The sequence below is a fragment of the Rahnella sp. WP5 genome (genome assembly GCF_000745615.1).
GTDB classification, from domain to species: Bacteria; Pseudomonadota; Gammaproteobacteria; order Enterobacterales; family Enterobacteriaceae; genus Rahnella; species Rahnella aceris.
The window spans coordinates 1-115,343 of record NZ_KN050720.1; the positions used below are offsets into that span (position 1 = coordinate 1).

113 protein-coding genes, 3 tRNA genes and 3 pseudogenes (1 of these 119 running past the window's edge) are annotated in these 115,343 nt (G+C 52.9%); 67 read left to right on the top strand and 52 right to left on the bottom strand.

Annotated features, from left to right (window positions below; all coding sequences use genetic code 11):
- The first annotated feature begins 73 nt into the window (after positions 1-73).
- From EX31_RS17235 to EX31_RS26070, 4 genes are all read left to right on the top strand, one after another.
- Positions 74-1,248, top strand: a protein-coding gene (locus EX31_RS17235) for an IS3 family transposase (protein WP_156106971.1) whose coding sequence is annotated in 2 segments (ribosomal slippage) — positions 74-332 and positions 332-1,248 — 1,176 coding nt in all. Because the reading frame shifts where the segments join, the coding sequence is not laid out codon by codon here.
- Between the two features lie 114 nt (positions 1,249-1,362).
- A complete protein-coding gene (locus EX31_RS17240) occupies positions 1,363-1,578 on the top strand; it encodes a hypothetical protein (protein ID WP_037035832.1) in 216 nt (71 codons plus the stop codon).
- A gap of 74 nt (positions 1,579-1,652) precedes the next feature.
- Positions 1,653-1,916 carry a hypothetical protein gene (locus tag EX31_RS17245; RefSeq protein ID WP_037035834.1) on the top strand — a complete coding sequence of 88 codons (264 nt, stop codon included), beginning with the start codon at positions 1,653-1,655 and terminating at the stop codon, positions 1,914-1,916.
- A 3-nt stretch (positions 1,917-1,919) separates the two neighbouring features.
- A complete protein-coding gene (locus EX31_RS26070) occupies positions 1,920-2,093 on the top strand; it encodes a thioredoxin domain-containing protein (RefSeq protein WP_156106988.1) in 174 nt (57 codons plus the stop codon).
- A gap of 170 nt (positions 2,094-2,263) precedes the next feature.
- On the opposite strand, the gene EX31_RS17250 is transcribed toward EX31_RS26070, so the two are convergent.
- The 5 genes from EX31_RS17250 to EX31_RS24995 all read right to left on the bottom strand — a co-directional run bounded on the left by EX31_RS17250 (position 2,264) and on the right by EX31_RS24995 (position 4,596).
- Entirely contained in the window at positions 2,264-2,596 is a 333-nt protein-coding gene (locus tag EX31_RS17250; RefSeq protein ID WP_037035835.1) for a DUF1493 family protein, read from the bottom strand.
- Positions 2,590-3,033 (bottom strand): STM2901 family protein, encoded by a 444-nt coding sequence (locus EX31_RS17255; RefSeq protein ID WP_037035837.1) that lies wholly within the window; start codon positions 3,031-3,033, stop codon positions 2,590-2,592. Before EX31_RS17255 ends, EX31_RS17250 begins: the two co-directional genes overlap by 7 nt.
- A 10-nt stretch (positions 3,034-3,043) precedes the next feature.
- Positions 3,044-3,529: an Hcp family type VI secretion system effector gene (locus EX31_RS17260; RefSeq protein ID WP_037035838.1), complete on the bottom strand. Its 486-nt coding sequence runs from the start codon at positions 3,527-3,529 to the stop codon at positions 3,044-3,046.
- Positions 3,530-3,673: 144 nt separating this feature from the next.
- Positions 3,674-4,102: a hypothetical protein gene (locus EX31_RS17265; protein WP_037035840.1), complete on the bottom strand. Its 429-nt coding sequence runs from the start codon at positions 4,100-4,102 to the stop codon at positions 3,674-3,676.
- A complete protein-coding gene (locus EX31_RS24995; protein ID WP_051931092.1) occupies positions 4,099-4,596 on the bottom strand; it encodes a hypothetical protein in 498 nt (165 codons plus the stop codon). The genes EX31_RS17265 and EX31_RS24995 overlap by 4 nt, the downstream gene beginning before the upstream one ends.
- A gap of 488 nt (positions 4,597-5,084) precedes the next feature.
- Between EX31_RS24995 and EX31_RS25525 the strand changes: the two are divergent.
- From EX31_RS25525 to EX31_RS17295, 6 genes and pseudogenes are all read left to right on the top strand, one after another.
- Positions 5,085-5,222 (top strand): annotated as a pseudogene (locus EX31_RS25525) (hydrolase); the annotation flags it as partial.
- A gap of 82 nt (positions 5,223-5,304) precedes the next feature.
- The gene (locus EX31_RS17275) at positions 5,305-6,123 is read left to right on the top strand and encodes a DUF72 domain-containing protein (RefSeq protein ID WP_037035843.1); all 819 of its coding nucleotides are present in this window, start codon (positions 5,305-5,307) and stop codon (positions 6,121-6,123) included.
- Between the two features lie 111 nt (positions 6,124-6,234).
- Positions 6,235-6,630, top strand: coding sequence for an MAPEG family protein (locus EX31_RS17280; protein WP_013575030.1), 396 nt, complete (start codon positions 6,235-6,237; stop codon positions 6,628-6,630).
- A gap of 136 nt (positions 6,631-6,766) precedes the next feature.
- On the top strand, positions 6,767-7,510 hold the full coding sequence (gene cmoA / locus EX31_RS17285; protein WP_013575029.1) for a carboxy-S-adenosyl-L-methionine synthase CmoA: 744 nt from the start codon (positions 6,767-6,769) through the stop codon (positions 7,508-7,510).
- Entirely contained in the window at positions 7,507-8,478 is a 972-nt protein-coding gene (gene cmoB / locus EX31_RS17290; RefSeq protein WP_013575028.1) for a tRNA 5-methoxyuridine(34)/uridine 5-oxyacetic acid(34) synthase CmoB, read from the top strand. The genes cmoA and cmoB overlap by 4 nt, the downstream gene beginning before the upstream one ends.
- A 171-nt stretch (positions 8,479-8,649) precedes the next feature.
- Complete coding sequence (locus EX31_RS17295; protein WP_013575027.1) at positions 8,650-8,853, top strand: hypothetical protein; 204 nt, start codon at positions 8,650-8,652, stop codon at positions 8,851-8,853.
- A gap of 309 nt (positions 8,854-9,162) precedes the next feature.
- Here EX31_RS17295 and EX31_RS17300 read toward each other — a convergent pair whose 3' ends face one another.
- Entirely contained in the window at positions 9,163-9,666 is a 504-nt protein-coding gene (locus EX31_RS17300; protein WP_037035844.1) for a lysozyme inhibitor LprI family protein, read from the bottom strand.
- Positions 9,667-9,834: 168 nt separating this feature from the next.
- A complete protein-coding gene (gene cutC / locus EX31_RS17305; RefSeq protein WP_013575024.1) occupies positions 9,835-10,593 on the bottom strand; it encodes a copper homeostasis protein CutC in 759 nt (252 codons plus the stop codon).
- A 113-nt stretch (positions 10,594-10,706) separates the two neighbouring features.
- Here cutC and EX31_RS17310 point away from each other — a divergent pair, with 113 nt between their 5' ends.
- Positions 10,707-11,855 (top strand): MalY/PatB family protein, encoded by a 1,149-nt coding sequence (locus EX31_RS17310; RefSeq protein ID WP_037035846.1) that lies wholly within the window; start codon positions 10,707-10,709, stop codon positions 11,853-11,855.
- On the opposite strand, the gene EX31_RS17315 is transcribed toward EX31_RS17310, so the two are convergent.
- Complete coding sequence (locus tag EX31_RS17315; RefSeq protein ID WP_037036566.1) at positions 11,852-12,421, bottom strand: VOC family protein; 570 nt, start codon at positions 12,419-12,421, stop codon at positions 11,852-11,854. The genes EX31_RS17310 and EX31_RS17315 overlap by 4 nt on opposite strands.
- 217 nt (positions 12,422-12,638) lie before the next feature.
- Here EX31_RS17315 and argS point away from each other — a divergent pair, with 217 nt between their 5' ends.
- On the top strand, positions 12,639-14,372 hold the full coding sequence (gene argS, locus EX31_RS17320; RefSeq protein WP_037035847.1) for an arginine--tRNA ligase: 1,734 nt from the start codon (positions 12,639-12,641) through the stop codon (positions 14,370-14,372).
- A gap of 62 nt (positions 14,373-14,434) precedes the next feature.
- Here argS and murJ read toward each other — a convergent pair whose 3' ends face one another.
- From murJ to rimJ, 4 genes are all read right to left on the bottom strand, one after another.
- A complete protein-coding gene (gene murJ / locus EX31_RS17325) occupies positions 14,435-15,970 on the bottom strand; it encodes a murein biosynthesis integral membrane protein MurJ (protein ID WP_013575020.1) in 1,536 nt (511 codons plus the stop codon).
- A 193-nt stretch (positions 15,971-16,163) separates the two neighbouring features.
- On the bottom strand, positions 16,164-17,075 hold the full coding sequence (locus EX31_RS17330; protein WP_037035848.1) for a Gfo/Idh/MocA family protein: 912 nt from the start codon (positions 17,073-17,075) through the stop codon (positions 16,164-16,166).
- A 12-nt stretch (positions 17,076-17,087) separates the two neighbouring features.
- Positions 17,088-17,747 (bottom strand): DUF480 domain-containing protein, encoded by a 660-nt coding sequence (locus EX31_RS17335; protein WP_037035850.1) that lies wholly within the window; start codon positions 17,745-17,747, stop codon positions 17,088-17,090.
- Positions 17,748-17,757: 10 nt separating this feature from the next.
- A complete protein-coding gene (rimJ, locus tag EX31_RS17340) occupies positions 17,758-18,345 on the bottom strand; it encodes a ribosomal protein S5-alanine N-acetyltransferase (RefSeq protein ID WP_013575017.1) in 588 nt (195 codons plus the stop codon).
- A 212-nt stretch (positions 18,346-18,557) separates the two neighbouring features.
- Here rimJ and mdtH point away from each other — a divergent pair, with 212 nt between their 5' ends.
- From mdtH to EX31_RS17355, 3 genes are all read left to right on the top strand, one after another.
- Positions 18,558-19,763 (top strand): multidrug efflux MFS transporter MdtH, encoded by a 1,206-nt coding sequence (gene mdtH / locus EX31_RS17345; RefSeq protein ID WP_037035854.1) that lies wholly within the window; start codon positions 18,558-18,560, stop codon positions 19,761-19,763.
- A gap of 177 nt (positions 19,764-19,940) precedes the next feature.
- Complete coding sequence (gene grxB / locus EX31_RS17350; RefSeq protein WP_013575015.1) at positions 19,941-20,588, top strand: glutaredoxin 2; 648 nt, start codon at positions 19,941-19,943, stop codon at positions 20,586-20,588.
- Positions 20,589-20,738: 150 nt separating this feature from the next.
- Positions 20,739-21,302, top strand: coding sequence for a lipoprotein (locus tag EX31_RS17355; protein ID WP_013575014.1), 564 nt, complete (start codon positions 20,739-20,741; stop codon positions 21,300-21,302).
- 73 nt (positions 21,303-21,375) lie between these two features.
- Here EX31_RS17355 and EX31_RS17360 read toward each other — a convergent pair whose 3' ends face one another.
- The 4 genes from EX31_RS17360 to EX31_RS17375 form a co-directional block, all read right to left on the bottom strand.
- The gene (locus EX31_RS17360; RefSeq protein ID WP_013575013.1) at positions 21,376-21,960 is read right to left on the bottom strand and encodes a TorD/DmsD family molecular chaperone; all 585 of its coding nucleotides are present in this window, start codon (positions 21,958-21,960) and stop codon (positions 21,376-21,378) included.
- A 60-nt stretch (positions 21,961-22,020) separates the two neighbouring features.
- Entirely contained in the window at positions 22,021-22,761 is a 741-nt protein-coding gene (locus tag EX31_RS17365; protein ID WP_013575012.1) for a phosphatase, read from the bottom strand.
- 68 nt (positions 22,762-22,829) lie between these two features.
- Complete coding sequence (gene ghrA, locus EX31_RS17370) at positions 22,830-23,771, bottom strand: glyoxylate/hydroxypyruvate reductase GhrA (RefSeq protein WP_037035856.1); 942 nt, start codon at positions 23,769-23,771, stop codon at positions 22,830-22,832.
- 125 nt (positions 23,772-23,896) lie between these two features.
- On the bottom strand, positions 23,897-25,378 hold the full coding sequence (locus tag EX31_RS17375) for a peptide MFS transporter (RefSeq protein ID WP_037035858.1): 1,482 nt from the start codon (positions 25,376-25,378) through the stop codon (positions 23,897-23,899).
- Between the two features lie 395 nt (positions 25,379-25,773).
- Between EX31_RS17375 and EX31_RS17380 the strand changes: the two genes are divergently transcribed.
- From EX31_RS17380 to EX31_RS17385, 3 genes are all read left to right on the top strand, one after another.
- Positions 25,774-25,863, top strand: a tRNA-Ser gene (locus tag EX31_RS17380).
- The gene (locus EX31_RS26075; RefSeq protein ID WP_156106989.1) at positions 25,821-25,964 is read left to right on the top strand and encodes a hypothetical protein; all 144 of its coding nucleotides are present in this window, start codon (positions 25,821-25,823) and stop codon (positions 25,962-25,964) included. The genes EX31_RS17380 and EX31_RS26075 overlap by 43 nt, the downstream gene beginning before the upstream one ends.
- Before the next feature lie 94 nt (positions 25,965-26,058).
- Positions 26,059-26,148: transfer RNA gene (locus tag EX31_RS17385), tRNA-Ser, on the top strand.
- A 246-nt stretch (positions 26,149-26,394) separates the two neighbouring features.
- On the opposite strand, the gene astE is transcribed toward EX31_RS17385, so the two are convergent.
- The 6 genes from astE to EX31_RS26080 all read right to left on the bottom strand — a co-directional run bounded on the left by astE (position 26,395) and on the right by EX31_RS26080 (position 33,005).
- Positions 26,395-27,375 (bottom strand): succinylglutamate desuccinylase, encoded by a 981-nt coding sequence (gene astE / locus EX31_RS17390; RefSeq protein ID WP_037035859.1) that lies wholly within the window; start codon positions 27,373-27,375, stop codon positions 26,395-26,397.
- Positions 27,376-27,395: 20 nt separating this feature from the next.
- Entirely contained in the window at positions 27,396-28,739 is a 1,344-nt protein-coding gene (gene astB / locus EX31_RS17395) for an N-succinylarginine dihydrolase (protein ID WP_037035860.1), read from the bottom strand.
- 10 nt (positions 28,740-28,749) lie between these two features.
- Positions 28,750-30,228 carry a succinylglutamate-semialdehyde dehydrogenase gene (gene astD, locus EX31_RS17400; protein WP_013575007.1) on the bottom strand — a complete coding sequence of 493 codons (1,479 nt, stop codon included), beginning with the start codon at positions 30,226-30,228 and terminating at the stop codon, positions 28,750-28,752.
- Positions 30,225-31,298, bottom strand: a complete 1,074-nt coding sequence (astA, locus tag EX31_RS17405) for an arginine N-succinyltransferase (protein ID WP_013575006.1) — start codon at positions 31,296-31,298, stop codon at positions 30,225-30,227. Before astA ends, astD begins: the two co-directional genes overlap by 4 nt.
- A gap of 28 nt (positions 31,299-31,326) precedes the next feature.
- Positions 31,327-32,547: an aspartate aminotransferase family protein gene (locus EX31_RS17410; RefSeq protein WP_015689662.1), complete on the bottom strand. Its 1,221-nt coding sequence runs from the start codon at positions 32,545-32,547 to the stop codon at positions 31,327-31,329.
- Positions 32,548-32,807: 260 nt separating this feature from the next.
- Positions 32,808-33,005, bottom strand: a complete 198-nt coding sequence (locus tag EX31_RS26080; RefSeq protein ID WP_126124174.1) for a hypothetical protein — start codon at positions 33,003-33,005, stop codon at positions 32,808-32,810.
- A 358-nt stretch (positions 33,006-33,363) separates the two neighbouring features.
- Here EX31_RS26080 and EX31_RS17415 point away from each other — a divergent pair, with 358 nt between their 5' ends.
- From EX31_RS17415 to EX31_RS17440, 6 genes are all read left to right on the top strand, one after another.
- Entirely contained in the window at positions 33,364-34,350 is a 987-nt protein-coding gene (locus EX31_RS17415) for an autoinducer 2 ABC transporter substrate-binding protein (protein WP_013575004.1), read from the top strand.
- A 280-nt stretch (positions 34,351-34,630) separates the two neighbouring features.
- A complete protein-coding gene (locus tag EX31_RS17420) occupies positions 34,631-36,169 on the top strand; it encodes a sugar ABC transporter ATP-binding protein (protein WP_051931094.1) in 1,539 nt (512 codons plus the stop codon).
- Positions 36,162-37,151: an ABC transporter permease gene (locus EX31_RS17425; protein WP_013575002.1), complete on the top strand. Its 990-nt coding sequence runs from the start codon at positions 36,162-36,164 to the stop codon at positions 37,149-37,151. Before EX31_RS17420 ends, EX31_RS17425 begins: the two co-directional genes overlap by 8 nt.
- A 1-nt stretch (position 37,152) precedes the next feature.
- On the top strand, positions 37,153-38,106 hold the full coding sequence (locus EX31_RS17430) for an ABC transporter permease (RefSeq protein ID WP_013575001.1): 954 nt from the start codon (positions 37,153-37,155) through the stop codon (positions 38,104-38,106).
- A 29-nt stretch (positions 38,107-38,135) separates the two neighbouring features.
- Positions 38,136-39,776 carry an FGGY-family carbohydrate kinase gene (locus tag EX31_RS17435; RefSeq protein ID WP_013575000.1) on the top strand — a complete coding sequence of 547 codons (1,641 nt, stop codon included), beginning with the start codon at positions 38,136-38,138 and terminating at the stop codon, positions 39,774-39,776.
- Complete coding sequence (locus EX31_RS17440) at positions 39,773-40,381, top strand: KpsF/GutQ family sugar-phosphate isomerase (protein ID WP_013574999.1); 609 nt, start codon at positions 39,773-39,775, stop codon at positions 40,379-40,381. Before EX31_RS17435 ends, EX31_RS17440 begins: the two co-directional genes overlap by 4 nt.
- Positions 40,382-40,390: 9 nt before the next feature.
- Here the strand turns inward: EX31_RS17440 and EX31_RS17445 are convergent, their stop codons facing one another.
- Positions 40,391-41,824: an aminotransferase-like domain-containing protein gene (locus EX31_RS17445; protein WP_015689659.1), complete on the bottom strand. Its 1,434-nt coding sequence runs from the start codon at positions 41,822-41,824 to the stop codon at positions 40,391-40,393.
- A gap of 367 nt (positions 41,825-42,191) precedes the next feature.
- Here EX31_RS17445 and spy point away from each other — a divergent pair, with 367 nt between their 5' ends.
- From spy to EX31_RS17465, 4 genes are all read left to right on the top strand, one after another.
- Entirely contained in the window at positions 42,192-42,701 is a 510-nt protein-coding gene (gene spy / locus EX31_RS17450; RefSeq protein ID WP_037035864.1) for an ATP-independent periplasmic protein-refolding chaperone Spy, read from the top strand.
- A gap of 286 nt (positions 42,702-42,987) precedes the next feature.
- Positions 42,988-45,054, top strand: coding sequence for a carbon starvation CstA family protein (locus EX31_RS17455; RefSeq protein ID WP_013574996.1), 2,067 nt, complete (start codon positions 42,988-42,990; stop codon positions 45,052-45,054).
- On the top strand, positions 45,047-45,352 hold the full coding sequence (locus EX31_RS17460) for a YbdD/YjiX family protein (RefSeq protein WP_013574995.1): 306 nt from the start codon (positions 45,047-45,049) through the stop codon (positions 45,350-45,352). Before EX31_RS17455 ends, EX31_RS17460 begins: the two co-directional genes overlap by 8 nt.
- A gap of 245 nt (positions 45,353-45,597) precedes the next feature.
- Positions 45,598-45,933: a phage holin family protein gene (locus tag EX31_RS17465; RefSeq protein WP_015689658.1), complete on the top strand. Its 336-nt coding sequence runs from the start codon at positions 45,598-45,600 to the stop codon at positions 45,931-45,933.
- Positions 45,934-46,016: 83 nt separating this feature from the next.
- Here EX31_RS17465 and nac read toward each other — a convergent pair whose 3' ends face one another.
- The 3 genes from nac to EX31_RS17480 all read right to left on the bottom strand — a co-directional run bounded on the left by nac (position 46,017) and on the right by EX31_RS17480 (position 49,017).
- Positions 46,017-46,943: a nitrogen assimilation transcriptional regulator NAC gene (gene nac / locus EX31_RS17470; protein WP_013574993.1), complete on the bottom strand. Its 927-nt coding sequence runs from the start codon at positions 46,941-46,943 to the stop codon at positions 46,017-46,019.
- A 349-nt stretch (positions 46,944-47,292) separates the two neighbouring features.
- Positions 47,293-48,078: an SDR family oxidoreductase gene (locus EX31_RS17475; RefSeq protein WP_037035867.1), complete on the bottom strand. Its 786-nt coding sequence runs from the start codon at positions 48,076-48,078 to the stop codon at positions 47,293-47,295.
- 39 nt (positions 48,079-48,117) lie between these two features.
- Positions 48,118-49,017, bottom strand: coding sequence for a GntR family transcriptional regulator (locus EX31_RS17480; RefSeq protein WP_013574991.1), 900 nt, complete (start codon positions 49,015-49,017; stop codon positions 48,118-48,120).
- Positions 49,018-49,209: 192 nt separating this feature from the next.
- Between EX31_RS17480 and EX31_RS17485 the strand changes: the two genes are divergently transcribed.
- From EX31_RS17485 to EX31_RS17515, 7 genes are all read left to right on the top strand, one after another.
- Positions 49,210-50,028 (top strand): ABC transporter substrate-binding protein, encoded by an 819-nt coding sequence (locus tag EX31_RS17485; RefSeq protein WP_013574990.1) that lies wholly within the window; start codon positions 49,210-49,212, stop codon positions 50,026-50,028.
- Positions 50,029-50,074: 46 nt separating this feature from the next.
- A complete protein-coding gene (locus EX31_RS17490; RefSeq protein WP_013574989.1) occupies positions 50,075-50,788 on the top strand; it encodes an amino acid ABC transporter permease in 714 nt (237 codons plus the stop codon).
- A gap of 10 nt (positions 50,789-50,798) precedes the next feature.
- Positions 50,799-51,542: an amino acid ABC transporter ATP-binding protein gene (locus tag EX31_RS17495; RefSeq protein ID WP_013574988.1), complete on the top strand. Its 744-nt coding sequence runs from the start codon at positions 50,799-50,801 to the stop codon at positions 51,540-51,542.
- Positions 51,543-51,625: 83 nt separating this feature from the next.
- Positions 51,626-52,789 carry a M20 family metallopeptidase gene (locus tag EX31_RS17500; protein WP_037035870.1) on the top strand — a complete coding sequence of 388 codons (1,164 nt, stop codon included), beginning with the start codon at positions 51,626-51,628 and terminating at the stop codon, positions 52,787-52,789.
- A 10-nt stretch (positions 52,790-52,799) separates the two neighbouring features.
- Positions 52,800-53,897, top strand: a complete 1,098-nt coding sequence (locus EX31_RS17505) for a mandelate racemase/muconate lactonizing enzyme family protein (protein ID WP_037035872.1) — start codon at positions 52,800-52,802, stop codon at positions 53,895-53,897.
- Positions 53,894-55,078 (top strand): M24 family metallopeptidase, encoded by a 1,185-nt coding sequence (locus EX31_RS17510; protein WP_013574985.1) that lies wholly within the window; start codon positions 53,894-53,896, stop codon positions 55,076-55,078. The genes EX31_RS17505 and EX31_RS17510 overlap by 4 nt, the downstream gene beginning before the upstream one ends.
- A gap of 34 nt (positions 55,079-55,112) precedes the next feature.
- Complete coding sequence (locus EX31_RS17515; protein ID WP_013574984.1) at positions 55,113-56,033, top strand: dihydrodipicolinate synthase family protein; 921 nt, start codon at positions 55,113-55,115, stop codon at positions 56,031-56,033.
- Positions 56,034-56,092: 59 nt separating this feature from the next.
- On the opposite strand, the gene EX31_RS17520 is transcribed toward EX31_RS17515, so the two are convergent.
- Complete coding sequence (locus EX31_RS17520) at positions 56,093-57,295, bottom strand: glutamine amidotransferase-related protein (RefSeq protein ID WP_037035874.1); 1,203 nt, start codon at positions 57,293-57,295, stop codon at positions 56,093-56,095.
- 203 nt (positions 57,296-57,498) lie between these two features.
- Between EX31_RS17520 and EX31_RS17525 the strand changes: the two genes are divergently transcribed.
- Together EX31_RS17525 and EX31_RS17530 are read left to right on the top strand one after the other, a co-directional pair.
- Positions 57,499-58,707, top strand: a complete 1,209-nt coding sequence (locus tag EX31_RS17525; RefSeq protein WP_037035876.1) for a pyridoxal phosphate-dependent aminotransferase — start codon at positions 57,499-57,501, stop codon at positions 58,705-58,707.
- Between the two features lie 151 nt (positions 58,708-58,858).
- Positions 58,859-58,934, top strand: a tRNA-Asn gene (locus tag EX31_RS17530).
- A 298-nt stretch (positions 58,935-59,232) separates the two neighbouring features.
- On the opposite strand, the gene EX31_RS17535 is transcribed toward EX31_RS17530, so the two are convergent.
- Positions 59,233-59,883: a DUF1028 domain-containing protein gene (locus tag EX31_RS17535; protein WP_037035878.1), complete on the bottom strand. Its 651-nt coding sequence runs from the start codon at positions 59,881-59,883 to the stop codon at positions 59,233-59,235.
- A gap of 143 nt (positions 59,884-60,026) precedes the next feature.
- On the opposite strand from EX31_RS17535, the gene EX31_RS17540 reads away from it, so the two are divergent.
- From EX31_RS17540 to EX31_RS17580, 9 genes are all read left to right on the top strand, one after another.
- The gene (locus EX31_RS17540; RefSeq protein WP_037035879.1) at positions 60,027-61,601 is read left to right on the top strand and encodes an ABC transporter substrate-binding protein; all 1,575 of its coding nucleotides are present in this window, start codon (positions 60,027-60,029) and stop codon (positions 61,599-61,601) included.
- A gap of 14 nt (positions 61,602-61,615) precedes the next feature.
- Positions 61,616-62,563: an ABC transporter permease gene (locus EX31_RS17545; protein WP_013574978.1), complete on the top strand. Its 948-nt coding sequence runs from the start codon at positions 61,616-61,618 to the stop codon at positions 62,561-62,563.
- Positions 62,560-64,356, top strand: coding sequence for a dipeptide/oligopeptide/nickel ABC transporter permease/ATP-binding protein (locus EX31_RS17550; RefSeq protein WP_037035881.1), 1,797 nt, complete (start codon positions 62,560-62,562; stop codon positions 64,354-64,356). The genes EX31_RS17545 and EX31_RS17550 overlap by 4 nt, the downstream gene beginning before the upstream one ends.
- Positions 64,353-65,138: an ATP-binding cassette domain-containing protein gene (locus EX31_RS17555; RefSeq protein ID WP_013574976.1), complete on the top strand. Its 786-nt coding sequence runs from the start codon at positions 64,353-64,355 to the stop codon at positions 65,136-65,138. Before EX31_RS17550 ends, EX31_RS17555 begins: the two co-directional genes overlap by 4 nt.
- Positions 65,139-65,154: 16 nt before the next feature.
- A complete protein-coding gene (locus EX31_RS17560) occupies positions 65,155-65,928 on the top strand; it encodes a FadR/GntR family transcriptional regulator (protein ID WP_013574975.1) in 774 nt (257 codons plus the stop codon).
- Positions 65,929-66,501: 573 nt separating this feature from the next.
- Positions 66,502-67,416 (top strand): GGDEF domain-containing protein, encoded by a 915-nt coding sequence (locus EX31_RS17565; protein ID WP_037035882.1) that lies wholly within the window; start codon positions 66,502-66,504, stop codon positions 67,414-67,416.
- 213 nt (positions 67,417-67,629) lie between these two features.
- Positions 67,630-68,667 carry an extracellular solute-binding protein gene (locus EX31_RS17570; RefSeq protein ID WP_013574971.1) on the top strand — a complete coding sequence of 346 codons (1,038 nt, stop codon included), beginning with the start codon at positions 67,630-67,632 and terminating at the stop codon, positions 68,665-68,667.
- On the top strand, positions 68,651-70,339 hold the full coding sequence (locus EX31_RS17575) for an ABC transporter permease (RefSeq protein ID WP_037035883.1): 1,689 nt from the start codon (positions 68,651-68,653) through the stop codon (positions 70,337-70,339). Before EX31_RS17570 ends, EX31_RS17575 begins: the two co-directional genes overlap by 17 nt.
- A 10-nt stretch (positions 70,340-70,349) precedes the next feature.
- The gene (locus tag EX31_RS17580) at positions 70,350-71,045 is read left to right on the top strand and encodes an ABC transporter ATP-binding protein (RefSeq protein ID WP_015689650.1); all 696 of its coding nucleotides are present in this window, start codon (positions 70,350-70,352) and stop codon (positions 71,043-71,045) included.
- On the opposite strand, the gene EX31_RS17585 is transcribed toward EX31_RS17580, so the two are convergent.
- Positions 71,042-71,524: a glutathione peroxidase gene (locus EX31_RS17585; RefSeq protein WP_037035884.1), complete on the bottom strand. Its 483-nt coding sequence runs from the start codon at positions 71,522-71,524 to the stop codon at positions 71,042-71,044. The two genes, EX31_RS17580 and EX31_RS17585, sit on opposite strands and share 4 nt — an antisense overlap.
- Before the next feature lie 137 nt (positions 71,525-71,661).
- Positions 71,662-72,279: a dTMP kinase gene (locus tag EX31_RS17590; protein WP_037035885.1), complete on the bottom strand. Its 618-nt coding sequence runs from the start codon at positions 72,277-72,279 to the stop codon at positions 71,662-71,664.
- A 337-nt stretch (positions 72,280-72,616) separates the two neighbouring features.
- On the opposite strand from EX31_RS17590, the gene EX31_RS17595 reads away from it, so the two are divergent.
- The 3 genes from EX31_RS17595 (at position 72,617) to EX31_RS17605 (ending at position 74,309) form a co-directional block, all read left to right on the top strand.
- Positions 72,617-72,913: a chorismate mutase gene (locus EX31_RS17595; protein WP_037035886.1), complete on the top strand. Its 297-nt coding sequence runs from the start codon at positions 72,617-72,619 to the stop codon at positions 72,911-72,913.
- A gap of 4 nt (positions 72,914-72,917) precedes the next feature.
- Entirely contained in the window at positions 72,918-73,457 is a 540-nt protein-coding gene (locus EX31_RS17600) for a LysE family translocator (RefSeq protein ID WP_037035887.1), read from the top strand.
- Positions 73,458-73,685: 228 nt separating this feature from the next.
- Positions 73,686-74,309: a pyridoxamine 5'-phosphate oxidase family protein gene (locus EX31_RS17605; RefSeq protein ID WP_037035888.1), complete on the top strand. Its 624-nt coding sequence runs from the start codon at positions 73,686-73,688 to the stop codon at positions 74,307-74,309.
- Positions 74,310-74,528: 219 nt separating this feature from the next.
- Here EX31_RS17605 and EX31_RS26435 read toward each other — a convergent pair whose 3' ends face one another.
- The 4 genes and pseudogenes from EX31_RS26435 to EX31_RS17620 form a co-directional block, all read right to left on the bottom strand.
- Entirely contained in the window at positions 74,529-74,900 is a 372-nt protein-coding gene (locus EX31_RS26435) for a putative quinol monooxygenase (protein WP_255347874.1), read from the bottom strand.
- 18 nt (positions 74,901-74,918) lie between these two features.
- A pseudogene (locus EX31_RS26440) lies at positions 74,919-75,071 on the bottom strand (antibiotic biosynthesis monooxygenase); the annotation flags it as partial.
- Between the two features lie 44 nt (positions 75,072-75,115).
- A complete protein-coding gene (locus EX31_RS17615; RefSeq protein ID WP_037035890.1) occupies positions 75,116-75,394 on the bottom strand; it encodes a YciI family protein in 279 nt (92 codons plus the stop codon).
- Positions 75,395-75,409: 15 nt separating this feature from the next.
- Entirely contained in the window at positions 75,410-75,985 is a 576-nt protein-coding gene (locus EX31_RS17620) for an NAD(P)H-dependent oxidoreductase (protein WP_037035891.1), read from the bottom strand.
- A 140-nt stretch (positions 75,986-76,125) separates the two neighbouring features.
- Between EX31_RS17620 and EX31_RS17625 the strand changes: the two genes are divergently transcribed.
- Entirely contained in the window at positions 76,126-77,025 is a 900-nt protein-coding gene (locus tag EX31_RS17625) for a LysR family transcriptional regulator (protein ID WP_037035893.1), read from the top strand.
- A gap of 480 nt (positions 77,026-77,505) precedes the next feature.
- On the opposite strand, the gene EX31_RS17630 is transcribed toward EX31_RS17625, so the two are convergent.
- Positions 77,506-78,441 (bottom strand): quinone oxidoreductase family protein, encoded by a 936-nt coding sequence (locus tag EX31_RS17630; protein WP_013574958.1) that lies wholly within the window; start codon positions 78,439-78,441, stop codon positions 77,506-77,508.
- Between the two features lie 70 nt (positions 78,442-78,511).
- Here EX31_RS17630 and EX31_RS17635 point away from each other — a divergent pair, with 70 nt between their 5' ends.
- Positions 78,512-78,994: a MarR family winged helix-turn-helix transcriptional regulator gene (locus EX31_RS17635; RefSeq protein WP_037035894.1), complete on the top strand. Its 483-nt coding sequence runs from the start codon at positions 78,512-78,514 to the stop codon at positions 78,992-78,994.
- 98 nt (positions 78,995-79,092) lie between these two features.
- Here EX31_RS17635 and EX31_RS25530 read toward each other — a convergent pair.
- Positions 79,093-79,236, bottom strand: a pseudogene (locus EX31_RS25530) (TolC family protein); the annotation flags it as partial.
- Between the two features lie 42 nt (positions 79,237-79,278).
- Here EX31_RS25530 and EX31_RS17640 point away from each other — a divergent pair.
- Positions 79,279-79,482: a hypothetical protein gene (locus EX31_RS17640; protein WP_015689645.1), complete on the top strand. Its 204-nt coding sequence runs from the start codon at positions 79,279-79,281 to the stop codon at positions 79,480-79,482.
- 21 nt (positions 79,483-79,503) lie between these two features.
- Here the strand turns inward: EX31_RS17640 and EX31_RS17645 are convergent, their stop codons facing one another.
- A complete protein-coding gene (locus EX31_RS17645; protein WP_037035896.1) occupies positions 79,504-80,559 on the bottom strand; it encodes an SDR family oxidoreductase in 1,056 nt (351 codons plus the stop codon).
- A 97-nt stretch (positions 80,560-80,656) separates the two neighbouring features.
- On the opposite strand from EX31_RS17645, the gene EX31_RS17650 reads away from it, so the two are divergent.
- On the top strand, positions 80,657-81,553 hold the full coding sequence (locus tag EX31_RS17650) for a LysR family transcriptional regulator (RefSeq protein WP_037035898.1): 897 nt from the start codon (positions 80,657-80,659) through the stop codon (positions 81,551-81,553).
- A gap of 324 nt (positions 81,554-81,877) precedes the next feature.
- Here the strand turns inward: EX31_RS17650 and EX31_RS17655 are convergent, their stop codons facing one another.
- From EX31_RS17655 to EX31_RS17665, 3 genes are read right to left on the bottom strand one after another with little or no spacing between them, the layout of a single operon-like run.
- Positions 81,878-82,306, bottom strand: a complete 429-nt coding sequence (locus EX31_RS17655) for a cyclophilin-like fold protein (RefSeq protein ID WP_231576077.1) — start codon at positions 82,304-82,306, stop codon at positions 81,878-81,880.
- A gap of 48 nt (positions 82,307-82,354) precedes the next feature.
- Positions 82,355-83,383 (bottom strand): alpha/beta hydrolase, encoded by a 1,029-nt coding sequence (locus tag EX31_RS17660; RefSeq protein WP_037035902.1) that lies wholly within the window; start codon positions 83,381-83,383, stop codon positions 82,355-82,357.
- A gap of 10 nt (positions 83,384-83,393) precedes the next feature.
- Positions 83,394-84,590, bottom strand: coding sequence for an MFS transporter (locus tag EX31_RS17665; RefSeq protein WP_037035905.1), 1,197 nt, complete (start codon positions 84,588-84,590; stop codon positions 83,394-83,396).
- Positions 84,591-84,820: 230 nt separating this feature from the next.
- Here EX31_RS17665 and EX31_RS17670 point away from each other — a divergent pair, with 230 nt between their 5' ends.
- Positions 84,821-85,711: a LysR family transcriptional regulator gene (locus EX31_RS17670; protein ID WP_037035906.1), complete on the top strand. Its 891-nt coding sequence runs from the start codon at positions 84,821-84,823 to the stop codon at positions 85,709-85,711.
- Positions 85,712-85,797: 86 nt separating this feature from the next.
- Here EX31_RS17670 and EX31_RS17675 read toward each other — a convergent pair whose 3' ends face one another.
- Together EX31_RS17675 and EX31_RS17680 are read right to left on the bottom strand one after the other, a co-directional pair.
- Complete coding sequence (locus EX31_RS17675; RefSeq protein WP_037035907.1) at positions 85,798-86,310, bottom strand: GNAT family N-acetyltransferase; 513 nt, start codon at positions 86,308-86,310, stop codon at positions 85,798-85,800.
- 54 nt (positions 86,311-86,364) lie between these two features.
- Positions 86,365-87,237: a LysR family transcriptional regulator gene (locus EX31_RS17680; RefSeq protein ID WP_037035909.1), complete on the bottom strand. Its 873-nt coding sequence runs from the start codon at positions 87,235-87,237 to the stop codon at positions 86,365-86,367.
- Positions 87,238-87,273: 36 nt separating this feature from the next.
- Between EX31_RS17680 and EX31_RS17685 the strand changes: the two genes are divergently transcribed.
- Both EX31_RS17685 and sacB read left to right on the top strand, forming a co-directional pair.
- Positions 87,274-88,536: a multidrug effflux MFS transporter gene (locus EX31_RS17685; RefSeq protein WP_037035910.1), complete on the top strand. Its 1,263-nt coding sequence runs from the start codon at positions 87,274-87,276 to the stop codon at positions 88,534-88,536.
- Between the two features lie 299 nt (positions 88,537-88,835).
- Positions 88,836-90,083, top strand: coding sequence for a levansucrase (gene sacB / locus EX31_RS17690; protein ID WP_037035912.1), 1,248 nt, complete (start codon positions 88,836-88,838; stop codon positions 90,081-90,083).
- A 94-nt stretch (positions 90,084-90,177) separates the two neighbouring features.
- Here sacB and EX31_RS17695 read toward each other — a convergent pair whose 3' ends face one another.
- From EX31_RS17695 to EX31_RS17710, 4 genes are all read right to left on the bottom strand, one after another.
- The gene (locus EX31_RS17695; RefSeq protein WP_037035914.1) at positions 90,178-90,966 is read right to left on the bottom strand and encodes an alpha/beta fold hydrolase; all 789 of its coding nucleotides are present in this window, start codon (positions 90,964-90,966) and stop codon (positions 90,178-90,180) included.
- 111 nt (positions 90,967-91,077) lie between these two features.
- The gene (locus EX31_RS17700) at positions 91,078-94,152 is read right to left on the bottom strand and encodes an efflux RND transporter permease subunit (protein WP_037035916.1); all 3,075 of its coding nucleotides are present in this window, start codon (positions 94,150-94,152) and stop codon (positions 91,078-91,080) included.
- Positions 94,149-95,291 (bottom strand): efflux RND transporter periplasmic adaptor subunit, encoded by a 1,143-nt coding sequence (locus EX31_RS17705; RefSeq protein WP_037035919.1) that lies wholly within the window; start codon positions 95,289-95,291, stop codon positions 94,149-94,151. The genes EX31_RS17700 and EX31_RS17705 overlap by 4 nt, the downstream gene beginning before the upstream one ends.
- A gap of 26 nt (positions 95,292-95,317) precedes the next feature.
- Positions 95,318-95,482: a hypothetical protein gene (locus EX31_RS17710; protein ID WP_013574943.1), complete on the bottom strand. Its 165-nt coding sequence runs from the start codon at positions 95,480-95,482 to the stop codon at positions 95,318-95,320.
- A 140-nt stretch (positions 95,483-95,622) separates the two neighbouring features.
- Between EX31_RS17710 and EX31_RS17715 the strand changes: the two genes are divergently transcribed.
- Positions 95,623-96,408: a MipA/OmpV family protein gene (locus EX31_RS17715; RefSeq protein WP_037035923.1), complete on the top strand. Its 786-nt coding sequence runs from the start codon at positions 95,623-95,625 to the stop codon at positions 96,406-96,408.
- A 291-nt stretch (positions 96,409-96,699) separates the two neighbouring features.
- Here EX31_RS17715 and EX31_RS17720 read toward each other — a convergent pair whose 3' ends face one another.
- From EX31_RS17720 to EX31_RS17730, 3 genes are all read right to left on the bottom strand, one after another.
- On the bottom strand, positions 96,700-98,052 hold the full coding sequence (locus EX31_RS17720) for a carbohydrate porin (RefSeq protein WP_037035926.1): 1,353 nt from the start codon (positions 98,050-98,052) through the stop codon (positions 96,700-96,702).
- A 123-nt stretch (positions 98,053-98,175) separates the two neighbouring features.
- On the bottom strand, positions 98,176-99,609 hold the full coding sequence (locus EX31_RS17725) for a glycoside hydrolase family 32 protein (RefSeq protein WP_037035929.1): 1,434 nt from the start codon (positions 99,607-99,609) through the stop codon (positions 98,176-98,178).
- An 18-nt stretch (positions 99,610-99,627) separates the two neighbouring features.
- Positions 99,628-100,869, bottom strand: coding sequence for an MFS transporter (locus EX31_RS17730; protein ID WP_015689639.1), 1,242 nt, complete (start codon positions 100,867-100,869; stop codon positions 99,628-99,630).
- A gap of 244 nt (positions 100,870-101,113) precedes the next feature.
- Between EX31_RS17730 and EX31_RS17735 the strand changes: the two genes are divergently transcribed.
- From EX31_RS17735 to shiA, 3 genes are all read left to right on the top strand, one after another.
- Positions 101,114-102,121: a LacI family DNA-binding transcriptional regulator gene (locus EX31_RS17735; protein WP_037035931.1), complete on the top strand. Its 1,008-nt coding sequence runs from the start codon at positions 101,114-101,116 to the stop codon at positions 102,119-102,121.
- Between the two features lie 229 nt (positions 102,122-102,350).
- A complete protein-coding gene (locus EX31_RS17740; RefSeq protein ID WP_037035933.1) occupies positions 102,351-103,049 on the top strand; it encodes an RluA family pseudouridine synthase in 699 nt (232 codons plus the stop codon).
- 204 nt (positions 103,050-103,253) lie between these two features.
- Complete coding sequence (gene shiA / locus EX31_RS17745) at positions 103,254-104,573, top strand: shikimate transporter (protein WP_013574933.1); 1,320 nt, start codon at positions 103,254-103,256, stop codon at positions 104,571-104,573.
- Positions 104,574-104,639: 66 nt separating this feature from the next.
- Here shiA and EX31_RS17750 read toward each other — a convergent pair whose 3' ends face one another.
- Entirely contained in the window at positions 104,640-105,281 is a 642-nt protein-coding gene (locus EX31_RS17750; protein ID WP_037035935.1) for a glutathione S-transferase family protein, read from the bottom strand.
- Positions 105,282-105,408: 127 nt separating this feature from the next.
- On the opposite strand from EX31_RS17750, the gene EX31_RS17755 reads away from it, so the two are divergent.
- The gene (locus EX31_RS17755; RefSeq protein WP_037035937.1) at positions 105,409-106,857 is read left to right on the top strand and encodes an AMP nucleosidase; all 1,449 of its coding nucleotides are present in this window, start codon (positions 105,409-105,411) and stop codon (positions 106,855-106,857) included.
- Between the two features lie 232 nt (positions 106,858-107,089).
- Positions 107,090-108,520, top strand: coding sequence for an EmmdR/YeeO family multidrug/toxin efflux MATE transporter (locus tag EX31_RS17760; RefSeq protein ID WP_037035940.1), 1,431 nt, complete (start codon positions 107,090-107,092; stop codon positions 108,518-108,520).
- Positions 108,521-108,530: 10 nt separating this feature from the next.
- Here EX31_RS17760 and EX31_RS17765 read toward each other — a convergent pair whose 3' ends face one another.
- A complete protein-coding gene (locus tag EX31_RS17765) occupies positions 108,531-109,217 on the bottom strand; it encodes a response regulator (RefSeq protein WP_015689638.1) in 687 nt (228 codons plus the stop codon).
- A complete protein-coding gene (locus EX31_RS17770) occupies positions 109,207-110,874 on the bottom strand; it encodes an ATP-binding protein (protein ID WP_037035943.1) in 1,668 nt (555 codons plus the stop codon). The genes EX31_RS17765 and EX31_RS17770 overlap by 11 nt, the downstream gene beginning before the upstream one ends.
- A gap of 371 nt (positions 110,875-111,245) precedes the next feature.
- Here EX31_RS17770 and EX31_RS17775 point away from each other — a divergent pair, with 371 nt between their 5' ends.
- The 5 genes from EX31_RS17775 to citE form a co-directional block, all read left to right on the top strand.
- The gene (locus EX31_RS17775) at positions 111,246-112,610 is read left to right on the top strand and encodes a 2-hydroxycarboxylate transporter family protein (protein ID WP_037035946.1); all 1,365 of its coding nucleotides are present in this window, start codon (positions 111,246-111,248) and stop codon (positions 112,608-112,610) included.
- Between the two features lie 36 nt (positions 112,611-112,646).
- Entirely contained in the window at positions 112,647-113,534 is an 888-nt protein-coding gene (locus EX31_RS17780; RefSeq protein ID WP_013574926.1) for a fumarylacetoacetate hydrolase family protein, read from the top strand.
- A gap of 86 nt (positions 113,535-113,620) precedes the next feature.
- Positions 113,621-114,715, top strand: a complete 1,095-nt coding sequence (gene citC / locus EX31_RS17785; protein WP_037035949.1) for a [citrate (pro-3S)-lyase] ligase — start codon at positions 113,621-113,623, stop codon at positions 114,713-114,715.
- 15 nt (positions 114,716-114,730) lie between these two features.
- On the top strand, positions 114,731-115,021 hold the full coding sequence (citD, locus tag EX31_RS17790) for a citrate lyase acyl carrier protein (protein ID WP_013574924.1): 291 nt from the start codon (positions 114,731-114,733) through the stop codon (positions 115,019-115,021).
- Positions 115,018-115,343: the 5' end (the start) of a citrate (pro-3S)-lyase subunit beta gene (gene citE / locus EX31_RS17795; RefSeq protein ID WP_037035952.1), read on the top strand. It continues 550 nt past the right edge of the window; 326 of the gene's 876 nt are visible here — the first part of the coding sequence; its start codon is at positions 115,018-115,020; its stop codon lies off the right edge, out of view. Before citD ends, citE begins: the two co-directional genes overlap by 4 nt.

Consider the following 115,343-nt stretch of genomic DNA (forward strand, 5'->3'; position numbering starts at 1 on the left):
TGTAGTGGCACACTGAATTTGGCCACCTGAATAGAGGTGATATCATCACCTCACAGTAAAAACAGGTGGCATTATGACCGGACGTAACAGACGCAATTTTAGCCCCGAGTTTCGCCTCGAAGCTGCCCAGCTTGTACTCGATCAGCATTACACCGTTGCCGCCGCTGCTACGGCAATGAACGTCGGCAAATCCACAATGGACAAATGGGTTCGACAACTGAAAGAAGAGCGAGCGGGAAAATCACCCACTGCTTCACCCATGACACCTGAGCAGATTGAAATACGCGAGCTAAAGAAAAGACTTCAACGCGTTGAAATGGAAAGGGATATATTAAAAAAGGCTACCGCGCTCTTGATGTCAGACTCCCTGAACAATTCTCATTAGTTGAGAAACTCAGGGCGCGGTTTCCTGTTGCCGTTGTGTGCAACGTGTTTGGGGTTCATCGCAGCAGTTATAAATACTGGCGGCAGCCCAGGAAGCCTGACGCCACGAGAGTGGCATTACTGAGCCTTGTGCGTGAAGTTTATCGCGAAAGTAACGGCTCAGCAGGAGCGCGAAGCATTGCCGCGATGGTCACCACCAAAGGTATAAAACTGAGCCGCTGGCGGGCAACAAAGCTAATGAAAGCGCTCAATATTATCAGCTGTCAGCAACCTGGCCATCGTTATAAGAAGGCGTCTAAGGAACACATTGAGATCCCTAATTATCTGGATCGCCAGTTTGCTGTTACCGAGCCTAATCAGACCTGGTGCGGTGATGTGACTTATATCTGGACGGGAAAACGCTGGGCTTATCTGGCTATAGTACTCGATTTGTTTTCCCGTAAACCGGTTGGCTGGGCGATGTCATTTTTCCCTGATTCAGCACTGACAGGTAAAGCCCTGTCGATGGCCTGGGAAGCACGGGGAAAACCGGCTAATTTACTGTATCACTCGGATCAAGGCAGTCACTATACCAGCAGGAATTTCAGGCAGTTACTGTGGAGATATCAGATAAAGCAAAGTCTGAGTCGCCGGGGAAATTGCTGGGATAACAGCCCAATGGAACGGTTCTTCAGAAGTCTGAAAACAGAGTGGGTACCGGATAATGGCTACGCTAATTTTAGCCAAGCCAGCACGGCAATAACGAATTACATCACAGGATATTACAGCCAGCTCAGACCTCATCAATATAATGGTGGTTTGACGCCGAATGAATCAGAAAGATTGTTTTGGAAAAACTCTAAAGCCGTGGCCAGTTTTTGTTGACCACTACACACATCTGACCATCTGGCAATTGTTGCTAAAAACCTGAAAGAAGCATTAGAGACTGGCAAGAAGGCACCTTCATCCACTTACACCAAAGAATTCAAAGATGACCTTGTGTCTGCTGGCGTGTTCAGTATCACGGACGGCGTGGAAGCGTTAAAAGTAACGGGTGGCAACCCTGCTGTGTACAAGAAAATCGCAACACTGGCTTTCCATGAACTGACAGGTGAAGACTTGCCGAACTACAAAACATGGCAGAAATGGACTGATGAGCAGGCCGCTAAGAAACATGCTGAATGGACTGCTGCGCTTGAAGCGAAAGGTTTCTGATAATGACACCTGCACTTACTTCAAATTGCTACGCCGTAATAACTGGCGGAGGCTTTAGACCGTAGGAGTTAACAATGATTGATGATGATAAGCCACGCCGCCACCAACGCTGGCTGATGGTTCTCGAAAGCGTCAAAGGTGCTGAACATCCGAAACTGGATAATTTGGAAAGCTGGCACACAACACTGAAAGCTGTCGGTGTACCTTCAAAGGTTCTGATAGGCACCAAGAGTAAGCGAACGAAAGCCATAGACCTTACGCTACAGGATTCAAAGCACGTCGCTTTGTATGAGTGGGAAGGTATCAGCGTTCGTTATCACATGAAGCGGGAGAGTTAGAAAATGGGGCATAACAGCAGTTACACGAAAGAAGAACTGAACGCACAAGTTGAAGGTTGCGGTAAGCCGGTACAAGGGTCAACAGCTAACTGTGGAGACCGTCAGCCTGACGGTGAAGCGTGGTACTGCCCTGATTGCCGACGTAAGAATAACGCCGCCCTGAAATCTCTACGCTAAAGACTGATTCCAAGAGCCTCCTTAATCTGGGGCTTTTTTATTGACGCTTCTATGTGAAATCTACCGTACCCACCCACCCTGCCCAATTTTCAGAAATGACGTACATGCACCAGTACTTACCAGCTACTGACCCAGATAATGAAAACCCGCCTCTCAGCGGGTCTGTGCAATCAGTCATAAAGCCATTTTCCAGCCCTTGCAGAATCTGCCAACATCTTGAGCGTTAACGGTTGAGGTTCATCGTCATCAGCGCCACACGTGCACAGCGCAAATAAGATAAAGGTCTCTACAGGCCAGTATTTATAGAAATCGAATCCAGCAGGGTCTACCCCGAATTTCTCAAAATACTCATCCATAATCTCAGCACCCGTTTCACTTGCCCAGACATAGCGACCAGTTGACAGGCTGGTGTCAATCGTGACCGGAATCCGTTTCTTAGAAAACAGCACGGGCTTGTTGAATCGCTGGCTGTACCACTCTATGACATCCTCGTTGCTTACCATAGTTTGTCATTACCTCGAGCTATGGTGTTGTACTTATTCGTAGCTTTGTACGCTATCGTAGAGACATCAGCAGCAATAATGATAATCCCCAGAATTGGAATCCACCTACCAACGAAAGCCCCCAGATTTGTCACATAGCTGAACTTGAGCCGCTTGATACTCCCCGATGTCAGCGTGGGTAAACGTCTGGTTTTGACGTCGAGTAAATGACGCAACTGTGAACTGAGTGGTGACGTTCCAAGTGTGGCGCCTACTGGCTTCCCTCTTGTTGCAATCTCTGGCTGACCAAGCAGAATTAAGCCAATCGTCAGGAAGTCATCAACACCGAAATGTTCAGCGGTAGTGTCCAAGAAAATCCAGAACAGCAATTCACCCGATGACAGGTTAGAGAATCCCCGATAGAAGTACGTTCCGTTTAGCTCTTCAACTGTATCCATGTTGCAGCACCTATCCGGTTACGCGCTCATTCCACGCATCACTGTACTGAATGTTTCCGTCAAGATACGACCATGTGATTTTGTCATACCTGACCTGCACCTGTTCAAGGTGTCCTACGTTTATGACTGTTTTGCAATCATGCATCATCGGCGTTACTGACACGATTTTAACGTTTTCTAGCGTCATGTTGTAATACTCGACTTCCTGACCAGCGTCATTGATTCGATACCACTTGAATTCAGCGGATTTGAGACTTTGACCCGTGGCAACTGCTTTCATCAGGTAGGGCGATGAGCTATCAAATTCTTTCTCGAAAATAAGTGCACCGTGGACACGTGTACCGGTCAACTTGCCGGTGTTGCCATCCGTGGGAATGTAGAGGTTATGGCTAAATGAGGTGATTTCTATTGAATGCTCACGATTCAGAACGTCAACCGAACCCTTGATAAGCGCCCCACCATCGTCTTTGAGCCATAGGTAAGCTGGTATAGCCATCTTTCAAATCTCCTTTTGAAAATTGTGGAGATAAATTATTCACGCAAGAATGACCAATAACAAGAAAAATTCATAAATTTGACTTATAGGGAGATTTATTCCAGATACTAAATGACCACCTTATGAGCGGGTCTGCTTGGTCAGTCATTCAAATTCTTCTTCACCGTCCGTCCAGTCTCTCCTGTCGGTGGAATCATGCCAGCCTTCACGGTCTACTTCTGCAAACTCGTTGTGCTCATTCATCGGCTCACGATGTCTTACGGGGAACGGAAACGGGGCAGATTCTTCATCACGCCAATCACCTGACGGCAAACTAAACACATGATTCATTGCTGCAAACTTTGCGTAAGGTTTCCAATCCTCTACCGTGTCCCATTCTTCAGGCTCGCGTTTGCGCCAGCTACCAATCTGCTCTGGCATAACAGTTGAGAACATCTCTTTAACGTCTCCGTGGTTTGGAGAATTGCCAATGAGACGCTTCACTTCAGGCCAAAACTCAGCAGGTATCAGGGTGCAAAGTTCATCCTGCTTCTTGGTTACTTCAAGGTAAAAATCTTTATGTGTTATTTTCATTCGTCACCGGTCGTATTTGTATAATCAGGTTCAACCTCTGGAAACAAACGGTCATCAACCTGACCGCCAGACGGCTTACCCTGCACAAAGTCAGTAACACGCTCAGTGATACCGGTGCTGACGCCCTCCGCCCCCGTAAACGTGTATTCCTTCTCTCCCAGCAACAGGAAAAAATTCACCCAACTTGCTCCGTCAAAATCTTCACGCCATAACGGATAATTAAAGAACTTATAGCCATTGTGAAATTCGATGTCACATTGCTTCATGTTGGTATTGATTCTGATTTCTTTGATAAGGCGTTTAATGATGATTTGTGCTTCGATGCGGTCGGGCTTAGTTGTTAGGTCAAGATGACTTATAGTTTCGAGTTGAGATAAGGATTCCCGCTGGTGACTCTCTGCTACAGACCTTTCAGCATCCTTAATTTGCGTATTGAGTTCACGTAGTCGTTTTGCTGATGACTCTATGTCACCTGATAACTCAGCCAACTTCAAAAGATTTTCTCTTCTCTAAATAAATTCAGTAAGTTGAGACTGTAGTTTACCCATCTCTGAATCCTTCGGCTGTTTCAAAGAAAAGCGATTGGTGTTGTAGAGAAGTTCGTGAACCAATGCGCGGTCTGTTTGAAGGCGACTAAGTCCTTTTGTGTTACACCGCCCTTCAGCTTTCATCGAACATTTGTAGATTCCGTTTCTTTTCGCTGTTAGACCTGCGATCACCATAATGAAACCTCACTATGAACAACGCATAGCGCCTTTGAAAAGATTTGTTAGCAGTAATAGGTCAGCTAACGGTTTACGCCTTAAACCCTGCTTAAATAATTGTAGAGCTTAAATTTTCTCATCGGTGATAATGGCTGATAGTGGTTCTATATCTTGGTGACTCCTTTGGCGCAAGTTTGTTTGAAGTGTAAAACCAATCACAATCACCGTGTTATTACTTAATAGTTAAATGGCCTAAGTCTGGGATCATAATATTTAACGGCTATGAACTGGTGATCGCAGAAGATGCGTGCAGCGCACACAACAATGACCATCATCAGTCCAGCATGCAGTTTATTTTCCCGCGTATCAGCCGTGTTCGTTCCACTGCCGAAGTGCTTGCCGCGTTGCCAGAGTAACGTTACCCTGATTTTATGCCTGAACGCCGCCCGCTGAGGCGGCGTTTTATTTGGGATCTGGCCCGGAAAAGGGAGCATCGATATGTATATTGGTTTACCGCAATGGCATCACAGCGCCTGGGCAAAGATGGGTTTACGTGATCTGGCCGATTACGCGCGGTACTTCAATTGTGTCGAAGGCAATACCACGTTTTACGCCCTGCCCAGACAGGATGTGGTGATGCGCTGGCGCGATATGACGCCGGAGACCTTTCGTTTTTGTTTCAAATTTCCTTCCGCCATCAGCCATAAAGCCGCGCTGGCGAATTGTCAGGAAGACGTCGATATGTTTTACCGCACGCTCGCACCGCTCGGTGAACGTATCGGGCAACTGTGGCTGCAACTTCCGGCCACGTTTGCCCCGGTGCATCTCGACCGTTTATGGCAATTTCTGGATGCCCTGCCCGCCGGTTTTGATTACGGCGTGGAAGTGCGTCACGGGGAGTTCTTCAACAAGGGTGACGCCGAACGGGCGCTGAATCAGGGATTGCATCAGCGCGGCATTAACCGTGCGATCCTTGACAGTCGCCCGGTTCACAGCTCAACCTCCACCACCGAAGCGGTGCTCGAAGCCAAACGCAAAAAACCGATATTGCCGCTGCACGCGCTGGCGACATCCTCCCGCCCGATTGTCCGCTTTATCGGCGGCGACAGTCTTGAGGCAAACCGTCCACTTTTCGGCCAGTGGATTGCAAAACTCAGCGACTGGCAATCACAGGGATTGTCACCGTATCTGTTTATTCATACGCCCGATTGTTCCGACGCGCCCCAGCAGGCACGCTACCTGTGGCAGGATCTGCGTCAGCACATTCCTTCGGTCCAGCCCGCGCCGGACTGGCCGGAGCAGGATGCGTTGTTCTAAGAATATTCAGGTTTTTCTGACGACAGTTTTATGCCTTCCCGTTATCATGGCTACGCAGCGGAAAATCAGTGCTGTTCCGCCGGGATACAGGGAATAACCAAGGAAGTCATCATGATTAGCGCGTTATATGTCGTGCTTGCCGCCATACTTTTGATCAAACTCTCTTTCGATGTTGTCCGTCTGCGGATGCAATACCGTATCGCCACCGGCGACGGCGGATCCTACGAATTACAAACCGCCATACGTGTACACGGCAACGCTGTAGAATATCTGCCGATTGGCTGTTTATTATTGTTGTATATGGAAATGAACGGCGCGGCGATATGGACTGTACACGCCTGCGGCCTGTTACTGATCCTCGGCCGGTTATTCCATTATTACGGGCTGAAAAACCGCGAATTTGCCTGGCGCCGTAATGGCATGGCTGCCACCTATATTTCTCTGGTGCTGATGGTGGTGATCAATATTATCTATCTGCCGTGGTCGCAATTCCTCAACTTTGACTGAGCACGGAACATTTGCCAGACAGATTTGATGCCCTTTTGAAACAACTCTCAGGCGCGCAGGTATCTGCCTGCGCCAGTATCTGCTAAAATCTGCCCTCAACTTTTTACCCACATTCTTTTTGGCCTGACTCACCGCTATGGCAAACCACGATACGCTGTTTTCTGCACCTATAGATAAGCTTGGCGACTGGACGTTCGATGAACGCGTCGCGGAAGTTTTTCCCGACATGATCCAACGCTCTGTTCCGGGCTATTCCAACATTATTTCGATGATTGGCATGCTCGCCGAGCGCTTCGTTCAGCCCGACTCCAATGTCTATGATCTGGGCTGTTCGCTGGGTGCTGCCACGCTGTCGATGCGTCGTAACATTAAGGTGCCGGGCTGCGAAATTATTGCTGTCGATAACTCTCCCGCCATGGTGGAACGCTGCCGTCGTCACATTGATGCTTTCCGCGCGGATACACCGGTCAGCGTGATCGAATCCGATATTCTCGATATCGAGCTGAAAAATGCCTCGATGGTAGTGCTCAACTTTACCCTGCAATTCCTCGAACCGGCTGACCGCCAGCGTTTGCTGAATCAGGTGTATCAGGGCATGCGTCCGGGCGCGGCGCTGGTGCTGTCAGAAAAATTCAGCTTCGAAGACAAAGACGTCGGCGAACTGTTGTTCAATATGCATCACGACTTCAAACGTGCAAACGGCTACAGCGAGCTGGAAATCAGCCAGAAACGCAGCATGCTCGAAAACGTTATGCTGACCGATTCCGTCGAAACGCATAAAGCCCGCCTGCATCAGGCCGGTTTCCAGCACACGGAAGTCTGGTTCCAGTGTTTTAATTTCGGCTCACTGATTGCGCTGAAAGCCGGAGAAGCACAATGATTGATTTCGGTGATTTTTACCGCGTTATCGCCAAAGGGCCGTTAAGTCCGTGGCTCAATACTTTGCCTTCGCAACTGACCGCGTGGCAGAAAGAATCTCTGCACGGCAAATTCAAACTGTGGTTTAACTCGGTGGATCGTTTGCCGCTGTTGCAGCCGGAACGTCTGGATTTGTTGCACAGCGTCAGCGCCAATATGGAAGTCCCTTTGCCTGCCGGTCAGCGCGAAGGGATTGAAAACCTGCTGCGTAATATGATGCCATGGCGCAAAGGACCATTCTCTCTGTACGACGTTGAAATCAATACTGAATGGCGCTCTGACTGGAAATGGGATCGCGTTTTGCCGCACATTTCTTCCCTTGCTGGCCGCACGATTTTAGATGTCGGCTGCGGCAGCGGTTATCACATGTGGCGCATGATTGGTGCAGGCGCACATCTGGCGGTGGGTATCGATCCGATGCAGTTGTTCCTGTGTCAGTTCGAGGCCGTGCGTAAATTACTGGGGGGCGATCAGCGCGCACATTTGTTGCCGCTGGGCATCGAACAATTACCCGAGCTGAACGCTTTCGACACCGTTTTTTCCATGGGCGTGCTGTATCACCGCCGTTCGCCATTAGATCATCTTCTGCAACTGAAAAATCAGCTGGTCAGCGAAGGGGAGCTGGTGCTCGAAACATTGGTTGTCGAAGGTAACAGCGAGCAGGTCCTGGTACCGGGTGACCGTTACGCGCAGATGGGGAATATTTATTTCATCCCTTCTGCTGAAGCCCTGAAAAACTGGCTGATCAAATGCGGCTTTGTGGATGTGCGTATTGCGGATGTCAGCGTCACAACACTTGAAGAACAGCGCCGTACCGACTGGATGACCAGCGAATCACTGGCTGAATTCCTCGACCCGAATGATCCGACCAAAACTATCGAAGGTTATCCGGCTCCTCGCCGCGCCTTGCTCATCGCCCGCAAGCCATAACGACCTTCCTCCTCCGCCAGACATCTTCCTGTCTGGCGGAAGTCATTGCTCACACTTTATCCTCACTTTCAGTCACGTCACTCTGTACATCACGCTGTAAAAAGGTCTAACCTTTCAGAAGGCTATCGGTTTGTTATGACGGAGATCGTCGTTCGCATTACGGGAGGAAGTATGAAGTTCCCTAAAGGCAGCATCGTTAAACACAGATCTGGCGATATCAAAGGTACCGTGATGAATACTTTTGAATCAGAGCACGACATCGTGTCGTATTACGTTTCCTGGGAAGATGGCAGCAGCAGTCTGCACAAGGAAAACGAATTGCACTGGGCAAATATTGACGTCGCTATCAGAATAAAAAACTTTTACGAGAAGTAATTATTTCCGCGTCAGCCACAGCCCTTTGTAAAGCTCCACGTTTTGACGCTATATCATTGGATTGATTCATAGCATTTCGTGTATAAATTCGGCCAACCAATTTATCCGTACGCGAGTATTTCGTGGAGAAATCAATGCGCAGAAGAATTCGATTCCTCATGGATCGGGCTGTTATTGTTTTAGGCCTTTTCGTGATGTGCCTGGTGGTGAAAGCAGGAATGTTCGGTGTGGCGCTGCTGACCTGGGGCTGAAGTGTTGCCCGTCATAAAAAGCGCCGCCCGGGCGCTTTTTCAGGCCAAGAAAACCGGATTAATGGTCATCTTTAAATTTTGGTTCGGGTAATACCGCTGGCGTTGAATCCTGATATTGCAGCCAGTTGCTCCAGATATCTTTAACACGCAACTCGATGAGTTCCATTTTCCGCGACAGCGACATCACGCCTCTGATCGTCCCGCCCTGATAGTCGGTGTACGTCGCAAAAGTGGCTTTCTCTTCAAACGCATCCCACGCCTGAGTTTCCTCATCAAACGCTTTCAGCACAGCTGCTGCGTCAGGATCCGGGTTCGGACCTGTAGCCGTTTGCTCAATACGTTTTCTGGCCGCCACAAGGTACGTCTGTTTCACCCAATTCAGCTTGTCGATTTTTTCCGCATAACAATCGTTCATATCCAGCGTCGTTTGCTGAGGGTTGCCTGCACAGTCAATGGCAAATGTCTCAGCACCACTATCCAGAACACTGCTGGGTTGTTTATCAGCGGCAAATAATGAGTGCGTAAATCCCAACAGCGCGAGAGTAATCACTAACTTTTTCATGTCCCTGTCCGGCGGTAACAATTTGATGAGCCGACAGATTATCCGAATCAATTACGCAACGACAGCAGAATCAGGAGCACAAAAAAAGCCCCGCCAACATGACGGGGCCTGGTACTTGCGCAGGGCGACGCAATAAGGGTCGTGTGACCCGGTTAAATCTTTGAGTTATTACGCCGTGCGGGATATTTCATCGTCAAACTGCAATGTGCTTTTCATTGCGGCAACAATATCGCCATCCACGCAATAACGACTGAATTCATCAAAGTCAGTATCAGAACTCATAGTGACACCGGCTTTCCGGTAGCGCATGGCGGATTTCACCTGACGCCCTGCTGAACTGTGTAACTCCGTCAGCCCGATATCCACAAACTTCTGCAAATTCGTCAGACGCACACCCGCGCCAGCCATAATAATTGGACCACGCGTCAGCTGATTGAGTTCCCGAAGCATCGGTAAACCGACTTCAGCATTTTGTTGTTGCCCGGAGGTCAGAATGCGCGCCACCCCTAACTGAGTCAACTGCTCCAGTGCAATCTTCGGGTTAAGGCACATGTCGAATGCGCGATGGAATGTTACGGCCATATCGCCGCACAGCGCCATCACCTCCCACATTCTCGCCATATCAATATGCCCTTCAGCATCCAGCATGCCGACCACCAGACCCGGATAGCCGAGATCGCGAATACAAGCGATGTCGCTTTTCAACACCTCAAATTCACTCTGGCTGTAGCAAAAGTCACCCCCCCTCGGACGGACAATCGGATGTACAGGGATGGTCACTTTTTCCCTTGCCAGTTTGAGGGTACCGTAACTCGGCGTAATGCCCCCGTCAGCCTGACTGGCGCACAATTCAACACGATCGGCCCCGGCTTGTTCTGCTGTCAATGCACAGTCCACGCTGTAACAACACACTTCTAATTTAGTCATGTGATCTCTCCTGATTACGGCATTATGCTACAACACTTGTCTGTAGCCGGCCATGTCGCGTAGGCTTTGAGATGAGCATCCCCACCCAATCTGTTTGCTTAGGAAAGCTAACTATGACACTCAATTTTGATTTATGGGTAGACCGCAGTCACAGTGATAGCGTTAAGTGGAATAAATACAATAATCAGGATGTGATACCGCTTTGGGTTGCCGATACCGACTTCACTTCTCCGCCTCAGGTTATCAAAGAGTTGCAGCAACGTGTCGCAGAAGGCGTATTTGGGTATGGTTTCACACCGCCGGAACTCATTGATTTAGTGGTAAAACGTCTGGCGAATCGTTACGAATGGGCTATTAAGCCCGAATGGATCGTCTGGTTACCAGGCCTGGTGTGCGGATTAAACGTCGCCGTCCGCGCCACTGTTGCACCACAAAACTCCAGTCTGATGCCCATGCCCATTTATCCGCCGTTTATGCAGGCGGCTCAGGCTGAAGGGCGTCAGTTTAAATCCATTAATGTAACTGAGCAGCAACAGCGCTGGGTGGCCGATTTTTCCACGGCCGACAATCTACTGGATGGCAGCGAAAAGCTGCTGATGCTCTGCAACCCGTATAACCCCGGTGGCACGGTGTATCGTCGCGAGGAATTACTCGAACAGCAGGCCTTCGCGCAACGTCACGATCTTGTGGTGTGTTCGGATGAAATCCACTGTGACCTGATCCTCGAACCGGGCCTGAAACACATCCCGTTCGCCTCACTCAATGCCGATGCCGAACAGCGTTCGATCACGCTGATGTCGCCGTCCAAAACCTTCAACCTTGCCGGTCTGGGCGCGTCGATGGCGATTATTCCTAACCCGGAACTACGCCGGAAATTCCTTGAGGCCAGTCACGGCATTGTGCCGCACGTCAATATTTTGGCGTATGTCGCCGCGACCGCCGCTTACCGCGATGGCGAGGAATGGCTTAACGCACAGCTCGAATACCTGCGAGGTAACCGCGAACGGGTGACAGCCAGAATCAACGCTATGCCAGGATTGCGTATGCTGGCGCCGGAAGGCACATACCTTGGCTGGATTGATGCCAGCGCACTGCCGGTGCAGGACCCTTATCATTTCTTTGTGGACGCCGGGGTCGGTTTCTCAGGTGGGGCTGATTTTGGCGCACCGGCTTATGTGCGTATCAATCTGGGTTGCCAGCGCGCGTTACTGGAAAAAGCGCTGGATCGCATGGAAGCGGCGTTACTGACGCTGCAACGTTAACCGTCTTCCCTTTCACTGGCGACAATCGCCCGCAGGCTGTGCGGGTGAAATTTGATGGTCACAGAGCCGTCAGTGATCGCCAGCGTCGGGTTAGGCAAACGCTCGTTCTCCCCTTTCGGCGCACTTTGTTTCAGCTTAATACCGGGCGTCATTAGCGCTTCATCAGCAATCAGCGCCAGCGCCCGTGTATATAATTCGTCTTCAGCACCGGGCAGGACAATCTCAATATGTTCCCAGCCTTCGTGCGGGTAACGTTTATCGCCGGGATATGGTAACTCGACCAGATCAATACTCAGCGGCCCGACCTGCAAAGGTTCGTTGAGCGAAAACAGACAAATTGGCCGGCCGTTAATCAGGGTCTCATTCAACAGACTGCCGCACTTTTCCAGGCCGGTTTTCCAGCGATCCGCCGTCGTGTTCTGATGACAACGCACTGAAATATGATCTGCGTGAAACCCACCCAGATTAATGTGCAATTTTGCAGCGAAAGCCGTCAGTACGTCGACAAAGCGCGGTAAATCATCAGCTAAATCCTGTAACTCCGGCACGTGATTCATGGCGGTCATCCTATCTTGTTTTCGTTTGCAGATCTTCAGGGTCGGGTAATTTACACAGCCTTTCATCCGGTTGCCAGAGACATGCCGCACAATCGCGTTTTCCTTAGCCCGGATGTGCGGTGATACTGACGCCGCAAGGCTAATATGATATAAACACGCATCATTTTAGGTTCGTCCACCATGGGATGAACAGCAAACAACCACATTCCTAAATAAAGGTACTTCGGTGAATATTCAGTCACTTCTTTCAGATAAAGTCAGCCAGGCGCTGATCGCTGCAGGCGCTTCAGCCGACAGCGAAGCGCAAGTCCGTCAGTCCGCTAAAGCTCAGTTTGGCGACTATCAGGCTAATGGTGTTATGTCCGTGGCAAAAAAACTCGGTATGCCACCGCGACAACTGGCAGAGAAAGTCGTTGAACTGTTAGACCTGAGCGGCATCGCGAATAAAGTCGAAATCGCCGGGCCGGGTTTCATCAATATCTTCCTGGATCCTGCTTTTGTTGCTGCGCATGTAGACAGCGCTCTGAACGATGAAAAACTGGGCATCACACCGGTTGAACCCCAAACTATCGTCATCGACTATTCCGCGCCAAACGTGGCGAAAGAAATGCACGTTGGCCATATCCGCTCCACCATTATCGGCGACGCGGCTGTGCGCACCAATGAATTCCTCGGCCATAAAGTGATCCGCGCTAACCACGTTGGCGACTGGGGTACACAGTTCGGCATGCTGATTGCCTATCTGGAAAAAGTACAGAACGAAAACGCCGGTGACATGAACCTGGCTGATCTGGAAGAATTCTACCGCGCGGCGAAGAAAAACTACGACGAAGACGAAGCCTTCGCCGAGCGGGCGCGTGGCTACGTGGTGAAACTGCAAGGCGGCGATGAATACTGCCTGCAGATGTGGCGCAAGCTGGTTGACGTGACCATGAAGCAAAACCAGCTAACCTACAATCGTCTGAACGTCACCCTGACCGAAGACGATGTGATGGGTGAAAGCCTGTACAACAGCATGCTGCCGGGCATCGTTGCCGATTTGCAGGCCAAAGGTCTGGCCGTCGACAGCGAAGGCGCGGTTGTTGTCTATCTTGATGAATACAAAAATAAAGAAGGCGATCCGATGGGCGTCATCATCCGTAAAAAAGATGGCGGCTACCTGTACACCACCACCGATATCGCCTGCGCGAAATACCGCTACGAAACACTCGGGGCCGACCGCGTGCTGTATTATATCGACTCCCGTCAGCACCAGCACCTGATGCAGGCATGGACCATAGCGCGTAAAGCCGGTTACGTGCCGGATTCTGTGGCGCTGGAACACCATATGTTCGGCATGATGCTGGGCAAAGACGGTAAGCCGTTCAAAACCCGCTCAGGTGGCACGGTGAAACTGTCTGATCTGCTGGATGAAGCGATTGATCGCGCACGTAAGCTGATCACCGAAAAAAATCCGGAAATGAAAGACGCCGGGGAGCTGGAAAAACTGGTTAACGCGGTGGGTATCGGCGCAATTAAGTACGCTGATCTGTCAAAAAGCCGTACTACCGATTACATCTTCGACTGGGACAACATGCTGGCGTTCGAAGGTAACACCGCGCCGTATATGCAATATGCCTATACCCGCGTAGCCTCTATCTTTAAACGTGCAGACATCGACGTGAACAGTCTGACTCAACCGGTTGTACTGAGCGAGGAACGTGAAGCTGCGCTGGCGACCCGTCTGTTGCAGTTCGAAGAAGTACTGACCGTTGTCGCCCGCGAAGGCACGCCACACACCATGTGTGCGTATCTGTACGACGTGGCTGGCCTGTTCTCCAGCTTCTACGAGCATTGCCCGATCCTTAATGCAGAAGATGAAACCAGCCGTAACAGCCGCCTGAAACTGGCACTGCTGACACAACGCACGCTGAAAACCGGTCTGGATACGCTGGGTATCGAAACCGTAGAACGCATGTAACTCACGGTCGCAGATATTAAAAAAGGGCGCTTTTGCGCCCTTTTGTGTTTCTGTAATCTGCGTCAGTCCAGCTTACGGGCAAATTCTTTCACCCTGAAGCCCAGCAGGCCAAGCACGGCAAAGTAAGCGACTACGCCGACAGCAACCACTGCCGCCAGACGCGCCAGACGATACGCCATTCCCCCCACATCCCATGCAGGCATCAGCCACATCATGCCGAGCAATGCGGCTGACATGGCAACCACCGCGACAATCAGCTTGATCAGGAACACTCTCCAGCCCGGCAAAGGCTGGAAGATATCCTGCTTCCGCAGTTGCCAGTAAAGCAGCGAAGCATTCAGGCAGGCGGCCAGACCAATCGACAGGGAAAGCCCCGCGTGTTTGAGTGGCCCGATAAAGGCCAGGTTCATCACCTGCGTCATCAGCAAGGTAATGATGGCGATTTTCACCGGTGTTTTGATGTTCTGACGTGAATAAAAGCCCGGAGCCAGCACTTTCACCACGATCAGCCCCATCAGCCCGACGGAATAGGCCACCAGCGCACGTTGCGTCATCGAAGCATCAAACGCGCTGAACTTGCCGTACTGGAATAATGCCACCGTAAGCGGTTTGGCCAGAATCCCCAGGGCGACAGAACTTGGCAACGCCAGCAGGAAACACAGACGCAAGCCCCAGTCCATCAGGCGATTGTATTCACCGTGATTTCCGCTGGAAAAGCTTCGCGCCAGCGAAGGCAGCAAAATCGTGCCCAACGCCACGCCCAGCACACCGGAAGGAAACTCCATCAGGCGGTCAGCGTAATACATCCATGACACGGAGCCGGAGACCAGAAACGAGGCAAAAATCGTGTTGATGATCAGTGAAATCTGGCTGACGGAAACACCCAAAATCGCCGGTCCCATCTGGCGCATTACGCGCCATACACCGGCATCTTTCAGGTTCAGGCGCGGCAGCACCAGCATGCCGATTTTCTTCAGGTGTGGCAGCTGATAACCGAGTTGCAGCAAGCCACCTGCCACCACGGCCCAGGCCAGCGCCAGCACTGGCGGGTGAAAATACGGCGCGGCAAATAACGCAAAACCGATCATGCTGACGTTCAGGAAGGTCGGCGCAAACGCCGGTATCGAGAAGCGGTTCCAGGTGTTGAGTATCGCTCCGACCAGCGAGGCCAGAGAAATAAGCAGGATATACGGGAAGGTGATCCGCAGCAGAGAACTGGTGAGCGCAAATTTGTCCGGTGAATCCACAAAACCCGGCGCAGTGATATAAATCACCCACGGCGCCGCGAGCATGCCCAGCACGGTGACAATCGCCAGAACCAGCGTCAGCAACCCGGAGACATACGCAATAAAGGTGCGCGTAGCTTCTTCGCCCTGCTGAGTTTTGTACTCGGCAAGAATTGGCACGAACGCCTGTGAAAATGCGCCTTCGGCAAAAATACGGCGCAACAAATTGGGCAATTTGAACGCCACAAAAAAGGCGTCGGTGACCATTCCGGCGCCAAATACACGTGCCACAATGGCATCGCGGGCAAAACCTAACACACGTGAAAACATCGTCATGGAACTGACGGCTGCCAGAGATTTAAGTAGATTCATGTCACTTTTCTTGTTTACCGGTTTACATGTATATCAAATAGTTAAACCATCACGCCTGCATCAGCAGGCGTGAGAGATGAAGCCGCATGGCTCAAAGATGCGCTTAGTCTACGCATCCGCAATACAATAGCCACCGGCAGTTGTTTTATGTTGTTATAGAGTGTTAACCACGCCATCCCGCGCGGCTTTTTTGTTAAGAATTCAGAATCTTCTCGATCATTGCCTGCGCATAAATCGCCTGCTCGCCGCTGGTTTCCGGCGCCGTCTGATTACTCGCGCAGGCCACAAAGTGTTCAATGGCACCGACAAATCCGCGCTGTGTCAGGGTACTTTGCCAGCCCGGTACCGGCAGTTGTGTGAGAATATCCTGCTGTTCCTCGCGCCAGATTTGCATATTGTCCAGCTGATACACCGCGCCTTCAGTCACCGCCTGCACGCTCTCGCGGAAGGTCCCTGCCCGGCGATGCATCGATGTCGTCACCAGCGTTTCGCCACAGAGGAAATGATGTTCGCCGTACAACATCTGATTCGCTTCGTTAATCTGAATCAGACCGCTTTCCAGACTGGCATTACCGCCCGCCAGCCACAGCGCGGTATCGACCACGTGCAGATAATCGTCCAGCAAGGTGAATCGCAGATCGTTTGGCCCCACGCTATCGGTCCGGTGTTTGTCCATGCGCAAAGATGCGGCGCTCTGCATGTTATCTTTGAGCTGACGATACAACGGTGCAAAGCGACGGTTGAAGCCGACCATCAGCGTTTTGCCTGTCTTGCGCGCCTGTTCAACCAACTGCTCAGCCTGCTCAAGTTCAGCGGCCAGCGGTTTATCGACATACACATGCACGCCCTGCGCCAGCAGTTGTCCAACCACCTCGAAATGGCTGGCGGTGCTGCTGTGCACAAAAACGGCGTCACACTGCCCTGCCAGCTCGTCCATGCGGGAAAAACACGCCATACGATAACTGTCGCAAATGGCCTGCGCCTTTTGCTGATTCGGGGAAAACCCGCCGACCAGCGTCCAGTTTTCAGCGTGACTCAACACCGGCAGATAGGCTTTTTGCGCAATCCCACCCAGCCCGATAACACCAATACGTAGTTTACTCACAACCCGCTCCTGTTAATCAGCCAGATGTTGCAACAAATTTTCCAGACGCTGTTTTAGCTCCGCCACTTCAGCTTCCAGTGTTTCCACGCGCGCGGTCAGAGTCAGATCAGCGCTTTGTGCCTCGGCGCTGAACAGCGGTTCTTCATGGGTACCGGCCACATTGCTGACTTCGCCGCTGAACAGATGCATATAGCGGCTTTCACGTTTCCCCGGTTCACGGGCCAGACGCACGCAGAACGGGCCGTCTTCGCGGTTTGTCAGTTCAGTCAGCGTTTGTTCAACTTCGGCAACGTCCGAGAAATCATGCAGACGGTTAGTGCGGGTACGCAACTCGCCCGGCGTTTGTGCGCCGCGCAACAACAGCGTGGTCACTACAGCCACTTCCTGCGGGGAAAATTTGAGATTGCCGAATTCAGAATTACAGAAACGGTGCTCATACTTCATGGTACGTGAGCCGCTCAGGGTGCGGATAATGTGTTTACGCAGCAGCAAATCCAGCGTTTGCTGAACGTCACTTTCGCTCAGTTCCATCACCGGCTCGCGGTTCGTCTTCTGATTGCAGGCCGTAGTCAGGCCGTTAAGGGTCATCGGATACTGTTCTGGCGTGGTGAGTTGTTTTTCCAGTAAACAGCCCACAACACGGGCCTCCCGGGCGCTGAGTTCGTGTTTCATGTTGCTCTCCTTATCGGGACGGGGGTGTCCATTCTTGCCAGGTTAATGCTGTCAGCACGTGATCCTGCCATTTGCCGTCAATCAGCAGGTAATCTTTGGCGTAACCTTCGCGTTCAAAGCCGAGACGTTCGAGAAGCTGGCCGCTGCGTTTATTGTGCGGCATGTAATTGGCCATGATGCGGTGCATTTTTTGCTGGCGTTGCATATAGCGGATAAGCGTCTGCAACGCTTCCTGCATCAGACCTTTACCCTGCCATTCCTGGCCGAGCGAATACCCGAGGAAACAGGCATGGAAAGAACCGCGCAGCACATTGCTGAAATTCGCCACGCCCATCACGCGATTTTCATCGGGGTCGAGCAGGATGAAGTAATACGCACTGCCTTGTTTTTGCATCTCGGTAATCAGCCCCAGACGCGCCTGCCATCCTGAGGGATAACAATGGCTTTCATCCCTGACCGGTTCCCACGGTTTCAGAAACGCGCGGTTCTCAGCGTAGTATTCAGCCAGCCGGTGCGCATCACGGTCATGAACCAGGCGCAGGACCATCCGATCAGTGGTAAGCCGCACCTTTGGCACGGCAGATTTGTAGCCAAACATCCCTTCCCTCCACATCCCGCATGGGTCGATAAATAGAATTTATAGGAAACGACAGATCACCGCTAATTCTGCCAGTCAGAGCGCGGCTTGACGATAAAAAAATATTATCAATAGCGCCCTATCTAAATGCCTGTTTCCGGTTCAGACTGGAACGGTCTTTTCTCCTTTCTGTATCTGCCGGACAGGATACATATAATCGCTCATGGTGAAGCATGTCTCTGGTATCACAAGCTCGGAGCTTGGGTAAGTATTTTCTGTTATTAGACAACGCGCTGGTTATTTTAGGCTTTTTCGTGGTTTTTCCGTTGATCTCGATCCGATTTGTCGATCAGCTTGGCTGGGCGGCAATGGCCGTCGGCCTGGCACTCGGCGTTCGTCAGCTTACGCAACAGGGACTGGGCATTTTTGGCGGGGCGATTGCTGACCGGTTTGGGGCGAAACCCATGATTATCACCGGCATGTTATTGCGCGCAGCGGGCTTTGCCACGATGGCGATGGCCGATCAACCGTGGATCCTGGTCTGTTCGTGTATTCTCTCCGGTCTTGGCGGCACGTTGTTTGATCCGCCGCGTACCGCGCTGGTCATAAAACTGACCCGTCCGCACGAGCGCAGCCGCTTCTTCTCCCTGATGATGATGCAGGACAGCGCGGGTGCCGTCATTGGCGCACTGATCGGTAGCTGGCTGCTGCAATATGATTTCCATTACGTCTGCTGGACCGGAGCCGCAATCTTTTGTCTGGCCGCGGCCTGCAACGCCTGGCTGTTACCGGCTTACCGCATTTCCACCCTGCGCACCCCTATGCGCGAAGGCATGATGCGCGTGCTGCGCGACCGCCGTTTTCTGGCCTACGTACTGACGCTGACTGGCTATTACATGCTGACCGTGCAGGTGATGCTGATGTTGCCGATTGCGGTCAATGATGTCGCGGGCAGCCCGTCGGCGGTGAAATGGATGTACGCCATTGAAGCCGTACTGTCGCTGACGCTGTTGTATCCGATTGCCCGCTGGAGCGAAAAACGTTTCCGTCTTGAACAGCGCCTGATGTTCGGTCTGCTGATCATGACACTGAGCCTGCTGCCGGTCGGGCTGGTTACCTCAATCAATCCGTTATTGTTGCTGATTGGCTTTTTCTACATTGGTTCGATCATCGCCGAACCGGCGCGTGAAACCCTGGGGGCATCTCTGGCCGACGCCCGCGCACGCGGCAGCTACATGGGCTTCAGCCGTCTGGGACTGGCTCTGGGCGGCGTCATCGGTTATACCGGTGGCGGCTGGATGTACGACACCGGCCGTGCGCTCGAACTGCCTGAATTGCCGTGGTTATTACTCGGCGTCGTTGGCTTCATCACCCTCACCGGTTTGTACTGGCAGTTCAACCTGCGCCGCATCGAACCGGCCATGCTCAGCGGCGGTTGATCTTCCGTAATTTCTTATGCAGTACCCTGATGGAAACCGCGTTCCAGGGAATGCGGTTTGATCTCACATCCATCTATACCCATACTGAATCATAGCGTTAGACAAAATCCGAACCTACATCCGGCAGTTTTCATGCACCCTACAGGTCACCGCCGGCGATAACAGGAGCTACGTACTATGAGACTTTACGTTTACGAACATTGCCCTTTCTGCGTGAAAGCCCGCATGATTTTCGGTTTGAAGAACATCCCGGTTGAGATCAAGGTGCTGCTCAACGACGATGAAAAAACGCCCATTTCAATGGTGGGTAAAAAGATGGTGCCTGTCCTGCAAAAAGAGGATGGCGGCTTCATGCCGGAAAGTATGGATATCGTGCATTACATCGACAAAAGTGACGGTAAACCGCTGCTGACCGGCCCGCTGAACGCGTCTGTTGCCGCGTGGTTACGTCAGGTTTCTGAATATACCGGGCGTCTGTTGTTGCCGCGTTTTGCCACCGCACCACTGGAAGAATTCTCCACGCCGGAAGCCCGTAAATACTTCGCCGATAAAAAGCAGGCTGCCAGCGGCAGTTTTCAGGAGCATCTGCAACATTCCGAAGGTCTGGTGAAGAAAATCAGTCAGGATTTGCGCGCACTCGACAAACTGATCGTCGAGCCGAATGCGGTGAACGGCGAGCTTTCCGAAGATGACATTAATCTCTGGCCGTTGCTGCGTTCGCTGTCGATTGTGCAAGGCATCGACTGGCCTTCACGGGTTCAGGCCTACCGCGATAATATGGCGAAACAGACTCAGGTAAATCTTCTCTCCCGTCTCGCAAGCTAAGCCCGTTATACTTTTTGCCGGAAGTCCGCTTCCGGCAATTTTCCCTTTTATTCCCTCCCTTCAGCACTTAGGCTAATCAGCGTTGTCTGATTGGAGCCATGATGCTTTACGGTCATGCTGACGAAATAGTTTTTACGTAATGAGGGAAGAATGACAAAGCGATTTCTGGGTGCCGCAGTACTGATGTGTGCCAGCTTACTGGCAGGCTGTAATCAACTGACGCAGTACACCATCAGTGAGCAGCAGGTGAATGATTACCTGCAAAAGAACAACAACTTTGAAAAACAGTTGGGTGTTCCGGGACTGGTGGATGCAAAACTGGTGCTGACCAATCTCAGCAGCCAGATTGGCCGGGCTGAACCCGGTATCGTGACGCTGACCGGCGACGCCCATGTCGATGTATCCTCACTGTTCGGCCCGCAGAAAGCCGATATGCGCCTGACCCTGAAAGCGCATCCAACTTATGATCGCGAGAAAGGCGCCATTTTCCTGCGGGATATGCAGGTGGTGGATTACACCATCAAGCCTGAGAAAATGGACAACGTGATGAAAGGCCTGATGCCTTATCTGAACAATTCGCTGAACACCTATTTCAACCAGCGTCCGGCTTATGTGCTCAATGGCGATCACAGCAAAGGTGAAGCGATGGCGAAGAAACTGGCGAAAGGAATTGAAGTGAAACCGGGTCAGTTGGTGATACCTTTTACTGATTAGTCTGAGTAAATCGATAATAAGAAAGCCCGGCGTGATGACTCACCGCCGGGCTTTTTACATGCTGTGTTCAGGCTTACTGGTCGTCTTCTTCCGCGTCATCCAGATCCGGCGGCAGTTGCTCTTCCAGTTCGTCGCGCATCGCCTGCAAGGCTTCGCGGCTGATTTCAGACAGCGTGCGGTAGAAACCGCTGGTGGCATGGGCTTCCACTTTACCGAGGAATTTACCGCACCACGGGAACAGGTAGTCATCAAACAGCGTAATTTGCGCGCTGACTTCATCTTCCTGCGACTGATCTTCCAGCCAGGAGGCGGCCAGTAACATGGCACCGAAATGATCAGCAGGCGTCTCGCCCAGCGGCATACCGCGCTGTTGCAGGAATGTGCGCACATCCATTTCATTTGCACCGTCAACATAATCACTGCGGAACGGCGATACCGCACATTCTGAACCGACAAACAGACGGTTAAATTCAGCGGCCAGCGCTTGCGGATTGGCACTTTCCTGCAAGCGGATCAGCAACGCATCTTGCTCCAGCGGCCAGTGTTCACGCAGCTTTCCGTCCTGAATCAGGCCAAACAGCGGAACCAGCAACGGATCCTGCGGCTGACGGTAAAACAACGTGCCCAGCACGCGGCAGACAATCGAAAATTCATTCATAACAGTAACCTGATCAGATAATGAAAAGGGTTAATCCCCCGCAATTTGGTCGCGACAATGTCACAGTTCGCTTAATTCAGCAATGGGCGCACGACCCCGGGCCTCGAGAAAATCGAGGAAACGACGCGGGCTGACATTAAGAATACGGTCTTGCGGAAAATCAATTTCACGCAGGATACGTTCGCAGTGTTCAAAGCCCCCGAGTGAATAAGCGATGTGCGAATCTGACCCCAGCGCCAGCCAGCCACCGGCTTCTTTTACTGCCAGCGCAATAGCACGGCAATTTGGCTCGCTGCCCGCACGTGAATGAATAAACGATGAGTTATTCAGCTCCAGCGCGACGTTATATTTCGCGGCAGCCGCCGCCACAGCAGGAATATCAATCGGGTATTTCGGGTTACCCGGGTGCGAAATAATATGCACTTCACCGCCCGCCATCGCTGCAATCATCGCAGCGGTATGGGTTTCTTTATCGACGGGCTGCATCACCGGCTCATGGAAACCGGCAATAATCACGTCGATTTCTTTGAGCATCGGGCCGGTACAGTCGATATCACCATGAATGTTTTTAATATTCGACTCGATGCCACGCAGAATACCGATGCCGTTCACCAGACGCGGCCAGACCCGCATATTCATAAAATGCCAGTAGTGCGGCGCATCAGCCATATCAGGACCATGATCAGTGATGGCAAACAGCTTAATGCCCTTTTCGGCGGCTTCATCAATGTAATCATGTAACGTGCTGTAGGCGTGGGTGCTGGCAACGGTATGCATATGTAAATCAACCGGGTAAGGCATGTACTCTCCTTGAAAGTATTCCGCTGCGGCAACATAACCGCAGCATTTATAATGTTAGCAGATGAATATCAGTAACCCCGGCCGGGATCGACACGTCCCGTTGGCTCGCGCCCTGCCTCTATCGCCAGAATGTTGCTGACGATGCTGTTCATCGCTTCTTCCGGCAGCGTATCCGCACCGACGTGAGGCGTAATGCTGACCCGCGGATGCGACCAGAACGGGTGCATGCCCGGCAACGGTTCTTCAACGAAAACGTCGAGCGTGGCAGCGGCAATCTGCCCGCTATCGAGCGCACGCAGCAAATCGCCTTCCACCAGATGTCCGCCACGACCAAGGTTAATCAGGTACGCATTATGCGAAAGATTTGTGAACAGTTTATGATTGAGAACACCGGCGGTATGCGGCGTGTTGGGTAACAGATTGATCAGCACTTTGCAGCCGCTGGCAAACGCCGCCAGCTGATCGTCACCATAGAAACTCTCTACGCCTTCCTGCGACTTGGCGCTGCGGCTCCAGCTACGCACGGTGAATTGCATATCCACCAGTGCTTTCGCCACGCTGCTGCCGAGCACACCGGCACCAAGAATACCGATGATGAATTCACTGCGTGAATGCGGAGCAAGCGGGCGCCATTGTTTTTGTTGCTGGAACAGCTGATATTCATCCATCCGGCGGAAATAACGTAATACCGTCGCCAGCGCATATTCCTGCATCTGCAACGCCATGCCGGTATCTTCCAGGCGCAGCAACGGTACGCCAGCGGGCAATGTGCCCGGCTGACGCTGTTCCTGTGTCAGGATGGCATCCACTCCCGCCCCCAGCGCGAAAATACCTTTCAGCATCGTGCGCGGCGCGAGCATGGCATGCGGTGGCCGCCAGACCAGCGCGTAATCCGCCGGGTCCTGATCATTCGCCTTCCACGCACGCACGTTGGCCTGCGGTAATCTTTTTGTTATTCCGTCAATCCAGGGTTTTGCATCAGATGTAGGGTGGTAAAAAATAATGTTCATCGGGGAAGCCTCCTGTGAACAGATAGATTTCCCTGAATATCATCGGGATGCAACCCTGTGGCGTAAAAAAGAACAAGCCCCGGAATTCGGGGCTTGTGAAGTGAGTGACGGAGACTGCGAATAAATCAGGCGGCAACCGGCTCACGGTGGATCATCCGGCGCAGCAGCGGGATAAGCACCAGCAGCACCACACCCGTGATAACGGAACCCCAGCCCAGCGCATTAAACACCTGACTGTAGCCCGGATTGGTCAGCGCTGGCGTACTGCCCGCGTTCTGCGGCATCAGCCCGGAAATGTAACTGGCCAGCACCGACGCCACGCCGGTGACCATCATCCAGAAGCCCATCATCACACCCTGATAACGCGGCGGTGCCAGCTTGCCGATCATCGCGTAACCGATCGGTGAAATCAGCAGTTCGCCGATGCTTTGCAGCAGATAGCTGAGGGCAATCCATTTAAACGCCACCAGGCCGTCGCCGCCCGCCAGATGAATACCCAACGGCAGCACCAGCATGCCCAGCCCCATACAGAACAGGGATGCGGAGAACTGCGCCGGAATATCGATGTTCCAGCCGCGCTGACGCAGGCGGTTGAACCACAGTGCCATCAGCGGCCCACCGATCACGATAACCACGGTATTTATGTTCTGGATCCACTGCGGTGCCACGCGGATACCATATACATTCAGGTTGATGTTGTTTTCAGAGAACAGCATCAGCCCCATGGGTGCCAGCTGATACAGTGTCCAGAACACTAACGAACCCAGCGCCAGCAGCAGATACGCCTTCATGCGGCGGCGTTCATCCGCATCGCGATGGCGAAAAGTGACCAGCGCCATTAATGCGAAAATCACAATGCCCAGCGCGACCACAAAATAACTGCTGAATTCTGCGTGGGTCAGCAACATGCGGATAACCGGCACCAGTACAATCAGGATGGCAATACCGACCGCCATCCGGCGCAGTAACTGGCTGCGGCTGGCCTCTTTCAGCGGCGTGCTGATATCGGCCAGAATCGACCAGCGGGAAAGTGTCACCACAATCGCCGCGACATTCCCTAACGTGGCGAACAGGAACAGCGCGCGGTAGTTTTCACTGAGCTGGAAATAACCGGCGACCGCAAAACCTATAAAGAAGCCCAGGTTCATCCCGGCATAATTCCACAGGAAAGCCGATTCACGGCGGTCATCGTCCGGTGCAAAACGCTGGGTCAGCATCATATTCAGACAGGTCACATTCAGTCCGCTGCCGGTCAGGAACATGGCTAATCCCCAGTACAACCCGGTCACACCTTCCAGCGCAATCAGCGCACAGCCAAAGACCTGCAACACCATGCCGAGCACGAACAGATTACGGTTGCTGAGATAACGCCCGCCAAGGTAGCCGCCGAACATATGCAGCCCGTAGTTGAATGCGCCGAACACGCCCATGATGGCGTTGGCGTTATCTTCACTGAAACCGAGTTTTTTGGTGGCGTACAGGACCAGCGTGGAATACAGCACCGCAAAGCCGAGCGTTGCGAATGTCTGAACGAAGAATAATGTGCCCGCTCCGGCAGGAATTGCCGTCCGGTGTTGCGACGCGGTCGCGTTATTTGACTGACTCAAGAATAACCCCTGCCCTTATGTGATAAATAACCCTGCTTCAAAGGATGACTTGTACAGTTCTTATGCGAAGCATTTTTTCAGAGTGCATTGTTATACCGCTACCATGAATGATTACCACAACATATCTTGCTATTTAGCCGTAACAAAAAGTGTTTGCGGGATAATTGTGCTTTCATGCAAAAATTCTACTTATTTATGCATTCTGATAAGCAATTTTAATCACGCCCTGCAACCAGATACCGGCTGTTCATCCTTAACGCATTTTTTGCTCTTTAAATCATCAGATTGCTCTAAGTTTGTCTAAACGGCATGGAACCTGCAAAAGAGTGTTGACGGTGAGGCGACTTTTCCCTACATTAGCGCCGGTCAGCAGCACTGCGGTGCAGCCGGCGACTGGAGAGGTGTCTGAGTGGCTGAAGGAGCACGCCTGGAAAGTGTGTATATGAGCAATCGTATCGAGGGTTCGAACCCCTCTCTCTCCACCACATTAAACAAAAAAGGTTCTGATGAAAATCAGAGCCTTTTTTGTTTTTGGACGCTTTCAAAATCCGCCAGCCACGGCATTCTCCCGGCGAACAGACTCTGAGCGCCTGACACAAAACGCTGAAAATTTTCTTGACCCTTCGCGGCGGTCTCCCTATAGTAGCGCCCCGTTGCAACGCGCGCGCTGTAACGAACACGGTGAGGTGTCTGAGTGGCTGAAGGAGCACGCCTGGAAAGTGTGTATACGAGAAATCGTATCGAGGGTTCGAACCCCTCTCTCACCGCCAAATTAAAGAAAAAGGGTCCTGATGAAAATCAGGACCCTTTTTCTTTTGGTGCAACGCATCCCGATAAAGGGAATGAGTTGTGGCTGAGATGCCATTAATACCCCACCCCGACCCTCCCCTTCGCAGGGGAGGGAGCTGATCGCGTTCTACTCTGCGCGCACCGTAAGCGGGTTTTTGCCCTGCTCCTCCCCCTGCGAAGGGGGAGGTTGGGAGGGGGTTTTGCAGCTACTGCGGTGCTTTTACTCATCAGATTTTCATCAGCATCAGCCCTGCCCTTAACCCCAGCGCCACATTCGGATTCGGGAATAACACGACTTCTTCCTCTGCTTCAACCTTGTAGGTTTTACCGCTTTCTTTAGCAATGACAAAACCCTGCCTGAACGCCGTAAAATTCAGGGCATCTGCCGGGACAAATAACTCGAAATCTTCCTGTGACCGGATCACATCCTGCACCACACGGTAATGCACCAGCGGTGCGGCGGCGTCACGGGCAGGCATCGGTTCGCCACTCACCAGCGTTTGCAGCGCGCGGCGGATACCGGTGAACTGCGCGTGATCGTTACTGCCGAACGGCAGCGCTTTGCCCAGTTCCAGCGTGCAACTGTCGGCCTGAAAAACGTCGCTGCTGAAATGCGTAAAAGTACCGCCCGGCGATCGGTGATGCACCAGCGCATCCAGCCCGGCGGCGTTGAGCCAGGCGAGCATCGCTTCGCTTTTCGGACGACTTTGTAAAGGCAGCAGCCCGAAGCGCACGTGTTTTGATCCGCGGATCGCCGTGTGCAAATCATAGTGGAATCGCTGCGTGGTTCCCGCCGCCGTGGCACTGCGGTAAAACAACGCCATCACCTGTTCGAGTTCCTGTGCCCGGCGGGTTTCATCATTCGGTGTATAACGCGCATGACGCCCGCCGAACATGCGGTTCATGTCAGCCTCCACAAACCGCTTATTGACACGCATTGACGGCGGATTGCCCAGTAACACCAGCAGCCGGACCCGCAACAGCCTTTCGCCAGACAGCAGCTCGCTGACCAGTTGATTGAGCAGTTCAACCGGCGCAGTTTCATTACCGTGAATACCGGCGGAAATCACCACCGCCGCCTCGCAGGGCTGCCGCGGTGAAAGCTCGAGAATGCCTTCACCACGCCATTGCCAGTCCAGCGTTTCGGTTTGTCCGGCAGGTTCTTTCACCGCATCACCGGCAAGCGTCGTCGCCAGTAAATCAAACATACTTTCACTCCTGTGATGGCTCAGCGCTGGAACGGATAAATCGCACCCAGCCCGAGAATATTGGTCAGTGCGTCGAGCGCAGTACGCACTTCGGTCAGAAGCTGTGGATCGGCCAGATCTTTGGCCTGCATCCGGTCACGATAATGCGTGTCCACCCAGGTATTGAGCCGCGTGAACTGACTGTCACTCATCAGCGAAGCCACATTGATTGCATTAAGTTCGTTGCGGTTGAGCGCGACACGCAGGCGTAAACACGCCGGGCCACCGCCGTTGCGCATGCTTTCACGCAGATCAAACACTTCAATCTGATCAACCGGGCCACCGCTGTCTTTCAGTGCTGAAAGATACGCCCAGACGCCGGTGTGCTGGCGGGACTCTTCCGGCACCACCAGCATCATTTTGCCGTCGGATTTGGTCAGAAGCTGGCTGTTAAACAGATACGTCGCGACCGCATCGTCGAGAGACACTTTTGACCGCGGCACTTCAATCGGGTGGAAATCCAGCTCAAGCGCCGCCATTTTGCGACGAATTTCCTCCAGCGCTTTGCCTGAATTCACAAACGCCTGCTCGTGATGGAAAAGCACGTTGCCGTTGCTGACAGAAATGACGTCGTTATGAAAAACGCCGCTGTCGATGGCTTGCGGATTTTGCTGAATAAACACCGTGCGTTTTTCATCAAGCTGATGCAAACGCGCTACGGCATCACTGGCTAAACGGGTCTGACGTGCCGGATAACGCACCGGTTCGTTGTCGCCGGTCGCCAGCCCGTCGCGTCCGTAAACAAACACCTGTACGCCGGGTTTATCGTACTCACCGCATAACCGGTTATGATTCGCCGCGCCCTCATCCCCCAGCGCCGCCACCTGTGGCAGCGCATCGTGATGGGCAAAATATTTATCGGCATGGAAGGTCGCGCGTAAAATGGCAGACGTGGTTTCTGCCTCAATGGCCCGGTGAAATTTATTATTCAGGTTGGCAACTGTGAAATGCACACGCCCGTCTGCACTGTCTGCCGAAGGCGACACCGTGGCCGCATTCGCCACCCACATGGAAGACGCCGAACTCAGTGACGACAGCAAACGCGGCGAATAAGCCTGCGCTTTAGTCAGCACTTCGCGATCGCTGCCACCAAAACCCATTTTGCGCAATGTGCTCAGATGCGGACGTTCATGCGGCGGCAAAATCCCCTGCGCAAAACCGAGATCGGCCAGCGATTTCATTTTCAGCAAGCCCTGTTTTGCCGCCAGACGCGGGTTCGCCACCGCATTCTGGTTTTTAGTCGAGGCTTCATTGCCAAACGACAGCCCCGCGTAATGGTGCGTCGGCCCGACTAAGCCGTCAAAATTTGCTTCACATCCAGACATTGCTGTCTCCTCAGGTTGTACGGAAATCAATACCAGGCGACAGCGTCGCAGGGAGTTCCAGCTTGTCTGTTTCCAGCGAGGCCATCGGCCAGGCACAATAATCCGCCGCATAATAAGCACTTGGACGGTGATTGCCTGAAGCACCGATGCCACCAAAAGGCGCGTTGCTCGATGCACCGGTCAGCGGTTTGTTCCAGTTCACAATGCCCGCCCTTGCTTCCAATAATAGCTGCTCAAACTGAGAGCGCTCAGCAGAGATAAGCCCGGTGGCCAGCCCGAAACGGGTCTGATTGGCGAGGGCGACGGCATTATCGAAATCGCTGTAACGGTAAATGCTCAGCAACGGGCCGAAGTATTCTTCATCGGGAATGCCCGCCACACCGGTCAGATCGATAATCCCCGGCGTCAGCAGGGTATTGAGCGGATCCGGGCGCGTCAGCAACAGCAGAGGTTTACCGCCCAGCGCCAGCAGTTCGTCCTGTGCTTTGAGCATATTGCGTGCCGCCACGTCAGAAATCACACCGCCCATAAACGGCTGCGGATCATCGTTCCAGCCGCCCACGCGCAGTTGCATGGTGACATCGAGCAAACGCGCGATAAATGCATCACCTGCCGCGCCCTCTTTCACCAGCAGACGGCGCGCACAGGTACAACGCTGTCCGGCAGAAATAAACGCCGACTGAATAGTCAGATTAACCGCTGCATCAATATCTTCTACCGGCTCGACAATCAGCGCGTTGTTGCCGCCCATTTCCAGCGCCAGAATTTTTTCAGGCTGACCGGCGAGCTGGCGGTGCAACTGATAGCCGGTGCCCGCGCTGCCGGTAAACAGCAACCCGTCGATATTGCCGCAGGCCGCCAGCGCCTCACCGGTGCTGCGACCGCCTTGTACCAGATTCAGTACGCCTTCCGGCAGCCCGGCCTGTTGCCACAATTTCACCGTTTCCTCGGCAGTTTTGGGCGTCAGTTCGCTCGGTTTAAACACCAGCGTGTTGCCCGCCAGCAAGGCCGGAACGATATGGCCGTTCGGCAGATGTCCGGGGAAATTATACGGACCAAAAACCGCCAGCACGCCATGCGGCCGGTGGCGCAGCACGGCTTCACCGTCGGGCATGGCGGTGTGTTTCTCGCCAGTGCGTTGCTGGTTGGCTTCCAGTGAAATCGACACTTTGCCGATCATCGCCTGAATCTCGGTCAGCGTTTCCCAGCGCGGTTTGCTGGTTTCCAGACTGATAATTTCCGCCAGCCGTGCTTTATGTTCCGTCAGCAAATCCGCAAAACGTTGAATCACTTCGGCGCGTTCGGCAACGGTTTTACGTGCCCAGGCGGGAAATGCCGTGCGGGCGGCTGTACAGGCAGCATCGACATCTTCCGCATTGGCGCTCAGTGCCGACCACAACAATGTATTATCTGCCGGATTGGTTTTGTTCAGTTGCGCGCCTTGTCCGCTGCGCCACTGGCCCTGAATAAAAAGTGCAGGTTGCATCATGCGAGACTTTCCTTTTTGAGAATAGGGGTTGCAGGAGCCGGTTTATCGCCGGGGAAAAGCGCCACCGCGCGCAGGGTATCGCCCTCGCGCAGGCCAAGCATGTCAGCCTCGCGGGAATTAAGCGTCAGCGAATCTGCTGAATCTCCGCCCGGCACCAGCAGGGCGCGGAAATGCTGATATTGCTCGTTGGCCACCAGGTACAGCGGCTCATCACGACCGCTGCGGTGTTCCGCCAGCCGCACCGGTAACAGACGGCTTTCTTTGACGGCGCGTAACTGATCGATTTCACCTTCGAGCGTCGGACCGGCATCGAAGATATCCACATAACCTTCGTAACGCAGCCCTTCACCTTCAAGTACGGCACGCGCCGGGGCGGTTTGCGGATGTACTTCGCCGATCACTTCACGGGCCTCATGGCTGAGCAATTCGGTATATAAAGGATGCTTTGGCATCAGTTCGGCAATAAAGGATTTCTGTCCCATGCCGGTCAGACGGTCAGCTTCGGCGAATTCCATACCAAAAAAATGACGCCCGACACTGTCCCAGAACGGGGAATGGCCGCTGTCGTCAGACATGCCGCGCATCTCCGCAATTACCTTGCGGGAGAAATACTCACGAAATGCCGCCAGAAACAGGAAACGGACCTTCGACAACAGTTGCCCGTTTTTGCCGTGACGGCAGTCCGGATCGAGGAACAGCGTGCAAAGTTCGGTATAACCGGTGTGATCGTTACTCAGAAACAGCGTCGGCACCGGCTTATAAATATTCAGGCTTTTGGAGGCGTGCACCAGCGTGCCGAGGCGGAAGTTGTACCACGGCTCACTCAGCCCGACCGCCACTTCAATAGCGCTGACGCCGACAACTTTTTGCTGTTCGGTGTCTTCGAGCACGAACAGATAGCCCTGTTCGCCTTTTTCCAGGCGACCTTCCCAGGTCGCCACTGAGCGCTCAATGCGCCCGCGTAAATGCGCTTCATCCTTGGGCAAAGACGTTAAACCGATGCCGGTTTTGCCTGACAACTGCAGGATATCGGCGAGATCGCCGGGCCGCACAGGTCGAATCAACATCATGATGCTCTACCTCATTTATCCCAAAGAATCACACGCACAGGCGCGCGACAGCCCGCTCAAGGCGGTTCAGCCCTTCTTCAATATCCGCGCCCGGAATAATCAGTGATGGCGCAAAGCGCAGCACGTTTGGCCCGGCAATCAGGGCGATCAGTCCTTCTTCTGCCGCCAGTGTGTTCAGCTGTTTGGCCTGATCTTTATACCGTTCGCTCATCACAGCGCCGATCAGCAGCCCCTGCCCGCGCACTTCGCTGAACACCTTATAACGGTCATTGATGCGTTTCAGGCCATCGGCAAACCACTGATGACGCTTTTGCACACCGGACAACACCTCCGGCGTGTTAATCAGCTCAAAGACCTTGCCCGCCACCGCCGTCGCCAGCGGGTTACCGCCGTAAGTGGTACCGTGTGTGCCCGGCTGGAATAACGCAGCATAGCGGTCAGTGGTCAGCATCGCGCCAATCGGGAAACCGCCGCCCAGCGCTTTGGCGCTGGTCAGAATGTCCGGCACCACGCCGTAATGCTGATACGCATACAGCTCGCCGGTACGCCCGACGCCGGTCTGTACTTCATCGAAAATCAACACAGCCTGATGTTTGTCACACAGTTCGCGCAGACCTTGCAGGAATCCGGCCTCTGCCGGCACCACACCGCCTTCGCCCTGGATCGGTTCGACAATCACGGCACAGGTGCGGGAAGAAATCTGGCTGGCAACGGCGGCCAGATCGTTAAACGGCAGATGGGTAATCGCCTGCGGTAAAGGCGCGAAATCTTCTGAATATTTCGGCTGACCGCCGGTCGTCACCGTAAACAGCGTGCGGCCGTGGAACGCGTTTTTGAAGGCGATGATTTCATTCTTTTCGCCGCCGGATTTATTACCGTACAACCTGGCCAGTTTCAGCGCCGCTTCGTTGGCTTCCGCGCCGGAGTTACAGAAAAACACTTTGTCCGCAAAGGTGGCGTCGATCAGTTGCTTCGCCAGACGCAGCACCGGTTCGTTGGTGTAACCGTTGCCCAGATGCCAGACTTTATCCGCCTGTTCATGCAGGGTTTTACGAATTTCCGGATGCGCATGTCCCAGCGCATTCACGGCAATCCCGCCTGCGAAATCGACATAATCTTTACCCGTCTGATCCCACAGCCAGGATCCTTCGCCACGCACAGGAATAAACGCCGCCGGGGCATAAACCGGCACCATCCAGTCATCAAAGTTCTGGCGGCTGACGTTTTGTGGTTGCTGTTGGTGTTCCATATAAACCTCTTTTTCGCTGATTTCAGGGTGCACACCCCCGTCCCCCATACAGACAGGAAGTGCACCGGGTTCCGATGTTTTTGCACATTTAGCGGGCAATCGCGCTGGCGAGAAATGGCAGTTACTAATTTGTTATTTAAAAGTTAACAAATGATTTCACTCAGTCTCATCATAGATTGCAGTCTTCATGCCAGCAAAGGAAAAAAGTGAATAAAAAAAATGACATCGAGAAAAAACAACCACTTAATATCGCCTGTTATTCACTTTAATTGCATAAAAAATGAATAAAAGAAAAAATCCCCTTTTGCAGCAACGAGGGCACAAGAATGAGTATGCAGGGAAATATTTTGATTTCGGGTGGAATGTTTTATGCAGGATTGTGATCCGGCGCGGATCACCCGCGCTTCAATGCAGAGCAATGCCAGATAAAGGTGCAACAGCGCACGATTTTGGCGCACCCGCGTCCCGTGACGCTGCTCACAGTCTGTGCAAATAAAAAAAACCACGCGGTCTTTCTTTCAGAAAAAAGACCGTTATTACTTTCTAATGTTTCTTAATTGTTAAATATTAGGTATTTTTTTGTTTAATTGTTATCGGTAACATTTATAAAATCCCAGGTTATGATGGTTTTTATGTTTTTAATTAACTTAATTTTTACACATAAAACCACTTAATTTAACATTTTAGGGCTTTGATCACATTCCGTTCACGACCACGCGAAAACAGCTTTCCCCTTAAGTTAATCTCTGAATGTGGAATAAATAACCACCACCCGTTCCCTACACCAAAACAGAACCTCATAAGAAAGGTACAGACATGAAATTTAACCTCGCATTAGTCAGTGCATGTGTGGTTTCAGCATGCATGTTATTCACAACACCGTCGTTCGCCGCCAAACCCTATGACATTGCCGTCGTCGCTAAAGTCACCGGTATTCCCTGGTTCACCCGCATGGAAGTCGGCGTAAAAGAAGCCGCGCAGAAACTGGATGTCAACGCCTATCAGGTAGGCGCATCCACGCCGGATCCGGCACAGCAGGTCAAAGTGATTGAAGATTTGATCGCCAAAAAAGTCGACGCCATTATCGTGGTACCGAACGACGCCAAAGTGCTGGAGCCGGTGCTGAAAAAAGCCCGTGATCAGGGCATCGTGGTGTTAACACATGAATCTCCCGATCAGCAGATTGGTCAGTGGGATATCGAAACCATCGACAGCCAGAAATATGCCGAAGCCAATATGGACGAGCTGGCGAAAGATATGGGCGGCAAAGGCGGTTATGCGATTTATGTCGGTTCCCTGACCGTGCCATTGCATAACGCGTGGGCTGATGCCGCCATTAAATATCAGAAAGAAAAATACCCGGACATGCATGAAGTCACTTCACGCCTGCCGGTCGCAGAAAACATCGATAAGTCTTACTCCACGACGCTCGATTTAATGAAAACCTACCCTGACCTGAAAGGGATTATCGGTTTCGGTTCGCTCGGCCCGATCGGTGCCGGTCAGGCCGTTCAGCAGAAACGTGCGAAAAATAAAATTGCCGTTGTCGGTATCGCTATGCCAGCTCAGGCCGCGCCTTATCTGATGCGTGGCGATATTAAGAAAGTGCTGTTGTGGGATCCGAAAGATGCCGGTTACGCCTTAGTCACCGTTGCTGACCAGATGTTGCAGGGTAAAGAAGTGACTAAAGATCTGAGCATTGACGGGCTGGGCAAAGCTGATGTGGATATGGATAAGCATGTGATCCGCTTTAATAAAATTCTGGAAGTCACACCAGAGAATGCGAAATCACTTGGCTTCTGATTTAACTTTTTAATGCTTTTATTTACCGGATATTTACCGGAGATAAATTTATCTCCAGCGCCACACCAGGCAAATAGAAACAGATACGGCGTCGTATGCTGTGCCGTATCTGAATTTCTAATCAGACATTGAAAACTTATACCCTAAATAATTCGAGTTGTGGGAAGGCGGCAAATGAGTGAATCCCGATGAGCTTACATAAGTAAGTGATTCGGGTGAGCGAGTGCAGCCAACGCATCCACAGCGCGAAGTATGAAGGGTATGTTGTAAGGATAATGTGATGAATACTCTCACTCCGTCGTCCAGTTCGCGCACGTCCCCTGCCCCTGCTGAGGCCTTTATCAGCCTCGAAAAAATCAGTAAAAAATTCCCCGGCGTATTAGCGCTGGATAATGTCAGCCTGACGCTGAATAAAGGCGAAGTGCATTGCCTCGCGGGTCAGAATGGCTGCGGCAAGAGCACCATTATTAAAGTCATTTCCGGGGTCTATCAGCCGGAAAAAGGGGCGGCAATTACCCTCGACGGGAAATTATTTCATACCCTGACGCCACAACTTTCTTCTTATTACGGCATTCAGGTTATTTATCAGGATTTATCTTTATTCCCGAATTTATCGGTGGCTGAAAATATCGCTATTCACCGTTATTTACCGGGCGGCGATTTCTGGGTACATCGCGAGGCAATGCGCAAAAAAGCGGTCGCGGCGATGCAACGCGTCGGCGTCTCTCTGGACCCGGATCGTAAAGTCGAAAAACTGTCGATCGCAGACCGTCAGTTAGTGGCAATATGCCGCGCAATCGCCGCTGACGCCAGTCTGGTTATCATGGATGAACCAACCGCCTCACTGACCCGCACCGAAGTAAACGGTCTGCTGCGGGTGGTGAATGAGCTGAAAGCCGCCGGTATTTGCGTGGTGTTTGTCAGCCACCGTCTTGATGAAGTGATGGAAGTCGCTGACCGTATCAGCGTAATGCGTGACGGCAAACTGGTCGGCACCTATCCGGCCAGCGAACTCGACAGCAATGAGCTGGCCTTCCTGATGACCGGACAGCGTTTTACCTACAGTCATCTGCCGCACCGTGCGCCCGCAGACGTGACGCCGCTGCTGGAAGTCCGCCGCCTGAGCCGCAAAGGTCAGTATCAGGATATTTCGCTGTCGCTGCGTCAGGGCGAGATCACCTCGATTATCGGTCTGCTCGGTTCAGGGCGAACGGAGCTGTGTCTGAGCCTGTTTGGCATGAGCCAGCCGGACAGCGGGGAAATCCGCGTTAACGGCAATGCGGTGAAATTCCACAGCAACCGCGACGCCATCCGCCACGGTATTGCTTATGTGTCGGAAGACCGTCTGACACAAGGGTTGATCATGGAGCAATCCATTTACGACAACACGCTGGTGTCGATTTTCGACAAGTTGCACACCCGCGCAGGGCTGATGGATCACCGCAAAGCAGCGTCAGTGGTGAAAGACCTGATCCGTGATCTGAACATTAAAGTGTCGGACAGCGGCCTGCCGGTGAAAACCCTGTCCGGCGGCAACGCGCAGCGTATCGCTATCGCTAAATGGGTGGCGACGCAACCGCATATCCTGATCCTCGACTCCCCCACGGTGGGCGTCGATATCGCCAACAAAGAAGGGATTTATCGCATCGCACGTGATCTGGCGGAGTCCGGCATGGCGGTGCTGATGATTTGCGATGAAATCCCGGAAGCTTATTACAACAGTCACCGCGTGCTGGTGATGCGCAAAGGCGAACTGGTGGCGGAATTCGCCCCACACCAGAGCAGCGAAGCGCAAATTGCGGAGGCGATCAATGGATAATAAATCTCTCTCGAAACTGTTTTCTCAGCACGAATTCTGGCTGGGATTACTGGTTCTGCTGCTGGTGATTGGCCTGAGTGTCAGCACCAGTGAATTTATGACGCTCGGCAACCTGACCGATGTCGCCACCAGTTACGCCATTCTCGGTATTCTGGCCTGTGGCCTGTTTGTGGTGCTGATCGCCGGTGGCATCGACATCTCCTTCCCGGCCGTCACCTCCATCGGTCAGTACGTGATGGCGAGTTACATCATTCATCATGGCGGCAGCTTTCCGCTGGCGTTTGCCATGTCGATGGGTACCGGTTTGTTACTCGGGCTGGTGAACGGTTTTCTGGTTTACTGGCTGCGCGTTCCGGCCATTATTATCACCATCGCCACGCTGAACCTGTTCTACGGTTTGCTGGTGTATCTGACCAACGGCACCTGGCTGTACGGTTTCCCTGACTGGTTTATGAACGGCATTAACTGGTTCTCCTTTACCGCTGCCGACGGCTATGACTATGGCCTGACGCTGCCGCTGCTCAGCCTGCTGGGCGTGATTATCGCCACCGGCGTGCTGATGAACCGCACCCGCGTAGGGCGTCAGATTTACGCGATGGGCAGCAACCGTGACGCCGCGTCGCGTCTCGGTCTGAACATCCTGCGGCTACATTTTTACGTCTACGGTTTTATGGGATTGCTGGCGGGTATCGCCGCCGTGGTGCAGGCACAAATTACGCAGTCGGTGGCACCTAACTCACTGCTCGGTTATGAGCTGACGGTACTGGCGGCGGTGGTCTTAGGCGGCACCAGCATGACCGGCGGACGCGGCTCGCTCACCGGCACCATTCTCGGTGTGATGCTGCTGGCCTTCCTGCAAAACGGTCTGACACTGCTGAGTATTTCGTCTTACTGGCATCAGGTTTTCAGCGGCGTGATCATTCTGGTCAGCATCAGCAGCACCGCGTGGAATGAAAAACGCAAACTGGCAAAGGGGATGTGACATGACAACCTTAAACCGATTCTTCCCCGGCGACCGCATCATCCGTTTGCAGTTGCTGATCATCGTCGCCGTTGCCGTGTTGTTCTCATTCACGCTGGGCGGCAGTTTCTACAGCGTCGGTAATTTCCAGTCGATCTCTTCGCAGTTGCCGATTCTGGGCATGCTGGCGCTGGGGATGGGCATCACCATGCTCACCGGCGGTATCAACCTTTCAGTCATTGCCGGTGCCAATGCCTGTTCGCTGGTCATGGCGGCCATTCTGGTGGCACATCCGGATCAGCCGCAATATTTCGTGCTGGCGATGCTCGCTGGTCTGGCTGTCGCGGTTGTCATTGGCGTACTTAACGGCGCGCTGATTGCGTATATCGGTGTCTCGCCGATTCTGGCAACGCTTGGCACCATGACACTTATCGCCGGGCTGAATATTCTGCTGACCAACGGCGCGGTGATTTCCGGCTTCCCGGCGGCGATTCAGTATCTGAGCAATGGCAGTCTGCTGGGCATTCCCGTCGCCCTGCTGCTTTTCCTGCTGGTGGCGCTGTTGTTGTGGGTTTTACTCGAACACACCACGCTTGGCCGCAGTTTGTATCTGATGGGTTCCAACGAACAGGCCACGCGCTTCAGTGGCGTCAATACGCACAAAGTGACCATCGCGGTGTATGTGCTTTCCGCCCTGCTCGGCTGGGGCGCGGCACTGCTGATGATGTCCAAATTTAACTCGGCAAAAGCAGGCTACGGTGACTCGTATTTGCTGGTAACCATTCTGGCCTCCGTGCTCGGCGGAATTAACCCCGACGGCGGCTTCGGGCGGGTCATCGGACTGGTACTAGCGCTGATCGTGCTGCAAATGCTGGAAAGCGGCCTGAACCTGATGGGCGTCAGCAGTTACCTGACAATGGCTCTGTGGGGCGGCGTCCTGATCCTGTTTATCGCTCTGCAAAACAGAAAATCTTAAGCGAAAGCTTTTTACCGAAGGGAAAGAACATGGCGAGTTATTTTATTGGAGTAGACGTAGGAACCGGCAGCGCCCGCGCGGGCGTCTTCGACATGACCGGCCGCATGGTCGGCCAGGCCAGCCGTGAGATTACGTTGTACCGCCCGAAAGCCGATTTCGTTGAGCAATCTTCTGATGAGATCTGGCAGTCCGTTTGCAATGCCGTGAAAGACGCGGTCAATCAGGCGGACATCAACCCGATTCAGGTGAAAGGTATCGGTTTCGACGCCACCTGTTCGCTGGTGGTGCTGGATAAAGAAGGCAAGCCGCTGACCGTCAGCCCGTCCGGGCGCAGCGAGCAAAACATTATTGTCTGGATGGATCACCGCGCCATTACTCAGGCTGAGCGCATCAACGCCACCGGCCACCGCGTGCTGGAATTCGTCGGCGGGATTATTTCGCCGGAAATGCAGACGCCAAAATTGCTGTGGCTGAAACAGCATATGCCCACCACCTGGAACAACGTCGGCCACCTGTTCGACCTGCCGGATTTTCTGACCTGGCGCGCCACACAGGACACCACCCGTTCGCTGTGTTCTACCGTCTGTAAATGGACCTATATCGGCCATGAAGACCGCTGGGATCCCAGCTATTTCCGTCAGATCGGGCTGGAAGATTTGCTGGAAAACAACGCGGCGAAAATTGGCAGTGAAGTGAAAACCATGGGGGAACCGCTCGGACACGGTCTGACCCAGCGCGCCGCCGCAGAAATGGGGCTGATGGCTGGCACGGCAGTCAGCGTTTCCATTATCGATGCCCACGCGGGCAGCCTCGGTATTCTCGGTGCCAGCGGCGCCTCCGGTGAATCGGCCGATTTCGACAACCGCATCGCGCTGATTGGTGGCACGTCCACGGCACATATGGCGATGTCCCGCAGCGCGCGTTATATCGGCGGTATCTGGGGGCCATACTATTCGGCCATTCTGCCAGATTACTGGCTGAACGAAGGTGGACAATCCACTACCGGGGCGCTGATTGACCATGTGATTCAGTCGCATCCGTGTTATCAGGATTTACTGAAACAGGGCAAAGACAGCGGCAAAACCATCTATGAAGTGCTCAACGGCATTTTGCGAAAAATGGCCGGTGAACCGGAGAATATTGCCTTCCTGACCAAAGACATTCATATGCTGCCCTATTTCCACGGCAACCGTTCACCGCGCGCTAACCCGACGCTGACCGGTACGCTGACCGGCCTGAAACTCTCGCGTACGCCGGAAGACATGGCGCTGCATTATCTGGCCACCATTCAGGCGCTGGCGCTGGGCACCCGCCACATTATCGAGACCATGAATCAGAGCGGATATCGCATTGATACCATGATGGCAAGCGGCGGCGGCACCAAAAACCCGGTGTTTGTGCAGGAGCATTCCAACGCCACAGGCTGCGCGATGTTATTGCCGGAAGAAAGCGAAGCGATGCTGCTCGGCAGTGCCATGATGGGCACCGTCGCGGCGGGCGCCTACGACTCTTTGCCAGAAGCGATGGCCGCCATGAGTCGCATCGGCAAAACCGTGACGCCGCAAACCAACAAAATTAAAGAGTATTACGACCGTAAATACCGCGTATTTCATGAGATGTACCACGACAGCATGAAATACCGCCGCCTGATGCAGGGGGAAACCCAATGAATGCGGATGAAGAATTTACCCTGGCGTGTCAGGGCTGGCAGACCTACAGTCAGGAATTACTGGCGTTACAGCATCATCTCGATGCTGATATATGGCAGCAGTTACTGACGCTGGTCACCGGCTGCACGGGCAAAATTGCCGTCACCGGCGTCGGCACGTCGGGCATTGCCGCGCGGAAAATAGCCCACATGCTGGCGTGCGTCGAGCAACCGGCGGTGTATCTGAGCGCCACCGATGCCGCCCACGGTGACCTGGGATTTATGCGCAGCAACGACCTGATGATCCTGATTTCCCGTGGCGGCAATTCTGAAGAGCTGACGCGCCTGTTACCGACGCTGAAAGCCAAAGGTGTGGCAATCATCAGTGTGACGGAGAATCTGGATTCGGCGATTGCCCGCGCCGCCACGCTGGTGGTGAAAACGCATATCCGGCGGGAAATCGACCCGCTCAATATGCTGGCCACCACGTCTGTCGTGCTGGTGCTGGCGGTGTTCGATGCATTGTGCGGCAATATCATGCTGCGCAACGGTTTCGATCAGCAAAGCCTGCTGAAAGTGCATCCGGGCGGAAATGTGGGCAAGACGCTGCGTGAGCAGGATCTGTGAGCAACATCCTCAACCTTTAATCTCTTCCGCCACCAGCGCCGCCAGAATGGAGATGGCGCGCGCGGTGTGCGGCCCCCATTCGAAAGAGGTATTGATACGGATGCAATGGCTGAAGCGCTTGTCGGCAGAAAACATGGTGCCGGGCGCGACGCTGACGCCTTTTGTCAGCGCGCGCTGATAGACCCGCGCCGCATCCACATTGTCACCCAGATCCAGCCACAGAAAATAGCCGCCTGCAGGTTGCGTCACCGACACCTGCGCCGGAAACTCCGCCAGAATCGCATGACGCATCGCCATCTGCCGTTGTTCGAGTACGCGCCGTAAGCGTCGCAGATGGGTATCGTAACCTCCCTGCTGCGCCCCCTTTTGCAGATAATCGGCTAACGCCAGCTGAACCGGCACGCTGGCCGATAACGTGCTCATCAGTTGCAGGCGCTGAATACGTTCAGCATAAGCCCCCGCCGCCACCCAGCCCACGCGAAAGCCCGGCGCGAGGGATTTCGAAAACGATGAGCAATGCAGAATGTCGCTGCGATAATCTGACGCCTTCAGCGGCACCGTTCGTTCGCTGCCAAAATACAGTTCGCTGTATACGTCGTCCTCGATCAGAGCCACTTTATGTCCCTGCAAAATACTCACCAGCCGTGCTTTTTTCTCCGGCGGCAAACTGCATCCGAGCGGGTTCTGAAAACTCGACATCAGCCAGCAGGCTTTGATCGGATAAAGTTTCAGCGCCTGTTCCAGCGCATCGGGATCCATGCCGTAACGCACGTCAGTCGGAATGGCGATGGCTTTTAATTTGCGCCGTTCAATCGCCTGCAATACGCCGTAAAAAGCCGGCGATTCGATAGCAACCCAGTCACCCGGCTCTGTTACCACCTGCAAACTTAACCCGAGCGACTCCATCGCACCCGACGTAATGACGATTTCATCGGGCGCAACTTCAATACCATTTTGCGCATAGCGCTGTGCAATGCTGCGGCGCAGTTCTTCATTACCCGGTGGCAGATTCGCAATGGCGCTGTGCGGGGACATCCGGCGCACCGCGCTGGCCAGGGAACGCGCCAGACGTGGCTGCGGAAAAAGTGTCGGATCAGGAAACGCGGAACCGAGTGGCACCACGGCGGGATCTTGCCCGGCTTTGAGAATGTCGAAAATGGCGTCATTGACGTCCACCTGCTCTGCAGCATGCAAATACCCGTCGGGAGATGGACGCACCGGCCGCTGTATACCCGCGGCCACGTAATAACCAGACTGCGGACGCGCGACAATCACGCCCTGACTTTCCAGCAACTGATAGGCCTGCAAAACCGTCATCAGACTCAGGCCAGACTGTTTGCAGGTATCACGTAGGGAAGGCAGCCGGTCGCCCGGCAACCAGACCTGCGTATCAATTTGTCTGCGCAACGTACGCGCCAGCGTTTCATAACGGGATTGAGTCATAATTCATCAGCACTGTTATAGGAAGTGTTAATCAAATGATAACTATTATGCCTGATTTTGCGCTTTTCCCCGGAGTAAACTGTTCATCAACAGCAATCAATGTTTACCCGGGAGGTATGGCGGCGAAACATTCGCCATGGTAATGTGTGAATTCATCGCATTACTCAGATTTATCTGAGCTTCCCTTCACACCTGTTCGCGCAACCTTACGCTTTCTAAACACTTTCTCCACGATCGCTGGAAAAGTAACACCACGCCTTTCACTCTTTTACATCCACACCGCATTACTATTCATTGGATTGCGTAGACTTGTTTTCGTCGAAACAAAACGGGCGAATTGCCTGAATCTCCAATGAGGAATTTAATTATGCGTAAACTTACCGCAATGATTGTGGCTTCAACTCTGGCTTTGAGCTCTGCTTCTTTCGCATTTGCTGCTGAAACCGCAGCCACACCGGCCACTGATGCCACGACCGCGACGCACGGCAAAATGCTGCATCATAAAGGACCGCAACATATGAACCCGTTTGCGGCGCTGAACCTGACTGAGCAGCAGAAAACGCAGATGAAAGAAATCATGAAAGACAGCGGCGCGCGCCCTGACCGCGCAGCGATGAAAGCCCAGATGGATCAGATGCACAACCTGGTGGCTTCCGACAGCTTCGATGAAGCCAAGGTGAAATCGCAGATTGATACCATTACCAAAGCACAGTCTGATCGTATGCTCGACCGTGCCCGCGCAGAGAACAAAATGTATAACCTGCTGACACCAGAGCAGAAAAAACAGTTCAATGAGAACTACCAGAACCGCGCGGCCAAAATGGAACAGATGCGTGACCACAAACCGGGTCAGGAAAAACCAGTAACCGCTGAATAATTGACTGACCAGACAGGAAAACCGGCCCCGTGGCCGGTTTTTTTGCTTTTTTACTTACCCGCCACAACTTTATTGTCATCCGACCAGTCTTCTCTGCGCAAAGCGTCAGCCCCATCACAAATTCATCTTTAACTTCATACTTTTCTGTATAAACACATTATTTTTAAACAGTAATTCAACAAAGTCGCAACCGCATTCGGCCATGCGACCCTTACCTCTCTACATCACACTCTCTACATAAAAAGTGGCTGGCTATCACCGGACCACTCATAAGGAGTTGTACATCATGAAAAGCGTCAAGTCCGGGATAACCTGGCTGGTGGTGGCGTTAATCGGGGCTTTTGCCTTTGGAATGCTGGCCCTGAGCCGGGGCGAACATGTTAACGCCCTGTGGCTGGTGGTCGCTGCCGTTGCCTGTTACAGCATTGCCTACCGTTTCTACAGCCTGTTTATCGCAGAAAAAGTCTTCGAACTCGATGACAAACGCATGACACCTGCCGAGCGTCGTAACGACGGGCTGGATTATGTGCCGACCAATAAATGGGTTTTGTTCGGCCACCACTTTGCCGCCATCGCAGGCGCGGGTCCGCTGGTCGGCCCGATACTGGCTGCGCAAATGGGTTTCCTGCCGGGCACGATCTGGATCCTGGTCGGCGTGATGCTCGCCGGTGCGGTGCAAGACTTCCTGATCCTGTTCATCTCCACCCGTCGTGACGGCCGTTCACTGGGCGAAATGGCAAAGCAGGAACTGGGCAGTTTCGCGGGCGTGATCACCATGCTCGGCGCGCTGGGCGTGATGATTATCATTCTTTCCGCGCTGGCGTTAGTGGTCGTCAAAGCGCTGGCCGATAGCCCGTGGGGTCTGTTCACCATTGCCGCGACCATTCCCATTGCCCTGTTTATGGGCATCTATATGCGTTTTCTGCGTCCGGGGAAAATTGCAGAAGTGTCGGTGATTGGCTTCGTGCTGATGATGCTCGCCATCGTGTACGGCGGCAACGTCGCAGCGGATCCTTACTGGGGACCGTTCTTTACCCTGCACGGCACCACGCTGACCTGGGTGCTGGTGATCTATGGGTTTATTGCCTCGGTATTGCCGGTCTGGCTGCTGCTGGCACCGCGCGATTACCTCTCGACGTTCCTGAAAATAGGCGTCATTGTCGGGCTGGCGGTCGGTATCGTCTTTGCTATGCCAGAGATGAAAATGCCAGCGGTTTCGCGCTTTATTGACGGCAGCGGCCCGGTATTCTCCGGCAGCCTGTTCCCGTTCCTGTTTATCACTATCGCCTGCGGGTCGATTTCCGGTTTCCATGCGCTGGTCTCGAGCGGCACAACGCCGAAGCTGATTGAGCGCGAAAGCCATATCCGCTTTATCGGCTACGGCGCGATGCTGATGGAGTCGTTCGTGGCAATCATGGCGCTGATTTGTGCGTCGGTTATCGACCCGGGGGTGTATTTTGCGATGAATTCTCCGGCGGCGCTGATCGGCACCACGGCAGAGAGCGCTTCACAGGTGATTAACGGCTGGGGCTTTGTCATCACGCCAGACATTCTTACGCAAATAGCCAAAGATGTCGGCGAGCAGTCAATCCTTTCCCGTGCCGGTGGCGCACCAACCTTCGCTGTCGGGATGGCACACATCATCACCGATGTGTTTAACAGCCGCGCGATGATGGCCTTCTGGTATCACTTCGCGATCCTGTTCGAAGCCTTATTTATTCTGACCGCAGTGGATGCCGGTACCCGCGCCTGCCGCTTTATGGTGCAGGATCTGGTGGGTGTCGCAGTCCCTTCGCTGGCGAATAACCGTTCGTGGATCGGCACCTTCGCCGGTACCACCGTCGCGGTTGCGGGCTGGGGCTTCTTCGTTTATCAGGGTGTCGTCGATCCGCTGGGCGGCATAAATACTCTGTGGCCACTGTTTGGTATTGGTAATCAGATGCTGGCCTCGATGGCGTTGATTCTGGGCACCGTGGTGCTGTTCAAAATGAAGAAACAGCGCTACGCCTGGGTCACGATTTTGCCGACTATCTGGCTGTTTATCACCTCGATGACTGCGGGCTGGCAGAAGATTTTCCACGAAAAACCGTCAATTGGATTCCTGGCGCAGGCGAAGAAATTCTCTGCCGGGATCGACAGCGGCGAAATCATTAAACCGGCCAAAACGCTGGCGGACATGCAAACCATCGTGCTGAACAATCAGATCAACGCCATCCTGTGTGGATTCTTTATGCTGGTGGCGGTCACCATGCTGATTTCAGCGTTCTTCGTTATCCGTCGCGCGCTGCAATCGAGCACACCGACAGTGCATGAAACGGCTGTCGTACAACGTCGCGAGGCCCGCCATGTCTGATTCAAGAGCATTATTTAAAACCGCGCGCCCTGCGGCGTTACACGTCATCCGCTGTCAGCCGTTGTTCACCGTGCAGCCAAAACCACACAATGTGACCGGCTGGCTGAAACTGGCGATAAAACGCACTGCTCAGAGTTTTCGCCTGATGGTCGGCGTGCAGGATTATCAGAATTATGTCCGGCACATGAAGGTCAGACACCCGGAAATGACGCCGATGACGGAACGCGAATTCCACCGGCGATGCCTTGAAGCGCGGTTCCCGAGCGAAGGCGGGAAAATGGGGAAATGTCCGTGCTGACATCAGAGTAACCCCTCCGGCTCAGTCACGATGTCGTGTTTTACACCTTCCTCTTCGCACAGGGGAAGGTGTCGTCACACCACCTGAAATGCAAAACCTTTTATATTTTTTAATTGCCCGGTGATGTCAGCCTGAAACCTCACAGTGAAATGTGTTGTCTTGTGATTTTAGCCCCCTCGTATCTGGTGATAATTTAGCCGCATTAGTTTTATTGAGAATTCATTTTTACTTCTGAGGGCATCACTATGATCGAGGCAACACATATCCGGGACATCCTCCTGATGGATCACCGTATTGTACTTTGCGTCATTGGAATGGCGGCGTGGGGCGGGATTGTTCGCTATATCATGCTCAGGCAGCAGAAACCCATCCTGGATGAAATCAGGGCATGCCTGTTGCAGATTGTTGTTTCCTGCTTCAGCGGAATGCTGTTGAGTATTTTCGTTCTGTCACGCAACGCCAACGATGACCGGTTACTGGTCATTGCCGGTTTGGGCGGGGTATTTGCCGGGCCACTTCTCACCCTTATCGGTAAGAGAATCGCTGGCTTTGTTGACAACTACAGTCCGGCGTCTAAATAAGCGCATTCACCTCTTCCCCGGCAAAATCTATACGCCGGGGATTTTTTTGCCTTGCTCTGGTTGGCTGAATGTTAACGCCCCGCTTAACTCGCCACTAACATCGGCTCTGCCACCGGAGCCGTCTGTTCGAAAACCAGAGACAGCAGGATCTTCTTCACCGCCATGGCTTCCTGCGATAACGCCAGCGTTTCACAAACACACAGCGAAAGCGGAACCTGAATCGCCGGACTGCTGATGCATGACATCCAGGCTTTAGCCGGACCCGTCATGGTGCGGGCAGCGGATTCAGGCAAAATAGTCGCCCCCAGACCGCTGGCAACGGCGGCAGTCAGCGTGGCGGAAGATTCAATTTCACCAATGATATTGGCACTTAAACGGCGCAACGCCATCGCATCATCCACCAGACGGCGGGTGACATTGTGGGAACGCGGCATGAACAGGTTTAGTTTTGCCACCTCAGCCAGTTCGACATATTTACCCGGATTCGGCACAGAATGCGCGCCGACCAGATACAAATCTTCTTTCATCAGCGGCTGACTGCTCAACCCTGAGGCCACGCTGGTGCCATAAAAGACCGCCATATCCATACGCCCGTTGAGCACTAAATCGCCCAGCGCAGTGCCGAAATTCTCGTTGAGATACAGCAGAATGCCCGGGTGCTGCTTGCGGACAGCCTGTAGCAACGGCAACGCCAGCCCGGAGGCGGCAGTGCCCGGCGCAAGGCCGACAGAAACCTGTCCGCTAAGCGATTGTCCGGCGTTATTCACGGCACTGTGGATTTGGTCGCACTGGCGCAAAATGGCCTGGGCGTGGGAATAAAGAATATTACCTGCTTCGGTAGGAGTGACGCCGCGCTTGGTGCGAATCAGCAATTGTTGCTGCAATTCCCCTTCCAGTGTCGCCAGTTGCTGGCTTAATGCCGGTTGGGCGATATGCAGAACATCAGCGGCCTGTGTCAGGCTGCCAATATCGACGATTTTCACAAAGTATTTCAGACGTCTGAGATTCATCTCTGTCTCCATTTTGCGCGAAAAGGGATAACCCTGGACTGTTGTTATGAAGGTAAGTTATCTACGCAAACGATTAGCGTGACTGATAAAAGCAAGATTTACGCCAATCTCCGGCATGCAGATTAAAAACGCCTGCTTCAGAGGCTAATACCGCAAAATATAAGAGAAAACTATTACGCGTGACGTGTGGAAAACGGAGGGCGTGGGGAATCTCAGAAGGAATTCACTGCGCTGATAAACAAGGATGCACCAACATCATGCATTCTTATAGGTCACCCTTATAAATTAGCAGGGTTAATAACAGCGATGCCACGAAACAGATTCGCAGCATCACGTCCTGACGTCGCGTTTATATTGACGGGATCATGCCGCCATCGACGCGGATCACCGAACCGGTTACATATGACGCCTGCTGGCTGGCAAGAAACGCCGCCACAGCGCCATACTCTTCCGGTTTACCGTAGCGTTTTGCCGGAATGCTGGCGGCACTTTTTGCTGCTACCTCTTCGACCGATGTCCCTTCCCGCCCGGCGCGTGCGGCATCGAGCTGACCCAGACGCTGCGTGGAAATACGCCCCGGCACCATCACGTTAACCGTGATGCCGTCACCCGCCACTTCGGAGGCCAGCGTTTTCGACCAGCCGACCAGCGCCATGCGTAAGGTATTCGACATGCCGAGGTTGGCAATTGGCGCGATCACGCCCGACGACGTGCTGGTAATAATCCGCCCCCAGCCCGCATTGTGCATATCCGGCAGCACTTTATCGGTCAGTTGAATAAGCGAACTCACCATCGTGGAGAACTGAGATTGCCACGCATCCGGCGCGACGCCAGCCGCCTTCGTCGGCGGTGGCCCGCCTGAGTTGTTTATCAGAATACCCACCGGTCCGAATGTGCGGCGGATTTGCATCAGCACATCATCAAAGCTTTCCGGTGCTGTCAGATCCAGCACCCACGCCTGCGCGGTACCGCCCTGTTTTTCAATCAGGCTGACAGTTTCCTGCAACGCACTGAGCGTTCGCCCGCAAACCGCCACCTGAACGCCTTCGCCTGCCAGGGCAATGGCCATCGCACGGCCTAAACCGCCGCCTGCGCCACTGACCAGCGCCACGTGGCCCTGAATACCAAAATCCATCACTTTTTCCTCTGGTTTATGTAAGACAAAAACAGCGGATCACCCCACTTTGCTGACTTTGTTAAGCACCATCTGATAAGCCGATTGCAGGTGGCTGCGCATCATGTCCGCCGCCGCTTCCATCCGCCCTTCCAGCACGGCGTCGATGATGGCGACATGTTCCTCGCACCATTCGCGCACACGCTGTTTATTGGTGTAACTGCCGAACTCCAGCAGGCGGCGCAGCCGGTTTTGCTGCTGAATCGCCTGTAAAACAAAAATATTGCCGCTGAACTCCGCCAGCATTTCATGAAAGGTGGCGTCCGTTTCGAAAATCTGACGGCCATCAACGGCCAGAATATCCGGATGCGTAATCAGATAAATATGCTGCATCCGCAGGCGGCGCAGCGCGCTTTTATCGGCGTGAAAACCTGCCGCCATGAGCGCGCCCGGCTCAATCATCAGACGGAATCCGTAGCCGTTACTCAGCGCTACATCGGTATTCAGGGTCGGTAAGAATGACCAGCCATGCCCCTTATTGCGGGCGATCAACCCGTCTTCCGCCAGACGCAGCAACGTGCGCGCCAGCACACCACGATCGACGTCATAGCGCTGGGCGATTTCCGTCTGCGTCAGGGAATCCGGCAACTTTCCGGCGATACGGTCTTTCACCAGTTGCTCGTATAAATCCTGATCATTACTGGCGGGGATATCAATGCTGATGCGCTGAAGTTCATCGAAGGCTTTCAGCAGGAAAAAACCCTGATTGCGTCGCGCTTCGATAATGCCTAATTCACACAGTAATTTCAGGGCAGTACGCACCGGCGTACGCGACACTCCGAGCATATCAGCCAGTTGTTGCTCCCTGAGATGATGACCTGGCTCAAATTTTGCTTCACGTATCAGGTCAAGGATTTGGTTTGCCAGACGCCTTCCGCTGGCTGTCGTAGTTTGGGTCATGGAATAGCAGCACCTGAAAGTATTTGTTGTTTAGGTTTGTACAATATCACAAGCCTTGAGGATGGTGAAGTCTGGTTACAAAGCCCCCAAATCGTGCAATTAATGCACCAAAAAAGAGCCTTGACTCACAAATTTAATTGTATTTAATGAGACATAAAGAGCAATCCTGCTCATGGGAAACTGGAGTCTGTCATGTCAAAAAAAGCTTTTTTGCGTCGATATGCCGCCGTCTCTCTGGCCGCTATTTGCCTGAGTGCCCCGTTGTTCAGCCAGGCTGCTGCGCCAGTTCTGGTCAGTAAAGGTCATCTGACGTATGGCACCGCCGCCACGTTCATGCCGTTTGAATTTACGAAAGACGGCAAGCTGACCGGTTTCGATATCGATCTCATCACCGCCCTGTCGAAAAAACTGGCGCTGACACCGGAACCGATGTCGATGGAGTTCAAAGGACTGATCCCCGCGTTGCAGGGTAAACGTCTCGATATCATCAACTCAGCGATGTACATCAACCCGACCCGTTCTGAGCAGGTGGATTTTGTGCCGTACCTGAAAATCGGCAGCCGCGTCATTGTGGCGAAAGGCAATCCGGAAAAAATCACCGGTCGTGATTTGTCCCTGTGCGGCAAAAACATCGCCGTGACGCTGGGCGGCATTGAAGAAAGTCAGGCGCGTGCAGACAACCAAAAATGTCTGGATGCGAAAAAACCGGCGCTGACCGTGCTGACCTTCCCGGCTGCCACGGATTCCGCCGTCGCAGTGGCACAAAAACGTGCTGATGCAGAATTCCTGTCAACGCCGGGTGCTGTGGCGCTGCTGAGTGAAAAAGGCGATACCTTCGAAGCCGTCGGCGCTGAGTTTGAAGCAGACACGCACATCGGTTTTGCCGTGCGTAAAGGCGATACCGAAATGAAATCGCTGCTGGAAAAAGGCCTTCAGGACGTGGTGAAAGACGGAACTTATCAAAAAATCATCAGCAAATGGCAGTTCCCGGCTTCGGTGTCCATTTTCTGAAACCGTGATGTTAAGTAAAGCGTTGCCCTGACGTTGAGGAAAGTTCATGTCACTTGATCTTGTTTGGCAATACCTGTTCTCACCGGCGTTCTTTCAGGGCGCATTAATGACCTTGTTGTTAACGGTGTGCTCGTTGTTCTTTGGCATTATTGCGGGGCTGGTGCTGGCCCTGCTGCAGGAATCCCGCTTCCGGGCGGGATCCGTTCTGGCCTTCTTCTATCTCTGGTTATTTCGCGGCACACCGGTGCTGTTCCAGATTATTTTCGTTTACAACGTCCTGCCAACCTTCGGCCTGCGCTTCTCCGCTTTCACCTGTGCGGTGATGGCGCTGTCCTTAAATGAAGGGGCGTATATGGCGGAGATTTTACGCTCCGGCTTACAGGCCGTACGCAGCGGGCAGCGAACGGCGGGCATGGCGCTCGGCATGACTCAGAGCCAGATCATGCGCAAGATTGTGTTGCCACAGGCCGCGCGCATCGTGTTGCCGCCGATGGGCAATCAGATGATCAGCATGCTGAAGTCGAGCGCACTGGTGTCGGTGATTGCCGTGCAGGAACTGCTGCTTATCGCCAATCAGACCGCCAGCGCCAGCTTCCGATATTTCGAAGCACTGTGCGCCGCAGGGATTTACTACCTGGTGCTGACTTCCGTATTCATGGTCGGACAGGCCTGGCTGGAACGTTCGCTTGATCCGAAAAAGCGCAAGAAACCCGCGCTGTCACTGACTGAACGCCTGCTGCGCAGCAGCACGCCAAACTGAGGAGAAGTCCGTGAGTCAATCCAAACCGGTTCTGGAAATCATCGGCGTCGATAAACATTTTGGCGCACAACACGTGCTTAAAAACTGTTCCCTGAATGTGGTTCAGGGCGAAACCGTGGTACTGATTGGTCCGTCAGGTTCAGGCAAATCTACCCTGCTGCGCTGCATCAATTTGCTGGAGCCGATCCAGGGAGGGTCGATCTTCTTTCGCAATCAGGACATCACCCACGCCAGTATCGAGCCGCATAAATTACGCCGTGACATCGGCATGGTATTCCAGAACTACGAACTGTTTTCCCATCTGACGGCGGCCGAAAACATCATGCTCGCGCCGATGACCGTGCTGGGCGTCAGCCGCAGTGAAGCCGAGGCGCAGGCACTGGAACTGCTCGGCAAAGTACGAATTCCTGATAAAGCCGATTCGTTCCCGGATGAACTTTCCGGCGGCCAGCAGCAACGTGTCGCCATTGCCCGTGCACTGGCGATGAAACCCAAACTAATGCTGTTTGACGAGCCGACTTCGGCGCTCGACCCGGAAATGATCCGCGAAGTGCTCGACGTGATGGCCGATCTCAGCGCCGAAGGCATGACCAGCATTGTGGTCACGCATGAAATGGGCTTCGCGAAACGTGCAGCCAATCACATCGTCTTTATGGAAAACGGCGAAATCATCGAAAACGCGACCGGCGAAAAATTCTTCGGCGGCGATGTCAGCCTGCGGGCGCAACGTTTCTTAGATCAAATCTTACATTGATCCTTTTCAGCATTCTCAAAACACCTATTGCGCCCTCACCAGGGGCCTGACTTTTGCCACAACACTGTTTTCAGGAGACACCGATGAGTCTTTCATCGCCCGATATCAGCAGAATGAAACGCGATCTTGCCGCACTGGTGGCGATCAATACCGAAAACCCGCCGGGACGTGAACGCGAGGCCGCAGAGCTTATCAGCGCCATGCTCAGCGACATCGGCTTCGACCTGACGCTCAGCGAGTACGCACCGGGACGCACCAACGTGATTGGCAGGCTGGAAAACGGCGGCGGCCCGTGCTTTGCCTTTAATACCCACATCGACGTCGTACCGGCCGGTGAAGGCTGGCAGCAGGATCCGTTCACCCTCACCGAACGCGACGGGCGGTTGTATGGCCGCGGAGCCTGCGACGCTAAAGGCCCGCTGATCGCCATGATCGAAGCCATGCGCTGGCTCGCGGCCAACCGCAATGACTGGCGCGGCACACTGATGGCGATTTTTGTCGCCGACGAAGAAGTCGCCAGCGAAGGCGCGAAGTTTTATGTGCGCGAAGCCCCGGTGCATATCGATTACGTGGTGATCGGCGAACCGACGTCCAACACCACATACTCGGCGCACAAAGGCAGTTTACGTCCGCTGGTTCGCGTTCATGGCGTCACCGCGCATTCCGGCACACCGGAGCTGGGCGAGAACGCTATTTTCCGTGCCGCGCAACTGCTCGGTCTGGTGGAAGAAACGCATGAACATACCGTGCGTTGTCGCTGCCATCCGCTGGTCGGTAACGCCAGCCTGACGGTCACGCGCATTAGCGGCGGACATGCCGATAACGTGCTGCCGGGCGCCTGCGAATTATTGCTCGACCGGCGTATGGTGCCGGGCGAAGACGAAAACGCCGTGAAACAGGAAATTCAGGATTTACTGCAACTGGCGCAGGAAAAATTCGGTGTGCGCAGTGAAATCATCACCTACAAACCCACCACCGGCGGTGCGACCGAAACCGATTCTGACGATCCGATTGTGCGGGCGGGCGTTGAAGCCTGCGCCGCCCAGGGCAATCCTGAACCCGGCCCGTTCGGTTTTCAGGGGGGATGCGATCTGGTGCATTTTCGCAGTCTGGGCACTAAAGGCATCATCATCGGCCCCGGTTCGCTGGCCGTCGCGCATAAACCTGATGAGTTTATCCCCATCGATGAATTCGTGGCAGGCAGCAAAATTTACTGCGATGTTGCCTTAAAAATGCTCAAACGCTGAGGGGAAAACGGTGAAAGCGACATTATATCGCGCCGACCTGCGGTATCCGCATCTGCAACTTTATACCGCCTCGTCGGGCAGTGTGCCGGGGCTGGACACCTTGTATCTGCTGCTTGAAGACAAAAACTTCAACGGGCTGGGCGAAGTGCGCATCAACATGGCGTATCTCAATGGTTACAGCGCCGAACGGGTGTTGAGTGATGTGATCCGTGCGTTGCAGCAACTGGATCTCAGTCAGCCTGCCAGCACAATTTTGCTCAATCTGCCGCAACGGCTGGCGGATTTTCTGGCACCGACACGCATGCTGCTGGATATCGCGCTGCATGATCTGATCGCGCGTCAGGAAGGCATCAGCGTGGCGCAACTGGCGGGCGCAGATAATAGCGAAACGGTGAGTTATCACACCAACCAGACGCTGTTCTGGACGCCGATGGCGCAGATGCTGCAACAGGCGACGGCGTATGTGGATCGCGGTTTTACACAGCTTAAACTGCGCGTCGGCGTGGCTTCGTTCGAAGAAGATGAAGCACGGCTCAGTGCGCTGCGCCGACGTTTCGGGCACGAAATCAGTTTGTCCGCCGATGCCAACGGCCAATGGCAGCCGGAAGTCGCCCGCAGCCATTTAATCTCGCTGGCGAAGTTTGACATGAGTTATCTCGAACAGCCGGTTTCTGACGCTAATGCGCACTATTATCCGGCGCTGGCCGAAGCCAGTCCGGTGCCGCTGATGCTCGATGAAAGCATGAGCAGCGAGGCGGATTTAGAACGCATTTTGGCGCTGAACGGCAAGATTATGGCACATCTCAAACTGGTCAAAATGGGCGGCATTGCACCGACAATGGCTGCCGCACGACGTCTTACGGCCGCGGGCGTGCCATTCATGATTGGTCAGATGAACGAAGGCGGTGCCGCTACCGCCGCCGCCCTGCACGTCGCCCGCGCCTGCCAGCCCGCTTACGCCGAACTTTACGGTGCCGACGGGCTGGGCAACGACCCGGTTCACGGCCTTTCCTATCATCAGGGGTTACTCAGCAGCCCGCCGGGCCCGGGGCTGGGTATCCGCTTCACCCCTTCCCAGGCAGAATTTATTCAGGAGTTTGAACAATGACAGCAACATCATTACCCGATACGGGCCGCGTCGTGCCAGGCGCAGAATCTGCGTTTCACGAAGAAGAATATCGGCAGCGCATGGCGAAGGCGCGTCAGTTACTGGTGAAAGCCGGTCTGGACGTGATGGTGATCACCGGGCCGGAAAACATCTTTTACCTGACAGGTCAGCAAACACCGGGCTATTACACTTTCCAGACGCTGGTACTGCCGGTGGAAGGCGATCCGGTGTTTGTTATCCGCCAGCTTGAGTATTTCAACTTCATCTCCAACACCTTTATCCGCGATGCGGCGATTTATACCGATGGCGATAATCCGGTGAATTTCCTGCTCGATGTGCTGAAAACGCGTGGCTGGATGAAGAGCCGGATCGGGATCGATAAACGCGGCTGGTTTCTGCCGATCGCAATATACGAAGCCTTACAGGCTGAAATCGGCACGATCCACGATGCGGCTGGTGTTATCGAGCAACTGCGCGCCGTGAAATCAGCCGCAGAACTGGAAAAAATGGCGCACGCCGCCCGTTACGTTGACGCTGGCATGCTGGCAGGCCGCGCGGCGATTGCCGCAGGTGCGACAGAAAACGATCTGGTTTCCGCCATGATGGGCGCGGCGATTGCCGCCGGTTCCGAATATATGGGCATGGAACCGCTGGTCTCCAGCGGCCCGCGCACCGGTGTGCCGCACGGTACATGGCGACGCCGTAAAATTCTCGGGGGCGACCCGATTTTCCTTGAAATGGCCGCCACTCATGACCGTTATCACGCGGCCCTGATGCGCTCCGCCTGGCTCGGCAAACCGCCAGCCGTGGCGCTGGAAATGGAAAAAGTCTGTCAGGAAGCGTTGCAGGCTGCACTCGATGCCATCCGTCCGGGCGCGACATGCGAAGCGCCACATCTGGCCTGTCAGGCCGTTATCGACCGCGCTGGCTATACCGATAACTTCAAAAAACGCACCGGTTATTCGATTGGTATTTCGTTCGCACCGGACTGGGGCGAAGGCGCGATCCTCAGCCTTTACAGCGGCATCACCACCGAATTACAGCCGGGAATGACCTTCCACATTCCGCCTGCATTGCGCATTTACGGCGAATTCACCGTTGGTGTTAGCGAAACCATTGTGGTGACCGAAACCGGCTATCGCGCCCTCGGCACAGTGGATCGTCCGCTGACCTTACTTTGATTTTGCTTTTAACCAGATGATGGGAATTGAATAAATGAAAGACATCAGTGAAAGTCAGGCGCGCCTGAAAGGTATTTTTAATATTACCGTGACGCCTTTTACGGCGGGCGGCGAGTTTGATTTTGCCGGGTTATCCCGCAACATTGAGCGGGTCATCGGCCTCGGTTATGACGGCATTTTGATTGGCGGCACGTACGGTGAATTCCCGGCGATGACCGCCGACGAACGCGCCACGCTGTTCCGCCATGTGATGGAAGTGGTGGGTGACCGCGTGCCGGTAATGTTGTGCAGCGCAGGGTCAGATGTCCGTGTCGTGCGCGATTTAACGCAACTGGCGGGCGATCTGGGTGGCCTGCCGATGGTCACGCCGCCGTTTGTTTCTGAAGTGACCGACGCGCAAATTATCAGCTTCTTCAAACAGATGGCACCGTTATCACGCACCGGTATTCTGGTGTATAACGCACCGGGTATCGGCATTACGTTGCCGCCGGTAGTGCTGGAGCAACTGGCCGACATCGACGGCGTGGTGGGTATCAAACAAGGTGACCTGAACCCGACCGCCATCGACCAGATTGCCAACCGTCTTGGCGGGCGTCTGCGTCTGTTCTGCGCCTCCGATCTGGCATTTTTAGGGCCGATGATGTGTGGTTTTGACGGCATCAGCACCACCAATAGCGGCGCTCTGCCGGAAATTATTCTGGCAACCTATCGTGCGCTGGAAAGCGGCGATGCCAGCACCGCCCGCGAACTGCACCGTCTGTGGTATCCGTACCGGGCGCTGGCCCGCCGTTTCGGTCAGCCGCAACTGGTGAAAGCGGCCATGAACCTGCGCGGTTTTGACGGCCACCATGTGCGCGCCCCGCTGATTGATCTGCAAGCTGACGTCATCGGGCTGGTGGAGCAGGAACTGCGCCGTCTGGCCGCCGATCCGCGTTCCGGCGTCACCCTGAAGTAACCCGCTTTAAGCAAAAATCCCCGTCTTTGCAGGCGGGGATTTTTCATGGTGCCGTCAATTTATCCGTGCTGAGCTGACGCCGCTTTCAGAAAAGCTATCAGCAACGGGTGAGGTTTCACCGGCAGTGATGACAACTCCGGGTGGCCCTGCACGCCGAGGTAAAACGGATGGCGGGTGAATTCGATTCCGTCAGCAATCTTGCCGGTGGCATCGGTCCCGCTGATCAGTAATCCGTGATTTTCCAGATCCGGTTTCAGTTCAGGTGCAAGGTGAAAACGGTGGTTGTAGCGCACGATAAATTCATCGCCAAGAATCTCATGCAACCGGCTGCCGGGGCGGGAATGCATCCGATGATCCCCGAGGCGGTGAACCGGCAATGTTGGCGTATTCGTCAGCGGCACAAAAGTTTTAATATCAGCATCAGGATCCGCTTCCGCCAGATTGGCTTTCGCAGAACCCATCATGTTCTGCACGATGGCCGTAGTCATGGTTTGCATGCCCAGGCACAAGCCGAGAATGGGAATATGGCGATTCAGGGCGTAATGTGCGGCACAAATCTGTCCGGTAACATTACACATCGCGGATCCGCCCGGCAGTAAAATACCATCGACGTTTTCCATCACCTCATGCAGATGATCTTCCAGCACCTGGGGCGCGGCATACACCATATCAAGCGACACTGATAAAGCATCCGCGGCATCACCCAGCGCAGCGAGCGTGGCCGGATAGGTCGTGCACTGCTCGGACTGCGCACCGACCAGCGCGATACGCAGCGAAGTGGTGGTTTGTGGCGGCGTATCGTGGTTTATCCAGCGCCCATAACGATCACGCCACCAGCATCCGGCGGCTTCATCCGTCAGTCCGTGCCGCCTGAACATATACCCCTGATTTTCGCGCTCAACCGTAATCAATTCATAGTCAAACGCGTTTTCGCGAACCTGCCGTGCAATTTGAGTGAACTGAATGATCTGCATTGGCCCGAGGGGGATCACCACATCCCCGGTGCCATACGTCTTCAGCAATTCTTCCAGCTTCATCACTTTACCGGCACTTTGCGAAATCAGCCGTTCTGCCCAAAGCAACCCGCTGGTTACCCGCTGCCCTTCACCAACGACGTGCTGGCAGGCATCAGGGTAGCGTGCGGTATCCCAGCTCACCGGCAGATGCGCCAGCGGTAAATCCTTTTGTGCTGCCAGTATTGCCGCCATCGCACCGTACAACGACGGCTCAGGTGTGTCATGTGCAACAAATATAAAAGCCATAAGACAACCTTGAAATATAAATGAAAAGTTCAGACAGCCCGCAGGCTCACCGCCAGCAATACCCGCTGCCCTGCCGTTTCCGTCAGTAAAATACCGCTCAGCACGAAGAAATTATGAGCAAAGCAAAAAGAAGAATGATAAGTTTAAATTGGCTTTAATGATTCACATAATACAATTTTGTTATTGTTCATACAGGGGAAACAATGTCTGCTGAATTTCTTGCACCTCGTTTGCGTCGCGTGCGCCCTTCGCCGACAGCGGCGATCTCCGACCAGGTTCGTGCGCTCAGCGCGGCAGGTACTGATGTCATCAACCTGGGCGAAGGTGAGCTGGATTTCGATACTCCCGCACATATTAAGCAGGCTGGCATCGACGCGATTGTACAAGGTGACACAAAATACACTGCCGTTGCCGGTACCGCCGCGCTTAAACACGCCATCATGACTAAGTTTAATCGTGAAAATAGGATCAGCTACCGCCCGGACGAAGTCATCGCAGGCAGTGGCGCCAAGCAACTCATTTTCAACGCACTTTTGGCCACCGTTTCGTCTGGCGATCAGGTGATTATCCCGGCCCCTTACTGGGTGTCTTATCCGGATATGGTGGCACTGGCGGAAGGTGAACCGCGGATTGTTCATTGTCTGGAAAGTGATGGCTGGAAATTGCAGCCGGAAGTTTTAGCCGCCGCAATCACCCCGAAAACACGTTGGGTCATCCTCAACTCCCCGAACAATCCGACCGGGGCAGTCTATTCAGCTGACGAACTCCGCGCACTGGCCGCCGTTCTGCTGCAGCATCCGCAGGTGCTGGTGATGGCAGACGACATCTACGAACAAATTTGTTTTGTGCCCGGTATTTTCGCCACACTCGCCGAAGTCGAACCTCGTCTGAAAGAGCGTATCCTGACCGTAAACGGTGTTTCTAAAGGCTATTCAATGACCGGCTGGCGTTTGGGTTATGCGGGCGGCCCCGCGTGGCTGATGTCTGCCATGCAAATTTTGCAGTCGCAAAGCACTTCCAACCCCAGCTCCATTTCTCAGGCCGCGACTGTTGCCGCTCTGGAACAGGGCAATGCATTCATCGCGGACTGGATCGACATCCTGACGCACCGTCGCACCCTGATCATGAACTGCGTGAATGCCATTGACGGCCTGAGTGCCGAAACGCCGCCGGGCGCATTTTACGTTTTCGCTAATTGTCAGGGGATGTCAGGTAAAACGACACCTTCAGGCGATATTCTCAAAACAGATGAAGATTTTGCAGCTTATCTGCTGAAATCAGGCCATGTCGCCACGCTTCAGGGTTCTGCTTTTGGTGCGCCGGGTTATTTACGTATTGCTTATGCCATTGATGACAACCGGTTGCAGGAAGCCTGCGAGCGGATCACCCGCGCTTGTCGTGAATTGCGTTAAGACCGATAAAGGCCTGCTTCAATATGAAAACGAGCCTTTTTGACTCTATTCTCAACAACTTGGCTAAAGTATCAGCAAACGCACACATTTATTCAGTTTCCCCTTTGACATGCCACGGGGCAGTCGCTATTATTCGCCCCGTTACAACGATTCCTCTGTAGTTCAGTCGGTAGAACGGCGGACTGTTAATCCGTATGTCACTGGTTCGAGTCCAGTCAGAGGAGCCAAATTAGAAAATCCCGCTTAAGGAAACTTAAGCGGGATTTTTGCTTTTTATGCCCGGAGCCCGGGCCTGTATGGCGTTGATGCAATCAGCGAGTGTGAAAAATCTTCCCGCTGCATTTTCAGTTTTCCCTCCGCGCCGGGAAAATTTGGTGGTCAGATTTGGGGTCAGGTGAGTTCGATGACGCAGTGACCCCCAAATATCTCTTAACGACTCAAAAATCCGCAAATTAAAATCACCCGCAAAACCCTTTAATGTTTCTGATTCTCATGGCCTGTACCTTTATGCAATCTTATGACTGATTAACGCAGCTGGCCTTTCGGTAAGGCGGAAAAAAAATCGGCATGAGAAGGAGAGCGCGTCTGTTGCAGGATCTCCGCTAACGCCTCCAACGGCGCATCGGACCAGTCAGCGCGCAGATCAACGCTGGCATACTGGCGGTCGCACCAGATTTTCAGCGCCGCAGATTTAAGCCCGCGCCGGTCGCCGCCTGCCTGCGCACCGGCGTTCATGGCCCCCAGAAGGCGGTCGGCCAGCGGCAGGCCAGTTTGCAGGTGATAATTTTCCAGCATCGCAAACAGCGTTCGTTCCCCAGTCAGTAAATTCCCACCGACGACACATTGATGCCCCGCGATGCTTCCGGCCCAGACTCCGCAATCTCCCCCGCTCCACTGCGCCGTATTGCCCTGATTATCGACTATCAGTAGCTGCCTTCGGGCAGCGTCCGCATCCTGCGCCAGCAGGTTTTTCAATGTATATGCCGCATCGGCCCCCTGCTGTAACAACGTCAGACCCCGCTCACCGTAAAGTGGATTGGTCATTGCCTGGGTGGCAATCGCGCCGGTCTGCGCACGTCCGTGTACCACCAATGCACCCACGGCAGGGCCAGCGGTAGCGGTGGCGACACCCACCGCACCTGAGTGCGGATCCCGCGCCACGATTGAAAAAGTCATAAGTACTCCGCGACAGTCTGGTTAAATTTATACGTATAAATTATTGCAATTCAGTTAATTTATACGCATAAATAATAAACAGGACAACGCCTGATTTTTTTCTGAGGTTTTCACATAGCCTTTTATTAAGCGACGAGGTCGATATGCTGCCAGCTTTGCAAAAGTCATTTATGCCAATCTGTTTTTGTCTCTTTGCGCTGTCGTGGCAGGCTCAGGTGCAGGCCAGAACCCCTGCGGATGCGCTGTTGATTGGTCAGGTGGCTGAGCCACAATCGCTGGATCCACAGGTTGCTACCGCAGCCAACGACTCGCGCATTCTGGTGAACGTTTACGACGGACTGGTGCGTAACGGTGAGGGGAAACTGGATATCGAACCGGCGCTGGCCACCCGTTGGACAATCAGTCCCGACGGCCTTACTTACCGCTTTTATCTGCGCGAGGGGGTGAAATTTCAGGACGGAACACCGTTTAATGCCGATGCGGTGAAATTTACCTTTGACCGTATGCTGGATGATAAAAATCCGTGGCATGACACCGGGCCTTTCCCGTTGTCGTTTTTCTTCTCTTCGATAAAAAACATCGAAACACCGGACCAAAATACGCTGGTCTTTAGGCTGAAAGAGCCGTTCTCACCGTTTCTCTCCAACCTCGCCACGCCAACCGGCCTTATCGTGTCACCAGCGGCAGTGAAAAAATACGGCAAAGAGTTTGGCCGTCACCCGGTCGGCACTGGCGCATTCCGCTTTGCAGAATGGAAAGCCAATCAGCGCGTGGTGGTGACGGCCAATAGTGATTACTGGGACGGTAAACCTGCGGTACAAAACGTGGTGTTCCGCCCCATCACCGATGGTAATACGCGGGTCGCCGAGATGCTTTCCGGCGGCATTGATGCAATGGTAGAAGTGCCTCCTGACACGGTGAAACTGTTCAAGGAGAAAAGTGACCGCTTCCGCCTGTACCAGACTACCGGCCCACACGTCTGGTACGTGATGCTCAATACACAAGTGCCACCCTTTAACGACGTGCGGGTGCGACAGGCGGTGAATTACGCCATCAATAAACAGTCGCTGACAGATAAAATTTTGCAGGGTTCGGCCGACGTAGCCGAGGGCCCGATCCCCCGCGCCTTTAACTGGGCGGCCAATAAAGAGGTGACGCCCTATCCTTATGATCCGACTAAAGCCCGCGCACTGCTGAAAGCCGCCGGAGCAGAAGGGACAACGCTGACCTTCTACGTCGCCGAGGGGGGATCAGGCATGCTGGATCCCATCCCGATGGCCACCGCCATTCAGGCTGACCTGAAAGCAGTAGGTCTGAATGTTTCGCTCCAGACCTATGAGTGGAATACCTATCTATCGAAGGTTAATGCCGGTCTGGACAATCACACCCATATGGCGGAAATGGCCTGGATGACCAACGACCCTGACACCCTACCTTTCCTGACGCTACGCACCGACGCCTGGCCGAAAAAAGGCGGTTTTAACTCCGGTTATTACAGCAATCCGCAGGTGGACAATCTGTTGCAACAAGCGCGCATGACCACAGACACCGCAACGCGCGCCGCGCTTTACAGGCAGGTGCAGCAGCTCGTACATGACGATGCACCGTGGATTTTCGTCGCCAACTGGAAACAGAACGCCGTAACCTCCACACGAATTCAGCACTTCGCACTGCAACCGAATTTCAATCTGTTGCTCAACCGGGTAACCAAACAGTAATCGGAGAGAAACTTATGGGGAGTTACGTGCTTAAAAGGCTGCTCTCGACCATTCCGGTGTTTATCGGGTTGTCGCTGATTGTTTTTTTGATTATGGCAATGATCCCGGGGGATCCGGCTCAGGCGTTGCTCGGTGCCTGGGCCACGCCGGAAAACGTCGCACGGATCAATCAGGAACTCGGGCTGAATAAACCGCTCTATCAACAATATCTGATCTGGGCGGGCAATATTTTGCACGGCGATTTTGGCCGTTCTTACGTGCTTAATCGCCCGGTCATTGATGAAGTGATGGAGCGTTTTGGCGCCACGCTGTTGCTCGGAGGCTGCGCACTGCTGTTAAGCACCGTGCTGGGGCTGCTGGCCGGAATACTCTCCGCCGTCCGCCAGTTTGGCCTGGGCGACCACATCATTACGTTGCTGGTGCTGCTGGGAATTTCCATGCCTTCGTTTTGGATTGGTCTGCTGCTGATCATGCTGTTCGCCGTAGAACTACAATGGTTCCCTGCTTCTGGTATGTATGCCATTTGGGCCGGTGGCGGCTGGCTCGACTTGCTGCATCATCTGACCTTACCCGCTATTACGCTGGCGATTGTTGCCACCGGCGTTATCGCTCGCCTGACCCGCACCGCGATGCTCGAAGTGTTGCGTCAGGACTTCATTCGTACCGCCCGCGCCAAAGGCCTGTCCGAGCGCAAAGTGATCTATAAGCACGCCTTTCGTATGGCGCTGGTGTCAGTCATTCCGGTGATCGGTATTCAGGCCGGTTTTGTGCTCGGCGGCGCGGTCTATATAGAGACGGTATTTCAGTGGCCGGGGCTGGGCGCAATGATGGTGAAAGCCGTCGCCACCCGCGACCTGCTTCTGGTACAGGGTGGCGTGCTGGTAGCCGCTGCGGCCTATGTACTGATCAACCTGTGTGCTGACATTTTACAGGCGCTTCTCGACCCGAGGTTAAAATCATGAGCCAGAACATCACCACTGTCACGCCTCGTCATCGCCAGCCGTTGTGGGCGCTGCTGTTGGCCAACCGGCTGGCCACGCTCGGCCTGATCCTGCTGGTGCTGGTGGCAGGTGCCGCCCTCGCCGCGCCGTTGCTGCCGTTACCAGACCCTGACGCCACCGATCTGCTCAACCGTCTGCTGCGACCGTTTTCGCCCGGCCACTGGCTCGGCACAGACCCGCTGGGCCGGGACATGCTCTCCCGCCTGCTGTGGGGAACCCGCGTGTCACTGGCAATGGGAGTTTGCGCCACGCTGCTGGCCGCACTGTTCGGTACACTGATTGGTCTGGTCGCCGGGTATGCCGGAGGTAAAACCGACAGTCTGTTGATGCGCCTGATCGATATGCTGATGGCCTTCCCTTATATACTGTTGGCGCTGGTGATCGTCACGGTGCTGGGTCCCGGACTGCTCAATGCGCTTTACGCCATCTCGGTGGTGAATATTCCTTTCTTCGCCCGTAATATTCGCGGTCTGACCGTTGGCCTGCGTCAGCGCGATTTTATTCAGGCGGCGCGGCTGTCGGGCAAAAATCATTTGCAAATTTTGCTGACCGAAGTGCTACCCAACATGATGCCGGTTGTGGTGGTCACCATGTCAACCACCGTCGGCTGGATGATTTTAGAGACCGCCGGGTTGTCGTTCCTCGGACTGGGAACCCAGCCACCCAACGCTGATTTAGGCTCGATGCTGGGTCAGGGACGCGCACAAATGTTCAGCGCACCGCACGTTTCCATCGTACCTGGATTGACGATTTTCATTCTTGTCATGAGTTTTAATCTGCTGGGTGACGGCGTGCGCGACCTGCTCGATCCACGACTGAAGTCCGGCATTCTATTGCGCGGGAAAGCCGTCACTACGGTCAATCGTGCCAGCGTTCCCTCTGCCATACAGGGCAATAATGCACTGCTGGAAGTGGTCGATTTACAAGTGAATTTCCGCTCGGGAAAACAATCCGTCGCAGCGGTCAAAGGCGTAAGTTTTTACGTTGCCAAAGGAGAATGTCTGGGGCTGATTGGGGAGAGCGGATCTGGAAAAAGCGTCACTGCGCTGTCCGTGATGGGGCTGGTATCTTCCCCACCGGGAGAAATCACCGCTGGCGCGATTTACGTTGGCGGCGAAGAGATGCTGTCGCGAACGCAAAGCCAACTGCAACAGTGCCGCGGCGCGCGGGTGGCCTATATTTTCCAGGATCCGCTGACCACCCTGCACCCTCAGTTCAGCATTGGCGCACAAATCATTGAAGCCATTCAGGCCCATCAGCCGCTGTCAAACCGGCTGGCTAAAGAGAAAGCACTGACGCTGCTCCACAGCGTAGGAATTGATGAGGCTGCGGCGCGCTTCGACGCCTTTCCCCATCAGCTTTCTGGCGGGCAGCGTCAGCGTGTCGGCATCGCAGTGGCACTGGCCAATGACCCGGAAATCATCATCGCCGATGAACCCACTACCGCGCTGGATGTCACGGTACAGGCACGTATTCTCGAGCTGCTGCAACAGCTGCGTCGTGAACGTGGCCTGACGCTGCTATTCATCACTCATGATTTTAGCGTGATCGCCCAGATTTGCGACCGAGTGGCAGTGATGCGTAACGGCGAAATTGTTGAAAGCGGTGAAACCCGGTCAGTGCTGCGGGACCCGCAGCATGATTACACCCGCAGGCTGATTGCCAGCGTGCCGAAACTCGGCCAGGGACGCGATTTCCTCAAACAGGTCGGCGAACTGTATGCCAACTCAAAACCACAGCCGGGGGCAATATGAGCAACGTGATTGAAGTCAACGGGCTGGTGAAAACCTTCGGCAGTACCTCCGGCTGGTTCTCCGGCCGCAAACTGCAGGTTGAAGCGGTAAAAGGGATATCTCTGCATCTGGCTGAAGGCGAAACGCTGGCGGTAGTGGGTGAAAGTGGTTCAGGTAAAAGTACGCTGGCGCGAATGCTGGTCGGTCTGGAACGTCCGACGTCCGGCACCATTAAACTGATGGGCGAAGCGATGTCGACACATGCTAAACGCAGCGACAAAGCCTTCGGCCAGATGATTCAGTATGTTTTTCAGGATCCTGTGGCCTCGCTCAACCCCCGAAAAACCATCGCTGATACGCTGGATGTGCCGCTGCGTTATTTATGCGCCTACCCCACCATGCGACGTAAAGCGCGAATGCTGGAATTGATGGAGGCAGTGCAGATGCCTGCCGACGCGCTCAGTGGTTATCCGCATGAGTTTTCTGGCGGTCAGGCTCAGCGGTTAGCGATTGCCCGCGCACTGGCGGCCGAGGCCCGTATTCTGGTGCTTGACGAGCCGGTCAGTGCTTTAGATGTATCGGTACAGGCACAGGTTTTGTTATTACTCGATCGCCTGAAACGTGAGTTCGGTCTGTCGTATCTGTTTATCAGCCATGATTTAGCGGTGGTGGAGTCCATTGCCGATCGCGTGGCGGTGATGTATCACGGTGATTTAGTAGAATGCGCGGATAATGATCGGTTGTTCAACGCACCGCAGCACGCCTACACGCAACGTCTTCTGGCCAGTGCGCCAAGGGTTTAAATCAATGAAGGGATTTATGAGTATTGAAATGACACACCAACCGGAACCGGTACGCCGCAAGCGCACTGATGAAATTGTCGATGCCATCAAAGAGAGCATCATCAGCGAGAATCTGCTGCCCGGCGACCGTCTGCCGCAGGAGAAAGATCTGATAACGCGTTATGCCGCAGGCAAAGGCACAGTGCGTGAAGCGCTGAAATCTTTAGAGGTTCAGGGGCTGATCCGCACCAAAACCGGCCCCGGTGGCGGTGCGTTTATTGATTCAATGACCGAATCTCGCGCCATGAGTTTGCTGTCCAATTATCTGTTTACCCGTCAGCTTTCCATCAGCAATATCTACGCCTTGCGCAAAGCGCTGGAGCCTCTGGTGGCGGTCAGCGCCATCGGCAATATCGACGCCAAAGGCTTCGTGCAACTGCATCAGCTGATTGCCGTCTACGATCATGAACCCGCTGACGAAGCTGAACGCTGGGAACAGCGCATGGCCGAACTGGATTTTCACGGCGTGGTGGCCAGTTATTCTGACAACGTGCTGCTGGCGTTTATCTGCCATTTCCTGCAACGTCTGCTCAAAGATTTGGCCGTCTGCAAAGATATTTACCAGCGCCCCGAGCCGGTGGCGCGCAGCGTCGGTATTGATTATCAATATCGCCTGATCGACGCGATGCGCCGTCAGGATGCCGCCACCGTTCAGCAGATCATGACCGAACACATGCAGCATGCCGAAGACGCCATGCTTGGGCTGGAAGCCACGCTTGAGGAGCGTTTTTTGAGCGACCGGGCGGAGTGACGCGTCTTCTGAAACCTGTTTCAGCGTGTAAGTATCCCGCTTAAGCGGAAGTTAGATCAGAACAGAGGTATGGCTGTCGCTGGTGTTGTGAGCAGCCAGATATTCATCCATTTTTATTATGCTGATGAAAATAAGAGAAAATGTTATGCGCCTGTACATGCTTTACCTGGGGACTATGCAGCCGGGTGATATACCTGTACCGGGATATTTGATTCAGACAGACGAAGGCCGCTGAAAACGGTGGCTGCTGTTTCCCCGGGTGTGATTCTGAGTAGTTCAGCTACCGGTCAGCCCGGTGAGAAAAGTTCGAGGCGCGCTAAATAACCTTGTAAAAACAGCGTGCGAGAGTGAGCAGTCTCGGGCAGGGTCAGCCTGCTCACGCCCCGATGTCACGCCTAAACTGTCATCTTGACAGTTTGCTGGCTCATCTGATAAAGAAGAAGTCCCGATTGATCCCCCATCATCACTCAGCCTGTTTTGTGCGTGTTGCGGCGCTTTCTCAGACAATAAGAAGGTCAGAGTCTGACACTCCCGAAATCTGATTTTAGTATCTACCTGTATCAGGGACTAACTATGCCATTTTTGAAGTATGAAAGCGGACTTTTTACTAAAAACAAATCACGTAAAATTCTGTATATGCCAATGGCATTATCGGTGATGCTGTGTATTTTTGTTATGGTGTTTAATCTTGTCGCATTTTCTACAAAACAGAACGAGGGTTCCTGGATACAAAATTCTGGCTGGATATTTGATGGCATCCAATTGCTGATACTTAACTTTATCTTGTGGAACTTTAATCGATTATTATTGAAAACCAGTCTTCGCCGATGGATAAACGCGGGGCTGATGATATGGATTGTGTCTGCAGCATTTGATCTGATGGATGAAATTATTCGCCAGCCGATGTGGGTCGGGTATTATCTTGAGGATCTCAGTAAGCTGGCAGGTATGGTCTGCGTCTCAGCAGGCATCTATTTCATCGTACGTTATGTGAATAATAAATATTCGGATATGAGCATTAATTCATTCCGTGACGAGCTTACGCGTTTGCCAAATCGTCGTTATTTTAAAAACGCCCTTATGGACTTAGATAATGTCAGTGTTTACGTCTTTTTAATCGATATTGACTTCTTCAAAAATATAAATGACAAATACGGCCACTACATTGGCGATGATGTCCTGAGAGCCTTTAGCCTGATGCTCAGTGAACTCTTTAAAAATAACGTCATCGCCGCCCGCGTCGGCGGAGAAGAATTTGCCGTCATCGTGCAAACATCGGTATTTGAAGAAGCACGATTAATGGCCGAAAAAATATTAGTTCATGTCAGAGAATTAGTGGTTAATGATGAAATTCGCTTCACCGTCAGCATCGGTGCCGGGATAAAAAAAGAAAATGAAAGCCAGGAAAGCTTGTTCCGACGTATAGATATCGCGTTGTACCAGGCGAAGCACTCTGGAAGAAATCGTGTCGAATGGGTGGAGGAGTAAGAGGTAAAACGATCGGGTATCAATCCCCCTGCATAAGCCCTCCCGATTCCGTGTCCGGCCATATCATCGCGTTGATTAAAGTTGTGTAAATGTGAATCATTTACACTTTGCAATGATTGTAACTGTGAGTGATTATCATTTATTGTGCGCATGCCGCAGGGATCTTGTCCTGCCCGGGTCACAATTAGTTTCAATTACTCTGGGATATCAACGATGAATGCTTTGCCTCGCACCGGACTGCGCCGTATCACGCTTGCATCGGCTCTGGTTTTCTCCGTCAGCCTTCCGGCTTTCGCCCAAGATACTTTGACGCTTTATACCACTCGCGAACCCGGTCTGATCCAGCCATTGCTGGATAGCTGGACACAATCGAGCGGCATAAAAGTCAATACGGTTTACATCAAGGATGGCATGCTCGAACGTGTTAAAGCGGAAGGCCAGAACTCCCCTGCCGACCTGCTAATGACGGTAGATGCAGGAAATCTCATTGATTTAGTGGAAGCAGGTGTGACACAGCCTGTGGAGTCACAAACGCTTAAGACGGCTATTCCGGCAAACTTGCGAGGAGCAGATAATCAGTGGTTTGCGCTTTCGATGCGCGCTCGCGTGCTTTACGCCGAGAAATCGCTGGCGATGGATAACTGGCATTACGAACAGCTTTCCAGCCCGGAATACAAAGGCAAAGTATGTATTCGCTCCGGCCAGCATCCTTACAATACCGGACTGATTGCCGCCATGATTGCCCACCACGGTGAAGCGAAAACCGAAGAGTGGCTGCGTGGTGTGAAGGCTAATCTGGCACGTAAAGCGACTGGCGGCGATCGTGACGTTGCCCGCGATATCCTCGGCGGTATTTGCGATATTGGCCTCGCAAACTCTTACTATATCGGCCATATGAAAAACGCCAAAGAAGGCACCGATGCGCGTAAGTGGGGCGATGCCATTAAAGTGGTGAAACCTACCTTTGAACAAGGCGGCACGCACGTGAATATCAGTGGTGCTGCAGTGGCTCGTTATGCGCCGAACAAAGCTGATGCCGTAAAACTGATGGAATATCTGGTTTCCGCACCCGCCCAGCAACAATACGCCAAAGCGAACTTTGAATACCCGGTGCTGAAAGGTGTGGCGCTTGATCCGGTGATCACCGCCACCATCGGTGAAATCGATGTCGATAAAATCCCGTTAACCGAGATGGTGAAATACCGTAAACAAGCGAGCCTGCTGGTAGATAAAGTTGGATTCGATCAATAAATCACTTCGTCTTCCGACGTTACGCGGCCTGGTTTCCGGGCCGCAGTCATTATTAACGCCGCTGCATCTTGCCGCGCTAGGTATTGCGCTTGGCGTACTCACACCTATCGTTGCGCTAATCTGGCAGGCGACGCAGGCTGATTTCTCGCACTGGGATAATCTCATTACTTTTGTGCTGCCTTCGGTGTTGAAAAATACCGGGCTTTTGCTGGCAGGTGTCGCCGTGATCGTGGGGGTGACTGGCGTCGGCAGCGCGTGGGCGGTCACAGCATGGGATTTCCCCGGACGCAAAATACTTAGTTGGGCGTTACTGCTGCCGCTAGCCATGCCGACTTATATTGTGGCCTTTGCCTGGCTTGACCTGCTGCATCCCCTTGGCCCGCTACAAACATTCATTCGTTTTTTGCTGGGCTTCGACAGTCCGCGGCAGTTCCGTTTACCGGATTTACGCTCCCTGCCCGGCGCCATTATTCTGCTCGGCTTAGTGCTGTATCCTTACGTTTATCTGACGACCCGTGCGATGTTCATCAGCCAACCTGCGCATTTGCTGGAAGCCGCTCGCACCCTGGGTTGCAGCGCTGCCGGTGTTTTCTTTCGTGTTGCCCTGCCGATGGCTCGCCCGGCGCTGGCTGTCGGTATCAGCCTGGCACTACTGGAAACGCTCAATGATATCGGCGCATCTGAATTTCTTGGCGTACAAACGTTAACCGTCACCGTCTACACCACCTGGATTTCACGTTCCGATCTTGCCGGTGCCGCGCAAATCGCCTGCATGATGCTGATGTTTATTTTCTGCATTCTGACGCTGGAATTTTATGGTCGCAGAAAACAAGGCCTTAGCAGCCGCAGCTTGCGAGAGATTCAACCTACCAGAGTACGCGGCTGGCGTGGATGGCTGCTCAGCTCGGTTATTGCGTTACCGGTTATTCTGGGGTTCCTCGCACCGGTTGTATTTTTAGTCTGGGAAAGCGCAAAGCGTTTAGGTGAAGAAAATCCCCTCTCCCCTTCGTTGCTTTCAGCCTTACAAAATACGCTGTCGCTGGCGGCAGGCACCACTCTGGTGGTGGTTTGCGTCAGTTTACTGGTGGCCTGGAGCGCGAGGCACAGTGCCGCAGATAACACGATGTCGGGCTTTCGTCGCGGCGTAATGCGCCTTGCGTCCTTAGGCTATGCGGTGCCTGGCACCATTCTGGCGATTGGTTTTCTCACTCCGGCAATGGCAGCAGACAAATGGTTGGCAGATTTAATGGATATTCGCGGCTTACCGCTGATGTCCGCCGGTATCTTGCTGGTTATCTGCTGCGCGATGCGCTTCCAGGCCATTGCCATCGGTGCACTGGATTCCGGGCTTGGCCGTATCCCTCTTTCGCTGGAACAAGCGTCGCGTTTGTTGGGGGAAAATGGTGCGGGGACTTTCGTGCGGGTTCACTTCCCGTTGCTGCGCCCCGCGCTGGTTAGCAGCGCATTATTAGTCTTTGCCGACGCGATGAAAGAACTGCCGACAACCTTGCTTTTACGCCCGGTAAACTTCGAGACGCTGGCAACGTTACTCTATGCAGAAGCAGCTCGTGGAACCTATGAAGAAGGGGCCATTGCCGCCTTAATGATTGTTCTCGCAGGCACGCTGCCGGTTATATTGCTGGTGCGTCATCAGATGACTCGCCACGGCTAAAGGAACCACCATGTCAGAAATTGCGTTACGCCTTCAGGATGTGCATGTGGCTTATGACAACGGCCAGCAACCGGTATTGAAAGGATTTTCAATGTCAGTACGTGAGGGGGAGCTTGCTTGCTTATTGGGAGCCTCGGGTTGCGGGAAAACCACGGTGCTGCGTGCCGTTGCCGGGTTTGAACGGCTGCAAAGCGGTGAGATCTATGTTTCACAGCATCGCGTTGCCGGGCCAGGTCTTCATCTGCCGCCAGAAAAACGTCATGTCGGCATGGTCTTTCAGGAATATGCGTTATTCCCACACCTGACAGCTCAACAGAATGTTGCGTTTGGCCTGCGCAGGATACCGCGTGAGGAGCAGCAAGCCAGAGTGACGGCGCTGTTAAGACTGGTGGAATTGCATAGCCATGCCAGCCGCTATCCCCACGAACTCTCCGGCGGGCAACAACAGCGCATTGCGTTGGCTCGCGCGCTGGCACCGAATCCAGAGATCCTATTGCTGGATGAGCCCTTTTCCAGTCTGGATAAAAAAACGCGCGAGCGACTCGGCGGCGAGGTGCGCGATATTCTGCGTGAAGCCGGGCAAACGGCACTTCTGGTGACGCACAGTGAGCAAGAAGCGCAATTGATGGCAGATCATATTGGTTATGTGCAACAGGGTGAATATCACAAAATAAAGGTGGACGATTCAAATTACGCGAACATTTAGATTTCAAGTGCAGCAAGTATTACGGTTTCCATTTTCTCCGGGGTGGTGAACGGTGCAAAACGCTTGAGCGGTTTGCCGTCGCGTCCGATCAGGAACTTAGTGAAGTTCCACTTGACCCGCCCACCGAGCACACCGGGCAATTCGTTTTTCAGATACCTAAACACCGGGTGCGTAGCAGCGCCGTTGACCTCCACTTTTTCGAATATCGGGAAGCTCACACCATAGTTGATGTGGCAGGTCTGCGCGATTTCGTCGGCGCCGCCGGGTTCCTGCTTACCGAACTGGTTGCAGGGAAAACCAAGCACCACCAGACCCTGTGCAGCGTACTTCTTGTAGAGCGCTTCAAGGCCTGCGTACTGTGGCGTGAAGCCACAATGGCTGGCGGTATTCACCACCAGAACCAGCTTACCCGCATAGTCGGCCATAGAGATGAGCTGGCCATCCAGACTGGTGGCGGTGAGTTGATGAAAGGTGATCATGTCGGGCTCCTCAGAGGGGATTGGCAAAGTCGAACGAAAAGAAAAACAAACCGACGTGCTAAAGGCCTCGCGTCGCGATGAGTAAGATAGAGTCAGTCGCAGCGCCGGTTCAATGAGTCTGCCCGCAAAACCGATGACTATGGGCATCCGGGCACTCTGTAGATCTCAGAAATAACCTGCATGGTTGCGTCTTCGATCATTCCTTCATTACGGCATAAAACCCAGCCGTGATCTGCAACTTCCCGCTCGAACGCCTGGGTACAGGCGACATGATCTTCCAGCTTATGAATCACAGTACTACTTAGCCCACGCGGTCGGGCTGCGGCCCTCGCCCATGAAATATCAGGCGCGGTAACCACCCCGACATGCAGGTCTGGCATTCTCACATTTCGTTCAATGTTAAGCTGTAAAATCTCTGCAAATGGAACCATCCGGCGAAACGCGGCTTCCGACGGGTACCAACGATCCATCAAGATAATGCTGTCCGGTGGCTGTTTAGTCAGCACATGCCGGGAAATCCATGCACGGCTATCAGCAAAGCGCTCACAAACCTCCCGCTCCAAATCCCGGGAGGGATTTCTGGCGAGCCTGTTCACGAGGGCCATTGTTTCCCTCCTGTAAGGATCGCTTTTTTTCTCGCAAAGCCGGACCACCTTCTTGTTGTCAGCCCTGAGTACTTTCGTCATGGCCTCCAACAGTGTGGTTTTGCCGACCCCCTTGGGCCCATCCAGAGAAATAAACAACGGACGACTCATTCCTGAAATGACGAGTGATACAGGGTTTTTGTAAAGCTCAAATCTGGCAAAAGCATCTTATTTCCTTCAGATGAACAGACACTGATGAACATTCCGGCAAGGGTTCTGACTCACGGGTTGTGACCTGCACGGTGTAGTTTAAGGGATCCGCATAGCAAACGGAAAACATCCCACGTTAAGCCTCACAAATTCATCACCATGCCAATAGCAGCGAGCTTCTGGATAAGTTTTACTTTATATATCGTCCTCTCAGCCAGAACCTTTCAGGTTCAAAACTGTATTTAATCGAAATTTTATGTAAGCTCATGAACTCACGTACTAGTCAGATGGATTGAAGATGAATTTTTTGTCAATTGAAGATGTTAGAAATCGAATCGATCAGATTGATCGCGAACTGGTTAAGATGATCGCGCAACGCAGCGAATGTGTTAAAGCTGCAGCAGCTTTCAAAATTGACCACTCAGCCGTTCGCGCGCCAGACCGCGTCCAACAGGTCATCGACAAGGTATGTCAACAGGCCACTGAAGCAGGACTGCCCGAAGTGATTATCGAAAAGGTCTACCGGACAATGATCGGTGCGTTTATCGATTATGAACTCGAGCAACACGACCAGATGCGACAGGAAAAACGCTGACATCATGCGCCAACATACCATTCAGCTTATTCCCCTTACTGTAGCGGGTATCGAGGCGGTAAACGCCAACAGCGATATCTCTTTTGGGCGGCATACTCACGACCCGTTCGGCATTGGTTTGATGGACAGCGGCGGGCAAAAATCCCTGTATACCGGTGTGACTTACCTGCTGTTTATGGCGTGGCAAACGCTTCGGGATAAGACACTTTTATCCGCTGGCTGCCCCGGGTTAGCGTTATCTCATCGCGCCTTGATACAGCAGGCTGTGGTTGCCAATCTTCTTAATCCCAAGCTTTCGCTATTTTTCCTGGCATTTCTTCCGCAGTTTATCGCCACCAGGGATGTACACCCCACACAGAGCATGTTGATTCTTTCTGCAATTTTTGCGGCCATGACTTTTGCTGTGTTTTCTCTGTATGGCATTTTTGCTTCGGCTGTTAGTCATAGTGTATTAGGAAATCACAGGGTGATGACCGGCATTCGTTGGGGTGTAGCGCTGGCCTTTACTGCAGTTGGGATTCGACTGGCGATGGCCGTGCAATAATAAACATTCATGTTAGATAGCACTGGAAAAAGTGTGCTTATAAGAGCTATTGGATGTCCGATTTTGGCACTAACCGGCCCGCTACGTTGGAAACGTCGGCTCTGAGCGAAGAGCTGACGCTACTCCTGGAAAATAAATACTTATTAGCCATAAAAATGAACAAATAAAAAAGCATCTGCTATAAATATCAGCATGCATTGTGTTTTGAAATCAATGGAAGTGAATGAGATGGCTGATGAAAAAATGCTAATTACTGATAGTAATGAGCTTGAGCAACTTTACGGTGCGGTAGCAAAACCTTCTTTAACGAAGGTGACAGACCATATTCATCCTGCCTACCGCCCCTTTATTGAGGCATCAACATTCGTGGCGCTTGCAACATCGGGACCTGATGGTCTGGATGTATCGCCAAGAGGGGATCCTGCAGGCTTCATTTACATCGAGGATGCTAAAACTTTATTCTTGCCAGACCGCCGGGGTAATAACCGCATTGATAGTCTACGCAATATATTAAATGACAATCGGGTTGCGCTGCTCTTTTTAATTCCCGGCATTGGCGAAACTTTGCGTATAAGTGGGACAGCTGAAATACGTAAAGACCCGGCTTTGCTGGATAAATTCGCAATCAATAATCACCCCCCTAAAACGGTGTTGCGCATTTCAGTGGAAAGCGTTTTTTTCCAGTGTAGCAGAGCGATCATTCGCTCAAAACTCTGGGATCCTGCCGCACAAATTGACAGGCAGGCTCTGCCCAGCACAGGAAGTATCCTGAGTATGATTTCACAGTCAGAAATTGATGGTTTGGCTTACGACGAGGCCTTGCCGGAGCGATTGAAAAACACACTTTACTGATTGTAATGTTGGGCGACTACATAACATCAGCATCGATATGCCGAAGCAGCCAGCAATCCCCTGATACCTGATACTCCGGCGAAACGCAGGGAAGGCGGAATGCGAACCTGGATTGACAATCCTTAACGCTCAGGCAATCTTTCATCTGATAGATGAATCCTGTGAACTTCAGAATTGAATTAATTTTTTTCAGCCCTGCTTGCCGGGCAGAGCAGTTATTCACTCAATTTCATATTTCAGACCGCCTTTATTCATCAGCAAACCAGGTTTAATTGCTATGGCTTTTTTATAAGTCGTCATTTCTGCTGTCTGCTCAATGTATTCTTTAAAATGGGGGGTTATACGATGGGCCTGATAAGCTTCTTCGCTGGCGTATATTTCATAGAAATACCAGCGGTTAGGGTTCGCTTTATCGATAGCGGCGTACATGGCCAGAACCCCCTCCTCCAGCTTAATGGACTGTGCCATTTCGGGCAAAACGACATGGCGAAAAGCCTGCCCAAACTCTGATTTCACATCAACGATGACAAAGTGATTTATCGTGTTATCGCTTTGCACAATCTTTTTATCTGCCAGAAATTGCGGGGCCACATCAATTCTACGCTTTTGACCCGTTTCAAGTGCCTGGCGAATCAACGGTCGCGAAGCACTTTCATCAAGCGACCACGGCTGAGGAAGGCGTTCCGGTTCGCCGTAACTCATGCATCCCAGACACAGTCGTGAGACATTCAGGCCACTTCGCCCCAGGTTTACATACTGCATAATCATCTCCCTGCCACGTTATTTAATGAAAATTGCGACGTCTGTTATTGCCAGCTTCCCACCATTTTCGGGATGAATTCACGAATCTCATATTCAGCGAGATTGGGGTGATAGGCGTCTTCGCTCAGAATAGCGTCCAGCTCTTCCCGGCTTTCAGTCTGAGCAATAATCACCCCTGCTCTTTCGCGATCGGAATAGGGACCGATGAGAACAAACTTGCCTGCATTGAAATACTGCTGAAACCAACTGACATGGCGCGTGAAAAGCGCCTCATGCTGAACAGCCGTAATATCGCCATTCACCGTAATATTGATGAGATACATTTTCCCTCTTCTCCTTTACACAGCCATTTTTAAAGCAAGGGTAGTTTCTTTAATCGCGGTAATCAGACGCGCGGCATGAACTTTTGCCAGTGTTTTCTGTTCCAGGACTTTAGCTTCATCACGTCCTGCATAGCTGATGCCAAAGGTGTAAACCGGCTCCTGCCAATCCAGATTGCACAGCAGTGCTGTGGTTTCAAACGGTGTGATGTATTGCTGAATGTCGTGACCGAACAAACCTTCAGGGGAATACAGGCCCTCTGGTGCTCCGGCGGTAAAGGAAATGATCAGCTTTTTGCCACCCAGTTTCGCGGTTGAGCCATGGGCAAAGCCGTGAACTAATACCTGATCAATCCATAACTTCATTAAGCCCGGCACTGAATACCAGGAAAAAGGAAACTGCCAGACAATCACATCGGCGTTGAGTAAGGCTTCCTGTTCCTGTGCCACGTCGATCCGGTAGTCAGGATACAGAGCATCAAGACAGCGAATTTCAGCTTCGGGCAACGCTTTTGCGACTTCATCCAGGATAGTGGCGTTACCAATGGATTCACTAAGATTCGGATGACCTGAAATAATCAGTACATTTTGCATTTTTGGCTTCTTTAACAGGGGTTTGTTTTACTGTAAGTGAGTATAACCAACCCTGATTCTGTTTTTTAGAGCAGCAATAGCTCATACACTCTTAGCCAATAGCTAATAATCTAACTTTGTTTCCTCTGCTGGATGTCGCCATGAACAATGTCATTTACAACCAAATCCGTATTTTCCAGAGCATCGCCCGTGAAGGCAGCATCACTGCTGCGGCCAGGAAACTTGAGATAACGCCACCTTCGGTCAGCAAAGCGCTAAAACTGCTTGAGCAGCATATTGGTCACCCGCTTTTTGTGCGCACCACCCGGCGCATTGAGCTGACGGATGCCGGGGAACAATTGTTGCAACAGACATCGCGGGCTGTGGCGTCACTGGAAAGTGCGGTGGAAAGCATCAAAGACCTGAATCAGGAACCCTCCGGGCTGGTCAGAATTACGCTGTCACGCTTTGCCTACCTGCTTATCCTGAAGCCCTTTATGGCAGAGTTTTGCCAGAGCTACCCCGGAATACAGCTTGAGATATCCGTTTATGACGGAACCGTGAACATGGTTGATGAGCGTTTTGATTTGGGCATTCGTTTTGGGGATATCCTTGAAGAGAGTGTTGTGGCCCGCCCGTTGATGAAACCGTTTCGTGAAGGTTTGTATGCTTCTGCGGCCTATCTCGCGGAACACGGTACGCCCAAACTGCCAGCGGACTTGCATCAGCATCAACTCATCGGCTACCGCTTTATTACCAATAACCGCCTCCTCCCTCTGATGCTGGAAGATAAAGGTGAGCAATTAACCGTTGAGATGCCAGGGCAGCTCATCAGCAATGATATTGATGTCATGGCTGATGGCATACGCAGCGGTCTTGGAATTGGCAGATTGTTTGAGCCGGTGTATGAATTGCAGCCCGATAAAGAGCGGTTTATCCCGGTGATGATGCCTTACTGGAAAACCTATCCACCGGTTTATCTCTACTACTTAAAAAACACCGGCAAGGCAAAACGAGTCAAAGCGCTGATTGATTTTTTAATGATGAAAACCAAAAAATAGCTGACGACATAACCTGTTAAAGGTCCACATCCGTTTGAAGCGCTAAACAGGTATATCGCTGCGTGCGCCGTAGCCGTTAAGGTCAGGAGCAATAACTGGCCGACCACCCGGAGGTCTGTGAAATTTCGGATCCCTCAAAGTACCGGTTAAGCCGTTGATAAATATGAGAGGTGCGATGTTACCTCAGTCTTTTGGTGGTTTTGACAGGATAAGAGTTCAAATTTAGTTTATTTATTAGCCAGCTCATGGCAAAGGTGATCCAGTCAAAGGAGCCAAATTTAAGAAGCCCGCTTAGGAAACTCAGCGGGCTTCTTGCTTTTCATGCTCCGGTACTATGCCTTTATGGCTTTGATGCAATCAGTGAGTGTGAAATTTCCGAAGACAGCCACAGATTCCATGCATTAGCATTTAGGTAACTTTATGATTTTTCCATACCATTTCTGAGAAACCCGCTAAGGACCAGACTGCATTTGTTTAACATCAGATATTGAAAACAGTACGGCAACGGCTGTCATCTTCATTCCAGGCATCATTCACTTCGCTTAATGGCCGAATACGAAATGGGACTGAGAAATCACTCAAAGCAGCAGCTTGTAATAGTTCACCAACCGAAGCGACCAGTTCAGCATCAGATACGCTGCCAAGTCCGCTCCCCATCAGGGTCAGTCCTGATGAGCGTAGTAATTTGCTATGTAATGATATTTCTTGTCCACTTAATGAGCCGATCTGCACAAAACGCACCAATCTGGCACCTCCGGCAGCGGCAGACTTCATAATATCAAGCGCACTCTCCCCCCAGAGATAATCCAAAACGACATCAACACCCTGTTCCATGAGTGCCGGGAGTTCATGCGATAATTCATCCAGCGTAAGCGTGATATCAGCCCCCTGAGTACGGAGTTTCGCCAGGACTTCAGTATTACGCCCAGTCGCGATGATTTTCCCCGCGCCCAGGTGACGAGCGATACGCACCGCCAGACCGCCGGAGGTGCCTGTCGCGCCATTGATGAGAACAGTTTCCCCTTTTCGCAGCTGCGCCCTGCGCGTTAATGCTGTCCAGGATGACATTCCGGGATTACCAATGGCGGCTGCCATTGAGAGATCAAGTGTTGCCGGGAGCGGCACAATACTTTTAGGCGTAACCAGGGTCATCTCAGCCATACTGCCAAAAGGGGAGCTCAATGCGAAAAAAAAGACCGGGTCTCCGTTAGTCAGATAACCTGCGCCATCAATTCCGGGTATAAACGGATATTCCATTGCTGAACTGTAGTGTGTTCCTGCGGCCCGCGACTTGGCCAGTTGACTGATTGCAGCGGCTTTAACGTTAACCACTATATGCTGCTCATCTCCCTGAGGGTCCATGAAATCACCGTAAATCGGCGTTTCGCCTTTGCCATTAACAAGTGCTGCTTTCATTAAGTTCACCTTTAGCTCAAGAAATATATGTGTACAATGCACACATTATTCCCACTCCCGGATGCCGTCAATGAAAAGAGTGCAAAATACACATAAATCCGATTATTTTGATGATTTACATGATACGTTGCTGGCTATCGTCGGTGCTTTCAATCGGCCGCAACGTGATGAAATAATGATAAAAAACTCCGGTATTAATATTGACCGTGCATTATTTCCACTGCTGGTCCTGATAGGCCGCTTTGGCCCTATAGGTGTAGGAGAACTCGCTGATCGGGTGGGGCGGGATTATACGACGGTAAGCCGTCAGGTAACTAAACTCGGGCAAATGGGCCTAACCCATCGACAGAGAAATGTTAAAGATAAGCGAATTAACGAAGCGGTCGTTACGCCTGAAGGAAAAATGATGACCGATAAAATCGATCACACGCGAGCACTCATTTATAACGACATCTTCAATAGCTGGCCGGACAATGACCGCGTTGAATTCGAAAGATTATTGAAAAACTTCGTTCATGATTTTAATGCATTGGAACCCATTAAGTCCGTTTGATCCGGACTTATGAATATGCAGGCGAAGTGCGCAATAAACTTAGCCTGCACGTAAACAGCCGTACATGGCAGGGTCCGCTAGTCTACAGCTCCACGCTCCTACCCTCCTCCCAAGGCCTTGTAAAGGGTAATAAGACTGTTTTGCTGCGAAAGTCTGCTCTGAATCAGAGACTGTTGCGCAGAGAATAATGTCCGTTGCGCATCCAGCACATTCAGGTAGTCCGTCGCACCGTTAGCATAGCGATGGCTCATCACCATTCCCAACCCTACCGTGATGTGTTGAGCATGTCTGACTCATTCAAAGGCACTTGCGCTGAACGCCTGCGTCAGCGGCTTCTCTTTGCCTTTGAGAAAATATCAAAGGACAAAAAAATCCAGCAAATGCTGCGCTTGTCTTTGACTGAGGGTGTACGTCTTCCGGAAATTGTTGATCGTCATTATGACGAATTCGTAGAGCCTCTGGCAGGAGCGATAGGCAGCTTAATCTGAAATATGCTGCCCGGTGCTTTGTCAGGGGATAATGCGTGCCGCTCTCAGTTGCGTGAACAGGCTGAAAAACATTTCGTGGGTGGCCTGCATACGGGTAAAGCCTGCCCGGCGCAGCTTGCTGCCATCACCAAACATGTCGTAATCCCAACCAAACACAAAATCTGCAAAACTCCCGTCGTTCAGCTGTAAAATGTCAGTTTCCATCAGCCGCTGCCCGGCAAGTTCACGCCATGTCGTGCGGTAGTCCTTAAACAACTGATGAAATGACAGCCGGACCGGCGGTGCGTATTCCAGCTCAAACCAGCGCGCGATATGCGGCCAGAGCTCGCTCCAGCGCCAGATGTCACCGTTATTCACGTTGAAAGCCTGGTTCTCTGCCGCAGGCGAGGTTGCAGCCCACAATGTCGCCTCTGCCAGCAACCCGGCGTCAGTATGATCAACGATGCTATGCCAGGTTTGTTCTGAACCGGGAAAGCGGAGAGGTAAATCCTGAGCCTTACACAGCGACGCATACAGTGCGATGCTCATTGCAAGATTCATGGCATTGCCGGGCACCGCGCTGCCAACCACACCCGGCCTGTTTGCATTCCAGTGCCACGTTTTCCCACGCTGAAAATGGCTGAGCCATGTGAGCTGAGCCACGTTAAATTCTGCACCGGGTATGGCGGGATCGCTTTCACGCGCCGGGGTTTTGAACGGTCCAAGATGTGCGCCATAAACTTTGTATCCTTGCATCAGGCTTACAATCTGGAGGGGTGCCATTTTCTCAATGTTACTGACCAGATTGCGCAACATGGTGACGTTCGGTTCAACCATTTCTGTCCAGTTCGCGGCGTTCACCCAGGCGCTGTAAAAAATATGGGTGATGCGGCTGAGTGGTTGCAGTGCCTGCGCGCTGTTTTGCGCATCCAGTAAATCGACGTTTACAACCTGAATATTATCAGGGTGAGATAATGCATTGCGGCTCAGCCCGATAACCTCCCACTCATTTTGCAGAAGTGTTTTGACAAGCTGGCTGCCGACAATACCGCTGGCGCCGGCGACCAGCGCGACCTTTTGTTGCTGCGTCTTATTCATGGTGTTTCTCCAGAGAAGGTGACAGATACAGTGTGATATATTATTTTTTTCACACATATCCCATGAAACTGATGGCACTTATAAGCAGAATCATTAAATGAATAATAAGCTCAATGCCATTGCCACCTTTCTGCGCGTAGCACAAGCAGGCTCTTTTTCTGCAGCCGCCCGCCAGAGCGGTATGAAGCAATCTGCGGTCAGTCAGCAGATTGCCGCACTTGAGGAGGAGCTCGGTGTGGTATTGCTGCATCGTACAACGCGTGTGATGGCGCTTACTGAGCAGGGAGAAAGTTACCGGCGTGATATGCAGCTTTTGCTGGAGGCCATGCGGGAAGCAGAAAGGCGTCTGAACCCTGCCGATCACCACTGGCATGGCAGGGTTCATGTGCAGTTGCCGAGCGGGCTGGGCCAGCTCTTTTTACCCCATCTGCTGACGCTTCAGAAAATGAACTCAGGATTGCACCTTACGCTTTCACTTGATGACCGCATCGCCGATCTTGTCACTGAAGGGGTGGATGTCGCGCTGCGCTTGACCCGTGAGCCTCCGCAAACGCATGCGGCGCGCGTGCTGGCACGTATTGAAACGGCGCTTTTTGCCGCCCCCGGTTTTAAACCGGTTCATTCTGTGAGTGAGCTGGCGGCACATCCACATGTGCGATTCAGCGGCATCGCGCCGGAGGCACCACTACGGTTAGTTTCTGATAGTGAAACTATCGACATCAAAGTTAATACCGTGTTCCGGGCTAATACCAGTGAAGCGCTGTTACAGGCGATAGAGTCAGGCATGGGTATCGGTGGCATGCAGCTACCGCTCGCGGCCAGGGCTTTGCAAGCCGGTACGCTGGTTCCGGTCTTACCCGCCTACCGGTTACCTGATCGCTTCCTCTATGCGGTCTACCCGGACGCCCGCTTTATCCCGCAGAGGGTCAGAAGCATTATCACTGTAATCGAACAATTACTGCCTGAGATGACGGAGCCTTTACGCATTCTATAATGCTTTTTTCATAAAAATACGGCTCGTGCCTTCCGGTTGACAGTCAATACGCCCAACCCCTTCCCTCCCATCAACATGAACTCCCCCACAAACGCCGGCTTCAATTCAGAGAGTGGAAGACCCTCACTGTGGGTAACGCGCTGATTGACGCATTCATTGACCGGGGCTTATGCGATCTGGCAAAGGAATTTGCGTTCCCTTTAACCTGGCTCATAGACATGGTGATGGCGGGACTGCGCGCGGGGGCACCGCTACGCTCTGTTTCTCAATAGACGACGGCAAAGCGTGCATGCAGAAACTTCCTGCGATATCAATATCGTTGTATTACTGTCTGCTGAACTCTACCTCTATTTTATCTGTATCCCCCATCGCGGGGAGTGTCCCGGGATTTACAACGTTCCCGATGGGGGTGTAGCGATATGAAGAGTCAAATGAGGCATAGAATAAAACCAACGTTTGCGTTCCGTACAACATGAGATCACCGGCATGAAGGGTCCCCGGCCGCACCGGGCTGGAAGGCAAGCTATGAGGCAGTTCGGCAAATTTCTCGTTACCATTTAACTCCGTCATTTCGAGTTGCAACGGTAAGGTATTAACAAAGGATTTAGCCGCCGGATTGTCGTGAATTCTGACTTCAAATGGTTGACCATTAATGATCATTCTCGCCTTCATGACGTTATCCTTACGCTGTGTGGTGTCGGCATGGCTTGCAAAAGCGCACACCCATAACAGGCTCGTGAGTAAATATTTCACATGACCTCCGGAAGAGCAGCCACACCCGGCAGGATGTGGCTTTGGCGTTTAACTGAGGTGAGTTTTAAAGAATGACGCCAGCTTGGCGAAAGGGATCAAATCGGTACGGTCGTACAAATCGACATGGCCAGCACCCGGGACGATATACAACTCTTTCGGCTGTCCGGCACGTTTGTAAGCATCTTCGCTGAATTCCTTTGAATGCGCCTGGTCGCCGGTGATGAAAAGCATCGGGCGCGGAGAAATCGTTTCGATATCATTGAACGGATAGAAGTTCATAAACTTCCCTATGCTGCTCAGCATCGGTTTTGTTGTCAGCTCTTCTTTCTCGCCCTGTGGCGTATAACCCCCCCGTGGTGTGCGATAGAAATCGAAGAATTCCCGCTGAACCGCAGAGGTTGAATCATCAAGCTTGTTCACGGTTCCGGGGATATAGGCAATATCGCCGCCTTTAAACTCGACCAGCCGTTGTTCTGTAGCAGACTTAATAAACGCTTTGCGCTGTTCAGGCGTCACGGAATGATTAAGACCATTACGGAACACAGACCCCATGTCATACATGCTGACGGTGGCAATGGCCTTCATTCTCGGGTCAATTTTGGCAGCACTGATAACGAAGCTGCCGCTACCACAGATACCCAGTGCACCAATTCTCTGCGGATCAACATAAGGCTGAGTGCTGAGATAATCGACTGCAGCACTAAAGTCATCCGCATAGATTTCAGGGGAAATCAGATGACCGGGTTTGCCGTCACTCTCCCCCCAGAAGGAAAGATCAATCGCCAGCGTCACGAACCCTTGTTCCGCCAGTTTCTGGGCATATAAATTTGAGCTTTGTTCTTTCACCGCCCCCATCGGATGACCAATGACAATAGCGGGATGCTGCACGTCTTGCTTCATCCCTTTCGGTATAAACAAATTACCGACGACTTTCATTTGATACTGGTTTTTAAAGGTCACTTTTTGCCGGGTGACCTTATCGCTTTGGTAAAAGTTATCGGCTCCGTTAGACATATCGGCTCCTGTCGCAGCAAATGAGCTGATTAACAGCCCTAACATCAGGGTAAATACTTTCATTGATGAATCCTCAGTGGGTTGGATGGATATCTTTACGTGACGTTAATAAAGCCAGGGCAGCCGCGATGACGAGTAAAATGGCACTGATGAGAAAAGTGCTTTGATAGCCACTATGGTCAAAGGCAAAACCCCCGAGAGTGGAGCCCATGGCGATTGACAGTTGCACGATGGCAACCATAAGACCTCCGCCCGCCTCCGCATCTTCCGGCAGGGTTCTGGCAATCCATGTCCACCATCCGGTGGGGGCCGCCGTGGCGATTAATCCCCACAACCCCAGCAACGGCGCAACGATCCATACACTGTTTCCAAAAGCGATCAGCGCCCCGGAGATTGCAGCCATCAGCAAGGGAATGGTGATAAGAGTGGGATAAAAGGCGGTCTTCAAAAACGTGCCAATCACCAGGGTGCCGATAAAGCCCGCCATACCGATGGTCAGCAAAATGAGCGACAGCGTGGTGATATTTACCTGCGTGACTGTCTCGAGGAACGGGCGCAAATAGGTGAATAAGGAAAACTGCCCCATAAAGAACAATCCGCAGGCGGTAAGGCCAGCGGCCACAAGCGGGTTAGCAAAAAGACGAAAAACATTGGCAGTCCTCTTATCGGCTTTCTCCGTGGTCATTGCAGGCAGGCTGAACCACTGCCATATAAAGGCAATGACCGCCACCGGAACGATGCAAAAGAACGCCCCGCGCCAGCCGATGACAGACCCGAGATAACTCCCCAGCGGAGCGGCTATAACGGTTGCCAGCGCGTTACCGCCGTTAAAAATAGCCAGTGCACGGGGAACCCGATGCGCCGGAACCAGGCGAATAGCCGTAGCGGCAGAAAGTGACCAGAATCCTCCAATCGCGATACCAATTAATGCGCGGCCCACCATGTAAATCAGATAACCGGGTGCCAGCGCGATAATTGCACCGGAAACGGCCATCAACAACGTCATGCTCAGCAGCAATACCTTGCGGTTGAGTGTTCCGGCCAGCACAGAAATGGAGAGACTGGTCAGTACCGCAAACAGACCGGAAATCGCGATCCCCTGCCCCACGCGTCCCTCGCTGACACCTAAATCGGCTGATATCGGCGTCAGCAAGCTCACAGGCATAAATTCCGAAGCGATGAGCGCAAAGACGCATAACGTCATCGCGAAAACCCCGCTCCAGTAAGCGTGCTCTTTTTGACGTTTTGTATGACTCGGCAATGCGGACATAAATAGTAATTCCCAATAATCCAGGGTTATTTGCACACCCGCTGAACGCTATTCGCAGAAATAACGTAAAAAAATAAAACGTGAAATAAAGATGAAAAAATAAGAGCGTTAATCTTCCCTCGCGGAATAAGCTCTTGTTGAAAATTTTACACGCGGTGTGCATCATTACTAGCTAATGGATACTGAATGGGCTTATAAGCACTACTTATTAATAAGGCGGGAAGGACTTTATGAAACGCAACCTGAACGATCTTCTTTATTTTATTACGGTTGCCCGTGAAAGCAGCTTCACCCGCGCCGCTGCCAAGCTGGGCGTCACCCAATCCGCACTGAGCCAGGCGATTTCAGCACTTGAAGAGGATATGCAAATTCGCCTGCTGACGCGTACAACCCGTAGCGTATCGCCGACCTCTGCCGGAGAACGGTTGCTACTGACCATAGGCGATCATGTTGATGGCATACTCGCCGAGTTAGACATGCTGACTGAGATGCGTGATAAACCCGCAGGAACTGTTCGCATCACCTGCGGCCCCCATGTTCTGAAAACCATACTGTTGCCCAAATTATCGCCTCTGCTGAAACACTATCCGGATATCAGACTGGAGTTTGATGCTAACCACGGTTTTCGCAACATCGTCGCCGACAGGTTTGACGCGGGTGTCCGTCTGGGTGACACCATCGATAAGGATATGATAGCAATACCGATTAGCCCGAAGTTGCAAATGGCTGCGGTCGCATCGCCTGAGTATTTTGCTACCCATACGATGCCGCAGACGCCACACGACCTTCTCCAGCACAACTGCATTAATATGCGGCAAGCGACGTCAGGGGGACTTTACGTCTGGGAGTTCGACAATGAAGAAGGCCCGGTAAATGTCCGGGTTACCGGGCAACTGACGTTTAATACGACAGCACACATGGTGGACGCGGCATTAGCCGGGCTTGGCATCGCTTTTCTGCCGGAAGAAGAGTTTGAATCACATATTGAGGAGGGGCGCCTGATACGCGTGCTTGAACCGTGGTGCCAGCCATTTCCCGGCTATTACCTGTATTATCCCAGCCGTAAGCAACCCTCACCCGCATTTTCACTGGTCGCTGATGCCTTACGCCACAAGGCATAGAAAAGCCCGCTGGCCTTCAGGCAACGATGAGCGAAGAGATGACCAGGTCTTGTTATGTTAGCCAGTGGCAGGCCGACATATGGCGTCTAAATTTCCATGCCCATGATGTGCAACTTACTTATCTGTGATTCCGTTCTGAATTCAGTATCAGTTATGTGTCGCATGCCTGAAGCTTCATAGAATTTACGAGCGCGATCGTTTTTCTCTCTCACCGAAAGCCACAAAAATTTCTTATCTTGCTTTTGCGCAGCTGTAACGATTTCTTTAAATATCTCTTTTCCAAAGTGTTTACCCGTCGCTTCCGGTGCAAGATAAAGCCGGTCAAGCGATACCCCAGAAATAGCCGTTCCCGGAATCGTATTGACCCACGTGAGTTTGGCAAATCCAACCGGTTTATCGTTTTGCGCCAGAAACCAGCAAACTTTTGGATCCCTTAGTCCGTCATTGAGTGCGGACAAAGAGAATTCACTTTCCAGATACGTATTCATTTCGCGCTCTGACAACCACATATGTCTGAAGTGCGCCGGATATATATTGAAAGCCAGCCTGCGCAACAGGCTGGCATCTACCGGGTGGGCGATTCGTGTATTGATGTTCATGCAGAAACCTTAAACCAGCAATAAATTGGAATGACTTAACATATCAAACTTACTTTAATAACGGTCGAACTCTTCAGCAAGGGTATTCATCACTGCCCTGACTCTTGCGGTGTGCGACAGATCCTGATGCATAACCAGCCAGACCTCATAAGGGCTTTTACGCGTTCTTTCTGGCCACAGGCGGATAAGTTCCGGGTACATTTTCGCAAGATAATCGGGCAGCTCACCCAGGGCCAGCCCTGCGCGAATAAACGTTGCTAACATCATGCTGGAGTCCAGCTCTGCCACTACGCGCCCTTTATGTCTCGGTTCTCCTGCCAGCAGTCCATCCTGAGAGCGCGTAATGCCTGACTGGTAAAGCGCGATACGGTGCCCGTCAAAGCCTTTGCCGGGTTCTGGTATGCCAAACCTGTCGATATACTTATGCGTCGCAAAAAGTCCCACCTCTCTGGAGGCCAGTTTACGGGTAATCAAATCGGGCTGTTCTGGCCGAATGGTGCGTACCGCTATATCCGCTTCGCGTCGGCCGATATCCAGCAGGCGTGTGGTGGTGGTCAGATTTACCCGAATATTGGGAAAGTTATGCTGTACGCGCTCGATTGCCGGTAAAACAAAATCAATGGCCAGCGAGTCAGTGGCAGTCACATGCACTTCTCCTTCAAGCCGGTCATCATCCCCGGAGCCGCGACGTTCAAAGCTGACCGTCAGGCGCTCAATCTCTTCTGCAAGTGAGAGTATTTTTCGCCCGCCAGCGGTCAGAACCCAGCCCTGACGGCTTTTTAAAAATAGTTTACTCCCCAATAATTTTTCAAGCGTATTGAGTCTGCGGCCTACGGTAGTCTGATCAACTGAAAGCTGCTCAGCCGCGCTGCGTAAAGTACCTGCGCGGTATACCGCCAGGAAAATCCGGACATCATCCCAGTTCATCGTTCCTCATGCTGCATTTTTGCAGGTATTGCCTGCATGATAATGCATTTAAGCAGGATGAAACAGCCGTTAAGCTACGTACTTCTTCTGCTGATAACCCTTTTCAACACCGGGAATTTTATGCCTCGACTCTCTTTTATTATTACCGTTGCTATGCTGAGCGCGTTCGGTCTCATCGCGTCCGATATTTATCTTCCGGCGATGCCAGATATGGCACGCGAATTTGCGGTGGATCCATCGCAGATATCTCAGACCATTTCAGCCTATTTACTGGCACTGGCCATATGCCAGCTTTTTTACGGTCCGCTTGCAGATCGCTTTGGACGAAAACCCGTACTGCTCGCTGGCATTGCGATTTACATTGGCGGATCGCTGGGATGTGCCGTTGCTGAAAGCTATTCTTCTTTTCTGCTCTTTCGCCTGCTGCAAGGGGCAGGTGCAGCGGCTGGCCTCGTCATTGGTCGCACGCTGATCGCGGATACCTGTAATAAAGCCATTTCTGCCAGGGTCTACTCGGTCATCTATCCGCTGGTCTCATTGTCACCTGCAATAGCACCGATGATAGGGGGACATCTCGCCGCCACATTTGGATGGCATACGGATTTCATTTTCGTCGCCATTTTCGGCATGGCTACCATGCTGATGATCATTTTCATGCGCGAGACGCGACCTGAAAATATCTCTGCTCCGGCCTCGCCGTTTTCAGGATTTAGGGTAATTTGCAGCGATACGGGGTTCCGGCGTTATACGCTTATCGTCTGTTGCATCTACAGTGCATGGTTTATTTATCTGACTCAGTCTCCTTTTTTATTTGCGCAGCTCGGGATGAGTGAGGAGACGCGAGGATGGCTCTATATTCCCTTAACGGCAGGTATTATCAGTGCCAATGTGTTAACGAAACGGCTTTTAAACTTCTGGCAATATGATCGCATTGTTACTGCCGGCATCATGTGTTTTGTGCTGGGTGGTCTGGCTTATGCCGCAGTAGTGTTTACGGCAGAAAAAGGGATTTTATCTATTTTGCTTCCTATGTGCCTGGTCAGTCTGGCAAACGGCTCCAGCCTTTCACTGGCAATATCCGGGGCAATCAGCAGCGGGCATGGCCATGCCGCCACGGCCTCCGGAATGATTGGTTTTATGCAGATAGGCAGCGCGGCTGTTTTTGCCAACTTCATGAGTGCAGAGTTTGGTTTCAGCCAGCCGGTACTGGGCTCTTCAGTTTTATTGCTGGCTCTCACCGCACTTGTGGCCTGCCGTAAACAGCGTATCCGGCGCCATCATATTCAATCCTCCCGTTGAGCCTCTGACCGGCTGTGAAGGTTGTAATGTTTATTTCTGGCTCGAAATAAGAGTAATTAATCAAAGTTTAAAATAGCGCATTATTTTCACTATTAATGAATTTCTTCAGGATTAACAAATAACAGGTCATCAACGATGCAATTGTCTTCCCGCAAATACATATCCCGGGGTTTTATATAAATAATGTATAAATAATGGCACAACACTCATTGAGTGCATGCCTTTTTTGATCATGCCAATATTCTCACGACTTCAAACGTCAAACAGTATTAACATCTATTTAATTAAAGGATATTTGCATGACAAATTTAAATTATAAACCGACAATCTGGACACGTGCTGATGCTCTGAAGGTCAACGAAAATGACCCGACCACCACACAGCCTGTTGTTAGCGCCGATTTTCCGGTTATGAGTGATGAAGTATTCATTTGGGATACGATGCCGCTTCGGTCATTAGACGGCACGGTGGTTTCTGTCGACGGATGGTCCGTTATTTTCACGCTGACAGCGCAGCGTAATAACAATAATTCAGAATATCTCGATGCAGACGGAAATTATGATATTACCAGTGACTGGAATAATCGCCACGGGCGCGCCAAAATTTGTTACTGGTATTCCCGTACGGGTAAGGATTGGATTTTTGGTGGCCGTGTGATGGCTGAAGGTGTTTCCCCTACGACCCGCGAATGGGCAGGGACGCCAATTTTGCTCAATGAAGACGGCGACATTGATCTTTATTATACCTGTGTCACGCCAGGTGCGACCATTGCAAAAGTGAGAGGCAAAGTGCTGACCTCAGAAGAAGGCGTAACACTGGCCGGTTTCAACGAGGTTAAATCATTATTTTCAGCCGACGGCGTGTATTACCAGACTGAAAGCCAGAATCCATACTGGAACTTCAGGGATCCAAGCCCGTTTATCGATCCTCATGACGGTAAACTCTACATGGTGTTTGAAGGTAACGTGGCGGGTGAGCGGGGTTCTCACGTCATTGGCAAACAGGAAATGGGTACCCTTCCGCCGGACCATCGTGATGTGGGCAATGCAAGATACCAGGCGGGCTGTATTGGTATGGCCGTCGCCAAAGATCTTTCAGGAGATGAATGGGAAATTCTCCCTCCTCTGGTGACCGCTGTCGGCGTCAATGATCAAACCGAACGCCCTCATTTTGTCTTCCAGGATGGAAAATATTACCTGTTCACGATCAGTCATAAGTTTACCTATGCGGAGGGTCTGACGGGGCCTGATGGTGTGTACGGTTTCCTGAGTGATCGCCTTACCGGCCCTTATTCTCCGATGAACGGCTCCGGTTTGGTATTAGGTAATCCACCTTCTCAGCCCTTCCAGACTTACTCGCACTGCGTAATGCCCAATGGCCTGGTGACATCTTTTATTGATAACGTTCCGACCACCGACGGTAATTATCGTATTGGCGGGACAGAGGCTCCTACTGTAAAAATTGTCCTTACCGGAAACCGTTCATTTGTAGAACGCGTGTTTGATTATGGGTATATCCCGCCGATGAAGAATATTATTTTAAATTAATGAGGTGATCTGCCTTTCCGCATAGGCTTTGCGGAAAGGCAGTGCAACTGGATTAAAACGGCACCGGCCCCCCGCTGGCTGAACGATTAAAGATTTATATTGATTCCAAAATCCCTGCCAATACATCTCCCGGCCTTTCAAGCACGGCCAGGTGAGTTCTGGCATTCTCCAAACGTTTCACCTCAAAAAAATCATGCGCCATAGCGAAACGCTGTTGTAAAGCAAGGTATTCGTCGTTTCTGTCGAGGGAATAGATATGGGTAGCCTTCGGTGGATTTTTGAGTTTTTCAAGGCGCTGGAGTGGCGAACCGTATGTCTGATAGGCATCGGCGATCACCTGCCCTGCAAGTCGCCACAACTGGTAGCTGGATTCAGACATTTCGGTTTTGAAATGATGGATCATGGTGGGTGACTCGCTTCCCGCCAGCCAAAATTCGTACAGCTGGTTCCGTGCAAACTGCCAGCGATCTTCATGCTGCATCTCGTTGATTGAAGTGAAAAACGCCGTTGCAGGCTGATTCATGATCCAGTCAAGGAATATCACCGCAGGCACACGTTCTTTCAAACTTTCGGCCAAATCAACCGCTATCCAGCTGGCATGTGCAACGGAAACCGGTACTACGCGGGTCAGACCGAGATGGTCAATGAGTGTCAAAGCGTCTGTTAATAACGCCGCACCGCCAAAATCCTTGCCATCGGTCGATGATTTTCCATGACCACGCCAGTCAATAATGACAACACGGAAAAAAGCAGCGGCCAGTTCAGAGAAGTCATTGAAGACAGTTTTTGGCTGGCACCAGCCTGGCATAAGGAACAGCGTTGTGTCACCCGTACCGATATCCTGATAATCGATATCGCCATGCTCTGTATGCAAAATAGGCATGTTTTCGCCCCGTAGTGAAGTGAGTGGATAACTAACCTATCCGATCCCCCACCAATTAAACAAGAATTTACTTGTTTAATTGGCGCTAATGTCTTATCTCCCGAGAGATCGCTAACTGACCTTTTGATTAACGCGATTATTTTCGAACTGCATAATAAGACTCAGCGCAGCGGGCAAAACAGTCAGCGTGACGAAAGTGGCAACGATCAGGCCGCCGATAATCGCATAGGCCATCGGCCCCCAGAAAACCTGCTCAGCAATCGGGATCATTCCCAGTATGGCAGCGCACGCCGTGAGCAATATGGGCCGGGAACGGTGTTGTGCCGCAGCGTTGATGGCTTCATCGCGGTCAAGCCCCTCCCTGACGTTATTGTCCACTTCACTGATGAGGATTACCGCGTTGCGGATAATCATGCCTGCTAATGCGATGATACCGAGCAACGCAACAAATCCCATCGGCGTACCCGTCGGCAACATCGCCAGCACAATGCCAATCAGTCCGAATGGCGCCATGAACAACGCGAGAAGCATGCGGGAGAAGCGCTGCAACTGGACCATCAGCAGGATCAGCATCACAAACAGTGTGACCGGCAACACCGCGAACACCGAGCTGTTGCCTTTGTCCGACTCGTCTACCACACCGCCCTCCTCTATCGTATATTCCGACGGTAAGCTTGCCCTGATACGTGAGACCAAAGGAGAGAGTTGCTGAGAAACAGCCTCTGCCCGCAGACCTGCAGCTAAATCCGTCTGTACCGTGATAAACGGCAGGCGCTGCCGACGCCAGATAACCGGGTCATCAACTCCCCAGACCGGCGTCGCCACCTGACTCAGGGGGATTTTCTGCCCGCTTGCCGTGGTGATCATCAGGCCGGACAGCGTGGTTAAATCCTGACGTTCGCGCTTATTCCCGCGCAGAACAACGTCAATCAGCCGGTTTTTATCCCTGACGGTGGTGACAACGCTGCCAGACCAGACAGTGTTAAGCAACGTGGCGAGACTTTCGGAAGACACACCCGCCGCCCGTGCTGCGGTCTGATTCACCTGTAACGTGATGACCCGCTCAGGTTCACCGGCGGTCAGATTAACTTCGCGGGTCCGGGGACTGTTTCCGAGAACGCTGGCGAGGTGTTGCGCAATCTGCCTGACCTTCGCATAATCCGGTCCGCTGACGCGATATTTCACCGGCCAGCCGACCGGCGGCCCCAGTTCCAGCGGCGAAACGCGCGTCGTGATATCACTGAAATCCCGGGCCAAAATAGTGTCCAGTTGCGCACGTAACTTATCCCTGTCCTCCAGACTTTTGGCGACAACAACCAGTTGTGCCGTGTTCTCATCATTCAGTAACACGTCCATGGGCAGGTAAAACCGCACCGCGCCTGACCCCACGTAGGTAGAAAAATGATCTACATTCGGATTGTCTTTCAGGGCGTGCTCCAGCCTCTCCGCCCGGCGTGCCGTGTCGCTTTGCGAAGCGTTACCGGGAAGCGTAAGGCTGACCAGCAGTTCCGGGCGATCGGACGCCGGGAAAAATTCGCCCTGCATAAACGTGGTCGCATAAGCGGCAAGCCCTAACAAAAGGCAGGCGAAACTGAGAGTCGCCACGCGTCTTTGCAAAACCTGATTCAGCAGACGCTGATAGAAGCCCATCAGTCTGCCCTGTTTTTCAGCGTGTGACGCCAGTTTCTCAGGTAACAGCCAGGTTCCGATCAGCGGTGAAAACAGAATGGCCACTACCCAGGAACATAAAAGCGCAATCAGCACCACGGCGAAGAGAGAATAGCAATACTCTCCCGCACTTGAGGCGGCAAAGCCTACCGGAATAAAGCCCGCTATCATCACCAGTGTGCCGGTCAGCATCGGGAAGGCGGTGGTTTCAAATGCGTAAGTCGCCGCCCGCCATTTAGAATCACCGGCCTCAATACGGGAGACCATCGCCTCGACGGTGATCATGGCATCGTCCACCAGCAAACCCAGGGCGATGATTAACGCCCCCAGCGAAATACGTTGTAACCCGATGCCGGCGAGCATCATGCCGATAAACGTCATCGCCAGCACGATGGGGATCGCCGCAGCCACCACCAGCCCGGCACGGGTGCCTAATGAGACGAAGGACACCGCCAGCACAATAACCACCGCTTCAATCAATACACGGATAAAGCCGCTTACCGCCTGCGATACTACGGCCGACTGATCCGCGACTTTAACCATCTCAATGCCGTGCGGGAGCTGTGCGCTAATCACGGCCATCCGGTCACTCAGCGCCTTGCCAAAAGAAAGCATGTTGCCTGTAGAAGCCATGGAAATGGCGAGACCGATCGCGGGCTGACCGTTGACCCGAAATGCCGGTGACGGGGGCTCGGCATCCTGGCGGCTAATGGTCGCGATATCCGTCAGCGGAATGTAGCGCCCGGCAATATGCAGCGTCACGGCGCGTAAACTTTGCTCTGACGTCAGGGCGCCGCTCACACGCAAGGCAATGTTTTCACGATCGCTTCGCAAGACGCCCGAAGGTTCTACCGCATTTTGCGCCTTCAGTGCATCGGTGATTTGCTGGAGATCCAGCCCCATTCCCGCCAGTTGTGCCGGTGAAAATGCGAGAACAATATTCTCCTCCTGCACGCCCAGCAGGCTGGCTTTTCCCATATCCGGCAGCGACATCAGACTGCGGCTGATATCATCGACCTTGTCACGAAGCTCACGCGGCGTGAAACCTTCCGCAGTAAAGCCATAAATGGTGCCGAACGTGTCATCAAATTCGTCATCCACCGAGGGACCCTGCACACCCGCTGGCAGTGACGGCGCGATATCCTGCATCTTTTTGCGCACCTGATACCAGATACCCGCCACCTCTGAAGGGGGCGTGTTATCGCGAAGATTCACAAAAATAACCGATTGCCCGGCACGCGTTTCGCTTTGCACAAAATCAAGATAAGGCGTTTCCTGCAGTTTTTTCTCCAGCGTATCGGTAACCAGATTAACCGTATCCTCCACGCTCGCCCCCGGCCAGCTCGCGGACACCACGGCAGTTTTAATGGTAAACGCCGGATCTTCATTACGGGGGAGTTGCTCATAGCTGATGACACCCGCCGCCATTAACAGCAGCATAAAAAAGGCAATCAGTGACTGATGATTCAGCGCCCAGGCTGAAAGGTTGAAGGCCCCGACCGGGGAAGACGGTTTCATTCGCTGTCCTCCCCGGGCATGACTTTTTCACCTTCACGAAGTTTACTCACACCGGCAATGACCACCCTTTCGCCAGGCTGTACACCGGCAGACAGGAATATTTCAGAGGTACTGTAACGCCCGATATCGACGGGCCGTAAATGCAGCGTCAGCGTTTTCTCATCAACAACAAAAACCGCCGGTTTATCACCGGATCGGGTCAGCGCAGAAGCAGGCAATGCAATCAGACGCGGACCTGACGCGTTAAGTGTCAGTTGAACACTGGCACCGAGTGCCATGGCCGGTGGCGGGTTATCGAGGGTAATGCGGAGGCGCCAGGTGCGGGTTTGCGGGTCGGCCTGCGGGCTGACGTCGCGGAAATGCCCCTGCGCAACCACGGAAGGGGCAGAAAGTAACGATATAGTAAACAGGCTGTCAGCTTGCTGAGGAACAGACTGGGGATCGGCCACATCAAATACGGCATCACGCAGGCTGCCACTGGCCAGGGTGATCACAGACTGTCCGGCACTGACCACTTGTCCTGCCGACGCACTGACCTGGGTAATCACGCCGTCAGCCGGAGCCGTGAGTTTTGTCCAGGACACGTTTTCCTGCGCATTTTTGAGCGCATCTTCACTGCTCTGACGCTTCGCGCGGGCAGCCTGCCAGTCAGCTTGCGCACTATCAAGCTGCGAGCGTGCGATAGCCCCGGAAGGCATCAGTAACTGCATACGCCTGAGACTGAGCGCCGCAACCTGCTCTGCCGCGCGGGCACTGTTCAGATCGGCCTGCGCACTGCTGAACTGGTTGCGGCTGGTCTCGCTTTCTTGGGTAGCGAGAACCTGACCGGCGATCACACGATCCCCCACCTCAGCCTGCCGCGTCAGAATACGCCCGTCCAGCCGGAACCCGAGCGTCACCTCTTCATGGGCGCGTATTTCACCCGTTTGAATCAGGGAACTCAAAGCAACAGGAGGCGGTGCGGAAATGGTGCGCACCGGCCTGACAGAGGGCGCTTGTTTATGGGCTTTGTCACCACAACCAGTCAGCACAATGGCAACGATGATCAGACAGGCGGCGGGAATGAAGGGAAGCATCCGACCGGTGGCGGATAAATGGCGAACGGCGTGACGCGCATAATCGGTGAAGGTAACAGCCATGACAGTCTTCCTGAATTGAGATGTCGCTATTCAATCCAATCACTGTCCAGATTCCCGTAATATTTCATCAAGAAACCGTCAAGATGCGCACTTTTTTGCAAGATGGCTGACCGGCGCAGTGACAGCGGACGTGCAGCATGTAAATCAACATCGGCAACGTCCACCGCATCGTCGTCTTCAATAATCAGCATCTGCCTGGTCTCCATACAGGTCATCTTGACGGTTTCTTCATAATTCCCCGACAGTTTATTGACACTGCCTCTTCATACTTCGGGTTTCAGACGCGGCTGCAATCCGCTACGAACCAACGTTTAGGTGATGAGGAATCACAATGACATCCAGAAAACTAATGCTGCAGATGACCTGTTTCAGCCTGTCCGCCACAGTGCTGCAGGCAATGGCCGACACCACGCCGTCTGCGCCGACGTTTACCGTCGGCATGGGCGCACAAAGCGCGCCGCGCTACAGCGGTTCGGATCAGCGCCACTGGCTGGTCGGGCCGGTCATTCAGGCGCGCGATGGCGCCTTTTTCTTCGATTCGCTCAAAGGCGTGGGTTATGACCTGCAGGCGGATAACGGCCTGTATCTGGAACATACGCTGGGATACAGCCTCGGGCGGACAGACAGAGATTCCACCTGGCGGGATGGCTCGAATAAGCTCAAAGGCATGGGGAATATCGATGCGACCATGAATACCGCGCTCGCGGTGGGCTGGTCTGCAACGCCGTGGCTCTCTTTTGAAGGCAAAGCCACCCTGCCACTGACGGACGGGCAAGGTGTGCATTATCAGACTTCCGTCACGGTACTGCCGCTGCAAAACGACACTGACACTGTTGCACTTCAGTCGGCAGCGCTCTTTGGCGACCGGCGCTATATGAATACCTTTTATGGTGTGAGCCGCGAACAAAGCGACCGCACTGACTTCGCGCCTTATCAGTCGGCCGGGGGTTTCTATGGCGTGGACAGCAGCCTGACCTGGAGCCATCAGTTCACGTCCCACTGGGGCGGCGTTATCAGTGCCGATTACACCTGGCTGGACGACAAAGCCGGTAACAGCCCGATTGTCGTTAAGCGTGGCGGCACGACTTACAATTTGGGTGTGCTTTATACCTTCTGATGCAATGAACATGAACCTATGAAAAGTCGTCCCGAACGGCGACTTTTTCATAGGCCCAAAAACACAAAGTCACAACCTTTCTGATAATAAAGGCAGAACACATGAAAGGAGATATCGCAACGCTGGTTTCAATTATTTTGTTTTATATTTTCTCATACTATTGCGTCTTTTTGACGTTATCTCCTCCGCAATTCGGCGGTCATTTCCGGCATATTCTGGATGTCCTCTTAAACTGAAAAAATATATGTGTGATTACAAAAAAATAAGCACACATTCCCGGGCTGGCGCTGTTTAGAAAAGATATTTAAAGCGCACACGGGCACCATAACGGTCATCCGTATTACCGGTTTTTACCGACGGCGATTCCAGCCAGGAGGCATAAGCCCCAAGATAAATATTGAAGTCAGGCATATCCATGATATCAGGCAGGTGCCATGAGGAATGGATGGTGTGAATGTCATATTTTCCCGGCGCCAGAATCGCGCAGTCGCTGTCACAGTCACTGGCTACCCCGGCCATATTGAACTTGTCGATATTGTTGTGCGCATAGATGTAACCCAGTTCCACGCGGTGCCATAAGGCATTTATGCCTGCGCTGAAATCTTTTTCGTCAGCGGCGTCGAGATAAGCCGTACTCAGGTTAACGACCGCACCGTTTTCAGCATCGGTTTTAAGCGTGTTCCAGCTCATCGTCATGCCGTAACCGGTCCGGCCCGACTGGTCTACCCAAACACCCTGAGTATCCTGATATCCATAGGCATTGTTCACCAGGTTACTTTCGACAGCGGCGGCAACCGACCACTCGCCGGATTGCCAGGCCACAACCGGACGGGCATAAACCACATTTTTACGGTTATCTAACGCATTGCCGTGATAGTTATTGTCGACAAATAGCGAACTGCCATCCTCTATAAGCGTGTTGAATTCGAAATACCAGTTATCGAGTGTCTTACTGAGCAGGAAATTGCCGCCGCTGCTGCTGCGCCCGCGCCCCTCTTTCATCATGTAGATATAACCGTAACCGTCACTGTAGAGATCGTTGGCGGTATTACCGGAATACTCAATGAACGTATCCTGGTTCAGCGGGAACATATCCCAGGCCTCGAAGCGACCTATTTTAATTTTCCAGTCATCCTGCTGACCAAAGAAAAATGCCGCATCGTCGAGATTCATTTTTCCGTTTATATCAGCCAGTGGCTGAACAGTGAATCCGGCATATTTTCCATTAACCCCGTTTCGCAGACCATCAAACCCCAGAAGAATACGACCATTCATATCCCAGCGTTCTTTATCTCCGGGTGCCCAGTTTTTATTTGTACTGGTTTTTACCGACGTCAGGCTGCCCGTGCGGCTGGCACCGTCCATATTAAATTCAACATCCCCGTAAAATTTAATATTACTATTCCCGCTGAGCTGAATAGCGGGAGTCGCGGGAACTGCGGGCGTATTGTTTACTAGGGAGGCTAATTGCTTCTCCTGCCTGAGGGCGCGAATTTCTGCCTCCGCACCCGCAGCGCGTTGCTCGGTGACTTTCAGCCGCTGCTCCATTTGTTCCAGCCGTTGTTCGAGGGAAAGCGTATCCTGTGCATTGGCTACTGAGGTACATACAGACGTCAACATACATCCGACCCAGATTTTATTCATCGGAAAAGACCTTCTTATTATTTATATTAGTGTGTCATTTTTTGTATAAATACAGCCCGAAGATAAACGCAGTAATAACCCGCCCATCATCAAAGACGGGTTATTCGCGACGCTGAACAGAATTTATTCCAGCTGCCAGGCTCCGGCATCGGATAATGTTGCCGTTCCATGCCAGGCAAATAAATTTAATTCGCGGCGACCGGCATCAGGATATATCCGGCTACTGAGGCAGGCCTGGCCGTCATTAACAAATACCTCGACGGATGAGCTGTCGATAAACACACGTAAAGCCAGAGGAGCGCCGGGCACTAACGGTACGCTGCGCGTGCCACATAATCCGTACTGCGGGTAGCGGCGCTCCAGCACCAGACGCTGCATCTGGGTATCAACATAGACACGCAAACCGTCCCCCAGGCTAAGTCCATACTGCTCCGCATCACTGCGTGCGCCATCCCAGTGAAGCGCAACTTCCATCGACTCCCCTTTTTCCGCCATCAGGATCTGCTGATTTTTCAAGGTACTAACAGGCCACCGGAACCAGGCCTGACGCAGTGCTTCCACCTCTTTCGCGGGACGCATCTGCAGACGATTGTTCTCATCAAGACTCAGCTCACGCGGCAGAGACAGCATCCCGGCCCAGCCGTCCTGTTGCTCCGGCATCGGCGACTCCCACATAGCCAGCCAGCCAATCACGATGCGGCGGCCATCCGGCGTCAGGAAACTCTGCGGGGCATAGAAGTCATGCCCGTGATCCATTTCAACAAATTCTCCAGCACGGACAAACGGCTCGCCGGGCTGCCAGTCCCCCACCAGATAACCGCTCTGGAACAGATTACGGTTCTCAAAACCCTGCGCGGCTATCCCCTGCGGAGAAAACATCAGGACGCGTTTACCATTAAGGGTAAAGAAATCAGGGCATTCCCACATAAAGCCCATACCGGCTTCTGCCTCATCCAGGATCCCTTCATCCTGCCACTGACGCAGGTCGGCTGAACGATACAACCGTATTTGCCCGGTATCGCCAACGCGCGCACCGACGACCATGTACCAGCTATCCCCTTCGCGCCAGACCTTAGGGTCGCGGAAATGATGCAAGTCCGCCGGGGTATCGATAATGATCCCCTCACGTTTAAAGTGAATACCATCGCCACTGGTTGCCAGGCACTGCACCTGATAAAGGTTTTCGTCATTACCGGCGTCGCCGTGAAATTTATGTCCGGTGTAAATCAGCGCCAGGGTATCGCCATCCACCACCGCCGAACCCGAAAAACAGCCGTCTTTGTCTTCAGGTCCTTCCGGGGCCAGTGCAACGGGCAAGTGTTCCCAGTGAAGCAAATCTTTGCTCCGCGCATGTCCCCAGTGCATCGGTCCCCACTGGGTGGAATACGGATGATGCTGATAAAAGGCGTGATACCAACCCTCAAACCAGATCAGGCCATTAGGATCGTTAATCCAGCCAGCCCTCGCGGCCAGGTGATAGCGCGGGTACCAGCGCAGATTTACCCTCCCGTGCTTAGCCTGAAGTTCCTGTTCAGCATGAGCAATTGTATACGTCATCGTTTTCTCTCTTTTCAATCAGATAGTAGAAAGTTGCGGTATCTGTGGATCCCTCGAAGGCTTACCGGAGCGCAACAAGAAAATAGAAATAAAGGTGATACAGAACACCATCAGCCCCATAACCAGGTAGGACTGGGCAAATCCATATTTTTCGTAGCTGTAGCCGGCGAGGGGTGACAACACGGTGGCTATCACTGAGCTCGTACAGGCAAAGCCCACCAGATAGAGCGTGGATGAGAGTCGTTTATCGAAGTTAAGACTGTTGTATTTGAAGATAGCAATTAACAGTACCGGGAGTTCGACGGCATGCAGCAGCTTAGTAATGGAGATAAGCAGCGGGCCTTCCACTAAACCGGAAGCGACCATGCGCATCGCCATCACCATTCCGGCGAAAATCAGACCATTTTTGGCACCGATACGATTGACCAGCCACGGCGCACAGAACATGCCTGCGGCCTCCAGGAACACCTGAAACGAATTAAGATAACCGTACATGGCATTCCCTTCATGTTGCGTCGGGAACTGTGAGGAAAAATAGACCGGGAACTGCTGATCGTAGACGCCGTAAATACAGGTGCCGACCACAAAGAATACCAGAGCCCAGAAGCGCGGCAGGGTCAGCAGGCGTAATGCGTCCTCAAGGGTGACTTTGCCGCCTGACACGGCTTCCTGCATCGCGTGCGGTGCCGAGGAGACGCGTAACCGCATCAAAAGCATAAAGAAGATCAGACCAGAACAACTGGCGACCGCGAAGTTCAGTTTCGGGTTGATATTAAACAGTAACCCGGCAAAAAACGTGGCGACAGCCCAACCCAGCGATCCCCACATTCTTGCTTTTCCGAATTCAAACTGGCTCTGGCGGGCAACACGCTCGGTGTAGGATTCAAGTACACCAATACCGCCATTGAAGGTCAGGCCGATATAGATCCCGCCAAAAAAACTGCCCAGAAAGACATTAATTTTCAGAAGATGTCCAAACAGCAGATAGGCCGGACCGGAAAAGATCAACAATGCCGTGATAAACCAGAGCAGGTTCTTACGCAGACCGAGTTTATCCTGAATAAAACCATAACAAATTTGCACAAACAGCGTGGAAAGCGACATCACGGAAAAAATGATCCCGGTGTCCCCTGCTTTCAGACCCACTTCCTGATGTAGCCAGATCGAGAGCAACGACCCTGTAGAGGACCAGGTCACAAAGAAAAAGAACAATAAAGCGCTGAGTATCAGATAACTGTGAGAATGACGGGTTTTCATCATGGCAATCTCATGCTGAGGTGGAGCGCAAATGATAACGTTAACATAAAATAAAACGCATGCCGTTTTAAGGCGATTCTAGATGTTAATCACAAAAGTTAACGTTAACATTATCAGTGTGAGATCATGATCAACTTTTCGGGTTTACAGCAAACGACACACGCAGTCCAAAATCACGTATGATCCTTTTACATCAGCAAGTTAGTTTTATAGCCTGTCGCGTAGTGACAAGTTTGGAGCGAGAAGAATGGCATCCCTGAAAGATGTGGCAAAACTGGCAAACGTATCGCTGATGACGGTTTCCAGGGCATTAAACTCCCCGGAACGCCTGAAGCCGGAGACCCTGGCTCGCGTACAGTCCGCTATCGACGCCACTAATTACGTGCCCGATTTATCGGCAAAAAAAATACGTGGCGCTCACGCGATTGCAAAAACCATCGGTGTGCTGGCACTTGATACTGTGACCACCCCCTTTTCAGTGGAAATCACACTCTCCATCGAAGAAACCGCACGTGCGCATGGCTGGAACAGCTTTGTGGTTAACATGTTTTCCGATGACAGCCCGGAAAAAATCGTTGATCTGCTTCTCTCACATCGCCCGGATGGCATTATCTATACCACCATGGGATTGCGGCAGGTACCGCTGCCCGGAAAGTTGTTAAACCTCCCCTGTGTGCTGGCCAACTGTGAAAGCCTGCATCAGCAGGTAGCGAGTTATATCCCCGATGATGAACATGGACAGTATGTTGCGGTGCGGGCACTTTTATCTGCAGGCTATCGTCGCCCGCTCTGCTTACATTTGCCTGCCAACCATCTTGCGACTGTCAGACGCCGCAAAGGGCTGGAGCAGGCATGCACGCAAGCCGGTATAGATCCTGATACGCTCGACCACCATTACATGGAATATGGCGATGAGCATTATCACGATATTCCCGACATGCTTTTGGCCCATATCAACCAGGGCAAACCTCAATTCGATTCAGTGGTATGTGGAAACGATCGTATCGCATTTATGGTCTATCAGACGCTGCTGTCACAGGGCTTAAGGATCCCTGATGATGTTGCGGTGCTTGGCTACGATAATATGGTGGGTATTGGCGATCTATTCTTACCCCCCCTCTCGACCGTGCAATTACCCCATTACGAGATAGGACGCCTTAGTGCGCTTCATATTATTAACGGTGAGTGCCATAAGAATACTGTGGCCGTTGAAAGTCCGTTACTCCTTCGTGAATCAGTGAAAAAACCACAGTAAAAGCAGATGAATATGATCAGCCGCTTTTAAAAGAATGGAAAATATAACAGGCCAGAGAATTGTCCGCAGAAAGCGTTCAGGAGCCTTATCGGGTAGTGAATTAGACTGATTTTCTGATTAGCCGCACCGACAACATCAGCGACCTGTCTCACCCAGGCGAACCTTACCGATTCGCCAGCCGGTTTAAAATTCGTTATCATCCGCTCCCACTCTTCATCCGGGTATCCTGATGTCTGCGATTATCGATACTTTTATTGCCCCGCCGTGCCATGGCCAGATCGAGACGCTGTATCAGGACGAGCATCTGGCGCTTATCAATAAACCCACCGGACTGCTCAGCCTCTCGGGGAAAAACCCGCAAAATCTGGATTCCGTACATCACCGGCTGGTAAAGATATTTCCCGGCTGTACGCTGGTTCACCGTCTGGATTTCGGCACGTCCGGGCTGATGGTGATTGCACGTAATAAGGCTATCAATGCCGCCCTCTGCCATCAATTCAGCCAGCGCACGGTGACCAAAGTGTACAGCGCATTGCTTTGCGGGCATCTGCAACATAACGAGGGGGTGACAGACGCGCCGATCGCCAAAGATCCTGCACTGTTTCCCCTAATGTCAATTTGCGCCGTCCATGGCAAGCCCGCCCGCTCCGGCTACCGGGTGGTTGAGCGCTTTTATCGTGAGCAGGAAAACGGCGAATTACTGCCACTGACGCGGGTACTGCTGACTCCGCAAACCGGGCGCACTCATCAGCTTCGCATTCACTGTCAGTATCTGGGCCACCCGATTTTGGGCTGTGATTTGTATGGCGGACGCCTGCTGCCGGGCACGGAACAGACTCCGCGACTGATGCTGCACGCCAGTGAACTGCATTTTGTTCATCCCGTCAGCGGAGAACGGATCGAAGCCCGCCATGCCAGCCCGTTCTGAAAGCGAAATCCTTTTTAACACCCCGCCCGGCACATTCCCTGCATTAAATTGCCCTCCCGCTTTGCAAAAGCGTTTTTAACCTGACGTTTGACGCTGTAGTCTCAGTAGCGGTTTTTATTTTGCTGCGTTCCAGCCAGGTAAACGGCCTTTAACCGATTTTAATAACGAAAAATTTTAGAAATCTGACGAACAGACAGGACAATTATGGACTCCATGCTCACCGCCCCCCACCCCGATGAGGAGATACCTTCATATCACCGTGCCCGCCGGGCTGCCTGGGGCAGTTTCGTCGGCGCAGTCGTAGACTGGTTTGATTTTTTGCTCTACGGCATCACCGCAGCATTAGTGTTTAACAGCGAATTTTTTCCGCAAATCGACCCGGCAATGGGCACACTCGCCGCATTTGCTACTTTCGGCGTCGGCTTTCTCTTCCGCCCGCTCGGCGGCATTGTCTTCGGACATTTCGGCGATCGCCTGGGTCGTAAGCGGATGCTGATGATGACCGTCTGGATCATGGGCATTGCCACCGCGTGCATCGGTATTCTTCCCTCTTTCGCGACGATTGGCTGGTGGGCTCCGGCGCTGCTGGTCACCTTGCGCGCCATTCAGGGATTTGCCGTGGGCGGCGAATGGGGTGGTGCGGCACTGCTGGCGGTGGAAAGTGCACCTTCCGGTAAAAAGGCGTTCTACAGCAGCGGGATACAGATGGGATACGGCGTCGGCCTGTTGCTGGCGACCGGACTGGTGTCACTGATCAGCAGCCTGACCACCGATGCGCAGTTCCTCAGCTGGGGCTGGCGTTTGCCATTTTTGTTCAGTGTGGTGCTGGTGCTGGGCGCGCTGTGGGTGCGCAATGGCATGGAAGAGTCGGTCGAGTTCGAACGTGCTCAGGAAAAGCTCCCCAAAGCAGCAAAAAAGCGGCTACCGGTATTTGAAGCGCTGTTGCGCCATCCCGGCGCATTTTTGAAAATCATCCTCCTGCGCCTGTGCGAACTGCTGACGATGTACATTGTCACGGCGTTCGCCCTTAACTACTCGACGCATAATCTGGGGATGTCGCGTGAGCTGTTTCTGAATATCGGGCTGCTGGTCGGCGGTATCAGTTGCCTGACGATCCCGTTATTCGCCTGGCTGGCAGACCGTTTTGGCCGTCGCCGCATTTACATCACCGGCGCACTCGTCGGCGCGATGAGCGCCTTCCCGTTCTTTATGGCGCTGGAAGCCCGCTCCATTGCCGGGGTGGTGATCTTCTCGCTGCTGCTGGCAAATATCGCTCACGATATGGTGGTCTGCGTCCAGCAACCGATGTTCACGGAAATGTTTGGTGCAGGTTACCGCTACAGCGGTGCGGGTGTCGGTTATCAGGTCGCCAGCGTCGTGGGCGGCGGATTTACACCGTTTATTGCCGCCGCATTGCTGAATTTCTCCGGCGGTGAATGGCATTCCGTCGCCATTTATCTGATGGCTGGCTGTTTGCTTTCTGCCCTGACGGCGATGTTTATGAAGACACCTGCGCCGCGCTGAACCGCCGGCCATGTAGAAAAGCCCGCTTAAAAATATTAAGCGGGCTTTTTTGCACCTGAAACAGATTTAGACCACCCGCAGCTCCTCGTAAGAGATCATCACATGTTCCGCAAATGCCGGACGCTGTGTGAGTTTTTCATAATAGTGTTCAATAGCCGGGAAGGACGGCCGTTCAATGGCAATATCGAAATAGCGATACAAACTGTGCCCAAACTGAATATCGGCCAGTGTGAATGCGCTTCCGGCAAGGTAGCCATGCCGGGCAATCTGCGCTTCGGCAATCGCCAGCTTCTTGTTCAGATTCTGCAATGATTTTTCTAATGCCTGATGATCCTGATCTTTAGCCGCCGTTCTCACCACCATCCAGAACACCGGCGCAGTGAAATTCATCGCTACGCTGATTTTTGCCCATTCCGTCCATTTATCGGTTTCGGCTCGCCGTTCAGGATCCTGCGGCCAGAATTCATCAGCACCGTATTTTCCTGCCAGATAACGCAGGATGGCGCCGGTTTCCCACAGCGGCTGGCCTTCACCATCGCGGATCACAGGAACCGTGCCATTGGGGTTCATCGCCAGAAATTCCGGGGTGTCATTCCCCCCGTATTTATGGCCGATGTCAAACCGCTCATACTCCAGCCCTAATTCCCCGATACACCACATCAGCGCCTGCACATTTGACGACGTTTTTCTGCCCCATACCCGAATCATTCACTTCCCCCTGTTCGTTCATAAAAGCACCATCCGGCTCTTGTACCCTAATAAAACATTGGCGACACCGTGCAGACAAGCCATATTTAGAATGAATGACGATAAACGAAGCCCAAAGGAAAAGCGTATGGATAACAAGTCCCTCACCCCCTCACAGGCGATTGAGAAGCTCGAAAAGATGTACAACGACTCTGTGGCCGCCCTGCGGGATGCGATTAAAGATTTCATCGTTCAGGGTACATTGCCTGATATCACAGCGCGTGCTGCCGGGCTGTTTGTTTATCCGGAACTGCGGGTCAGCTGGGATGGCGTGACGCCAGCCAAAAACCCGACCCGCGCTTATGGCCGTTTTTCGCATCCGGGCCGTTATGCCAACACCATCACGCATCCTGAGCTGTTCCGTGATTATCTGCTGGAACAGCTTTCCCTGCTGGAAGAGGAATATGATGCGGTGATTGAAGTGGTGCCGTCACAGCAGGAAATCCCTTATTCGTATGTGATTGACGGCTCGGATCTGACGCTTGACCGGTCGATGAGCGCCGGGCTGGCGAAGCATTTCCCGACCACAGAACTGTCGCAGATAGGCGATGAAACCGCAGACGGCCTGCATTATCCCGGTGACACTTTCCCGCTGTCGCATTTCAATGCGCTGCGCGCTGATTTCTCGCTGGCACGCCTGCGCCATTACACCGGCACGCTCACCGAACATTTTCAGCCATATGTGCTATTCACCAACTACACCCGATACGTCGATGAGTTTGTCAGCTGGGCGTGTGCGCAAATTGCCGATCCGGAAAGCCCGTATGAAGCACTGGCCTGCGCGGGCAGTGTATTTATCACGGCAGAAACGCAAAACCCTGAGCAGGCAGTGTCTGATCTGGCCTGGAAAAAACACCAGATGCCCGCCTATCATCTGATTGCCCGCGACGGTGCGGGGATTACACTGGTGAACATCGGCGTCGGCCCTGCCAACGCCAAAACCATTTGTGACCATCTGGCGGTGCTGCGTCCCCATGTCTGGCTGATGATTGGTCACTGCGGCGGATTACGTGAAACACAGTCGATCGGTGATTACGTTCTGGCGCACGCTTATTTACGTGACGACCATGTACTGGATGCCGTACTGCCGCCGGATATCCCGATCCCAAGCATTGCTGAAGTGCAACGTGCCTTGTATGACGCGACCAAAATGATGAGCGGCATGCCGGGTGAGCTGGTCAAGCAACGCCTGCGTACCGGCACGGTGGTGACTACCGATGACCGTAACTGGGAATTGCGTTATTCCGCCTCAGCGCTGCGTTTTAATCTCAGCCGCGCGGTCGCCGTCGATATGGAAAGTGCGACCATCGCCGCGCAGGGATACCGCTTCCGGGTGCCTTACGGCACGCTGCTGTGCGTATCGGATAAGCCGTTGCACGGTGAAATCAAACTGCCGGGTCAGGCAAACAAATTCTACGAAGGCGCCATCTCAGAACATCTGCAAATTGGTATCTGTGCCATCGACCTGTTGCGCGCTGAGGGCGATCATCTGCATTCACGCAAATTGCGTACCTTTAACGAACCCCCTTTCCGCTGATAACCACTCTGATTCCCCTTAAAGAGTTCGTGTTGCAGGCAGGCGGCAAGTTTGATAATCCCGGTGAGCTGACATTAAGTCAGTGATTCGGGTTATTAACCGCAGCCCCCCATCTGCGGCACGAAATATGGCGGGGAATTAAGGATTTCCTAAAAAAGACTTTGCATAATGCAGAGTCTTTTACCATCATAAATTAAAACGCTGTTCTACTTTCTTCCACACTGGAATTCTCTTGCAAAACGTCATCGTCTCTTTGCGCAAAGCCATCGAGCGCACGCCCTGGTATCCGAAACGGCGTTCTTACCGTACGTTGTTCTGGCGCGAAATAACGCCCCTCGCTGTCCCTATTTTCTTCGAAAATGCCTGCGTACTGCTGATGGGCGTACTGAGTACTTTTCTGGTCAGCTGGCTGGGCAAGGAAGCAATGGCAGGCGTGGGTCTGGCCGACAGTTTCAATATGGTGGTGATTTCATTCTTCGCCGCTGTCGATCTTGGTACCACCGTCGTCGTGGCGTTCAGCCTCGGTAAACTCGACCACGAGCGCGCCCGTGCGGCAGCACGTCAGTCACTGGCGATCATGACCGTTTTTGCCGTACTGCTGGCGATACTTCTGCAATTTTCCGGACATGTAATTGTCGACATGATCGCCGGCAATGCCGAGCCGGAGGTAAAAGAACTGGCGCTGTCTTACCTGCAAATGAGCAGCTGGAGCTATCCGGCGGCAGCCATTGCCCTGATCGGTTCCGGTGCTTTGCGTGGTGCGGGTAACACCAAAATCCCGATGTTACTTAACGGCGGGATGAACATCCTCAATCTGGTGATCAGCAGTGTGCTGATCTATGGTTGTTTCGGCTGGCACGGTCTGGGCTTTATCGGTGCCGGACTGGGGCTGACCATTTCACGTTATATCGGCGCGGTGGCCGTCATTTTCGTGCTGATGATTGGTTTCAATCCGTCCCTGAAAATCTCGCTGAAAAGCTATTTTCTGCCGCTCAATACCAACATTCTGCGCGAAGTCTTAGGCATCGGTATTCCGGCCAGTATCGAATCGGTATTGTTTAACGGCGGTAAATTACTGACGCAGGTTTTTGTCGCAGGCATGGGCACCAATGTGATTGCCGGTAACTTTATCGCCTTCTCGATTGCGGCGCTGATCAACCTGCCGGGCAACGCGCTGGGTTCTGCCTCGACCATTATCGTGGGAACACGTCTGGGCAAAGGGCAAATTGCCCAATCTGAGCGCCAGTTGCGCCATATTTTCTGGCTTTCCACTTTCGGGCTGTGTGTTCTGGCCTTCCTTTCAGTGCCATTTGCCGGTTTGCTGGCACGGTTTTACACCAACGAACAGGATGTTATCGACGTCGTCAAAATCCTTATCTGGCTGAACGCCGCCTTTATGCCTTTCTGGGCTGCCTCGTGGGTATTGCCTGCGGGCCTGAAAGGCGCGCGTGATGCCCGCTTTACCATGTACGTTTCTATGCTCGGGATGTGGGGCTGCCGTATTGTGGTGGGCTATTTCCTCGGGATCGTCCTGGGTTTCGGCGTAGTCGGCATCTGGCTGGGGATGTTCCTCGACTGGATCGTGCGCGGCCTGTTTTTCTACTGGCGTATGGCCAGCGGCCGCTGGTTGTGGAAATACCCGAAGGCCAAAAGGACAGCATGACTTACTGCGGTTATGCCCGCCGGTACATCCGGCGGGGATGGCCGATTTTCCCGTAGAGCATGTCGACTTTCAAATCGCCTTTCTGCACACAGTGTTCGAGATAGCGGCGGGCAGTGGTTTTACTCAACCCCGTTTCGCTGACGACTTCATCCACTGAATAGCAGCGTCCGGCATCCTGCATAAAGATGCCTTCCACCAGATTTAACGTGTTTTCCTCGATGCCTTTATTACCCGCTTTCGGCGTGAAATCCTTCGCCTGGAGCTGATAAAGGCTGTCTACGTTTTGCTGATCCACCACTTTCCAGGTCCGCTGTGTCTGGCTGAACTGGATAAAGCGATCCAGCGATTGTTGCAGCCTGTTCCACGACACCGGTTTGAGGATGTAATCAAAAGCACCACAGCGGATCGCCTGACTGCAGGTATTCATGTCGCTGGCGGCGGTGATAAAAATCACCGAACAGGGTGTTCTCTTCAGCAGGTCATCCTCAATCAGTGAAATCCCCTGACCGTCAGGCAAATAGTTATCCAGCAACAGCAGTTGCGGCCGCTTTTCTTCGATAAGCACTTTCGCTTCATGCAGCGTGGATGCGACACCCACCAGTCGCAACCAGCGGTGATTATCAATCAGTTCGGCATACAGTTGTGCCAGCTGGTTTTCATCTTCAACAATCATTACGTCAATCATTTCAGCTTGCATCATTTGCTCTCTTCCAGTTCTTCTGGTCGGGGATTACCGGCATAAAGCCACCTTTTTCTTCAGGGCAGCACACCGGAATAAAGACCGAGAAAACAGCGCCGCTCGGCGGATTATCGGACACTTCAATGGTTCCGCCCGCATGGCTGACATAGCTGGCAACCAGATGCAGTCCCAGCCCGTGATCGCCTTGCGTTTTGGATGTCACCCCCAGCGCAAAAATCTGTTCGCGCCGCTCCTGCGCAATCCCGATGCCGTGGTCAGCGACTTCAATCACCAGCTCATCCGTGCCGGAAACGACATACACTTCAACCGGCCCGGCATCACTGCCGCGCAGTAACGTGGCTTCGATGGCGTTATCCAGCAGGTTGCCGATGATCGACATCAGTTCAGTTTCACTGAGCGCAGCAGGCAGATACGTTAATTCACAGGCAGGATCGAATGTGAGCTCAACACCTTTTTCCCGTGCACGGGCATATTTTCCGAGTAATAAACCGCACAACCTTGGCGAGCAGAACCGCTCTGAAACGAAATCCAGCAATTCCTGCGCACTTTCAGACTGGGCCTCGATATAACGAATCGCCTCATCGTAGCGTCCCATATGCAGCAGGCCAGCGAGCGTTGCCGTCCAGTTGAGCTGTTCATGCCGCATCACCCGCAGGTTATCGGCATAACGCTGCACCTGACTTAGCTGGATGCTGAGCCGGTCGATATCGCTGCAATCCCGAAAAGTGATCACCCAGCCCTGAAGCTGGTCTTCCAGCATGATCCGCACCCGACTGGCAATCACGGTCAGGTTATTGAACAGGCAGATTTCGTCGTGAATGTCTTTTTTCAGCATGACCTGCGGGTCAAAGAAACTGACCGGCGCAATCACCTGCCTGAGCGGCTGACCACGCAGTTCACGGGACGGCACGTCAAGGTTGAGCAGCTTTTTGGCCGCCTGGTTGATGACCGCCACGCGGGAGTGCGCATCAATGGCGATCACCCCTTCGTAAATCGACTCCATCAGCGCCTTTTGCTGACGCACCAGCAGGCCGATTTCCCGGGGCTCCAGCGCAAACATCTGTCGTTTAATCGAACGTGAAAAAAACCATGAAAAGGTAAACAACGCCAGCAGCAAGGTGGCGGCCGCCAGTAAAATGCGGATGGCTTTTTCAACGGTCAGACTGTTGATGTGGCTGGTGAGATAGCCGACAGAAACGATACCCATCACCTTGCCTTGCGCATTCACGATCGGTGCTTTACTGCGCAGCGACAGCCCGATCCCACCCAGCCGGATGGTGGTGGTGCTTTTACCCGCCAGCACTTCTTCGTTGTCCCCTCCGACCAGCGTTTTTCCGACGCGGTCAGCATAAATCGAATGAAACAGATGTATCGCTTTACCATCGCCGATCACCATATAACTGGCATCGCTGTGAGCAGAAATATTCCTCATTAAACTGTTAATTGCTGAAATGTCCTTATTTTCAACTGCGGTAATTAATGAGGGAATAAGTGCAATTTCCTCTGCCTGAACTTTTGCACGAATACCCATATCTTCATATAACTGACGTTCTATATCGTGATAGTAATAAACACCTGTCAGCGAAAAAAGCGCCATAAATAACACAACAAGATAAACAAAAAGCTTTATCTGAAAAGAAGGACGGAACCGCATCGGAGAACCTATCGCCAGACCGTGATATTAACAAACAGTATGTGAAGATTATCATCCCCCTGTATTTCCGTCAGAATGAAGGATCAAAGTTGCGAGGCATGCCGCAGAACACCTTCAGGCACCGCAAGCCTCTGACGGCACAACACATAATTCACAACAGCTATTTCACGATAAATTAACAGTAATATTATAATTACAAATAACACCATAAAAACCACGAGAAAATAAACGCATCACGAATTTTTAAATTAATTAAAACCATAAAAACCTTTCGCTCCTTTAAAACACTCTGCCTAATTTGCGGCACTTCACATATTACCGGTTATTATTCCTCTTACACTCCCTGCACAAATTGACACAGGGGATTCATCATGAGTACAACCGACGACACTTATTCTGTTCCCGCGGGAGTTTCTTCCGCAAAACAGCTCTCATTAAAAGAAAAATGGTGGCACATTCTCGACACCTGGAAAATCGGCATTATTCCGTTGCCGCTGTTTGCCATGGCGGGGTTGCTTATCGCAATAGATTGTCTCGACGGCAAACTGCCGAGCGACATCGTGGTCATGGTCGCCACGCTGGCGTTCTTTGGATTCGCCTGCGGCGAATTCGGCAAACGTCTTCCTTTCATCGGCAAGATGGGCGCGGCAGCGATTTGCGCCACGTTCATTCCTTCCGCGCTGGTCTATTACGGCCTGCTGCCGGATGTCGTGGTGGAATCCACCACCAAGTTCTATAAAAGCACCAACATTCTGTATCTCTACATTTGTTGCATCATCGTGGGCAGCATCATGAGCATGGATCGCAAAGTGCTGATCCAGGGTTTCATGCGTATTTTCTTCCCGATGCTGTGTGGCGAAGTGGTCGGCATGCTGGTCGGGATGGGCGTGGGTCTGTCGCTGGGCATGGAACCTTTCCAGATTTTCTTCTTCCTGATCCTGCCGATTATGGCCGGTGGCGTCGGTGAAGGAGCGATTCCACTTTCCATCGGTTATGCAGCCATCCTGCATATGGATCAGGGCGTAGCGCTGGGTCGCATTCTGCCTATCGTGATGCTGGGGGGTCTGACCGCTATCGTCATTTCCGGCTCGCTCAACCAGTTGGGTAAACGCTATCCGCATCTGACCGGCGAAGGCCAGCTGATGCCGTCTTCCAAAAATGCCACCGCTGACAGCAGCAAGCTGAGCGGCACCGGTGGTAAAACGGATGTCACCACCATCGCGGCAGGCGCCCTGCTGGCCGTTCTGCTGTATATGGTGGGCATGCTGTTACACAAACTGATTGGTCTTCCTGCACCGGTCGGCATGCTGTTTGCGGCCGTTGGCCTGAAACTGGCGCACGGCGTTTCACCCCGCCTGCTGGAAGGCTCTCAGGTGGTGTACAAATTCTTCCAGACTTCCGTCACCTACCCGATTTTGTTCGCCGTCGGCGTGGCCATCACACCGTGGAATGAACTGGTCGCCGCATTCACCATTTCTAATCTCCTGGTCATTGTCAGCACCGTTGCGGCGCTGGTCGCCACCGGCTTCTTCGTCGGCAAGAAAATTGGCATGCACCCGATTGATGTGGCCATTGTTTCGTGCTGCCAGAGCGGTCAGGGCGGTACCGGTGACGTCGCCATTCTGACAGCGGGTAACCGCATGCAACTGATGCCATTTGCCCAAATTGCTACGCGCATTGGCGGCGCCATCAATGTCTCAGTCTCCCTGCTGGTGCTTGGCAACTTCCTTGTCTGACGCCGGGCTAACCCTTTTTTAATTCAGGACATTTTTATGAAACTGGCAAGTTATCTCTATCAGGGGCGCAAGTCCTACGGCATCGCGACAGAGCGCGGCATGATCGACCTCGGCCGCCATCTCGGGCAACGTTATCCCGACCTCAAAGCCCTGCTGGCAGGCAATGCACTGGCACAGGCCCAGGCGCTGGCTGCCCTGCCCGCTGATGTGGATTTCGACGACCTGACTTTTCTGCCGGTGATCCAGAATCCGGAAAAAATTCTCTGTGTCGGCATGAATTACGCCGAAAAGCGTAAAGAGTTTGATCAGCATAATCCGGCCCCGACGCTGTTCGTCCGCTTCGCCGATTCCCAAACCGGCCATGCCTCTCCCGTTATCAAACCGAGCCTTTCTGTCGAGTTTGATTACGAAGGTGAACTGGCGGTGATTATCGGTTCTGCGGGGGAAAATATTTCCCGCGAAGATGCACTTACTCATGTCGCAGGATATAGCTGTTATATGGACGGCTCCGCCCGTGACTGGCAGCACACCTGGTTTACCGCCGGTAAAAACTGGCCGCAAACCGGTGCGTTCGGACCGTGGATGACCACCGCCGATGAGATCCCCGACCCGCACACCCTGGCGATCCGCACCTGGCTGAACGGCCACATGGTGCAGGACGACAACACCCGCAGCATGATCCACAAAGTCGCCGAACTGATTGAGTACATCAGCACCTTTACCTCGCTGAGTGCCGGTGACGTGATCATTACCGGCTCACCGGGCGGCGTGGGTAAAAAGCGCGTACCGCCGCTGTTTATGAAACCCGGCGACCGTATCGAAGTAGAAATCGAAAAGATTGGTCATCTCAGCAATATGATCGTCGCAGCAGACACGAAGGTTGCCGCCAGCCGTCAGGTGAGTCATGCCCAGGCAGCCCACTAACCGGTTAACACTGACCGAACTGGCCGGGCATTCAGCCCGGCGTTTTAAACATCGCTTTGACTTACAGCCGACATCAGGAACGCATTATGTTCAGCCGTGACCAACCGGACTTTCATGTCATCAGTGTCAGCCAGCCGCCGGAAGGCATGCTGGAGGATATCCGCACCCTGTTGCAGCAAAGCCAGTTAGGCATGGATGACGACATTGAGCAGTTCGTGGTGGCCTGCTCCGGCCGCCGTCTGGTCGGCTGCGCCGGTCTGGTCAGCAACACTATCAAATGCGTCGCCGTGGCCGCCGACTGGCGCGGGGAAAATCTCAGCGCCAGATTGCTGGGTGAAGTGGAAAATCTGGCGGTGTCCGGCGGCAAATTCCATTTATTTCTCTATACGCGGCCATCGAATCTGCAGCGCTTTCGCGGCTGCGGATTTTACCCGCTGGTGCAATGGGATGACGTTGCCGTGCTGATGGAAAACACGCCGGTGGGCATCAGCCATTATTGCCGCGGGTTGCAACGCCATCATCACAGCGGCCAGCGCATCGGTGCCGTGGTAATGAATGCCAACCCGTTCACCCTCGGGCATCGCTTTCTGGCAGAACAGGCAGCGGCAACCTGCGACTGGTTGCATGTGTTTGTGGTGAGCGAAGATGTGTCGTATTTCCCGTTTAAAGAACGTCTTGAAATGGTCCGTCTGGGTGTCGCGGACCTGCCCAACGTGACGGTGCATGCCGGTTCTGAATACCTGATCTCCCGCGCAACTTTTCCCGGCTATTTTCTCAAGGACGCCGGGCTGGTGAATCAGGCGTGGAGCGTGATGGATTTGCTGATTTTTCGTCAGTACATCGCACCGGCGTTAGGCATTACCCACCGTTTTGTCGGCAGCGAGCCTTTCTGCCCGGTGACCCATCAGTACAACTGCGACATGCATGACTGGCTGGAAGCGCCCGCACGCCTGACGTCGCCACCGCTGAAGGTGATTGAGTTGCCGCGCAAACGTCACGCCAGCGGCCGGGCCATTTCGGCCTCAGAAGTGCGTGCGCTGCTCCGGGCGCATCAGTTACCGCGCATCCGGGACATTGTTCCGCTCAGCACTTATGTACACCTTGAACAACACTATTCCGCCACTGCGCCCGCAGAACCGGCGCATGACGATGTCCTTATTATTTCACCCTCACTTTGTTAACAGCAGGAAATATTGATGAAAATTGTGAAGGAGGCGCTGGCAGGCACGGTTGAATCCAGCGATTTACTGGTAAAAATCGCCCCGGCCAGTGAGCTGAATGTGGTGATCAGCAGCGAGGTCGCCAAACAATTTGGCGACCAGATCCGCAGTGTGGTGAATGACACGCTGAGTGCACTCGGCGTCATCGCGGGTTTGGTGATTATCGAAGATAAAGGTGCGCTGGATTGTGTGATCCGCGCCCGGGTACAAAGTGCAGTACTGCGTGCGGCACAGGCTGAAGAGATTAACTGGGAGACATTACGATGAAAAAACTCCGCCGCAGTATGCTGTTCCTGCCGGGGTCCAGCGCCGCCATGTTATCCACGGCATTTATCTATCGCCCTGACTCCATCATGTTTGATCTGGAAGATGCCGTTTCGCTGCGCGAAAAAGATACCGCGCGCATTCTGGTATTTCATGCCCTGCAACACCCGATGTATCGCGATATTGAAACCGTGGTGCGCATCAATCAGCTCAGCACCCCCTTTGGCCTTAAAGATCTCGAGGCCGTGGTGCGGGCGGGCGTGGATGTGGTGCGCTTACCCAAAACCGATACGCCGGAAGATATTTTTGAGCTGGAAGCGCATAT

Bases quoted from the DNA above. Each gene is read 5' to 3' on its own strand.
- EX31_RS17245 (WP_037035834.1), top strand. From the start codon at position 1,653: ATGATTGATGATGATAAGCCACGCCGCCACCAACGCTGGCTGATGGTT.
- EX31_RS26070 (WP_156106988.1), top strand. From the start codon at position 1,920: ATGGGGCATAACAGCAGTTACACGAAAGAAGAACTGAACGCACAAGTT.
- EX31_RS17250 (WP_037035835.1), bottom strand. From the start codon at position 2,596: ATGGTAAGCAACGAGGATGTCATAGAGTGGTACAGCCAGCGATTCAAC.
- EX31_RS17255 (WP_037035837.1), bottom strand. From the start codon at position 3,033: ATGGATACAGTTGAAGAGCTAAACGGAACGTACTTCTATCGGGGATTC.
- EX31_RS17260 (WP_037035838.1), bottom strand. From the start codon at position 3,529: ATGGCTATACCAGCTTACCTATGGCTCAAAGACGATGGTGGGGCGCTT.
- EX31_RS17265 (WP_037035840.1), bottom strand. From the start codon at position 4,102: ATGAAAATAACACATAAAGATTTTTACCTTGAAGTAACCAAGAAGCAG.
- EX31_RS17275 (WP_037035843.1), top strand. From the start codon at position 5,305: ATGTATATTGGTTTACCGCAATGGCATCACAGCGCCTGGGCAAAGATG.
- EX31_RS17280 (WP_013575030.1), top strand. From the start codon at position 6,235: ATGATTAGCGCGTTATATGTCGTGCTTGCCGCCATACTTTTGATCAAA.
- cmoA (WP_013575029.1), top strand. From the start codon at position 6,767: ATGGCAAACCACGATACGCTGTTTTCTGCACCTATAGATAAGCTTGGC.
- cmoB (WP_013575028.1), top strand. From the start codon at position 7,507: ATGATTGATTTCGGTGATTTTTACCGCGTTATCGCCAAAGGGCCGTTA.
- EX31_RS17295 (WP_013575027.1), top strand. From the start codon at position 8,650: ATGAAGTTCCCTAAAGGCAGCATCGTTAAACACAGATCTGGCGATATC.
- EX31_RS17300 (WP_037035844.1), bottom strand. From the start codon at position 9,666: ATGAAAAAGTTAGTGATTACTCTCGCGCTGTTGGGATTTACGCACTCA.
- cutC (WP_013575024.1), bottom strand. From the start codon at position 10,593: ATGACTAAATTAGAAGTGTGTTGTTACAGCGTGGACTGTGCATTGACA.
- EX31_RS17310 (WP_037035846.1), top strand. From the start codon at position 10,707: ATGACACTCAATTTTGATTTATGGGTAGACCGCAGTCACAGTGATAGC.
- EX31_RS17315 (WP_037036566.1), bottom strand. From the start codon at position 12,421: ATGACCGCCATGAATCACGTGCCGGAGTTACAGGATTTAGCTGATGAT.
- murJ (WP_013575020.1), bottom strand. From the start codon at position 15,970: ATGAATCTACTTAAATCTCTGGCAGCCGTCAGTTCCATGACGATGTTT.
- EX31_RS17335 (WP_037035850.1), bottom strand. From the start codon at position 17,747: ATGAAACACGAACTCAGCGCCCGGGAGGCCCGTGTTGTGGGCTGTTTA.
- rimJ (WP_013575017.1), bottom strand. From the start codon at position 18,345: ATGTTTGGCTACAAATCTGCCGTGCCAAAGGTGCGGCTTACCACTGAT.
- mdtH (WP_037035854.1), top strand. From the start codon at position 18,558: ATGTCTCTGGTATCACAAGCTCGGAGCTTGGGTAAGTATTTTCTGTTA.
- grxB (WP_013575015.1), top strand. From the start codon at position 19,941: ATGAGACTTTACGTTTACGAACATTGCCCTTTCTGCGTGAAAGCCCGC.
- EX31_RS17355 (WP_013575014.1), top strand. From the start codon at position 20,739: ATGACAAAGCGATTTCTGGGTGCCGCAGTACTGATGTGTGCCAGCTTA.
- EX31_RS17360 (WP_013575013.1), bottom strand. From the start codon at position 21,960: ATGAATGAATTTTCGATTGTCTGCCGCGTGCTGGGCACGTTGTTTTAC.
- EX31_RS17365 (WP_013575012.1), bottom strand. From the start codon at position 22,761: ATGCCTTACCCGGTTGATTTACATATGCATACCGTTGCCAGCACCCAC.
- ghrA (WP_037035856.1), bottom strand. From the start codon at position 23,771: ATGAACATTATTTTTTACCACCCTACATCTGATGCAAAACCCTGGATT.
- EX31_RS26075 (WP_156106989.1), top strand. From the start codon at position 25,821: ATGAGCAATCGTATCGAGGGTTCGAACCCCTCTCTCTCCACCACATTA.
- astE (WP_037035859.1), bottom strand. From the start codon at position 27,375: ATGTTTGATTTACTGGCGACGACGCTTGCCGGTGATGCGGTGAAAGAA.
- astB (WP_037035860.1), bottom strand. From the start codon at position 28,739: ATGTCTGGATGTGAAGCAAATTTTGACGGCTTAGTCGGGCCGACGCAC.
- astD (WP_013575007.1), bottom strand. From the start codon at position 30,228: ATGATGCAACCTGCACTTTTTATTCAGGGCCAGTGGCGCAGCGGACAA.
- astA (WP_013575006.1), bottom strand. From the start codon at position 31,298: ATGATGTTGATTCGACCTGTGCGGCCCGGCGATCTCGCCGATATCCTG.
- EX31_RS17410 (WP_015689662.1), bottom strand. From the start codon at position 32,547: ATGGAACACCAACAGCAACCACAAAACGTCAGCCGCCAGAACTTTGAT.
- EX31_RS17415 (WP_013575004.1), top strand. From the start codon at position 33,364: ATGAAATTTAACCTCGCATTAGTCAGTGCATGTGTGGTTTCAGCATGC.
- EX31_RS17420 (WP_051931094.1), top strand. From the start codon at position 34,631: ATGAATACTCTCACTCCGTCGTCCAGTTCGCGCACGTCCCCTGCCCCT.
- EX31_RS17425 (WP_013575002.1), top strand. From the start codon at position 36,162: ATGGATAATAAATCTCTCTCGAAACTGTTTTCTCAGCACGAATTCTGG.
- EX31_RS17430 (WP_013575001.1), top strand. From the start codon at position 37,153: ATGACAACCTTAAACCGATTCTTCCCCGGCGACCGCATCATCCGTTTG.
- EX31_RS17435 (WP_013575000.1), top strand. From the start codon at position 38,136: ATGGCGAGTTATTTTATTGGAGTAGACGTAGGAACCGGCAGCGCCCGC.
- EX31_RS17440 (WP_013574999.1), top strand. From the start codon at position 39,773: ATGAATGCGGATGAAGAATTTACCCTGGCGTGTCAGGGCTGGCAGACC.
- EX31_RS17445 (WP_015689659.1), bottom strand. From the start codon at position 41,824: ATGACTCAATCCCGTTATGAAACGCTGGCGCGTACGTTGCGCAGACAA.
- spy (WP_037035864.1), top strand. From the start codon at position 42,192: ATGCGTAAACTTACCGCAATGATTGTGGCTTCAACTCTGGCTTTGAGC.
- EX31_RS17455 (WP_013574996.1), top strand. From the start codon at position 42,988: ATGAAAAGCGTCAAGTCCGGGATAACCTGGCTGGTGGTGGCGTTAATC.
- EX31_RS17460 (WP_013574995.1), top strand. From the start codon at position 45,047: ATGTCTGATTCAAGAGCATTATTTAAAACCGCGCGCCCTGCGGCGTTA.
- EX31_RS17465 (WP_015689658.1), top strand. From the start codon at position 45,598: ATGATCGAGGCAACACATATCCGGGACATCCTCCTGATGGATCACCGT.
- nac (WP_013574993.1), bottom strand. From the start codon at position 46,943: ATGAATCTCAGACGTCTGAAATACTTTGTGAAAATCGTCGATATTGGC.
- EX31_RS17475 (WP_037035867.1), bottom strand. From the start codon at position 48,078: ATGGATTTTGGTATTCAGGGCCACGTGGCGCTGGTCAGTGGCGCAGGC.
- EX31_RS17480 (WP_013574991.1), bottom strand. From the start codon at position 49,017: ATGACCCAAACTACGACAGCCAGCGGAAGGCGTCTGGCAAACCAAATC.
- EX31_RS17485 (WP_013574990.1), top strand. From the start codon at position 49,210: ATGTCAAAAAAAGCTTTTTTGCGTCGATATGCCGCCGTCTCTCTGGCC.
- EX31_RS17490 (WP_013574989.1), top strand. From the start codon at position 50,075: ATGTCACTTGATCTTGTTTGGCAATACCTGTTCTCACCGGCGTTCTTT.
- EX31_RS17500 (WP_037035870.1), top strand. From the start codon at position 51,626: ATGAGTCTTTCATCGCCCGATATCAGCAGAATGAAACGCGATCTTGCC.
- EX31_RS17510 (WP_013574985.1), top strand. From the start codon at position 53,894: ATGACAGCAACATCATTACCCGATACGGGCCGCGTCGTGCCAGGCGCA.
- EX31_RS17515 (WP_013574984.1), top strand. From the start codon at position 55,113: ATGAAAGACATCAGTGAAAGTCAGGCGCGCCTGAAAGGTATTTTTAAT.
- EX31_RS17520 (WP_037035874.1), bottom strand. From the start codon at position 57,295: ATGGCTTTTATATTTGTTGCACATGACACACCTGAGCCGTCGTTGTAC.
- EX31_RS17525 (WP_037035876.1), top strand. From the start codon at position 57,499: ATGTCTGCTGAATTTCTTGCACCTCGTTTGCGTCGCGTGCGCCCTTCG.
- EX31_RS17535 (WP_037035878.1), bottom strand. From the start codon at position 59,883: ATGACTTTTTCAATCGTGGCGCGGGATCCGCACTCAGGTGCGGTGGGT.
- EX31_RS17540 (WP_037035879.1), top strand. From the start codon at position 60,027: ATGCTGCCAGCTTTGCAAAAGTCATTTATGCCAATCTGTTTTTGTCTC.
- EX31_RS17545 (WP_013574978.1), top strand. From the start codon at position 61,616: ATGGGGAGTTACGTGCTTAAAAGGCTGCTCTCGACCATTCCGGTGTTT.
- EX31_RS17550 (WP_037035881.1), top strand. From the start codon at position 62,560: ATGAGCCAGAACATCACCACTGTCACGCCTCGTCATCGCCAGCCGTTG.
- EX31_RS17555 (WP_013574976.1), top strand. From the start codon at position 64,353: ATGAGCAACGTGATTGAAGTCAACGGGCTGGTGAAAACCTTCGGCAGT.
- EX31_RS17560 (WP_013574975.1), top strand. From the start codon at position 65,155: ATGAGTATTGAAATGACACACCAACCGGAACCGGTACGCCGCAAGCGC.
- EX31_RS17565 (WP_037035882.1), top strand. From the start codon at position 66,502: ATGCCATTTTTGAAGTATGAAAGCGGACTTTTTACTAAAAACAAATCA.
- EX31_RS17570 (WP_013574971.1), top strand. From the start codon at position 67,630: ATGAATGCTTTGCCTCGCACCGGACTGCGCCGTATCACGCTTGCATCG.
- EX31_RS17580 (WP_015689650.1), top strand. From the start codon at position 70,350: ATGTCAGAAATTGCGTTACGCCTTCAGGATGTGCATGTGGCTTATGAC.
- EX31_RS17585 (WP_037035884.1), bottom strand. From the start codon at position 71,524: ATGATCACCTTTCATCAACTCACCGCCACCAGTCTGGATGGCCAGCTC.
- EX31_RS17590 (WP_037035885.1), bottom strand. From the start codon at position 72,279: ATGAGTCGTCCGTTGTTTATTTCTCTGGATGGGCCCAAGGGGGTCGGC.
- EX31_RS17595 (WP_037035886.1), top strand. From the start codon at position 72,617: ATGAATTTTTTGTCAATTGAAGATGTTAGAAATCGAATCGATCAGATT.
- EX31_RS17600 (WP_037035887.1), top strand. From the start codon at position 72,918: ATGCGCCAACATACCATTCAGCTTATTCCCCTTACTGTAGCGGGTATC.
- EX31_RS17605 (WP_037035888.1), top strand. From the start codon at position 73,686: ATGGCTGATGAAAAAATGCTAATTACTGATAGTAATGAGCTTGAGCAA.
- EX31_RS17615 (WP_037035890.1), bottom strand. From the start codon at position 75,394: ATGTATCTCATCAATATTACGGTGAATGGCGATATTACGGCTGTTCAG.
- EX31_RS17620 (WP_037035891.1), bottom strand. From the start codon at position 75,985: ATGCAAAATGTACTGATTATTTCAGGTCATCCGAATCTTAGTGAATCC.
- EX31_RS17625 (WP_037035893.1), top strand. From the start codon at position 76,126: ATGAACAATGTCATTTACAACCAAATCCGTATTTTCCAGAGCATCGCC.
- EX31_RS17630 (WP_013574958.1), bottom strand. From the start codon at position 78,441: ATGAAAGCAGCACTTGTTAATGGCAAAGGCGAAACGCCGATTTACGGT.
- EX31_RS17635 (WP_037035894.1), top strand. From the start codon at position 78,512: ATGAAAAGAGTGCAAAATACACATAAATCCGATTATTTTGATGATTTA.
- EX31_RS17640 (WP_015689645.1), top strand. From the start codon at position 79,279: ATGTCTGACTCATTCAAAGGCACTTGCGCTGAACGCCTGCGTCAGCGG.
- EX31_RS17645 (WP_037035896.1), bottom strand. From the start codon at position 80,559: ATGAATAAGACGCAGCAACAAAAGGTCGCGCTGGTCGCCGGCGCCAGC.
- EX31_RS17650 (WP_037035898.1), top strand. From the start codon at position 80,657: ATGAATAATAAGCTCAATGCCATTGCCACCTTTCTGCGCGTAGCACAA.
- EX31_RS17660 (WP_037035902.1), bottom strand. From the start codon at position 83,383: ATGAAAGTATTTACCCTGATGTTAGGGCTGTTAATCAGCTCATTTGCT.
- EX31_RS17665 (WP_037035905.1), bottom strand. From the start codon at position 84,590: ATGTCCGCATTGCCGAGTCATACAAAACGTCAAAAAGAGCACGCTTAC.
- EX31_RS17670 (WP_037035906.1), top strand. From the start codon at position 84,821: ATGAAACGCAACCTGAACGATCTTCTTTATTTTATTACGGTTGCCCGT.
- EX31_RS17675 (WP_037035907.1), bottom strand. From the start codon at position 86,310: ATGAACATCAATACACGAATCGCCCACCCGGTAGATGCCAGCCTGTTG.
- EX31_RS17680 (WP_037035909.1), bottom strand. From the start codon at position 87,237: ATGAACTGGGATGATGTCCGGATTTTCCTGGCGGTATACCGCGCAGGT.
- EX31_RS17685 (WP_037035910.1), top strand. From the start codon at position 87,274: ATGATAATGCATTTAAGCAGGATGAAACAGCCGTTAAGCTACGTACTT.
- sacB (WP_037035912.1), top strand. From the start codon at position 88,836: ATGACAAATTTAAATTATAAACCGACAATCTGGACACGTGCTGATGCT.
- EX31_RS17695 (WP_037035914.1), bottom strand. From the start codon at position 90,966: ATGCCTATTTTGCATACAGAGCATGGCGATATCGATTATCAGGATATC.
- EX31_RS17700 (WP_037035916.1), bottom strand. From the start codon at position 94,152: ATGAAACCGTCTTCCCCGGTCGGGGCCTTCAACCTTTCAGCCTGGGCG.
- EX31_RS17705 (WP_037035919.1), bottom strand. From the start codon at position 95,291: ATGGCTGTTACCTTCACCGATTATGCGCGTCACGCCGTTCGCCATTTA.
- EX31_RS17710 (WP_013574943.1), bottom strand. From the start codon at position 95,482: ATGCTGATTATTGAAGACGACGATGCGGTGGACGTTGCCGATGTTGAT.
- EX31_RS17715 (WP_037035923.1), top strand. From the start codon at position 95,623: ATGACATCCAGAAAACTAATGCTGCAGATGACCTGTTTCAGCCTGTCC.
- EX31_RS17720 (WP_037035926.1), bottom strand. From the start codon at position 98,052: ATGAATAAAATCTGGGTCGGATGTATGTTGACGTCTGTATGTACCTCA.
- EX31_RS17725 (WP_037035929.1), bottom strand. From the start codon at position 99,609: ATGACGTATACAATTGCTCATGCTGAACAGGAACTTCAGGCTAAGCAC.
- EX31_RS17730 (WP_015689639.1), bottom strand. From the start codon at position 100,869: ATGATGAAAACCCGTCATTCTCACAGTTATCTGATACTCAGCGCTTTA.
- EX31_RS17735 (WP_037035931.1), top strand. From the start codon at position 101,114: ATGGCATCCCTGAAAGATGTGGCAAAACTGGCAAACGTATCGCTGATG.
- EX31_RS17740 (WP_037035933.1), top strand. From the start codon at position 102,351: ATGTCTGCGATTATCGATACTTTTATTGCCCCGCCGTGCCATGGCCAG.
- shiA (WP_013574933.1), top strand. From the start codon at position 103,254: ATGGACTCCATGCTCACCGCCCCCCACCCCGATGAGGAGATACCTTCA.
- EX31_RS17750 (WP_037035935.1), bottom strand. From the start codon at position 105,281: ATGATTCGGGTATGGGGCAGAAAAACGTCGTCAAATGTGCAGGCGCTG.
- EX31_RS17755 (WP_037035937.1), top strand. From the start codon at position 105,409: ATGGATAACAAGTCCCTCACCCCCTCACAGGCGATTGAGAAGCTCGAA.
- EX31_RS17765 (WP_015689638.1), bottom strand. From the start codon at position 109,217: ATGCAAGCTGAAATGATTGACGTAATGATTGTTGAAGATGAAAACCAG.
- EX31_RS17770 (WP_037035943.1), bottom strand. From the start codon at position 110,874: ATGCGGTTCCGTCCTTCTTTTCAGATAAAGCTTTTTGTTTATCTTGTT.
- EX31_RS17775 (WP_037035946.1), top strand. From the start codon at position 111,246: ATGAGTACAACCGACGACACTTATTCTGTTCCCGCGGGAGTTTCTTCC.
- EX31_RS17780 (WP_013574926.1), top strand. From the start codon at position 112,647: ATGAAACTGGCAAGTTATCTCTATCAGGGGCGCAAGTCCTACGGCATC.
- citC (WP_037035949.1), top strand. From the start codon at position 113,621: ATGTTCAGCCGTGACCAACCGGACTTTCATGTCATCAGTGTCAGCCAG.
- citD (WP_013574924.1), top strand. From the start codon at position 114,731: ATGAAAATTGTGAAGGAGGCGCTGGCAGGCACGGTTGAATCCAGCGAT.